The sequence below is a fragment of the Micromonospora sp. NPDC092111 genome, from assembly GCF_044755745.1.
Classification (GTDB): domain Bacteria; phylum Actinomycetota; class Actinomycetes; order Mycobacteriales; family Micromonosporaceae; genus Micromonospora.
This window is the reverse complement of sequence record NZ_JBIVRQ010000007.1, coordinates 1-115,343: the sequence shown is the minus strand read 5'-3', so window position 1 is coordinate 115,343 and position 115,343 is coordinate 1. Positions and strand designations below refer to the sequence as shown.

Sequence of the window (115,343 nt, the reverse complement as noted above, 5' to 3'; positions counted from 1 at the left end):
CGTCCGCGTCGGCCTCGCCGAGCGCCCCGGCCGCCTCGCCCAGCGCCAGCGCCGCCCCGGTGCCCCAGGACATCGAGCAGCAGCGCAAGGCCGTCGAGCAGAAGGTGGGCGCGCCCGCCTGGGCCGCCGCCAGCGGCCTGCAGGCCCCGGCCGACCTCGCCACCGACCCGTCCCTGGCGGAGAAGCTCAAGCCGTTCGGCGACCTCTCCCCGCAGGAGATCGCGGTACTGACCCCGCAGATGCAGTTCAACGTGCCGACCATCACCTGCGCCCAGCTCGACAAGCGGCCCGCCGCCTCGATCAAGGACGAGAAGCAGCAGGCGGTCGCCTGTGAGGGTGGCGCGGCCAAGTACCTGCTCGACCAGGCCAAGGTGGTCGGCACCGACGTCAAGGACGCCAACGCGGTCCTCGACCAGGCCAGCACCTGGGTGGTCAGCCTGAAGTTCACCGGCGGCGGCCAGTCCAAGTGGACCGAGCTGACCCGCGAGGCGTTCACCAACGCCGGCAGCGGCTGTGACCAGACCGCCCTCGGCCAGGACGGCAAGTGCCGGGTGGCGGTCGTGCTGGACAACGAGATCGTCTCCTCGCCCGAGATCCAGGGTGTGCTGACCGGCGACTCGCAGATCACCGGCAACTTCGACAGCCAGACGGCCAACGCGCTGGCCAGCCAGCTCCGTTACGGCGCCCTGCCGGTCACCTTCGTGCCGCAGGAGCAGCAGAACGTCACCGCGACGCTGGGTGACAGCCACCTGCGGGCCGGCCTGCTGGCCGCCGGCATCGGCCTGCTGCTGGTCATCATCTACTCGTTCTTCTACTACCGGCTGCTCGGCTCGGTGATCTTCCTGAGCCTGGTGCTCTCCGCGCTGCTGGTCTTCGGCGCGCTGGTGGTGCTCGGCCGGTCGATCGGCTTCACCCTCACCCTCGCCGGCATCGCCGGCATGATCGTCTCGCTCGGTGTGGCGGCGGACTCGTTCGTCATCTACTTCGAGCGGCTCAAGGACGAGATCCGGGAGGGGCGCAGCCCCCGCAGCGCGGTGCCCCGCGCCTGGATCCGGGCCCGCCGGACGATCATCTCGGCGAACGCGATCACCCTGATGTCCGCCGTGGTGCTCTACATCGTCTCGGTCGGCACGGTGAAGGGCTTCGCCTTCGCCCTCGGCCTGGCGACCGTGCTCGACCTGGTGGTGGTCTTCCTCTTCCGCCACCCGATCATGACGATGTTCGCCCGGACCCGGGCGTTCCTGTCCCCCCGGGTCAGCGGTCTCGGCCGGGCGCTGCCCGCCCGGTCCGCCGAGCAGGGCACCGCCCGCAACCCGCGCGTCAAGGAGGCCTGAGATGGCGAAGAGTGGTCTGGCGTCCCGGCTCTACCGGGGCGAGGCCGATCTCAACATCGTCGGCCGGCGCAAGCTGTGGTTCGCCGTCGCCGGGGCGCTGGTGCTGATCGCCGTGCTCAGCTTCGCGGTGCGCGGCTTCAGCCTGGGCATCGAGTTCGCAGGTGGCAACTCGTTCCAGGTGCCGGCCAGCGTCGGCACCCTGGACCAGGCCGAGGCGAAGGTCGACGAGGCGTTGGCGGCCGAGGGCGGCGGTGCCAAGGTGGTGACCGCGCAGAAGGTCGGCAGCACCAGCGGCGAGTACTACGAGCTGCGCACGTCGCAGCTCAGCGCCGAGCAGGCCAACGCGGTCAAGGCCGACATGGCGCAGGAGTTCGGCATCGACGTCGACCAGATCAGCGGCAGCCAGGTCAGTGAGGCGTGGGGCAGTCAGGTGACCTCCCGGGCGCTGCTCGGTCTGATCATCTTCGTCCTGGTGGTGGCGGTCTACCTGGTCCTGCGCTTCGAGTGGCGGATGGCGGTCGCCGCGATCGTCTCGCTGTTCATGAACCTGATCCTCACCGCCGGCATCTACTCGCTGGTCGGTTTCGAGGTGACCCCGTCGACGATCATCGGGTTCCTCACCATCCTGGGCTTCGCGCTCTACGACGTGGTGGTGGTCTTCGACAAGGTCCAGGAGAACACCCGGGGCATCACCGCCAACAACAACCAGACCTACGGCGAGGCGGCCAACCTGGCGCTGAACCAGAGCCTGATGCGCTCGCTGAACACCTCGGTGGTCGCCCTGCTCCCGGTCGGCGGTCTGCTCTTCATCGGTGCCGGCCTGCTGGGCGCGGGCACCCTGAAGGACCTGGGTCTGGTGCTCTTCGTCGGTATGGCGGTGGCGTTCCTGACCTCCATCCTGCTCTCCACCCCGCTGCTGGTGCTGCTGAAGAACCAGGACCCGCGGATCAACGCGCACCACAAGCGGGTGCTGGCCCGCCGGGGCGCGATCGCCCGCGGCGAGATCACCCCGCGCGGCGCGACCCGCCCGGCCACGGACGAGGACGGCGACGAGCCGATCGACCCGGAGGCCGCGGCCCTGGCCGGCAGCGCGCCGAAGGTCGGCGCCCGGCCGACCGGCAAGCGGCCGACCGGAGCCCGGGGCGGCCGTCCCAGCGGCGGCGGGGGCAACCGTCCGGGCGGCGCTAAGCGGCGCTGACCCGGGAAGGCCGGGGCGACGACCCGGTAGGAGCCGATCCGACGGCGTCCGCCATGCTGTCCGAGCAGCGTGACGGACGCCGTCGTCGTAGCGAAGGAGAGCGGATCACCGTGACGGAGACCCACAGCACCGGCGTACGGGGAGACAGCGGTCCGGAGGTGGCCCGGCTGGTGGCCAGCCGGGTGCTGGACGTGCCGGACTTCCCCAAGCCCGGGGTGATGTTCAAGGACCTGATGCCGCTCTTCGCCGACGGCGAGGTCTTCCGCGAGGTGATCGACGGGATCATCGAGTACCACGGGCGGGACACGTTCGACATCGTGGTCGGCATCGAGGCCCGGGGCTTCGTGATCGCCGCCGCGATCGCGTACGCGACCGGCATGGGGGTGGTGCCGGTGCGCAAGGCGGGCAAGCTGCCCCGGCCGGCGTACTCGGCCTCCTACGCCCTGGAGTACGGCGAGGCGACGCTGGAGGTGCACCAGGACGCCTTCACCGCCGGGCACCGGGTGCTGGTGGTCGACGACGTGCTGGCCACCGGGGGCACTGCCGAGGCGACCCTCGACCTGGTCGAGCGGGCCGGTGGCACGGTGGCCGGCTTCACCGTCCTGCTGGAGTTGGGCTTCCTGGCGGGGCGCAGTCGACTCGCCGGGCGTCCGGTGCATGCCCTGCTGACCGTTTGATCCGAATGCCGTGCCGGGGGCCCGGCTCGGACCGTCCGGCGGAGCGGCACCGCACCCACCGTGCGGGTAGCATTGCCCTTTGCTGACCGGGCGGTCGCCCGTCCGGGCGGTGGGCAGGACGCCGGTCGGGGGCCGGCGGGAACAACACCGGCCCGACGGCCGGTTGATCCAGGCGTCGGCCGCGCGGCCGGCGTAGTCCCGGCGATCGGTGAGGAGGCCGGTGTCCCACGATGTCGTCCCTCCGGTGGAGGGCACGGTGCACCCGACAGGCGACGCTGACGGCTCGGTGACCGACCGGAAGAGTGATCCACCGGCCAGGGCGGTGGGCGTGCCCGACGGCACCGCCCCCGATGCCACGCCCGACGGCGCGGTCGTGGTGCCGTTCCCGGCCGACGGCGATCCGTCGCCGAGCGGCGGGTTCGCGCTCTCCAACGCGCCGACCGGCCGTCGGGTTCGGGCCCGTCTGGCCCGGTTCAACGCCCCGTGGCAGAGTTCGCAGGTCAGCGAGGTGCTCGAACCGCTGATCGCCTCCCATCGGGAGAACCACCCCAAGGCCGACGCCCGGCTGCTCCAGCGGGCCTTCGACACCGCCGCCCGCTGGCACTCCGGTCAGTACCGCAAGTCCGGTGACCCGTACATCACCCACCCTCTCGCGGTGGCGACCATCCTGGGCAACCTCGGGATGGACACCACCACGCTGGTGGCGGCGCTGCTGCACGACACGATCGAGGACACCGAGTACACCCTCGACCAGATGCGGGCGGACTTCGGCCCGGAGGTGACCCTCCTCGTCGACGGCGTCACCAAGCTGGACAAGGTCAAGCTCGGCGACGCGGCCAAGGCGGAGACGATCCGCAAGATGGTCGTGGCGATGGCGAAGGACCCCCGGGTCCTGGTGATCAAGCTGGCCGACCGGCTGCACAACATGCGTACCCTCACCTTCCTGCCCCGCCCCAAGCAGGAGCAGAAGGCGAAGGAGACGCTGGAGATCCTGGCTCCGCTGGCGCACCGCCTCGGGATGAACACGATCAAGTGGGAGCTGGAGGATCTGGCCTTCGGCACCCTGTTCCCGAAGCGGTACGAGGAGATCAACCGGCTGATCGGGGAGCACCAGCCGCAGCGGGAGGCGTTGCTGCGGCAGGTGACCCAGAAGGTGTCCACCGACCTGAAGGCCGCCAAGATCAAGGCGGAGACCACCGGCCGGCCGAAGCACCTCTACTCGATCTACCAGAAGATGATCGTGCGGGGCCGCGACTTCAACGACATCTACGACCTGGTGGGTGTGCGGATCCTGGTCGACACGGTGCGGGACTGCTACGCGGCGCTGGGGGTCATCCACGCCAACTGGCAGCCGGTGCCGGGTCGGTTCAAGGACTACATCGCGATGCCCAAGTTCAACATGTACCAGTCGTTGCACACGACGGTCATCGGACCCACCGGCAAGCCGGTGGAGATGCAGATCCGCACCTACGCCATGCACCGGACGGCCGAGTTCGGCATCGCGGCGCACTGGAAGTACAAGGAGCACAAGGGCACCCAGATCGTCGGCCCGCCCGCGCACATCGACGAGATGACCTGGCTGCGGCAGTTGCTGGACTGGCAGCGGGAGGCGGCCGACCCGTCGGAGTTCCTCGACGCGCTGCGCTTCGACCTGTCCAGCCAGGAGGTGTACGTCTTCACCCCGAAGGGTGACGTCATCCCGCTGCCGACCGGGTCGACGCCGGTGGACTTCGCGTACGCGGTGCACACCGAGGTGGGGCACAAGTGCATCGGGGCGCGGGTCAACGGCAAGCTGGTGCCGCTGGAGTCGACGCTGTCCAACGGCGACGTGATCGAGATCTTCACCTCGAAGTCCGACACCGCCGGTCCGACGCAGGACTGGCTGGGCTTCGTCAAGAGCCCCCGGGCCCGGACGAAGATCCGCCAGTACTTCAACAAGGAGCGGCGCGAGGAGGCGATCGAGGCCGGCAAGGACGCGATCGTCAAGGCGATGCGCAAGCAGGGCATGCCGTTGCAGCGGATGCTCACCTCGGACGCGCTGATGGCGATCGCCCGGGACCTGCACCTGGCCGACGTGGCCTCGCTCTACGCGGCGGTCGGCGACAGCCAGGTCTCCGCGCAGTCGGTGGTGCAGAAGCTGATGGCCGCGTACGGCGGCGAGGAGGGCGCGGCGGAGGACATCGCCGAGACCGCCGTCGCCACCCGTCCGCCGCGCAGCCGGCAGAGCAGCAGCGATCCCGGCGTGGTGGTCCGGGGCGTCAGCGACGTCTGGATCAAGCTGGCCCGCTGCTGCACCCCGGTGCCGCCGGACGCCGTGTTCGGGTTCGTCACCCGCTCCGGCGGGGTCAGCGTGCACCGGGACGACTGCGCCAACGCCGAGGACCTGCGGGCCCAGGTCGAGCGGGTGGTCGAGGTGAGCTGGAAGCTCACCTCCGCCTCCACCTTCCTGGTCGCCATCCAGGTGGAGGCCCTCGACCGGCACAAGCTGCTCGCCGACGTCACCCGGGTGCTCTCCGACGAGCGGGTCAACATCCTGTCGGCGACGGTCACCACCACCCGGGACCGGGTGGCGGTCAGCCGGTTCAGCTTCGAGATGGCCGACCCGAAGCACCTGGGCCACCTGCTGGCCGCCGTGCGCAAGGTCGACGGGGTCTTCGACGCGTACCGGGTCACCTCGGGCGCCTGAGACGCCCTGGACAGCGCCCGCCGGTGCCGCCGGCGGGCGCTGTCGCGTCGTACCGGCTGACCGCCCGACGCGACCCTGCACTCTGCCGCCCCCGGGACCGACGGGACCGAAGGGAGAAGCGCCCGCCGGCTGGAGAGCCGGCGGGCGCTTCGTCGTACGGATGGGCGGTCAGCCCTGGATGTCGCTCATCGTCAGCTTGGTGATGGTGACCTCCTTCTTGGGGTGGCCACCCCCGGCCTGCTGCGCGAACGCCTTGTCGTCACCGGCGGCCCCGACCTGCTTGACCAGGTCCATCCCGGCGGTGACGGTGCCCAGCACGGTGTAGTTCGGGTCGAGCTGCGAGTCGCCGTAGACGATGAAGAACTGGCTGCCGGTGCTGCCCGGCTGACCGGAGTTGGCCATCGCGATGACGCCCTCCGGGTAGGGGGGACGCTTGTCGGTCGGCAGGTTCTCCTCGGTCAGGCCGTAGCTCGGCCCACCGGTGCCGTCGGTCTGCCGCCAGCCCTTGCCGGTCGCGCTCGGGTCACCGCACTGGAGCACCTTGATGCCCTCGGTGACCAGCCGGTGGCACTTGGTGTTGTCGAAGAAGCCCTTGCTGGCCAGGTGGGTGAAGCTGCCCGCGGTGCAGGGCACCGCGTCACGGTTGATCTTGGCGGTGATCGGGCCCAGGTTGGTGTCGATCGTCATCGTCTGGGTGCCCTTGTTGGCCTGCTGGTTGGCGGGCAGCCCGACGTCCTTGATCTGGGCGGGCCGGCCGTCCTTCGGCGACTCGGTGTACACGCACTGGGTGAACCCCGCGGTGCTGGCGTCGTTCTGCGCGGTGTCGTCGTCGCCGCCGAGGCTGCTCGCCAGCCAGACGGTGCCGGCGACCACGAGCACCAGGACCGCGGCGGCCCCGACGATCGCCTGCGTCTGCCGGCGCTTGCGGGCCTTGGTCGAGCGCTCGGCCATCTCCCGCTCGAGTCGGGCCCGCGCCGCCGCGCGCTGCCGCTCTCTCGTGGACGTCACGGTCACTCCTCCTGGACTTCTCGGGCGCGGCGTGGCCGCAGGTACGGGTGCTGGTGTCCGGTTCAGCCAGCGCTCGGGCTGGCCGCCGGGGTGCCCGTGGCCGGGCTCGTCGGAGCCGGCGCGGCCTGCGCCTCACCGACGGTGAGCTTGCGGATCACCACGTCGGTCTTCGGCTTGACCGTGGCCCCCGACCCATTGTCCACGGTCGGCAGGGCGCCGATCTTCTCGATCACGTCCAGCCCGCCGGTGACCCGGCCGACGATCGGGTACGCCGGCTGGGCCGGGTTGAAGTCCTTGAAGAAGACGAGGAACTGGCTGCCGTTGGCGCCCGGCGGGTTACCGACCATGGCGACCGTGCCCTTCGGGTAGGCGGGAGCCTGCCCCGGGGCCGGGCTGGCCGACGGGCTCGCCTCCGGCGCGGCCGGGACGTTCTCGTTGTAGAACGTGTAGGTCGGGCCGCCCAGGCCGGTGCCGCTCGGGTCGCCGCAGCGCAGCGCGCCCTCGGCGGTGATCTCGTGGCACTTGGTGTTGTCGTAGAACGACGCCCCCGCCAGGTGGGCGAGGCTCGCCCCGCCGCACGGCGCGCCGGCGAGGTCCAGCTCGGCGGTGACCGGGCCACCCTGGTCGGTGTCGATGGTCATGGTGCGCACGCCGGAGGTGGGCAGGCCGGTGGTGGCCGGGGTGCCGACGTCCTTCAGGTTGGTGTTGGCGGCGGCGTCCTGCGGCGTCCAGAGGCAGACGTCCTCGGCGGCCTTGTGCTCGGGGTCGCGGTCGAAGGCGCCCAGCCCCCAGGCCGCGCCGGCCACGATCAGCACCAGCACCACGGCCGCGCCGACGCCGGCCTGGATCTGCCGGCGGCGCCGGGCCGAGGCGGCCCGCCGGGCCAACTGCCGGTCGAGCTTCTCCCGCGCGAGCTTGCGCTGCCGGTCTTTGCTGGAAGCCACCCGTGCTCCCCTTCCTCTACCCTGGTCGTCACCGGCGGCCGGGTGGCCCGCACCCGTCGCGTCGCGGAGTGTGCCACGCCACACGCCCGCCAGAGTGTACGGGTACCTGCTGTGAATGTGGTGTACGAGGTCCGGCCCAGGTTCGTCGGAGCGCGGGCCGGTGCTCCCGGGGCGGGTGGGCCCGGATATCGGGCCGGCCCGCCGACTAGGCTGCGCAGAGGGACGACGACTCGAACGGAAGGGGAGCGGACGTGCTCGTGGCCGGCTTTCCCGCGGACGCCTTCGGCACCAACTGCTACGTGGTGGCGACCGCGCCGGGGGAGCAGTGCGTGGTGGTGGACCCCGGGATCGGGGTGCTCGACCGGCTCGACGCCCTGCTCGCCGAGCACCGCCTGCACCCGGCGGCCGTGCTGCTCACCCACGGCCACCTCGACCACACCTTCTCCGTCGCGCCGGTCTGCGGCGCCCGGGGCATCCCGGCGTACGTGCACCCCGACGACCGGGAACTGCTCGCCGACCCGGCCAAGGCGCTGTCCATGGACCTCACCCAGCTCTTCGGTGGCCGGCTGCCGTACGCCGAGCCGGAGGACGTCGCGGAGCTGACCGACGGGGCGACGCTGTCCCTCGCCGGGTTGGAGATCACCGTCGACCACGCCCCGGGCCATACCGGCGGGTCGGTGCTGTTCCGGCTGCCCGGCGCGGGCTCGCCCTGGGAGGCGGAGCAGGTCTGCCTCTCCGGTGACGTGCTCTTCGCCGGCGCCATCGGCCGCACCGACCTGCCGGGCGGCAGCATGCCCCGGATGCTGGCCAGCCTGCGGGAGAAGGTCCTCCCGCTGGCCGACGACACCGTCGTCCTGCCCGGCCACGGCCCCGCGACCACCATCGGCCGCGAGCGCGCGACCAACCCGTACCTCGTCGAGGTGGCGGGTTCCGGCGGCGCGCGCCAGGCCGCGCCCACCCGCGGCCTGTAGCCGCGACCGTGACCTCCCCGCGCGGCCCGCGCGGGACCCAAGGAGTACGCCATGAGCAAGCCCACGCCCATCTCCGGCTTCCCGGAGTGGACGCCCGCCCAGCGGATGATCGAGCAGTACGTCCTCGACCGGATCCGGGGCACCTTCGAGCTGTACGGCTTCGCGCCGCTGGAGACCCGCTCGGTGGAGCCGCTGGACCAGCTCCTGCGCAAGGGGGAGACCTCCAAGGAGGTGTACCTGCTGCGCCGGTTGCAGGCCGACACCGACGGGCCGGCCGGTGACGACTCCCTCGGCCTGCACTTCGACCTGACCGTGCCGTTCGCCCGGTACGTGCTGGAGAACGCCGGCAAGCTCCAGTTCCCGTTCCGTCGCTACCAGATCCAGAAGGTGTGGCGGGGTGAGCGTCCGCAGGAGGGGCGCTACCGCGAGTTCCTCCAGGCCGACATCGACATCGTCGACCGGGACACCCTGCCGGCCCACTACGAGGCGGAGATGCCGCTGGTCATCGGCGACGCGCTGCGCGCGCTGCCGATCCCCCCGGTGCGGATCCAGGTCAACAACCGCAAGATCTGCGAGGGCTTCTACCGGGGCATCGGGCTGACCGACCCGGAGGCGGCGCTGCGCGCGGTCGACAAGCTCGACAAGATCGGCCCGGTGCGGGTGGCCGAGCTGCTGGGCGAGACCGCCGGGGCGAGCGAGGCGCAGGCGAAGGCGTGTCTGGCCCTGGCCGAGGTCTCGGCCCCGGACGCCTCCTTCGCCGACGCCGTGCGCGCCCTCGGGGTGACCGACCCGCTGCTCGACGAGGGCGTCGCGGAGTTGGTCGCGGTGGTGGAGACCGCCGCCGCGCACTCGCCCGGCCTCTGCGTGGCCGACCTGCGCATCGCCCGGGGGCTCGACTACTACACGGGCACCGTCTACGAGACGCAGCTCGTCGGCTACGAGCGGTACGGCTCGATCTGCTCCGGCGGCCGGTACGACAACCTGGCCAGCTCCGGGGCCGTCCGCTTCCCGGGGGTGGGCATCTCGATCGGGGTGACCCGGCTGCTCGGCCTGCTCTTCGGCGCCGACGCCCTGTCGGTGTCCCGCAGCGTGCCGACCTGCGTGCTGGTCGCGGTCGGCACCGAGGAGGAGCGGGCGGCCAGCAACGCCGTCGCCGAGGCGTTGCGTTCCCGGGGGATCCCCACCGAGGTGTCGCCGAGCGCGGCGAAGTTCGGCAAGCAGATCCGGTACGCCGAGCGGCGCGGCATCCCGTACGTGTGGTTCCCGGGGGCCGAGGGCGACCAGGTCAAGGACATCCGTTCCGGCGAGCAGGTGGCCGCCTCGGCGGGCGAGTGGATGCCGCCCGGCCAGGATCTGAAGCCGTTGGTCGGCTGAGCCCGGTTACTGGCGCGTACGCCGCAGGGGACCTACGGTGGCGTAAGTTACGCCACCGTAGGGAGGCCCCCGTGACCGAACTGAGCCAGACCGCGCTGCTCCTCGAACTCGAACCCGTGGTCGCCAAGAACCTCGACCGCCACCTGTCGATGGCGAAGGAGTGGTTCCCGCACGAGTACGTGCCGTGGAGCGAGGGGCGCACCTTCGACGGCCCGCTCGGCGGTGACGCCTGGTCGGAGGCGGACTCCACGCTGTCCGACGTGGCCCGGACCGCGCTGATCGTCAACCTGCTCACCGAGGACAACCTGCCCTCGTACCACCATCAGATCGCCACCCTGTTCGGGCCGGACGGGGCGTGGGGGACCTGGGTGGGCCGGTGGACCGCCGAGGAGGGGCGGCACGGCACCGCGATCCGGGACTACCTGACGGTGACCCGGGCGGTCGACCCGGTGGCGCTGGAGCGGGCCCGGATGGTGCACATGACCGCCGGCTACAGCAACTCCCACGACGAGTCGATGCTGCGCTCGCTGGCGTACGTGTCGTTCCAGGAGCTGGCCACCCGGATCTCGCACCGCAACACCGGTCGGGCCACCGGCGACCCCACCTGCGAGGCGCTGCTGGCCCGGGTGGCCGCCGACGAGAACCTGCACATGGTCTTCTACCGCAACCTGCTCGCCGCCGCCCTCGAACTGGCCCCGAACCAGGCGATGCGGGCGGTCGCCGAGGTGCTGCTGGACTTCCAGATGCCCGGGGTGGGCATCGAGGGCTTCGGGCGCAAGTCGGTGGCGATCGCCCTGGCCGGCATCTACGACCTGCGTCAGCACCGCGACGAGGTGGTCGCGCCGGTGCTGCGCCAGTGGGACGTGTTCAACGTCGCCGGCCTGGACGCCGACGGCGAGGCCGCCCGCGACCAGATCGCCGCCCACCTGGACGACCTGGAGCGGGCCGCGTCCCGGTTCGAGGAGAAGCGGGACGCTCGCGCCGCCCGCCTCGCCGCCCGCGCCTGACCCGCCTGCCCTGCCCTGCCCGGCCTGCCCGCCCGACCCGGCCTGCCCGCCTGCCCGCCCGACCCCCGGTCCGGCCGACCTTCGGGTGGCTCCGGTCGGGGTCGGGCGCCTGGCCGAGCCTGGTCGGGGTCGGGGTCGGGGTCGGGGTCAGGCGGAGGCGTCGAGGGGGAAGAGGAGGCAGGTCGAGGTGGCGTGGGCGACCAGCCGGTGCCCGGCGTCGGTGAGTCGGGCCTCGGCCAGGGCGGTGCGGCGACCACGTTGCAGCACGGTGCCCTCGCCGCGCAGGGTGCCGCTGGCGACCGTCACCGGTCGGAGGAACTTCACGTTCAGGTCCAGCGAGGTGTAGCCGACGCCGGCCGGCAGGGTGGTGTGCACCGCGCAGGCGGCGGCGGTGTCCAGCAGGGTGGAGATGACCCCGCCGTGCACGGTGCCGAGCGGGTTGTAGTGGAACTCCTGCGGCACCAGCTCGACCGCGACCCGGCCCTCGTCGGCCTCCATCCGGGCCATGTCGATCAGGTGCATGATCGGCGGTGCGGCCAGCTCGCCGGCGATCATCGCCCGGAGCAGCTCCAGGCCCCCGCGCCGGCCGATGTGCGCCGCGCCGGCCGCCGGGTCGGACCAGGAGAAGGTACGGCTGCGCGCCGGATCCTGCGTCTGTGTCATGGACTCAGCGTGGCAGCGCGTTGCTGAGTCTGTCAATCAGACCTAGCCTGGTCGGCATGAGACCCGCGGCACTGGACTGGTCGGTGGAGAACTGCACCATCGCCCGCGCGATGGCCGTCCTCGGCGAGCGGTGGACCCTGGTGGTGCTCCGTGAGGTCTTCAACGGCGTCCGTCGCTTCGACGACATGCGGGTGCGTACCGGCATCCCCCGTCAGGTGCTCACCAACCGGCTCGCCACCCTGGTCGGGCAGGGGGTGCTGCGCCGGGAGCCGTACCGCGAGCCGGGCAGCCGGGTCCGCCACGAGTACCGGCTCACCGACAAGGGCCTCGATCTCTGGCCGGTGCTGGTGGCGGTGCTCGGCTGGGGTGACCGCCACCTCGCCGACCCGGCCGGATCACCGCTCAGCGTGGCCCACCGCGACTGTGGTGCCGAGATCCACGTCGCGCTGCGCTGCGCCGACGGGCACGAGGTCGTCGAGCCCCGCGAGGTGGTGCCCCGGCCCGGCCCGGGTGCCCGTCGCCGTACCGCCCCGGCGGCGTCCTGACCCACCGCTGCGCCCCGCCATCCCGGCACCACCGCCCCGGTCGGCGATGGTTCCGCCGCCTCGTCCGGTCTGCCGCCAGGCCGAGGTGGGTCCGCCGCCGGGCCGAGGTGAGTCCGCCGCCGGGCCCGCCGGGCGGCGGCGGGTCGGCCGTCGGGGCGAGGCGAGGAAACCGGCCGGTGCCGCCGTGGGTCGGTCCCGACCCCGTCCGCCGGTGTGGAACGGGTCCGAGCAGCCCTCGGCAGGTCTGACATCAGTGTGTCCGTGGTGTTGCCTGGCGGTTATACGCAGCGGCGGGGCGAACCCGGGCAAAGTCATGTCTTGCTTACGATCTTAAATGTGTGAATACTTCAGTCACTCGGCCGGTTTCCCCAGGTCGGCCGGGTTGTCCCCGGACGTGTCGCCATGACACTGTCCGTCACCCCCTTCCGGAGGTTGTTACATGCGACCCACGAGGTCATCGCTCCGCCACGTCGCCGCCGTCGCCATGGCCGGCACCCTGGTCACCGGCGCGCTGCTCGGCGCACCCGCCCAGGCGGCTCCTGCCTCGCCCGCATCTCCCGATGCCGCCGCCACCCTGGCCGACCGCCTCGGTGACCGGGCCGCCGGTGCGTGGGCCGACGCCAGCGGCAAGATGGTCGTCGCGGTCACCGACGCCGCCGCCGCGCGTCAGGTCCGCGCCGCCGGCGCCACCCCGAAGTTCGTCACCCGGGGTGCCGCCCAGCTCCGTTCGGCGACCGCCGAGCTGGAGCGTTCGGCGAAGATCCCGGGCACCGCCTGGTGGACCGACGCGCTCACCAACCAGGTCGTCGTCTCGGTCGACAGCACCGTCACCGGCGCCAAGCTGGAGCGGGTCAAGGCCGCCGCCGCCCGTACCGGTGGCACCGTCCGCGTCGAGGCCGAGGCCGGCGTGCTGAGCACCCGCATCTCCGGCGGCCAGGCGATCTACGCCGCCGGCGGTGGCCGGTGCTCGCTCGGCTTCAACGTCCGCAGCAGCTCCGGGGTGAACTACTTCCTGACCGCCGGTCACTGCACCAACATCGCCTCGACCTGGTACTCGAACTCCGGCCAGACCAGCGTGCTCGGCACCCGCGCCGGCACCAGCTTCCCGGGCAACGACTACGGCATCGTCCGGCACAGCAACGCCGCGAACGCGACGGGCAACGTCTACCTCTACAACGGCGGCTACCAGGACGTCACCGGCGCCGCCAACGCGTACGTCGGCCAGTCCGTGCAGCGCTCCGGCAGCACCACCGGCCTGCGCGGCGGCTCGGTGACCGCCCTCAACGCCACGGTCAACTACGCCGAGGGCAGCGTCTCCGGTCTGATCCGCACCACCGTCTGCGCCGAGCCGGGCGACAGCGGCGGCTCGCTGTTCAGCGGCAGCAGCGCCATCGGCCTGACCTCCGGCGGCAGCGGCAACTGCAGCTCCGGTGGCACCACGTACTTCCAGCCGGTCACCGAGGCGCTGAGCGTCTACGGCGTCAGCATCATCTGATCCACCCCTCGTGAACGGGCCGCCGGTGTTCCCGGCGGCCCGTTCCGCGTGACCGGCACCCGGGCCGGCGAGCGACGCCGGGCGCGCGCACCGAGGCGCCGGTGGGCACCCGGCGCCCCGTCGGCCGCGAGGTCCCGCCCGGTGGGGCAACCACGCCCGGTGGCACCGGGTGACCGGGCTGCCTGACAGAATGCGAGGGCAGAGACGTACCGCAGATGAGGAGACGCAAGTCGTGATCCGTACCCATGACGCCGGCAGCCTGCGCGCGACGGACGCCGGCACCACGGTGACGCTCGCCGGGTGGGTGGCCCGCCGGCGCGACCACGGCGGTGTCATCTTCGTCGACCTGCGCGACGGTTCCGGCGTGGTCCAGGTGGTCTTCCGCGAGGAGGACGCGCACGCGCTGCGCAACGAGTTCTGCGTCAAGGTCACCGGCGAGGTGACCCGCCGCCCCGAGGGCAACGAGAACCCGGAGCTGCCCACCGGCGAGATCGAGGTGACCGCCGCCGCGCTGGAGGTGCTCTCCGAGGCGGCCCCGCTGCCCCTGCCGGTCGACGACCAGGTCGAGGCCGGTGACGACATCCGGCTCAGGTACCGCTACCTGGACCTGCGCCGCAGCGGCCCGGCCCAGGCGATGCGGCTGCGCTCGCGGGCCAACCAGCTTGCCCGGGGCGTCCTGCACGAGCGCGACTTCCTGGAGATCGAGACCCCGACGCTGACCCGGTCCACCCCCGAGGGCGCCCGCGACTTCCTGGTCCCGGTCCGGCTCCAGCCGGGAAGCTGGTACGCCCTGCCGCAGTCGCCGCAGTTGTTCAAGCAACTGTTGATGGTCGGCGGCATGGAGCGGTACTACCAGATCGCCCGCTGCTACCGGGACGAGGACTTCCGCGCCGACCGGCAGCCGGAGTTCACCCAGCTCGACATCGAGATGTCCTTCGTCACCGAGGACGACGTCATCGACCTCGGCGAGGCGATCGTCGGCGCGCTCTGGAAGGACCTGGCCGGTCACGAGATCACCGGGCCGATCCCGCGGATCACCTGGCACGACGCGATGGCCCGGTACGGCTCCGACAAGCCGGACCTGCGCTACGGCGTCGAGCTGACCGAGCTGACCGACTACCTGCGCGGCACCGAGTTCCGGGTCTTCGCCGGGGCGATCGACGCGGGCGGCTACGTCGGCGCGGTGGTCATGCCGGGCGGCGCCGCGCAGACCCGCAAGGAGCTGGACGGCTGGCAGGACTGGGCCAAGGCGCGCGGGGCCAAGGGCCTGGCGTACGTGGTGCTCGACGCGGAGACCGGGGCGGCGCGCGGCCCGGTGGCGAAGAACCTCTCCGAGGCGCACCTGAGCGGCCTGGCCGACGCGGTCGGCGCGAAGCCGGGCGACGCCGTCTTCTTCGCGGCCAGCGCCACCACCCGGGAGGCGCAGGAGTTGCTCGGCGCGGCCCGGATCGAGATCGCCAGGCGGGCCGGCCTGGTCGACCCCAGCGCCTGGGCGTTCTGCTGGGTGGTCGACGCGCCGATGTTCGAGAAGACGGACGAGGGCGGCTGGACGGCGGTGCACCACCCGTTCACCTCGCCGAACGCCGAGTGGGTGGGCAGGTTCGAGGAGGCGCCGGACCGGGCGCTCGCCTACGCGTACGACATCGTCTGCAACGGCAACGAGATCGGCGGCGGTTCGATCCGTATCCACCGGGGCGACGTGCAGAAGCGGGTGTTCGACCTGCTCGGCATCAGCCCCGAGGAAGCGCAGGACAAGTTCGGCTTCCTGCTGGAGGCGTTCAAGTACGGCGCGCCGCCGCACGGCGGCATCGCGTTCGGCTGGGACCGGGTCTGCATGCTGCTCGCCGGGGCGGACTCGATCCGCGAGGTGATCGCCTTCCCGAAGACCCGGGGCGGCTTCGACCCGCTGACCGGGGCGCCCACCCCGATCACCGGGCAACAGCGCGCCGAGGCCGGCATCGACGCCAAGCCGAAGGCGCCGGCCGGTGCGCACGCCGGCACCGCCGGCCCGGCCGCCCCGGTGGCCGACCCGGTCTGACGCCGTTCGCGCCCGGCCGCCGGACACACCGGCGAGGTCACCGGTCGGGAGGTCCGTATCAGCATGATGCGGACCTCCTGGTCGTTTCCGGGGGAGGTGGAACCCCGATGACGGTGCTGGTGGTGGGGGCCGGCGGATTCCTGGGTACGCGGGCCCGCTGAACGTGGCCGGGCCGGACGCGGTGAGCCGGGCCGGGCTGGGGCTGCTGGTGGCCCGCCGGTACGGGTTGGCCCCGGTCGGGCTGCGGACCAGCACGATCGCCGGAGCCGGCCTGGTCCGCCCCACCGAGGTGCGGCTGGACTCGTCGCGCGCCGCCGGCCTGCTGCGGACCCGACTGCGCGGCGTCACCGAACTGCTCGCCGGCTGAGGCCACCGCCCGGTCTCCCGCACCCGCGTCGCGGGCGGCCACCACCCGCGCTCTGCGGCGCCGCACCCACGCCCTTCGGGTGCGTCTGTTGCGGTCCCCGCGACCAGAAACGCACCCGTACCCGTGGGGTGTCCCTCCGTGCCCGGGTTCGGCGCCGGGCGGGACCCTGCTGTGCACGGGAACAGGCCGACTGCGGCCGGAAGATGCACAACTATTGTGCACAAGTTCTATGCACAGTTATTGTGCATCCCATGGAGAACGAAGACCGTGGCGCGGGGCCCGCGCCACGCGTCGTGCGGATCGACCACCGGCAGGTACGGGTCCTCGCCCATCCGCTGCGGGTGCGGCTGCTCGGCGCGTTGCGGGTGAGGGGTCCGGCCACGGCCACCACCCTCGCCGGGCTGCTCGACACCAACACCGGCGCCACCAGCTACCACCTGCGTCAGCTCGCCGACGTGGGGTTGGTCGTCGAGGACCCGGACCGGAACACCGGGCGGCAACGCTGGTGGCGGGCCGCGCACGACGTCACCAACTGGGAACCGACCGACTTCGACGACGACCCCGACGCCCGGGCCGCGATCGAGTGGATCCAGGGCGATCAGGTGCGGCTGCTGGTGGAACACGCGGAGCGGTGGCTCGCCGTCCAGCACCGGTGGTCACCGGCCTGGCGGGACGCGTTCGGCATGGGAGACATCTTCCTGACCGTCCCGCCGTCGCGCCTGCAGGCCCTGGAGGCGGAGCTGTGGCAGGTGGCGGAGCGCTACCGGGCGGAGGCGGACCCCGACGAACCGGGCGCCGAGCAGGTGCAGGTCTTCCTCGCCGCCTACCCGATGACCGAGGAGCCCCGATGACCGAGGAGCCCCGATGAGCGCGCTGACCGTATGCCAGGTCCGGTTCCGCTACCTCGCCCTCTACGGCCTGCGCTGGCTGCCCAGCGGCCTGCTGATCCCGGTCATGATCCTGCTGATGCAGGAACGCGGCCTCTCCCTGCCGCAGATCGGCCTGGTGGCCACCGCGCAGGGGCTGGTCGTGCTGGTGCTGGAGCTGCCCACCGGCGGGCTCGCCGACGCGCTCGGCCGTCGCCCGTTGCTCGCCGTGGCCTGGACGGTCAACCTCGGCTCGCTGGCGCTCTTCGCGGCGGCCGACACGTTCGCCCTGTTCTTCCTGGCCGGCGCGTTGCAGGGGGTCTACCGGGCGCTGGACAGCGGCCCGCTGGAGTCCTGGTACGTCGACGCCACCCTGGCCGCCGATCCGGCCGCCGACTACGAGCGCGGCCTGGGCTACGGCGGCACCGTCATCGGCGTCGCCATCGCGGCCGGCGCGCTGCTCAGCGGCGGCCTGATCGCGCTCGGTCCGTTCGGCCCGATCAGCGCCCTCACCGGGCCGGTGCTGGTCGCGCTCGTCCTCCAGGTGGCCGCCCTGGTCGCGTTGCTGGCGCTGCTGGCGGAGGTCCGCCCGGCCCGGGGCTCCGGCGCGCTGCGCGCCTCGATCGTGGAGGCGCCCCGGATGGTCGGCCAGGCGATCGGGCTGCTGCGCCGCTCCCGGGTACTGCTCGCCCTGGTCGCGGTGGAGCTGTTCTGGGGCTTCGGGATGTTCACCTTCGAGTCGCTGCTGCCGGTCCGCCTCGCCGAGGTGGTCGGGGACGCCGACCGGGCGGCAGCCCTGCTCGGCCCGGCCAGCTCGGCGGCCTGGCTGGCCAACGCCGCCGGCGCGGCGGCCACTCCGCTGCTGCTGCGGTGGCTGGGGGCCGCGCCCAGCGCCGCGCTGCTGCGGATCCTCCAGGGCGGCACCGTGGTCGGGATGGGGCTCTTCGCCGGCCCGGTCGGGGTGCTGATCGCCTACCTGGCCTGCTACACCGTGCACGGCGCGTCCAACCCGCTGCACATGGGCCTGCTGCACCGCCAGGTCGACGGGCCGTACCGGACCAGCGTCCTGTCGCTGAACTCGATGGTGGCCCAGCCGGCCGGGGCGCTCGGCGCGGTGGTGCTCGGCGCGGTCGCCGGCGTGGCCGGCGTCAGCACCGCGATGCTGGTCGGCGCGGTGGTGCTGGCCGTGGCCGCCCCGCTGTACCTGCCCGCCTGGCGGGCGACGCGGACCGGCACCGGGCACCCCCACCCGCCGGCCCCCGGTCCCGCCCTGCCGACGGCCCGACCGACCGTCGACACCCCGGTCACCGAGTCCCGGTGACCCGCCCGGTGGCGGCCCGCGACGGTGGCGGCCGGGACGGTGGCGGCCGGGACGGTGTCCCGACCTGCCGGAACCTGATCGGCGGCGATCGCGCCGCCGGCACACGAGAGGAGCAGTGGTGACCGAGCTGCGTTCGGTGCGTCCGGTCCGGATGACCGGTCCGGGCTGCCTGCTCCGCGAGTGGGACGACGGCGACGTCCCCGCCCTGTGGGCCCTGCTCGACGACGCCCGGGTCGCCGACCGGGTGCTGGACGAGGCACCGCCGTCGCCGGACGACGTCCGCGCGGCCGTGCGGGCCTGGCGGCAGGCGGCGGAACAGTCGCCCCGGCGGGAGTACCGGCTGGCCGTCGTCGTCGCCGACCGGCCGGTGGGCCTGGGGAACCTGGCCGTGGAGAGCTCCACCCACCGGCGGGGCGAGATCGGCTACGTGATCCACCCCGACCACTGGGGCCGGGGCCTCGGGACACAGGTCGCCCGTCTGCTGGTGCGCCTCGGGTTCGAGCAACTCGGGCTGCACCGGATCGAGGCGACCACCCGACCCGACCACACCGCCTCCTGCCGGGTGCTGGAGAAGGCCGGGATGCGGCGGGAGGGGATCAGCCGCGACCACCTCCACGTCCGTGGTCGCTGGTGGGACTCCGTGCGGTACGCCGTCCTGGCGACCGACCGGGCGGGACCGGTCCACCCGGGAGATTGACGACCCGACCGATTGGGTACATCTCGCGCCGACCTACTGGGACCCCCTACCGGAGGACACTCACATGCTCGCCATCCTCGCGGCCATCGTGTTCGGCTTCGCGCTCCTGATCGATCTGCTGAACACCAACTTCGGCGCACCTGACCTGTTCAACTGGAACACCCTCGTACTCATCGGCCTGCTGCTGCTCTCGCTCTACCTGGCCGGCGTCGGCAGCGGCCCGCGCGGCGGTGGCGGCGGCCGGTGGTACCGGGGCCGGCGGCCGGGTCGCGGCTGACCGCAACGGATCAGGACGGGCGCGGTCCACGGCGCGATTCCGGCGTCGTGGGCCGCGCCCGGTACTGTCTTCCTGATGGATTCCGACGCCCTCTTCTCCCTCGGTGAACCCGCCGCGGCGCCCAGCGCCCCCGCGGGTGCCGTCGGCGTCGACGGCTTCGCCACGGTCGGCGAGGACTCCCCGCTGCCGGTGCGGATGCGGCCCGCGAGCATCGACGAACTGGTCGGCCAGGAGCACCTGCTCGCGCCGGGCGCGCCGCTGCGCCAGCTCGTCGGCGGCGGCGCTGCCCTGTCGGTGATCCTCTGGGGGCCGCCGGGCAGCGGCAAGACCACCATCGCCCACCTGGTGGCCCGGGCCACCGACCGCCGTTTCGTCGCCATGTCGGCGCTCTCCGCCGGGGTCAAGGACGTCCGGGCCGTCATCGAGACCGCCCGCCGCGAGCGCCGCTCCGGTGGCCCGCAGACCGTGCTGTTCATCGACGAGGTGCACCGGTTCAGCAAGACCCAGCAGGACTCGCTGCTGGCCGCGGTGGAGGACCGGACGGTCACGCTGCTCGCGGCGACCACCGAGAACCCGTACTTCTCGGTCATCTCACCGCTGCTGTCCCGGTGCGTGCTGCTCACCCTCCAGCCGCTGGACGACGCCGCCGTACGCGGCCTGCTCCGCCGCGCGGTCGCCGACCGGCGTGGCCTGGGCGGCGCGCTCACCCTGGCCACCGACGCCGAGGACCACCTGGTACGCCTCGCCGGCGGCGACGTGCGCAAGGCGCTCACCGCGCTGGAGGCCGCCGCGGCCTCGGCGACCGCGCTCGGCACCGGCCGGATCGACCTGGCCACCACCGAGCAGGCGGTGGACGTGGCAGCGGTGCGCTACGACCGCGACGGCGACGCCCACTACGACGTGACCAGCGCGTTCATCAAGAGCATGCGGGGTTCGGACGTGGACGCCGCGCTGCACTGGCTGGCCCGGATGCTGGTGGCCGGTGAGGACGCCCGGTTCATCGCCCGGCGAATGGTGATCTTCGCCAGCGAGGACGTCGGAATGGCCGATCCGACCGCGCTGACCATGGCCACCGCCGCCGCGCACGCGGTGGAGTACGTCGGCCTGCCCGAGGTCCAGCTCAATCTCGCCCAGGCGGCGATCCACCTGGCCACCGCGCCGAAGTCCAACTCGGCCACGATGGCGATAGGGGCGGCGATGGCGGACGTCCGGGCCGGTCGGGGCGGCGCGGTGCCGCGTGGGCTGCGCGACGCCCACTACGCCGGCGCCCGGGGCCTCGGGCACGGCACGGGCTACCGCTACCCGCACGACGACCAGCGCGGGGTGGTCACCCAGCAGTACGCTCCCGACGATCTCGTCGGGACCGACTACTACCGGCCCAGCGGGCACGGCGCCGAGCGGTCGGTGGCCGCCCGGCTGCCCCTGCTGCGCCGGATCGTCCGGGGGCTGTCCGCCCCGGCGGCGCGCCCCGACGGGCCGGCGCCGGTGGTGAACGGCCGTCTCCCGTCGGGCACGGGACACGCCGGTGGGGCGGATGAGGACGGCGGCGACGCCGCCGGGGAGGTTCAGCAGTGACATCGCGTGGTGGGGAGCGACCGCAGGACGGTCCCGACGAGCGGCGTGACCCTCGCGCCAAGGGGCGTCGGTGGGGTCGGGGGCGCGGCGGTGACGAGGCGCCCCCGGAGCCGGTCGGCGAGGAGTTCGGCTGGATCGACGACCTGCGTACGGCGAAGCAGCAGCGGGCCGAGCTCGGCCCGGACGGCGGTCCGGTCCCGCCGGTCCGGGGTCCCGTCCCGCCCACCGTCGGCGGGGGGCCGGCGGGGCCGCCCGGTGGCCCGCGACCCGGCCCGGCCGGTCCCGAGGCGGCACCGCCCGGTCCCCGCGCCGGCCAGCCGGGCCCGCGTCCCGAGGCATCGGCTCCCGGCGCCCCCCGGGCGCCGCAGCCGGGTTCCCGCCCCGAGGGCCCGCCGCCGGTCGGCCAGCCGGTTCCGCGCCCCGAGGCGTCGGTTCCGGGTGGTCCCCGGGTGGCGCAGCCCGGTCCGCGCCCCGACCTGCCGCCGGCTGCTGGTCCACGGCGTCCCGGCCCGGTGGCCGCCGGACCCGACACCCCGCCGCCCGGCCACCCGGCCGCCCGCCCCGCCGGGCCGCCGCCGGGCCGCCCGCCCGTCGCTGGTCAGGCCACCCCGCCGGTACGCGGTGGCTGGCCCGCCGCCCCCGAACAGCGTCCCCGCCCCGGCGAGGGCCCGTGGCCCGGCCCGGCCGCCGCCGGACGTCCCGGTCCACCAGGTCCGCCCGGGGAGGCGTCCCGCCCGGACGCCCCCGATGTTCCCGGCTCCGGCCCCGGCCGGGCGACGGTCGCCGGCCAGGCGCCGCCCGCCGGCTGGCCCGCTCCCGGCACTCCGGCGCCCGCCGGCCCGGCGGGTCGGCGGACCGTGCCCGACGGCCGGCAGGGCGGCCGGCGGCCGAACCCGGCCGAACCGGCGGGTCGGGGTGGGCCGGTCCATGCGGCCCGCCCCGGCGAGCCCCCGGCCGACCCGGCCTACCCGGTCCCGGCGGGCGGACCGCACGCGGGCGCGGCACCGGTCAGTGGCGCACCCCGACCCGCTCCGGCGTCCCCGGCCGTCGGCGGTCCCCGCCCGGAGCCGGCGGCACCGGTCGGCGGAGTTCGACCCGACGCCCCCGCCGCCGATCCCCGTACCGCGCGGCTGCGCCGCGACGCCGCCGACGGCGCGGCGCCGCCCACCGCCGGACGCCGGGCCGGCGTCCCGGCGGCCCCCGAGCGGGGCGGCCGGCGTCGCGCCGCCGAGCCGGACGAGCCGGTGGTGCCGCAGAGTGGCAACGCGCCGCCGGTTCCCGGTGCGGCCCCGCCCGTTCCCGGTGCCAGCCGCCCCGGTGCGGCTGCTCGTGACGACAACGGTCGACGCCGCCCCGGCTCGGACGTCGCGGAACCGCCGAGCCGCCGGGCGAGGCCGGACGCCGATGGGCCCGCCGGGCACCGCCCCGGTCCGGACGCCGCCGCGCCGCCGACCCTCGGGGCCAGGCCGGACGGCGAGCCACCGGCCGGCCACCGGGCCAGACCGGACGGCGACGAGACGGCCGGTCACCGGGCCGTGCCCGCCCCGGGGGACAAGCCGCGTGCTGACCGACCCGAGCGGCCGGCCGACTGGCTGCGGCAGGCCGGGCGTACCCCGCACACCGATCCCGCACTGCGGGTGCTCAACCGGTCGACCCCGGCCGGTGGGCCGGGTGCGGTGCCACCCGGCCCGGCCGCCCCGGGTCGTCGGGGTGAGTCCGGGGTGCCGGATCGGCCCGACGTCGAGCCCCGGGCCCCCCGGCCGGGCCAGTCCGGGCCGGCCCGGGGCGCGGCCCGACCGACCCCGCCCGACCAGGGCCACGGTCGTCCGGCCGGGCCCACCACGGGGCCGGCGGGGGACGACCAGCATCCGGTCCGGGGTGCCCGCGCGGCGGCCCCCGGCCCGCGTACCGGCACGGGCCCGGACCGCGTCCCGGGCCCCCGCGCCGACCCGGGGCCCGCCTCCGGTGGTCCGCGTCCGGCCGGTCCGGCTGGCGGGTCGGGGTCCGGTGGTCCGCGTCCCGGTGGCGCCGGGCCGATGTCCGGTGGCCCCGGGCCGGCGGCACCGACCTCCGGTGGCACGGGCCCGCATGGTCCTGCCTCGGCGTCCCCGTCCGGTGCGCCCCGCCCCGGCGCCCCGGCCCCGGCCGGTGGTCCCGGACCCCGTCGGGACGGTGTCGCCGCGCTCGGCCCGCGTCCGGACGGCGTCGCCCCGGCGGGCCCCCGTGGCGGCGGGCCGGACCCGGGGGCGGCACCCCGGCCCGGCACCCCGGCCCGTGGCGCGGCCCGCCCGGCCGGGCCGGCCACCGGCACCGCCCGCCCGCCCGCGCCCGGAGACGAACCCCGGCGTCCCGCCGGTGCCCCCGGTCCCGCCGTTCATCCCGACGCCGGTCCCCGGCCCGCCGTTCATCCCGACGCCGGCCCTCGTCCCGGTGCGCATCCGGACGCCGGCGCGCGTCCCGACGCTGGTCCCCGGCCCGCCGCCGCCGGTGGAGTGGTCGCCGGGGCGGCGGTGGCCCGGGCCACCGCGCCGACCGTCCGACCCGGTGCCGGACCCGACGAGGCCACCGGCCGGGCCGTCCCGCCGGCCCGGGCCGAGCCGGCCGGCGTCGCCGCCGTCCCGCCCTCCGGTCGGGTCGACGGGCCGGGCGTGGCCCGGGTGGCGGTGGTCCCGCCGGACGGCGCACGCCCGGGGCCGGACGACCCGGTCAGCGGCCCGCCGCTGCGCCCGGGGACGGAAGACGACCCGTCCGAGGCCGCCCCCGACGGTGCCCGGTCCGAGTTGCGTCGCCAGGTCCGCGAGCGGCGACGGCTGCGGCTGGCGCTCCTGGTGCTGGTCAGCGTGGTGCTGCTCGGCGCGGTTCCGCTCTACTTCGGCCTCCGGACGCTCAGCCGGGACCCGGTCTTCGACACCCTCGACGAGCTGGGCGTGCCCGGCTGGGCGGCGGTGGAGACGGTGGACAACGTCAGCGGCAGCCGTTGGTGCCTGCAGGACTGCCGGCTGCGCGAGCGCACCGTGGAGTCCGACCGCGCGCCGGAGGAGACCGCGACGGTCTACGAGCAGGCGCTGCGGTCGGAGGGCTGGCGGCCGTGGCAGGTGACCCGGTGCCCGGAGCAGCAAGCCAAGGGCAGCTACACCTGCTGGCGGCGGGACGAACTCACCCTGGACCTCTGGGTCCGGGCACCGACCTGCGTGCCGCCACCGGTCGACGGGGGACCGGCCGTGCCGCCGTCTCCGCCGGCCTCGCCCGCAGCGGGCGAGTGTGCCGGATCGTTGGTGTCGGTGAAGGTCCGCAACGCGATCGACGACGAGCGGACCCGACCACAGCCGAGCACCGATCCTTCCCTGACCGGTGAGGATCCGTTCCCGACGTTCACCGATGATCCGCTCGGCGACCTGACACGCTCACCGTCGTGAGCCGGTTTCCATCACGGACGGTAGGGTCTGGGGCTGGCAGGCCCGCCTGCTCCCGGTGACCCTGCCCGGGTCACCGCCGCGACGGTGTGGGTATGACGGTCGCACGTTCCGGGGCGAGGGTCCCGGAACCCTGCTTGAGGAGGACATGCGTGGATGGTGGACAGATCGCTGCGCTGGTCGCGGCCGGTGGTTTCCTGATGCTGGTGCTCGTCCTGGCGGTGCCGATCCTGCGGTTGCGGCACACCGTGGACGCCACCACCCGGATGATCAACGACCTCAACGAGCAGACCACCCCGTTGCTGGGCGAGGTCAACATCACGGTGAGGAACGTGAACACCGCGCTGGAGCAGGTGCAGACCTCCCTCGACGGGGTGAACCTGCAACTCGCCAAGGTCGACACGATGACCACCCACGCGCAGAACGTCACCGCCAACGTGGCGAACCTGGCCACCGTCGTCTCCGCCGCCGCGGCGAACCCGCTGGTGAAGGTCGCGGCCTTCGGCTACGGCGTCCGCCGGGCCGCCTCGGCCCGCCGGACCGCCGAGACCGAACGTGAGGTGCGCGACACCATCAAGCAGCAGCGCCGCGCCGCCAAGCGCGGCAACCGCTGACCGGCCGGCGGCGCACAGGAGGAATGAGAGCATGAGGCGACTGTTCTGGCTCGGCATCGGGCTGGCCGTGGGCGTGGTGGTGGTCCGCAAGGCCACCCGCACCGCGCAGGCGTACACCCCGGCCGGGATCGCCAGCGGGCTGTCCGAATCCGCTGGCGGTCTGGTCGAGTCGCTGCGTAGCTTCGTGGCGGACGTACGGATCGGGATGGCCGAGCGCGAGCAGGAGATCCACGAGGCGTTCGCCCGCGGTGAGGCGTTCGACGACCAGTTCGCCGAGCTGCGGGAGGACCCGCGCATCGGTGACCGAGAGATCTTTCCGGAGGAACCCCAGCGATGAAGACGGCGGAGATCAAGCGGCGGTACCTCGCCCACTTCGAGGCGAACGGCCATGCCGTGGTGCCGTCCGCTCCGCTGCCCGCCATCAGCGACCCGAACCTGCTGTTCGTCAACGCCGGCATGGTGCAGTTCGTCCCCTACTTCCTGGGGCAGCAGACCCCGCCGTACCAGCGGGCGGTCAGCGTGCAGAAGTGCCTGCGCACCCCGGACATCGACGAGGTCGGCAAGACCAGCCGGCACGGCACGTTCTTCCAGATGAACGGCAACTTCTCCTTCGGTGACTACTTCAAGGACGGGGCGATCCCGCTCGCCTGGGACCTGGTCACCAAGCCGGTCGCCGACGGCGGTTACGGGCTGGACCCGGAGCGGATCTGGCCGACGGTCTACCTCGACGACGACGAGGCGTTCGGGATCTGGCGGTCGGTCGGGGTGCCGGCCGAGCGGATCGTCCGCCGGGGCAAGGCGGACAACTTCTGGTCGATGGGCATTCCCGGCCCGTGCGGCCCCTGCTCCGAGCTGTTCTACGACCGGGGCCCGGAGTACGGCCGCGAGGGCGGCCCGGCGGTCGACGAGGACCGCTACATGGAGTTCTGGAACCTCGTCTTCATGCAGTTCGAGCGGGGTCCGGGCACCGGCAAGGAGAACTTCCCGATCCTGGGCGACCTGCCGGCGAAGAACATCGACACCGGCATGGGCCTGGAGCGGATGGCCTCCGTCCTGCAGGGCGTCGACAACCTCTACGAGATCGACGAGGTACGGCCGATCCTCGACCGGGCCGCCGAGCTGACCGGCAAGCGGTACGGCGCGCACTCCGGCCAGGTGGCCAGCGAGTCGCACCCGGACGACGTGCGGCTGCGGGTGGTCGCCGACCACGTACGCACCGCGCTGATGCTGATCGGCGACGGGGTCACCCCGTCCAACGAGGGGCGTGGCTACGTGCTGCGCCGGATCATGCGGCGGGCGATCCGCGCGGTCCGGTTGCTGGGCTACGGCGACCGGGCGCTGCCCGAGCTGCTGCCGGTGGCCCGGGACTGCATGTCCCCGTCGTACCCGGAGCTGGCCGAGGAGTTCGACCGGATCTCCCAGTACGCGTACGCCGAGGAGGACGCGTTCCTCTCCACGCTGCGCGCCGGCACCACGATCCTGGACACGGCGATCGCGGAGACCCGGTCGGCGGGGAAGCCGGCGCTCTCCGGCGACAAGGCGTTCCAGCTCCACGACACCTACGGCTTCCCGATCGACCTGACCCTGGAGATCGCCGCCGAGCAGGGCCTCCAGGTCGACGCGGAGGGCTTCCGCCGGCTGATGGCCGACCAGCGCAACCGGGCCAAGGCCGACGCGCAGGCCCGCAAGACGGGGCACACCGACGTGTCGGCGTACCGGTCGGTGCGCGACGACGGCGGGGCGGTGGAGTTCACCGGCTACACCGAGCTGCACCGGGAGTCCCGGGTCCGCGCGCTGCTGGCCGGCGGCGCGGCGGTCGGCGCGGCGGTCGAGGGTGACACCGTCGAGCTGGTGCTCGACACCACCCCGTTCTATGCCGAGGGCGGCGGTCAGCAGCCCGACCAGGGTCTGATCACCGTGGGCGGCGGCCAGGTCGAGGTCTTCGACGTGCAGCAGCCGGTGCCGGGCCTGATCGTGCACCGGGCGAAGGTGGTCCGGGGCGAGGTGCGGGCCGGCGAGACCGGCTACGCCGAGATCGACGTGACCCGGCGGCGGGCCATCTCCCGGTCGCACACCGCGACCCACCTGGTGCACCAGACCATGCGCAACTTCCTCGGCGAGTCGGCCACCCAGGCGGGTTCGCTGAACGCGCCGGGCCGGCTGCGGTTCGACTTCAACACCCCGACCGGGGTGTCGCCGAGCGTGTTGCACGACGTGGAGCAGCAGGTCAACGAGGTGCTCCTGGCTGACCTGGAGGTCAACGCCTTCATCACCACCCAGGAGGAGGCGCGTCGGATCGGCGCGATGGCGCTGTTCGGCGAGAAGTACGGCGAGCGGGTCCGGGTCGTCGAGGTCGGCGACTACGCCCGGGAGCTGTGCGGCGGCACCCACGTGGCCCGCTCGGCCCAGCTCGGCCTGGTGAAGATCCTCTCCGAGGCGTCGGTGGGCTCCGGGGTACGCCGGATCGAGGCGCTGGTCGGGATGGACGCGTTCGGCTTCCTGGCCCGCGAGCACCTGCTGGTGTCCCGGCTGGCGGAGCTGTTCCGGGTGCCCGGCGACCAGGTCGCCGACCGGGTGGAGCAGACCGTCACCCAGCTCCGCGACGCGGAGAAGGAGCTGGAGAAGCTCCGCGCCCAGTTGGTGCTGGGCGGGGCGGCGGCGCTGGCCGGCCAGGCGAAGGACATCCGTGGGGTGGCGTACGTCGGCACCGAGGCGCCGGAGGGCGCGGCCGGCAACGACGTGCGGACCCTGGCCCAGGAGATCCGCGGCAAGATCGACCCCGCGCGGCCGGCGGTGGTCGCGGTGGCGGCCCGGTCGAACGGCAAGGCGTCCCTGGTGGTGGCCGTGAACGCGGCGGCGCGGGGGCGTGGGCTGGCCGCCAACGACCTGGTGAAGGCGGCCTTCTCCGGTCGGGGCGGCGGCAGTCAGGACGTCGCGCAGGGCGGTGGCCTGCCGGCCGCCGAGGCGCCGAACCTGCTGCTGACGGTAGAGAAGGCGATCGCCGAGGCGTGATGGCACATCGAGGGAGCCAGGGCGGACCGACGCGGTCCGCCCTGGCTTGTCACAGTGGAGGAACAGCCCGCCATGGGTGAGTTGTCCCGGGGCGTCCGGCTGGGCGTGGACGTCGGGCAGGTCCGGGTGGGGGTGGCCCGGTCCGACCCGCACGGGGTGCTGGCCACCCCGCTGGTCACCCTGGCCCGCGACCTGACCACCGGCCCGGACGCGGTGCCGAGCGATCTCACCGAGATCGTCCATCTCATCGCCGAGCACGAGGTCGTCGAGGTTGTCGTCGGCCTTCCGGTCAATCTCGCCGGCAAGCACGGTCCCGCCGCCCAACACGTGTCCGCGTACGCGAGCCGACTGGCCGATGTGATAGCGCCGGTTCCGGTGACGCTCACCGACGAGAGGATGTCGACGGTCGTCGCGTCTCGTAGGCTTGCCGAGCGTGGCGTACGGGGAAAGCGTCAACGCGCGGTGGTCGACCAGGCCGCCGCGGTCGAGATCCTGCAGAGCTGGCTGGAAGCGCAGCGGAGGCGGACGGAATGATCGACGATCTGGACCTCGGGTTCGACGAGCAGGAGCGGGGTGAGAAGGGCCGGCACCGGCGCGGTTTCGTCAACCGACGCAACGGCAAGTCGGGCGGCGGGCCTGGCAAGACCATTTTCGCCCTGTTGATGGCCCTCGTCCTGCTGGGCGGCATCGGCGGCGGGGCCTTCGTCGGCTTCGACCGGATCCGCAACCACTTCATCACCCCGGACTACGACGGCCCCGGTACGGGCGAGGCGCTGGTCGACGTCAAGACCGGCGACACCGCCACCGCCATCGGTGACACCCTCTACGACGCCGGTGTGGTCAAGAGCACCAAGGCGTTCGTCGAGGCGGCGGACGACAACGCCCGCAGCAAGAACATCCAGGTCGGCCGGTACAAGGTCAGGAAGCAGATGCGCGCCGCGGACGCGCTCACCATGCTGCTGGACGGGAAGAACCGGGTGGTCAACGGGGTGACGATCCCCGAGGGCATGATCACTCTGGCGATCTACGACGTGCTCGCCAAGGAGACCAAGATCCCGGTCGCCGAGTTCAAGGCCGCCGCCAAGGACCCGGCCAAACTGGGTGTGCCGGAGTTCTGGTTCAATCGCAAGGACGGCAAGAAGGGGCCGCGGAGCCTGGAGGGCTTCCTCTTCCCGGCCACCTACGAGATCCCGCCGAAGGCGACTGCCGAGCAGATCCTGTCGATGATGGTGGAGAAGTTCCTCGCCGTCACCGGCGAGATGAAGTTCGTCGAGACGGTGGAGTCCGAGCGTGGCATCTCGCCGTACGAGGCGTTGATCACGGCCTCGATCGCGCAGGCCGAGTCGGTCAACCACGTGGACCTGCCGAAGGTCGCCCGGGTCATCTACAACCGGGTCTACACCGACAACTACCACTGCAAGTGCCTGGAGATCGACAGCGCGATCAACTACTGGCTCCGCCTGCAGGGCAAGGACCCGAAGGACTCCGACATCCTCAAGGCCAGTGAGCTGCGTGACCCGAAGAACCCGTACCGGACGCACGGGGCGGACGGGCTGACCATCACCCCGATCAGCAACCCCGGCGAGGACGCCCTCAAGGGCGCGATGAACCCGCCCCCGGGCAACTGGGTCTACTTCATGACCGTCGACAAGAAGGGCACGATGGGCTACGGCTCCAACGACGCCGACTTCCGCAATCTCCAGAAGCAGATGTGTGACAACGGGGTGCTGAGCGGAGAGAACTGCAGGTGAGGGCAGCGGTGCTCGGCCGGCCGATCGCGCACTCCCTCTCCCCGGTGATCCACAACGCCGGCTACGCCGCCGCCGGGCTCGCCGGCTGGTCGTACAGCCGGATCGAGTGCGGTGCGGCGGAGCTGCCGGCGCTGGTCGCCGGCCTGGGCCCGGAGTGGGCCGGGCTGTCGGTGACCATGCCGGGCAAGGAGGCGGCGCTCGCGGTGGCCGACCAGGCGTCGCCGGTCGCCGCCGCCGTCGGCGCCGCCAACACGCTGGTACGTCGTCCGGACGGCTCCTGGTACGCCGACAACACCGACGTCGCCGGCATGGTGACCGTGCTGACCTCGGCCGGGGTGGCGTCCGGCGGCACCGTCACGGTGCTCGGGGCCGGCGGCACCGCCCGGGCGGCCCTCGCCGCCGCCGCCCGGCTCGGCGCGACCACGGTGACCGTGGTGGCCCGCCGCCCGGCCGCCGTCGAGGAGCTGCGTCCGGTGGCGGTGGCCGTCGGGGTGGAGCTGGTCGCCGCGGCCTGGGCGGACGCCGGCCGGCACGTCGGTGTCGACGTGGTCGTCTCGACCGTGCCGAAGGGGGTCGCGGACCCGCTCGCCGCCGACGTCCACTGGGGACCTTCCACGGTGCTCTTCGACGCGCTCTACGACCCGTGGCCCACTCCGCTGGCCGCCTCGGCGCTGGCGGCCGGCCGTCGGGTGGTCTCCGGGCTCGACCTGCTGCTGGCCCAGGCCGTCGGCCAGTTCACGCAGTTCACCGGAGTGCCCGCCCCGGTCGACGCGATGCGGGCGGCGCTGGTCGCGGCCCGCCACTGACCAGTCACGCAGGAATACGGCTTTCCCGTCAATCAGGCGTAACCGGGGGAAGCCGGCATTCGTTTTCGGGCCCCAACAAAAGCATCCCGCTCTCTCTTATGCTTCGGTTAAGTCGGGTGGTCGCGGTGATTTCCTTTCGGCCACACCTGCATCGGGTCGATACGCTGCTGCCGGTAATCGTCGCCCAACCGGGGAGTGTTCCTTGAGCAGGCACGGACTCCACCGCGCCCTTCCGGCCATCAGTGGCCGACGCAAGGCCGTCGTCCTCAGTGTCCTCGGCGTCACCGCGGTCACCGGCATCGTGGCCACGATGATGCCGCTGGTCGCCGCCGAGGTGCCGCCGATCGTGCTGTCCGCCGTCGCGGACACCACCGCCACCCAGGTGCCGCAGGACGGTGACAACGGCAGCAAGACCACGCTGGCGAGCTGCCCGCAGCTCTGCGACGGCAACCGCAACGGCCAGCGCGACGCCGTGCTGGAGTTCTCCGTGCGCGGCCTGCCCGCCGACGCGGTCGGGGTCAGGGCGTCGCTGCGGGTCTACGCCTGGCAGCCCTTCGCGTCCCGGGTCCGGGCGCACGCCGCACAGGGCACCGCCGCCGGCACCGGCGCCTGGGCCCAGCGACCCGCCCTCGGGCCGGCGCTGGCCGCCGTCGACCAGGTGACCCAGGGCTACAACGAGTGGGACGTCTCCAGCGCGGTCAGGGGCAACGGCCAGGTCACCTTCGCGCTCACCCAGGAGAACTGGAACACCCGGATCTACTGGGCCTCCCGGGAGAACACCAGGGTGGCGATCCGGCCGAACCTGGTGGTCACCTACCAGCGCGGCGGCCGGCCGCCGGTCCGCCCGTCGGTCACCACCGCCCCCGCGCCGACCACGGTCGCCCCGACGCCGTCGCCGACCCGTACGGTGGCGCCGACGCCGACCCGGACGGCCACCACCGCGCCGCCGACCACCACCGCGCCGCCGCCGCCGACCAGCAGCCCCGGCACCGACGTGCCCGGCTGGCGGCTGGTCTGGTCCGACGAGTTCACCGGCCCCACCGTCGACCTGAACCGGTGGAACCTGCGCGACAACGAGGGCCGCGACATCGACCGGGGCTGCAACGTCGACGACCCGGACAACACCTTCGTCTCCGGCGGCGTGCTGACCCTGCGGGCGCAGCGGGAGACCGCGGTGTGCAGCTCGCAGACCCGGCAGTACACGCAGAGCTACCTGGACACCATCGGCAAGGCGTCGTTCACCTACGGCCGCTTCGAGATGCGGGCCAAGTCGCCCAACGGGCCGGCCGACTCGAAGGGCCTCTGGCCGGCGTTCTGGCTGCGCCCGGACGACGGCGGCAAGGGCGAGATCGACGTGGTGGAGCTGCCCGGCGGCGGGTCCTACCACGAGGCCGCCACGCAGGCCATCTTCTACGACTACACCCCGGTCAAGCAGGACCAGCGCTGGGACTTCCCGGTCGGCTACCCGGGTGACGGTTTCCACACGTACACCACCGAGTGGGAGCCGGGCGTGATCCGCTGGTACATCGACGGCCGGCAGGTCTGGCAGCGGGACCGCAGCACCACGCCGTGGTTCGACGAGGCCTTCAGCAAGCCGTTCAACCTGCGGCTGAACTTCCAGGTCGGCGGCTGGCTGGGCGACCCCGACGCGGCCACCCGCTTCCCGGCCGACTTCCGGGTCGACTACGTCCGCGTCTGGCAACGCTGACCGGACCGGGCCGGTACGCCGCCCGCCGGGCTCCGGCCCGCCGGGCGGCGTCCTGCCGGCTGCCCCTATCGTGTCCGCCAACGCACGGCGGTCGGGCGGGACAGGGGAGGGCGCGACGGTGGTGGAGGACCCACGGACCCGTCAGGACGGCCTGGGCTGGGTGACCCGGGCGATCTTCGGCGACCCGAGACTGTGGCTTGGTGTCTCGGCCGGCCCGGCGGCAGTGCCCCGGGGCCACCACCCGGCCGTCCGGTACGCCGTGGTGCCCTCGGTGGAGCGGGCGAAGTTCCTGCTCCCGCTGGTCTCCCGGCGGGTCGGCGCGGCGTCGACCCTGGCGTACAACGCGCTGCGACCGCACCGGGTGCGGGCCAACCGGTTCGCTGTCGGCGTGCTGGCCGGCCTCGGCGCCACCGGGCTGGCCCGGATGCCGGTGCTGACGGTGGCGGTCCCCGCCGACGCCGACCCCGCCGCGCTGCTGCTCGCCGAGCACCTCGGCCGGCTGGCGGGACGACGGCTGCACGCCGCGATCGGCATCCGCCCGCCCGACCCGCACCACAAGCCGACGTTGCAGCTCTTCGACGACCGGGGCGCCGCCCGGGCGTACGCGAAGATCGGTTGGAACGACGCGACCCGGGCGATGGTCCGCGCGGAGGCCGACGCGCTGCGGGAGCTGCCCCGCGACGGCGGTGACTTTCCCGACGTGCCCCGGCTGCTGCGCGAGGTGAGCTGGGCCGACCTGGCGGTGACCCTGGTGGAGCCGATGCCGGCCCGGGTGCGCCGACCGCGCCACCCGCACCGGCCGGAGGTGGCCGCGATGCTGGCGGTGGCCCGGCGCGGCGGGCCCGCGCGGACCCCCCGACCGTTGCGCGGGTCACCGTTCCTGGCCGACCTGACCGGGCGGGCCGCGCGGGCCGGTGGTCCGGTGGTCGCGGCGCTGGCCGCGCTCGCCGACCGGGACGGTACGACCCCGGTGGAGTTCGGGCACTGGCACGGCGACTGGGTGCCGTGGAACCTCGGCACCCACCGGGGCCGGCTGGTCGCCTGGGACTGGGAGAACAGCGGCGCCGAGCGGCCGGTCGGGTTCGACCTCGCCCACCAGGGGTTCCAGAGCGCGTTGTCGCTGCGCGGGCGGGACGTGCCGGCGGCGACCGGCGAACTGGTCGAGGTGCTGGACCGGCACGGCGCGGCGTTCGGGCTGGATCCGGTGCGGCGCCGGCTGGTCGCCGACGCGTACCTCGTCGAGCTGTGGTTGCGCACGGCGGAACTTGCCGCCGGTGGCGGTGGCTGGAGCCCGAAACTGCATCCCGCCCTGCTGCACGTGCTCGCCGACCGGTTGGGTCTGCCCCGCGGCTGACCGGCGGTTCTCCCGCCGGCTGGGACGACTGTCGGAGAGCCGACTGGCAAAGCGGGGAAATGCCACACTGCCGTCATCGCCGCTACCGAACGGGGCTCGCGTTCCTCTAGGGTGTCCCCACTCGACGACCACCGGCCGGAGACGGCGTGGTCGATGCGGCCCGGGACGGCGTGGGGACATCGTCCGGGTCCTGCGCGGTGGGAGGCCCGGCCGGTGGCCGGCACAATCAGGGGGCACGATGGGATCGGCTTGCGTCACGCGGCCCGGGGCGGGCTGCGCCTCGGTCACCACCCGACCGGACGGCGGTGACCGGCGGTGACCCTCGTCTACGTGCTGGCCGTGCTGGCCGTGCTGGTGCCCCTGGTGTGCGTTCCGGTGCTGGCGGCCCGGTGGGCGGCGGCCGTCCAGACCGGCCGGACGGCCGACCGGGTCCGGGTCGCCCTCGCCGGCCTGACCGCCGCGTTCGGCCGGGTCGGCGCGGCCCTGGTCGTGCTCCTCGCCGGCTCGGCGGCGATCGTCGCCGTCTGCTGGCCGATCGGTGAGGCCCTCTCCCGCCTCGAACCCCACGTCGACCACCCGGTCTTCGACTACGTGCACGCCCGCCGGGTCGACACCTGGGCGGACATCAACCTGTTCATCTCCCCGATCGGCGACCGCTACCCGCTGAAGTGGGTGACCGTGGTGGCCGCGCTCCTCTTCGCCGTCGCCTGGCGTCGCCGCCGCTGGTGGATCCCGCTGGTGGCGATGCCGTTGCAGTTCGTCGTCGAGCAGTACACCCAGGAGATCCTCAAGGTGGTCGTCGACCGCGGCCACCCGCCGACCGACCTGGGCACCTACCCGTCCGGGGGCTGCGCCCGGGTGCTGATGACCTTCGGCACCATCCTGGTGCTGGCCGCCCTGACCTGGCGGATCCCGCGCCGGGTGCTGATCGGCCTGGTCACCGCGCTGGCGGTGCTGGTCTCGGTGGAGGGCTACACCCGCATCTACGCCGAGAAGCACTGGCTCACCGACGTCTTCGGCGGGTGGTTCTTCGGCACCCTGCTCACCGGGGTGATGGTGCTCGCCGTGCTGGTCGCCGACGGCCGGGTCCGCCCGCCGACGCGGCCCGCCGTACCGGACCCGGCCGTCGACGATCGGGTGACGACCGGCACCTGACCCCGGCGCCCGGCCGGTGCGCCCGTCCCGCGCGCCGGCCGGACACGGCCCCCACCACTCCTCGAACGGAAGTTGGGCCACCGTCGTGACCACCCTTCTCGTCGCCTCCACCGGTGGGCACCTCGCCGAGCTGCACGACCTGCTGCCCCGGCTGGGCGTCCAGGACGACTGCGTCTGGGCGACCTTCGACTCGCCGCAGAGTCGCTCGCTGCTCGACGGCCACGAGGTCATCCACGTGCCGCCGGCCACCACCCGGGACGCGGTGGGCACCCTGCGCGACCTGCTGGCCGCCGGCCGGGTGCTGCGCGGTGGGCGGTACCGCCGGGTGGTCAGCACCGGCGCCAGTGTGGCCATGTCGTTCTTCCTGCCGGCGGCCCGGCGGGGCCTGGACTGCCACTACATCGAGAGCGCCACCCGCACCGAGGGCCCGTCGCTGACCGGTCGGCTGGTCGCCCGGATGCCCCGGACCCGGCTCTACACCCAGTACCCGGGGTGGGCCGACGGCCGGTGGCGCTACGGGGGGTCCATCTTCGACGGCTACGTCGCCGCGCCGGCCGCCCCCCGGCCGGTCCGCCGGATCGTGGTCGCCCTCGGCACCCACGAGCGGTTCGGCTTTCCCCGCCTGCTGCGACGCCTGGTCGAGGTGGTGCCGCCGGAGGCGGAGGTGCTCTGGCAGGTCGGCTCGACCCGGATTCCCCGGATGCCGGCCGGGGCCCGCCGGCAGGTGCCCTACGCGGAGATGCAGCAGGCGATGCGGGATGCCGACGTGATCGTGACGCACGCCGGGGTGGGCTCGGCGCTGGCCGCGATGCGGGCCGGCCACCGGGCCGTCTACGTGCCACGGCGGGCCCGGCACGGCGAGCACGTCGACGACCACCAGGTCGAGATGGCCCGCGAACTCGACCGCCGCGGCCTGGTGCTGGCCCGGGAGGCCGACGCCGTCACGGCTCTGGACCTGGTGGAGTCGGCATCGTGGACGGTCGCCACGACCGGTACGGTCGCGCCGTTCCAGTGGGCGGGACCGCCGTGAGGCCGGCCGGGACCGGGCGGTCCGGTGACGGGCGCCGCCGGTCGATGCGGAATCCTCATCCTCCGCGGGTCGTCCGGACGCGACCCGTACGGCGGCACCAGGCCGAGCCGGTGGCCGAGCGGACCGGTCGGTTGATGGTGCGAAATGTCCGGGCGCAGCAAGCTACGCGTGATCTCACTTCATCATTGGGGGCGCCAGTGCTTCACAGAACGTCTCGACCGGTGTGGCGGCGGTGGTTCGCCGCCCTCGCCGTCCCGGTGCTCGCGGCCGGCCTCCTGGCCGCGCCGGCCCGCGCGGCGAACCTCACGCCGGTGACCAGCACGCTCACGTCGGCCGACCCGGCGGACAACATCCCGCACGCGCAGAACGGCGACACCAAGGCGTTCGCCGAGATCGGGAACACCGTCTACGTGGGTGGCTCGTTCACCTCGGTCAAGGCCGCCGGGGCGACGGGCTGGACCGCCCGCAGCTACCTCTTCGCGTACGACCGGTCGAGCGGCGCGCTGAAGGCCGACTTCACCCCGACGCTGGACGGCGCGGTGCACGCCCTCGCGGCCAGCCCCGACGGCAAGCTCATCGTCGGTGGCGCCTTCATGAACGTGAACGGGGTCAGCCGCAAGAACCTGGTCGAGCTGGACCCGGCCACCGGCGCGACGGTCACCGGCTGGGTCGGGCGCAGCGACGGCGGCCTGGTACGGCGGACCGTGGTGGTCGGCAACAAGCTCTACATCGCGGGCGCGTTCCACTGGGTCAACGGCACCCAGCACTCGCTGCTCGCCCGGCTCGACGCGACCACCGGCGCGATCGACGCCACCTTCCAGGTCGACGCCAGCGTCGCCCGGGCCAGCAGCGAGCTGGTCTGGGGCCTCGCCGTCGCGCCCGACGGCAAGACCCTGGTCGCGGTCGGCAACTTCACCGAGGTCAACGGCCAGCCCCGCAACCAGGTGGTGGTCGTCGACCTGGACGGCACCCCGGCCGTCGCCAACTGGAGCACCCAGCGCTACGTGGCTCCCTGCTACGACTGGTCGTTCCCGTTCTACGCCCGGGACGTCGACTTCTCCGACGACGGCACGTACTTCGTCGTCATCGCCGACGGCGGCCGGGGCGACGGGGCGTACTGCGACGCGATCGCCCGCTTCGAGACCGCCGACCGGGGCGCCGCCCTGGACGCGACCTGGGTCAACTACACCGGCACCGACTCGGTGACCTCCGTAGAGGTCGCCGACAACGTGGTCTACGTCGGCGGGCACTTCCGCTGGCTGAGCAACGCCAACGGCAACGACTCGGCCGGCGCCGGCGCGATCAACCGGTTCGGCCTGGGCGCGCTGGACCCGATCAACGGCCTGCCGCTGGTCTGGAACCCGACCCGTTCGGGTGCCCCGGCGGGCACCACCACCTGGGGCCCGATCATGTGGGAGCTGTGGCGGGGCAGCAACGGCCTGCTCGCCGGCTTCGACTCCGACGGGCTCGGCAACGAGTACCACGGCCGGATGGGTCTGTTCCCGCTCGCCGGTGGCCGTACCGTCGCCGCGACCAACGCGCCGTCCGCGTCGTCCGGTTTCCTGTACGTCGGCACCGGCAACGGCCAGACCACCAAGGTGCCGTTCAACGGCAGCACGCTGGGCACGCCGGTGAGCAGCGCCCAGCCGAACCTCACCTCGGCCGGCGCGTCGTTCTCGATCGGCAACAAGGTCTACTGGTCCAAGACCGACGCGACCGCCCCGAGCGGCAGCTACCTCGACGTGTCGATCTTCTCGGCTGGCTCGGTGGGCGTGCCGTGGATCAGCAGCGGCTACAACAACTGGTTCAACGCCGCGTCGATGAGCGGGGCGTTCTACCTCGACGGTCGGATGTACTACACCAAGACCGGCACGAACAAGTTGTTCTACCGCCACCTGGAGCCGGACGGCTACATCGTGGGCTGCACCGAGTTCACGCTGCCGAGCCAGGACCTGGCCTGGGGTGACGTCCGCGGCATGGCCTGGGTCAATGGCAAGATCGTCTACGGCAACGCGGACGGCTCGCTGCGCGCGGTGCCGTTCGACCAGGCCGCCGTCGACGGCGCCGCCTCGGTCCAGGTCGCGGCGGCCAGCGCCGACGTGACGTGGTCGAGCAAGACGCTCTTCTTCGCCACGTCCTGATCCGCACCTGGTTACGGGCGGTCCGCCGGTGTCCCCGCGACACCGGCGGACCGCCCGTAGCGCAGGGGACCGGTCGGCTGTCGACCCCAGGTGAACAGTCGGCGACAATGGGACCATCAGCGGCCCGCCCCTCGGGCCGCCGTCCGGCCCGCGCCGACCCGCCCACCCCCGCATCGCAAGAGGACCTGACATGGACGTGACCGACGTCACTCCCGCCCGGCAGCGCCCGGTTGGCCTGGCCGAACTGGCCCGTATCCCGTTGCGGCGGTGGCGTACGGTGCTCGCCGCCACCGGGCTGGTGCTGCTCGTGGTGGCCGGCTACGTGCTGGTCTTCCCCGCGACATACACCGCGACGACGGCCGTGGTGGTCCGGCCCGTGGTCACCGACCCGTTCTCCGTGCCGTCCGGCGGGGCCGACCGGGCGGTGAACATGACCGCCGAGAGCGGCATCGCCACCAGCAACGACGTCATCGACAAGGTCGCGTCGATCACCGGCCGGGACACCACCGACGTGGCCGACGCGATCACGGTGGAGACCCCGGTGGGCGGCCAGGTGATGCGCTTCAGCTACGCCGGGCACAGCGAGACCGAGGCGGTGGCCGGTGCGAACGGTGCCGCCGAGTCGTACCTGCAACTGCGCAAGGGCATGTACGAGAACCAGCGCGCGGCCGTGTTGAAGTCGTACGACGACACCATCGCCCTGGTCACCAGCCAGCGCACCACCACCCAGCGGTCGCTGCCGGCCAACCAGGGGTCCAACCCCTCGCCGCGCACCAGCGCCCTGCTGGACCAGTTGCGGGCCCTCAACGACCAGCTCGCCACCCTCGCCGAGCAGCGCTCCAAGATCGCCTCGGCGGACCTGAGCCCCGGCTCGGTCACCAGCGCCGCCCGGGCGCCGGTCCCGTCCAGCCGCGACGCGGCCCCGCTGATCCTGGTCGCCGGCCTGCTCGGCGGCCTGCTGGTCGGCGGGCTGGTCGCCTTCGTGCGGGAGTCCCTCGACCGCCGGGTGCGTACCGCCGCCGAGGCGTCCGCGCTGGTCGGCGCCCCGCTGCTGGGCACCGTGGGCCGGGACCGCGCCGGCCGGCTCTCCGAGACCGACCTGCGCTACCTGGTGCTGGCCCTGGGCCGCTGGGTGGACGGGCCGAAGCCGGTCCCGCTGGTCCTGCTCTCCACCGCCGCCGACGAGCGCCGCGAACAGGTCACCGCCGGGATCGCCGCGGCGCTGGCCCAGGCCGGGCACGAGGTGCGCCTCGCCGTCGCCCCGGAGAGCCGGGACCGGATCCGCCCACTGCTCCAGGACGCCCAGCGCCGGCATCCGGCCGTCGAGCCGGCCCGGCCCCGGGTGCCCCGGCCCCGGGTGCCCACCAGCACCCCGGCCCCGGCCCCGGTGGCCACCGGCAACCCGGAGGACACCATGGTCATCCAGCCGGTCCGCAAGCCGCGCCCGTTCCCGACCGAGGACCCGAAGAACGGCGCGGTGTACCGCTCCACCACGACGGCGGACAAGACCGAGATCATTCCCCGGCTGGCTCCGGCGGAGAAGCCCACCGTCGACGGTGAGGAGCTGCGGATCGGCTCCGGTGCGGTGCACCTGGTCCCGCTGGACGCTCCGCCGGCCGACGGCGTCACCGTGGTCGACGCCCCGCCCGCCCTCCACGACGAGCGGGGCGTACGGGCCGCCCGGGAGGGCCGGGCCGTGCTGGTCGCCGCCCGGGACAAGACCCGGACGGCCCGGCTGGGCCAGCTCGTGGAACGGCTGCGCGCGGTGAGCGTGGAACCGGTCGGATTCGTGGTGACGGGAGAGAAGCGTGACTGAGTGGACCGGCAGCCCGGAACACCCGCCGGTGACCGTGGTGCTGGCCACCCGGGACCGGCCCGGGCTGCTGGAACGGGCCGTCCGCGCGGTGCTCGACCAGGACTACCCCGGCCCCGTCGAGTGCGTCGTGGTGTACGACCACACCGACATCCGCGAGCTGGACCTCGACGTCCCGGCCGGGCGCACCCTCCGGTACGCCAACAACACCCACCGGCGGGGCCTGCCCGGCGGCCGTAACACCGGCGCCGACGAGGCGTCCGCCGACCTGATCGCGTTCTGCGACGACGACGACTTCTGGCTGCCGGCGAAGCTGCGCCGCCAGGTGGAGCTGCTGGCGCGGCGTCCCGACGCCGCCGCCGCGAGCTGCGGCATCCGGCTGGAGGGGCCGGGCATCGCCAAGGAGCGGCAGCTCGACCGGGCCGAGGTCACCCTGCCCGACTTCGTCGAGGACCGGGTGATGGAGGTGCACTCCAGCACCATCCTCATCCGGCGGTCCACCTGGGACGCGATCGGCCCGGTGGACGAGGAGCTGCCCGGCGGCTACGGCGAGGACTACGAGTGGCTGCTGCGGATCGCCGCGCACGGCCCGGTGGTGATCGTGCCCGAGGTCCTGGTGGTGGTGGACTGGCACGGCGGGTCCTTCTTCTTCGGCCGCTGGGCGATGATCGTCGAGGCGACCCGCTACCTGCTGGACAAGCACCCCGAGCTGGCCGGCAGCCGGACCGGTCTGGCCCGGCTGCACGGCCAGATCGCGTTCGCGCTCGCCGCCGGCCGGCGCCGCCGCGAGGCGGTGCGGGAGTTGGGCCGGGTGGTCCGGCTCAACCCCCGGGAGAAGCGGGTGCTGGTGACCGTCCCGGTGGTGCTCGGCCTGATGTCGGGGGAGCGGGTGCTCCGGCTGGCCCAGCGCCGGGGGCGGGGTGTCTGACCGGCGGCCCCGGGCCGGCAGCTTGCCGTCCGGGCCGGCGCCGCTGCCCACCTGGCCGCTGCTGGCCATGTTCGGCCTGGTGCCGCTCTGGTGGGCGCTCGGCGGCTTCTACCTCGGCTGGTCGGTCTTCGGGGTGGTGCTGCTGGCGCTGATGGTCACCCGGGGTCGGGTGGCCCTGCCCGCCGGCACGGCCTGCTGGCTGGTGTTCCTCGCCCTGGCGCTGCTCAGCTTCACCCGGCTCGACCGGGCCACCGCCTACCTGACCTCCGGGCTGCGCTTCGGCTTCATGCTGACCGCGCTGATCGTCTGCGTCTACGTCTACAACCTGGTCCGGGACGGCGTTCCCTGGGACCGGGTGCTCCGTCCGCTCGGCTGGTACTGGCTGGCCGTGGTCGCGCTGGGCTGGCTGGCCGTGCTGTCACCCCGGTTCCAGCTCACCACCCCGGTGGAGACGCTGCTGCCGGGGAGCATGTCGGGGGAGCGGTTCATCCAGGCGTTGACCCACGTACGGGCCAACGAGTTCAACCCGGTGTCCCGGGCCCCGATCTACCGGACGGCCGCGCCGTACCCGTACACCAACAACTGGGGTACGGCGTACGCCCTGCTGGTGCCGTGCGTGCTGGCGTACCTGACGTCGGTGCGCACCGGCCGGTTCCGGGTGGCGCTGATGGTGTCGCTGCCGCTGTCGATGGTGCCGGCGTTCATGACCCTCAACCGGGGCATGTTCCTCGGTCTGGGCGCGGGGCTGACCTACCTCGGCCTGCGGGCGCTGGTCCGGGGCAACGCCAAGCTCATCGCCTCGATCGGCGGGCTGGTGCTGCTGGTCTGGGTGGTCAGCCTGGTGGTGCCGGTGCAGGAGCTGATCAACAACCGGGTCAGCAGCACCGACACCAACGTCGACCGGATGGACCTCTACGTCCGTACCTGGCAGGCGGTGGAGCGGTCCCCGCTGCTCGGGTACGGCGCGCCGAACAGCGTCGACACGACGCTCGCCGAGGAGCCGCTGGGCACCCAGGGGATGGTCTGGCAGGTCCTCTACAGCCACGGCATTCCGGCCCTGGTGGCCTTCCTGGCCTGGCTGGTGCTGGTCGCCAAGCGGTTGGGCGGGGCGGTCTCCCCGGCCGGGCAGTGGCTGAGCACCATCCCGGTGATCGCCCTCGTGGTGATCCCGGTGTACGCCTACATCGACCCGAACATGTCGGTCATCTTCTTCGCGGTCGGAGCCGGGCTGGCGGCGGTGAGCGGGCCGGTGAACCGCGCGGTGACGCTCGCACCGGGAGCGGCCGAGGCGTCCGCGCCGGTCGGACCGCCGGCCGGCCCCGCGCCGACGGTCGGGGCCACCGGTACGGCGACGGTGCCGGCGAGGGCGTCGGCCGCGGTGCCGCCCGTACCGACCAGGGCCACCGCCACCGTGCCGGCCCCGGCGTCCGGCTCGGCGGCCGTGCCGGGTCGGGCCCCGCTGCCCGGCCCAGTTCCGCCGGCCGGCTCCGCTGTGGTGGCCGGCTCGGCCCGGGTGTCCGGCGCTGCTCCGCCGCCCGGGTCGGCGCCGCCCGTCAGCCCACCGCGTGCCGTGCCGGCGACCCCGCCCGGCCCGTCCGCGCCGAGCGCGGGGGAACCGCCGGCCGCCCCCACCCGGCCCGCCCCGGTGGACGCCCCGACCGAGGTCCGACCGGCGCACCGACCCGCCGGGCCGACGACGGGCCCGACCCCGACCGGCGATCCGGCCGGGGCCGCGCCGCCCGTCCGGCCACCCTCGCCCCGGGACGCGACGGCGGCGGAGCGGTCCCGGCCGGCGGCGCAGGACGCGCCGCCCGGCGCGGCCGTACCGCCGGTCCGGGCCGCCGCCCGGGTCGGCGAGCAGGCGGGTACCGACGTGGACGGGGAGCGGGCATGAGTCAACCGGGTACCGGAACCACCCCGGCGGTGCCCCGGCAGGCCGACCGCCGTCCGGCTCCGGCCGTCGAGTCGGGCGGGCCGGATCCGGAGGTCCGGCCGGACCGGGCGACCGGACCGGCCGGTGCGGCAGGGCGACCGGACGCCGGCGACCCCGGGACGGCGAACAGCCGGGGTGAGGTGCGGCGCAGCGCGCGCAGCGGCGCGGTCGGACTGGCCGGCGCGGCGGTCAACGGCGCGCTGGGCTTCGTGCTCACCGTGGTCATCGTGCGCGGCTTCGGCGCGGCCGGCTCCGGCGCGCTCTTCACCGCCATCGGCGTGGTGTCCATCCTCGGCGCGGTCTGCTGCGCCGGCGCGGACACCGCCCTGGTCTGGGCGCTGCCCCGACGCCGGGCCGGAACCGACGGCGACGCCGCCCGGCTGCTGCCGGTCGCGTTGCTCCCGGTACTGCTGCTCACCGGGGTCGTGGCGGCGGCGGGAGCGCTCAGCGCCGACCGGCTCGCCCCGGTCCTCTTCGACGGACCGGACGGGCCGACGCTGCTCCGCCTGGCCTTCCTCGCGTTGCCGGTCACCGTGGCGATGACCGTGCTGCTCGCCGCCGTCCGGGCGGTCCGGCCGGTGACCGCCGTGGTCGGCATCCAGTACGTGCTGGTGCCGCTGGCCCGGCCCGCGCTGCTGCTGGCGACGGTCGCCGCCGGTGCCGGCGTGGCGGTCGGCTTCGGTGGCTGGCTGCTGCCGGTGGCGCTGGCCGTGGTCGCCGCCGCCGCGCTGCTGGTCCGGCCGCTGGGCCTGCTCACCGGCGCGCGGCTGCGCCCGGACGGCGCGGACTGGCGTACCCTCTGGGGCTTCGCGCTGCCCCGGGCGGTGTCGGCGGCCATCGACGCCAGCAGCATGTGGGTCGGGGTGCTGCTCACCTCGGCGCTGGCCGGTGCGACCGAGTCCGGCGTCTTCGCCGCGGTCGGCCGGTACGCCCTGGCCGGGCTGCTCGTCATGCAGGGGCTGCGGGTGGCGGTCGCGCCGCAGTTGTCCCGGCTGCTCGGGCAGGGACGCAGCGCCGACGCGGCGCTGGTCTACCGCCGGGTCACCGTCGTGATCATCATGCTGTCCTGGCCGGCGTACCTGCTGCTGGCGGTGTTCGCGCCCGGGTTCCTCAGCCTGTTCGGCGACGGGTTCACCGGCGGCGCCACCCCGCTGGCGGTGCTCGCCGGGGCCATGATGGTCAACTCGGGGGTGGGCATCGTGCAGACGATGCTGCTGATGAGCGGCAACAGCAGCCGGCACCTCCAGGCCACCGTGGTCGGGCTCGCCCTCACCGTCGGGCTCGGCTTCCTGCTCATCCCCGCGCACGGGGCGCTCGGCGCCGCGTACGCCTGGACGGCCGGCGTGGTCGCGGAGAACGTGTTGGCCGCGCTGGCCGCCCGGGTCGCCGTCGGCCAACCGCTGCTCACCCGTTCGGTGGGCTGGGCGGCGGCCGGGGCCGGCGGCGGTGCCGCCGTGGTGGCGGTGCTCAGCGCGTTGCTGGCCGGGCGCGGCATCGCCGGCCTGGCCCTGGCCCTGGCGGTGCTGGCGGTCGCCGCCGCCGGGCTGCTGCTGGACCGGCGGGTCCGCCGCACGGTCCGGGCCACCGTGACGATGCTCAAGCCCGGGCCACCGTGACGATGCTCAAGCCCGGGCCGCCGTGACGATGCTCAAGCCCGGGCCGCCGTGACGATGCTCAAGCCCGGACCGGCGTGACGATGCTCAGGCCGAGACCGGCGTGACGAGAGGAGAACGATGACGATCCGCGACCGGCTCAAGGGTGTGGTCCCGCACCAGGTCACCCACCAGGTCCGCAATTCGCTGGTCCGGTACGGCGAGCGGACCAGCGACCGGCGGCCGCTGCCGGACTTCCTGATCACCGGCACCAAGCGCGGCGGCACCACCTCACTGTGGCGGTACCTGCTGGAGCATCCCCTCGTGCCCCGGCTCTTCCCGGCGTGGAACACCAAGACCTCGCACTACTTCGAGGAGAACTGGGGACGGGGCGAGGCGTGGTACCGCTCGCACTTCCCCACCGAGCGGCACCGCCAGGCGCTGGAACGCCGGCACGGCGGGCCGGTGCGGGTCGGCGAGGCCGCGCCGCTGTACATGTTCCACCCCCTCGCCCCGCACCGGGTCGCCGAGCTGCTGCCGGACGTCCGGCTGATCTTCCTGCTCCGCGACCCGGTGGAGCGGGCGTACTCGCACTGGAAGGAGCGGCGTACCGAGGGCCGGGAGCCGCTGGACTTCGCCGCGGCGCTGGCCCGCGAGGAGGAGCGCACCGCCGGGGAACGGGAGAAGCTGGTCGCCGACCCGATGTACGTCAGCGAGGCGTACGACTGGTACACCTACCGGGCCCGGGGCCGCTACCTGGAGCACCTGGAGCCGTGGCTGGAGCGCTTCGACCGGGACCAGTTGCTGATCCTGCCCAGCGAGACGCTGTACGCCGAGCCGGCCGCGACGTACGCCCGGGTACTGGACTTCCTCGGTCTGCCCGCGCACCGGCTGGCCGCGTACGAGGCGCACAACCACCGGCGCAGCAGCGCCATGCCGGAGGAGGTCCGGGTCGAGTTGGCCGCGCACTTCGCCCCGCACAACGCGGCGTTGGAGCAGCGGCTGGGAATGCGCTTCGACTGGTCGTGACCGCCCGGCGGACTCGGCGTCCGCAGGGCGGGACGGGCCGGGCGGAACGTCGGGGTGGGTACCGGGCGTGACAGACTGACGGCTGTGTTGCGCTGGCTGACTGCAGGTGAATCGCACGGTCCCGCCCTTGTCGCGTTGATGGAGGGCGTTCCCGCCGGAGTGGAGGTGACCACCACCGACATCGCCGGTGAGCTGGCCCGCCGGCGGCTCGGCTACGGCCGGGGCGCCCGGATGGCCTTCGAACAGGACGAGGTCGACATCATCGGCGGCCTGCGGCACGGCGTCACCCTGGGCAGCCCGGTCGCCATCCGGGTGGGCAACTCCGAGTGGCCGAAGTGGCAGACGGTGATGGCCGCCGACCCGGTCGACCCGGACGAGCTGGCCCAGCAGGCCCGCAACGCGCCGCTGACCCGCCCCCGGCCGGGCCACGCCGACCTGGCCGGCATGCAGAAGTACGGCCACACCGACGCCCGGCCGATCCTGGAGCGCGCCAGCGCCCGGGAGACCGCCGCCCGGGTCGCCGTCGGCACCGTGGCGAAGGCCCTGGTCAAGCAGGCTCTCGGCATCGAGATCGTGTCGCACGTGGTGGAGCTCGGGCCGGTCGCCGTCAAGCCGGGTCTGCGGCCCCGGCCGGAGGACGCCGAGCGGATCGACGCCGACCCGCTGCGCTGCCTCGACCCGGAGGCCAGCGCCCGGATGGTCGCCGAGGTCGACGCCGCGAAGAAGGCCGCCGACACCCTCGGCGGCGTGGTCGAGGTGCTCGCCTACAACGTCCCGCCGGGCCTCGGCAGCCACGTGCAGTGGGACCGCAAGCTCGACGCCCGGCTGGCCACCGCCCTGATGTCCATCCAGGCGATCAAGGGGGTGGAGATCGGCGACGGCTGGCAGCAGGCCCGCTCCCGGGGCTCCGAGGCCCACGACGAGATCATGCCGACGGCCACCGGGGTCCGCCGGGTCACCGACCGGGCCGGCGGCCTGGAGGGCGGCATCACCACCGGCGAGCCGCTGCGGGTGAAGGCCGCGATGAAGCCGATCTCCTCGCTGAACCGGGCCCTCGCCACGGTGGACGTCACCACCGGCGAGCCGGCCACCGCGATCAACCAGCGCTCCGACGTCTGCGCCGTGCCCGCCGCGGCGGTGGTCGCCGAGGCGATGGTGGCGCTGGTGCTCGCCGAGGCCGCCACCGAGAAGTTCGGCGGCGACTCGGTGGCCGAGATCCGCCGCAACCTCGCCGGCTACCTCGAAGCGCTGGTGATCCGGTGAGCGCGGGGGCGCGGCGCGCAGCCGCGAGCGACGGACGGGTCCGGGTGGGCGCGAGCGGTGCGGCCCGGCGGAGCCCCGCAGCCGCGAGCGACGGACGGGTCCGGTGACCAGGCCGGTCTGCGTGCTGGTCGGTGCCCCGGGCTCCGGCAAGAGCACCGTCGGCGAGGAGTTGGCCACCCTGCTCGGGGTGGCGTTCCGGGACACCGACGCCGACATCGAGGCGATGGCCGGCAAGCCGATCCCGGAGATATTCATCGACGAGGGGGAGGCGCACTTCCGTACCCTCGAACGGGCGGCCGTGGCGGCGGCGCTGGCCTCCCACCCGGGGGTGCTCGCCCTCGGCGGTGGTGCGGTCCTCGCCGAGGAGAACCGTGCCGCGCTGGTCGGCCACACCGTGGCACACCTGTCGGTGGAGCTTCCCGACGCGGTGAAACGGGTCGGGCTCGGCGTCGGCCGGCCGTTGCTGGCGCTGAACCCGCGGGCCACCCTCAAGCACCTGATGGACCAGCGCCGCCCGCTCTACGCCGAGGTCGCGACGGCGACGGTGGTCACCGACGGGCGGACGCCGGCGGAGATCGCCGCGGAGATCGCCGGCCTGCTCAAGCCCTGACCCGCCGGCCGGCGGCACAGCCTCGCCCGGCGCCGCGCCACCAGGTGGACACTCGCGGTACCCGGGCCGCCGCTGGACTAGGCTGCCGGGCGATGGACGAGGTGACCCGGATTCCGGTCGGCGGCGAGCGGCCGTACGACGTGCTGGTCGGACGCGACCTGCTGGCCGAGCTGCCCGGGCTGCTGCCCGGGGCGACCCGGGTGGCGGTGCTGCACGCGTCCCCGCTGAAGGGCCTGGCCGAGGCGATCGCCGAGCGGCTGGGCGCGGCGGGGACGACCCCGCTGGCGATCGAGGTGCCCGACGCCGAGGCGGGCAAGCGGATCGAGGTGGCCGCCGACTGCTGGGAGCGGCTCGGCGCGGCCGGCTTCACCCGTACCGACGCGGTGGTCGGGGTGGGCGGCGGCGCGGTGACCGACCTGGCCGGCTTCGTCGCCGCCTGCTGGCTGCGCGGGGTGCCCTGGGTGCCGGTGGCGACCTCGCTGCTCGGCATGGTCGACGCCGCCGTGGGGGGCAAGACCGGCGTCAACACGACCGCGGGGAAGAACCTGGTGGGGGCCTTCCACCCGCCGGTGGGGGTGCTGGCCGACCTGGGCGCGCTGGACAGCCTGCCGCCGGCCGACCTGGCCGCCGGGCTGGCCGAGGTGGTCAAGTGTGGCTTCATCGCCGACCCGGTGATCCTGGACCTGGTGGAGGCGGATCCGGCCGCCGCCACCGACCCGGCCGGTCCGGTGGCCCGCGAGCTGATCGAGCGGGCGATCCGGGTCAAGGCCGAGGTGGTCTCCGGTGACCTGCGCGAGTCGGGCGTCCGGGAGGTGCTCAACTACGGGCACACCCTCGCGCACGCGATCGAGAAGGTCGAGGACTACCGCTGGCGGCACGGGCACGCGGTGGCGGTCGGCACGGTTTACGCCGGCGTCCTGGCCCGGCTGGCCGGCCGGCTCGACGGGGCGACCGCTGACCGGCACCGTACCGCGATGGCCGCCCTCGGCCTGCCCACCAGCTACCCGGCCGACGCCTGGCCGGCCCTGTTGGCGGCGATGCGGGTGGACAAGAAGGCCCGGGGCAGCCGGCTGCGGTTCGTGGTCCTGGACGGGCTGGCCCGGCCCGCGATCCTGGAGGGCCCGGACGACGAGCTGCTGCACGCCGCGTACCGGGAGATCAGCCGGTGAGCACGGGCAGCCGGGTGTACGTGCTGAACGGGCCGAACCTGGGCCGGCTGGGCACCCGCCAGGTCGACGTGTACGGCGTCACCAGCTATGCCGATCTGGTGACACTCTGTGTCGAGGCCGGTCGTGAGCTGGGCCTGGACGTGGTGGTCCGGCAGACCGACGCCGAGCACGAGCTGCTCGGCTGGCTGCACGGGGCGGCCGACGAGGGCGCGGCCGTGGTGCTCAACCCGGCGGCCTGGTCGCACTACTCGATCGCGGTGCGGGACGCCTGCGCCATGCTGCGTGGGCCGCTGGTCGAGGTGCACATCTCCAACATCCACGCCCGGGAGGAGTTCCGGCACCACTCGGTGGTGTCGGCGGTGGCCACCGGGGTGATCTGCGGCCTGGGCGTCGACGGCTACCGGCTGGCCCTGCGTCACCTGGCCACCCGGCTCGGCGCGGCCGGCTGATCCGCCGCGCCGCCGGGTCCGCGACGTCCCGGTGCTCGGCTCCGCTGCCGCCGCGCCGGCGCGGGATGTGCGCAGGAGAGCTGGATTACGTGTGTTCGGCGTCACGGTCCCGGCGGGTGCCTGCCGGCTCCGGGGCGGTGGAGCGGACGGGTGCGGGCGGGCGGGATGGAACGCCGCCAATCGGTCACTGTCGGTGATTACGGGGCCGGCGTGGCCCGGGGCCGAGGGGCGGCGGAAGACGGCGGAGTCGCCGATTAGACGCAGCTAGTAGACTTGCCAGGTCTGTCCGCCAATTGATGATCAAGGCAGGAAATGGCATCCACCAACGACCTCAAGAACGGCCTGGTACTCAACCTCGACGGGGAGCTCTGGGCCGTCGTCGAGTTCCAGCACGTCAAGCCCGGTAAGGGTGGGGCGTTCGTCCGCACGACGCTGAAGAACGTGCTGTCCGGCAAGGTCGTCGACAAGACCTTCAACGCGGGCACCAAGGTCGAGACCGCGACCGTCGACAAGCGCACCATGCAGTACCTCTACGCCGACGGCGAGGACTTCGTCTTCATGGATCTGGAGACGTTCGACCAGATCACCGTCCCCGGCGGCACCGTCGGCGAGGCGGCCAACTACCTCCTCCCCGAGGCCGAGGCGACCGTCGCCACCCACGAGGGCGTGCCGCTCTACATCGAGCTGCCCACCTCCGTGGTGCTGGAGGTCACCTACACCGAGCCCGGCCTGCAGGGCGACCGGTCGACCGGTGGCAACAAGCCGGCCACCGTCGAGACCGGCGCCACCGTGCCGGTGCCGCTCTTCATCACCACCGGCGAGAAGATCAAGGTCGACACCCGCGACGGCCGATACCTCGGCCGAGCCTGATGGCCGAGGGTCCCAAGCAGCAGATGCCGTCGCGCCGCAAGGCGCGTAAGCGGGCGCTGGACGTGCTCTTCGAGGCCGACCTGCGGGACCGGCCTCCGGTCGAGGTGCTCGCCGGCTACGTCGAGCGGATCGAGAAGCCGCGCCCCGAGCACCTGGGCTACGCGATCGGCCTGGTCGAGGGGGTGGCCGCCCACCTGGACCGGATCGACGAGGTGATCGCCAGCTACGCCGAGGGCTGGACGCTGGACCGGATGCCGGTCGTCGACCGCAACCTGGCCCGGATCGCCGTCTACGAACTGCTCTACGTCGACGAGATCGACGACGCGGTGGCGATCAGCGAGGCGGTGGAGCTGGCCCGACAGATGTCGACCGACGACTCGCCGCGCTTCCTCAACGGCATCCTCGGTCGGATCGCCGAGTACGCCACCCGCTGACCGCGACCCGACCCGCTCGCGGGACCGCGCCCGACGACGGCGTGGCCTCGCGGGCCCGCGCCCCGCTTCGGCGTGGCGACCAGTGCGACGAACAGAGGGCCCGTGCCGGACGGCACGGGCCCTCTGTCGTGGTGCGGACGGTCAGGAGGCGAAGAACGCCCGCGGGTCGGCGACCAGCACGCCGTGCTCGGTCAGCCGCTCGATCAGCCCGGACGGCGAGGCGTCGTAGACGATCGCCAGGGCACGCAGGTCGTCGGCGCGGATGGAGAGCACCCGGCCGTTGTAGTCACCACGCTGCTGCTGGATGGCGCGGGCGTAACGGGCGACGTAGGCGAGGTCCTCGGACGCCTCGTCGTAGAGCCGCTCCAGGTCCAGGACGATCTTGCTGGTGGGCTCGTGCCGCACCCCGCTGCCGTCGGGCAGCAGCTCCGAGACGGGAACGCGGTAGAAGTCGGCCAGCTCCGCCAGGCGGGACACGGTGACGGCCCGGTCGCCGCGCTCGTAGGAGCCGACCACCACGGCCTTCCACCGCCCGTTCGACTTCTCCTCCACCCCTTGCAGGGACAGGCCCTGCTGCTGGCGGATGGAGCGCAGGCGGGCGCCCAGCGACTTGGCGTATTCAGAGGGCATTCGGACACTCCCAGTGCTGTGCTTTGGGGTTCTCCCAGCGATCGCTACGGAGCGTGACGGTACGGGGATTGCGACACGTGGTCAAGTGCTCGTGACCTTACCGTTGGGGAGCGCGGGGGGACTTATCCCTATTTCGCCACCCTGATCCGGGGATCAGTGGGTGCCGGCGATCGGCCCGGTGACCGCTGGTAACGTGGCCGCAAGCCCCGGTCCGGGTCGTCCGCGACCCGACCGGAGATCCAGACGTCCTTTAACGACCCGTCCCGTGAGGCGGGGAAGGAGGTCCGCCGTGGCCTGCCCACCGGCTGCCCCCTCGTCGCAGGAGCGACAACCCTCGGTGAAGGTGATCCTCGCCAGCGCCGACGTCCAGCGCGTCGTCGACCGGATCGCCCACCAGATCCTGGAGAAGACCCAGGGCGCCGCCGACACCGTCCTGCTCGGCATCCCCACCCGGGGCGCCCCCCTCGCCCGGCGGCTCGCCGCCCGGATCAGCACCTTCGAGGACGTCGACGTCCCGGTCGGCGTGCTCGACATCACGCTCTACCGCGACGACCTGCGCCGGCACGCCACCCGCGCGGTCGGCCCCACCCAGCTACCGCCCGGCGGCATCGACGGCAAGCGGGTCGTCCTCGTCGACGACGTGCTCTTCTCCGGCCGTACCGTGCGGGCCGCCCTCGACGCCCTCAACGACGTGGGTCGTCCCGCCTGCGTGCAGCTCGCCGTCCTGGTCGACCGTGGCCACCGGGAACTGCCGATCCGCGCCGACTACGTCGGCAAGAACATCCCGACCTCGCTGGCCGAGAGCGTCAGGGTCACCCTCGCCGAGACCGACGGGGTGGACGAGGTCAAGCTCTTCGGGGGGTCTCCCGCATGATCCGGCACCTGCTCTCCGGCGCCGACCTGGACGCCGACACCGCCACCCAGATCCTCGACACCGCCGCCGAGATGGCCACCGTCGCCGGCCGGGAGGTCAAGAAGCTGCCCGCGCTGCGCGGCCGGACCGTGGTCAACCTCTTCTACGAGGACTCCACCCGGACCCGGATCTCCTTCGAGGCGGCCGCCAAACGACTCAGCGCCGACGTGATCAACTTCTCCGCCAAGGGGTCCAGCGTGACCAAGGGGGAGAGCCTGAAGGACACCGCGCTCACCCTCCAGGCGATGGGCGCCGACGCGGTGGTCGTCCGGCACCCGGCCTCCGGCGCACCGCACCGGCTCGCCGACTGGGTGGACGGCTCGGTGGTCAACGCCGGCGACGGCACCCACGAGCATCCCACCCAGGCGCTGCTCGACGCGTACACGATGCGCTCCCGGCTGGGCCGGCTCGCCGGCCTGCACGTGGCGATCGTCGGGGACGTGCTGCACTCCCGGGTGGCCCGGTCCAACGTGCTGCTGCTGACCACCCTCGGCGCCAAGGTCACCCTGGTCGGCCCGCCGACGCTCATCCCGGTCGACTGGGCCGCCCGGGCGAGCGCCGCGCCACCCGGTGTCCCCGGCGCGGACGGCCCGGTCGCCGCGCCCGGTCACGGCACCGACGTCTCGTACGACCTCGACGCCGTGCTGCCCGGGGTGGACGTGGTGATGATGCTGCGGGTGCAGCGGGAGCGGATGAACGACTCCTACTTCCCCTCCGCCCGCGAGTACGCCCGCCGCTACGGCCTGGACGGTCCGCGCATGCGCCGGCTGCCCGGACACGCGATCGTCATGCACCCCGGCCCGATGAACCGGGGCATGGAGATCACCCCCGAGGTCGCCGACTCACCCCGCTCCACCATCGTCGAACAGGTCGCCAACGGGGTCTCCGTGCGGATGGCCGTCCTCTACCTGCTGCTCGGAGGGAACAACCGGTGACCGCGTACCTGATCAAAGGCGTGAGTGTCGTCGGCGCCGCGCCGACCGACCTGCTGATCCGCGACGGCGTCGTCGCCGAGACCGGCGCCGGGCTGTCCGCGCCGGACGTCGTCGTCGACGGCGCCGGGCTGGTCGCCCTGCCCGGCCTGGTCGACCTGCACACCCACCTGCGCGAGCCGGGCCGGGAGGACGCCGAGACCGTCGAGTCCGGCTCCCGGGCGGCGGCGCTGGGCGGCTACACCGCCGTCTGCGCGATGGCCAACACCTCCCCGGTCGCCGACACCGCCGGCGTGGTCGAGCAGGTCTGGCGGCTCGGCCGCCAGGCCGGGCTGGTCGACGTGCAGCCGATCGGCGCGGTCACCGTCGGGCTGGCCGGCGAGCGGCTGGCCGAACTGGGCGCGATGGCCGACTCGGCGGCCCGGGTGCGGATCTTCTCCGACGACGGGCACTGCGTCGCCGACCCGAAGCTGATGCGCCGCGCGCTGGAGTACGTCAAGGCGTTCGACGGCATCATCGCCCAGCACGCCGAGGAGCCCCGGCTCACCGAGGGCGCGCAGATGCACGAGGGCGAGGTCTCCACCCGGCTCGGCCTGACCGGCTGGCCGGCGGTCGCCGAGGAGGCGATCATCGCCCGGGACGTGCTGCTCGCCGAGCACGTCGGCAGCCGGCTGCACGTCTGCCACGTCTCCACCGCCGGCAGCGTCGAGGTGCTGCGCCAGGCCAAGGCACGCGGGGTCCGGGTCACCGCCGAGGTCACCCCGCACCACCTGCTGCTCACCGACGAGCGGGCGGCCAGCTACGACCCGGTCTACAAGGTCAACCCGCCGCTGCGTACCGCCGCCGACGTCGCCGCGCTGCGCGCCGCGCTGGCCGAGGGTGTCATCGACATCGTGGCCACCGACCACGCGCCGCACGCCGTGGAGGACAAGGAGTGCGAGTGGGCGTACGCCCGGCCGGGCATGCTCGGCCTGGAGACGGCGCTGTCGATCGCGCTGGACGTGCTCGGCCCGCAGTGGGACCTGATCGCCGAGCGGATGTCCCGCGCCCCGGCCCGGATCGCCGGCCTCGACTCCCACGGCCTCGACCCGGCACCCGGCGTCCCGGCCAACCTCACCCTGGTCGACCCGGCCGCCCGCCGGGTCATCGAGCCCGCGGAGCTGGCCAGCCGCAGTCGCAACACCCCGTACGCCCGCATGACGCTGCCGGGTCGCATCGTGGCGACCTTTCTGCGCGGCGAGCCGACGGTCCTGGACGGAAAGGCTGTCAAGTGAGCGCGAGGAGCACGGCGCAGCGGAGTCCCGCAGCCGCGAACGAAAGGCGGGGACAGTAGATGGGTAAGCGTAGAGCCGCGATCCTCGTCCTCGAGGACGGCCGGACCTTCCACGGCGAGGCGTACGGCAGCGTCGGGGAGACCTTCGGCGAGGCGGTCTTCAACACCGGCATGACCGGCTACCAGGAGACGCTGACCGACCCGTCCTACCACCGGCAGGTGGTGGTGCAGACCGCACCGCACATCGGCAACACCGGCGTCAACGGCGAGGACGACGAGTCCGGCCGGATCTGGGTCGCCGGCTACGTGGTCCGCGACCCGGCCCGGATCGGCTCCAACTGGCGGGCCACCGGCGGGCTGGAGGACCGGCTCGCCGCCGAGGGGGTGGTCGGGATCGCCGGGGTGGACACCCGGGCGCTCACCCGGCACCTGCGCGAACGCGGCGCGATGCGGGTCGGCGTCTCCAGCGTCGACGACGACCCGCGCGCCCTGCTGGCCCGGGTCCGGCAGTCCCCGCAGATGGCCGGCGCGGACCTCTCCGCCGAGGTGACCACCGCCGAGCCGTACGTGGTGCGGGCCGAGGGCACCCACCGGTTCACCGTCGCCGCCCTCGACCTGGGCATCAAGCGCAACGTGCCGCGCCGCCTCGCCGCCCGGGGCGTCACCACCCACGTGCTGCCCGCCGGCTCCACCGTCGACGACCTGCTGGCCACCGGCGCGGACGCGGTCTTCCTCTCGCCCGGCCCCGGTGACCCGGCCACCGCCGACGGCCCGGTCGCGCTCGCCCGCGACGTGCTGAGCCGGCGGATCCCGCTGTTCGGCATCTGCTTCGGCAGCCAGATCCTCGGCCGGGCGCTCGGCTTCGGCACCTACAAGCTGGGCTACGGCCACCGGGGGATCAACCAGCCGGTGCTCGACCGGGCCACCGGCAGGGTCGAGGTGACCAGCCACAACCACGGCTTCGCGGTGCGGGTGCCGGGGGCGGGGCAGGGCGCGGTCGTGCCCGACCAGGTGATCGAGACCGAGTTCGGCGGCGTCCGGGTGTCGCACGTTTGCCTCAACGACAACGTGGTCGAGGGGCTGCGGGCCACCGACGTGCCCGCCTTCACCGTCCAGTACCACCCGGAGGCGGCGGCCGGCCCGCACGACGCGGACTACCTCTTCGACCGCTTCGCCGAGCTGATCGAGGGCCGTGGCCCCGACCGGAACCACAGTGAGGGCGGCACGAATGCCTAAGCGCGACGATCTCAAGCACATCCTGGTGATCGGCTCCGGGCCGATCGTCATCGGTCAGGCCTGCGAGTTCGACTACTCCGGCACCCAGGCGTGCCGGGTGCTGCGCAGCGAGGGGATCCGGGTCAGCCTGGTCAACTCCAACCCGGCGACCATCATGACCGACCCGGAGTTCGCCGACGCCACCTACGTCGAGCCGATCACCCCGGAGTTCGTCGAGCTGGTCATCGCCAAGGAGCGCCCCGACGCGCTGCTGCCCACCCTGGGCGGGCAGACCGCGCTGAACACCGCGGTCGCCCTGCACGCCGCGGGCGTCCTCGACAAGTACGGCGTGGAGCTGATCGGCGCGAACATCGAGGCGATCAACCGGGGTGAGGACCGCCAGCTCTTCAAGGAGATCGTCGCCAAGGCCGGCGTACGGCTGGGCCTGGCCGATCCGGCCGGCCTGGTGCCCCGGTCCCGGGTCTGCCACTCGATGGCCGAGGTCGAGGCGACCGTCGCCGAGCTGGGCCTGCCGGTGGTGATCCGGCCGTCGTTCACCATGGGTGGCCTCGGCTCCGGCATGGCGCACACCGACGAGGACCTGGCCCGCATCGCCGGGGCCGGGCTGGCCGCCAGCCCGGTGCACGAGGTGCTCATCGAGGAGAGCGTGCTCGGCTGGAAGGAGTACGAACTCGAACTGATGCGCGACCGGCACGACAACGTGGTGGTGGTCTGCTCGATCGAGAACGTCGACCCGATGGGCGTGCACACCGGTGACAGCGTCACCGTCGCCCCCGCCATGACGCTCACCGACCGGGAGTACCAGCGCCTGCGTGACCTGGGCATCGCGGTGCTGCGCGAGGTGGGGGTGGACACCGGCGGCTGCAACATCCAGTTCGCGGTCAACCCGGCCGACGGGCGGATCGTGGTGATCGAGATGAACCCCCGGGTGTCCCGCTCCTCGGCGCTGGCCTCGAAGGCGACCGGCTTCCCGATCGCCAAGATCGCCGCGAAGCTGGCCATCGGCTACACCCTGGACGAGATCCCCAACGACATCACCCGGAAGACCCCGGCGGCGTTCGAGCCGACCCTGGACTACGTGGTGGTGAAGATCCCCCGGTTCGCGTTCGAGAAGTTCCCCGGCGCGGACCCGGAGCTGACCACCACCATGAAGTCGGTCGGCGAGGCGATGAGTCTGGGCCGCAACTTCAGCGAGGCGCTGAACAAGGCGATGCGCTCGATGGAGACGAAGGCCGCCGGGTTCTGGACCCAGCCCGACCCGGCCGGCGCGACGCGGGAGAACACCCTCGCCGCGTTGGGCATGCCGCACGACGGCCGGCTCTACACCGTCGAGCGGGCGCTGCGGCTCGGCGCGTCCATCGCCGAGGTCGCCGAGGCGTCCGGCGGGATGGACCCCTGGTTCCTGGACCAGGTCGCCGCGCTGGTCGAGCTGCGCGCGGAGATCGTGGACGCCCCGGTGCTCGACGCCGACCTGCTGCGTCAGGCCAAGCGGGCCGGGCTGTCCGACCGGCAGCTCGCCGCGCTCCGCCCGGAGCTGGCCGCCGAGGACGGCGTGCGCACCCTGCGCCACCGGCTGGGCGTACGCCCGGTCTACAAGACGGTGGACACCTGCGCCGCCGAGTTCGAGGCGACCACCCCGTACCACTACTCGACGTACGACTCGGAGACCGAGGTCGCCCCCTCGGACCGGCCCAAGGTGCTCATCCTCGGCTCCGGGCCGAACCGGATCGGCCAGGGCATCGAGTTCGACTACTCCTGTGTGCACGCCGTCCAGGCACTGCGCAGCGCGCCGCTCGCCGGTGCCGGCGGGTCCGGCAGTGCCGGTGCCGGCGGCTACGAGACGGTGATGGTCAACTGCAACCCGGAGACCGTCTCCACCGACTACGACACCGCCGACCGGCTCTACTTCGAGCCGCTGACCTTCGAGGACGTGCTGGAGGTCTGGCACGCCGAGGACTCGTCCGGCAAGGCGGCCGGCGGGCCGGGCGTGGTCGGCGTGATCGTGCAGCTCGGCGGGCAGACCCCGCTGGGGCTGGCGCAGCGGCTGAAGAACGCCGGGGTGCCGGTGGTCGGCACCTCCCCGGAGTCGATCCACCTGGCCGAGGAGCGGGGCGCGTTCGGCGCGGTGCTGGCCCGGGCCGGGCTGCGCGCCCCGGCGCACGGCATGGCCACCTCGTACGACGAGGCGAAGGCGATCGCCGACGAGATCGGCTACCCGGTGCTGGTCCGGCCGTCGTACGTGCTCGGCGGCCGGGGCATGGAGATCGTCTACGACGACGCCACGCTGCGCGACTACATCGGCCGGGCCACCGACATCTCCCCGGACCACCCGGTGCTGGTCGACCGCTTCCTCGACGACGCCATCGAGATCGACGTGGACGCGCTCTGCGACGCCGACGGCGAGGTCTACCTGGGCGGCGTGATGGAGCACATCGAGGAGGCCGGCATCCACTCCGGCGACTCGTCCTGCGCGCTGCCGCCGATCACCCTGGCCGGCTCGCACCTGACCCAGGTGCGCCGCTACACCGAGGCGATCGCCCGGGGGGTGGGGGTGAAGGGCCTGCTCAACGTCCAGTACGCGCTCAAGGACGACATGCTCTACGTGCTGGAGGCGAACCCCCGGGCCTCGCGTACCGTCCCGTTCGTCTCGAAGGCGACGGCGGTGCCGCTGGCCAAGGCGGCGGCCCGGATCGCGCTCGGCGCCACCATCGCCGAGCTGCGCGCCGAGGGCCTGCTCCCGCCGACCGGGGACGGCGGCGTCATGCTGGCCGACGCCCCGATCGCGGTGAAGGAGGCGGTGCTGCCGTTCAAGCGGTTCCGCACCCCGTCGGGCAAGGGCGTCGACTCGCTGCTCGGCCCGGAGATGAAGTCCACCGGCGAGGTGATGGGCATCGACACCAACTTCGGGCACGCCTTCGCCAAGAGCCAGTCGGCCGCGTACGGGTCGCTGCCGACCGCCGGGAAGATCTTCGTCTCGGTGGCCAACCGGGACAAGCGCGGCATGATCTTCCCGATCAAGCGGCTGGCCGACCTGGGCTTCGAGATCGTCGCCACCACCGGCACCGCCGAGGTGCTGCGCCGGCACGGCATCGCCTGCGAGCAGATCCGCAAGCACTACCAGGCGGGCGAGGGCGCGGACGCGGTGTCGATGATCCTCGCCGGGGACGTGGCCCTGGTGGTGAACACCCCGCAGGGCTCCGGCGCGAGCGCCCGCTCGGACGGCTACGAGATCCGCAGCGCCGCCGTCACCGCCGACATCCCGTGCATCACCACCGTGCCCGGCGCGGCGGCGGCGGTGATGGGCATCGAGGCCCGCATCCGGGGCGACATGCGGGTCCGCCCCCTCCAGGAACTCCACGCCGCCCTCCGAGCCGCCCAATGACCCCCACCCCCACCCCCACCCCCACCCCCACCCCCACCCCCACCCCCACCCCCACCCCCACCCCCACCCCCACCCCCACCCCCGTGACCTCCGTGGTGATCAAGAGGTTTCGGTCAGCCACCGGCTGGTGCGATGACGCAAACCTCTTGATCACCAGTGGTGCTGCCGGCGTGACGGCGGGGACGGGGGGTGGGTGTGGTGGTGTTTGAGAAGGGGGTGCGGGGCCTGCTGTTCCGGGTGGGGGGTGGGGACGCCGAGGCGGCGCACGACTGGACATTGCGGCGACTGGCGACCCTGTCCCGGCGGCCGGCGGCGCTGTCGCTGCTGCGGGCGCGCTACCTCCACCGCACCCCCCGGACGGTGTTCGGGGTGGAGTTTCCCAACCCGGTGGGGTTGGCGGCGGGGATGGACAAGAACGGCGTGGCGCTGCCGGCCTGGCCGGCGCTCGGCTTCGGCTTCGTCGAGGTCGGCACGGTCACCGCCCAGCCCCAACCGGGCAACCCCCGGCCCCGGCTGTTCCGGCTGCCCGGCAGCGAGGCCGTGGTCAACCGGATGGGCTTCAACAACGCCGGCGCGCGGGCCCTGGCGACCCGGCTGGCCGCGCTGCCCCGCCCGCTGGGGGTGCCGCTGGGCATCTCGCTCGGCAAGTCCAAGGTGACCCCGCTGGACGAGGCGGTCGAGGACTACCTCGCCTCGTACCGGGCGTTGCGCGGGCACGGCGACTACTTCGCGGTCAACGTCTCCTCCCCGAACACCCCCGGCCTGCGCGCGTTGCAGGACCGGGCGCACCTGGACGCCCTGCTGGCGGCCCTGGTGGGCGAGAAGCCGGTGCTGGTGAAGATCGCCCCGGACCTCACCGAGCCGGCCGTGGCCGAGCTGCTGGAGGTCTGCCTGGCCCGGGGCGCGGCCGGAGTGATCGCCACCAACACCACCCTCGCCCGGGACGGTCTCGCCCCCGCCGACCGGGCCGGCGGCGCGGAGGCCGGTGGCCTGTCCGGCCGGCCGTTGACCGGGCGGGCCCGCGAGATGGTGGCCTTCGTGCACCGGGAAACCGGCGGCCGGCTGCCGGTGATCGGCGTCGGCGGCATCCTCGATCCGGACGACGCCGCCCGGATGTTCGACGCCGGGGCCAGCCTGGTCCAGCTCTACACCGGCTTCATCTACCGGGGCCCGGCACTGGTCCGGGCCGTCGCCCGCGCCTCGGCCGCCGTCGGCGGGAACCCGCCGGCTGGACGGCCGGTGAGCGGCCGGTGAGCCGGGGGGCCCGCCGGCGGCCCCCGGGTCGCGTCCGGCGCACCGCCGCCGTGGCCGCGACACCGGCCGTCCGCCGGTCCCCCGACCGCCGTCGCCGTCCGGGCGGCGGGTCCAGCCGCCGCGCCGACCCCCGGTGGGCGGCCGGGACTGGGCCGCCCGCCGGACCGGCCACCGACGTGGGTACGGAGGAGAGCGCATGACGCCCGAGGAGATCCTGACCGCCGACCGGGCGCATGTCTGGCACCCGTACGCGGCGTTGCCACCGGCCAGCCCGCCGTACGTGGTGGAGAGCGCCGAGGGGGTCCGGCTGCGACTGGCCGACGGCCGGGAACTGGTCGACGGGATGTCGTCCTGGTGGGCGGCGATCCACGGCTACCGGCATCCGGTGCTGGACGCGGCGGTCACCGACCAGCTCGGCCGGATGAGCCACGTGATGTTCGGCGGGCTCACCCACGAACCGGCGGTACGGCTGGCCGGGACGCTGGTCGAGTTGGCCCCGGACGGGCTGGAGCACGTCTTCCTGGCCGACTCCGGCTCGGTCTCCGTCGAGGTGGCGATCAAGATGTGCCTCCAGTACCAGCGGGCCACCGGGCGGCCGGCACGCCGTCGGCTGGGCACCTGGCGGGGCGGCTACCACGGCGACACGTTCCACCCGATGAGCGTCTGCGACCCCGAGGGCGGCATGCACCACCTGTGGGGGGACGTGCTGCCCCGGCAGGTCTTCGCCCCGGTGCCGCCCGGTGGCTTCGACGACCCGCCCGACCCGGCGTACGTGACGGCGCTGACCGACGCGGTCGCCCGGCACGCCGACGAGTTGGCCGCGGTGATCGTCGAGCCGGTGGTGCAGGGCGCCGGCGGGATGCGCTTCCACCACCCCGGCTACCTGCGGGTGCTGCGCGAGGTGACCCAGGCGCACGGGGTGCTGCTGATCTTCGACGAGATCGCCACCGGTTTCGGCCGCACCGGCACCATGTTCGCCGCGGAGCACGCCGGGGTGACCCCGGACGTGCTCTGCGTCGGCAAGGCGCTGACCGGCGGCTACCTCACCCTGGCCGCGGCGCTGTGCACCCCGGAGGTCGCCCGGGGCATCTCCGCCGGCGGGGTGCTCGCGCACGGCCCGACGTTCATGGGCAACCCGCTGGCGTGTGCGGTCGCCAACGCCTCCCTGGGGCTGCTGCGGGCCGGCGACTGGGCCGCCGAGGTGAGCAGGGTGGGTAGCGGGCTGCGGGCCGGCCTGGAGCCGCTGCGCGGCGCGCCGGGGGTGGCCGACGTCCGGGTGCTGGGCGCGATCGGCGTCGTGCAGCTCGACCACGAGGTGGACCTGGCCGCGGCGACGGCCGCCGCGGCGGCCCAGGGTGTCTGGCTGCGCCCGTTCCGGGACCTGGTGTACACCATGCCGCCGTACCTGACCGACGACGCGGACCTGGCCCGGATCGCCGCCGGGATCGCCGCCGCGGTCAAGGCCGGCTGACCCGGCGGGGCCGGGACGACACCGGGGCGGCGAGCGTCGGCCCGGCCAGTGGAGTGCGAGACGAGAGGGGCGTCGATGGAGACCTTCGGAACCCGGCTGCACCGGGCGGTGGCGGAGCGTGGGCCGCTCTGCGTGGGCATCGACCCGCATCCCGGGCTGCTGGCCCGGTGGGGGCTGCCGGACGACGTCAGCGGGCTGGAGCGGTTCGCCCGGACCGTGGTGGAAGCGCTCGGTGACCGGGTTGCGGTGGTCAAGCCCCAGTCGGCCTTCTTCGAGCGTTTCGGCAGCCGGGGAGTGGCGATTCTTGAGTCAACTATCCGACAGTTGCGCGAGACGGGGTCGCTCGTTCTCCTCGACGTCAAGCGTGGCGACATCGGATCGACGGTCGCGGCGTACGCCTCGGCGTACCTTGATCCATCCAGCCCCTTGTATGTCGACGCGCTCACCGCGAGCCCCTACCTGGGAGTAGGTTCGCTGGCCCCGATGTTCGAGCTCGCCGCCGCGCACGGTGGCGGAGTGTTCGTGCTGGCGCTCACCTCGAACCCGGAGGGGGCGGCGGTGCAGCGTGCCGTCACCGCCGGTGGACGTACCGTCGCGCAGACCGTGATCGATGAGATTTCGCAGCTCAACAGGGGTGCCGAACCGCTCGGTAGCTTTGGTCTGGTGGTCGGCGCGACGATCGGCGACACCGGCCACGACCTGTCCCGGGTCAACGGTCCGCTCCTCGCCCCCGGGCTCGGCGCCCAGGGTGCGACGGCGGCGGACCTGCGGACCGTGTTCGGCCCGAGCCTGCCGGCGGTGCTCCCGTCGTACTCGCGTGAGGTGCTGAACGCCGGCCCGGACCCCGCCGCGCTGCGGGCCGCGGCGGACCGTGCGGCGGCCGCCTGCCGGAAGGCGCTGGCTGCCGGAACTGACTGACGGCTCGGTCACTTTATGTTGATCATCGCGCGTCCACGTTGCCGAAAGCTCCGGCGAACGCTAGTTTTCCCCGCGCTGGGAACCACGGACCCCTTTGGTTGCCAGCGACACCACGTTTCACAGAGCGTCGGTGCGTTCCGCCCGTCGCGATAGGGACCTGAGGAGAACTGGTGCCGCTCCCGTCACTGACCCCCGAACAGCGCGCTGCCGCGCTGGAGAAGGCCGCGGAGATCCGCAAGGCCCGTGCTGAGCTGAAGGAGCAGCTCAAGCAGGGCAAGACCACCCTCGCCGCCGTTCTTGAGCGGGCCGAGTCCGACGATGTCGTCGGCAAGCTCAAGGTGTCGGCCGTCCTGCAGGCGATGCCGGGCATCGGCAAGATCCGGGCCACCCAGATCATGAGAAGCTCAAGATCGCCGACAGCCGTCGGCTGCGTGGACTGGGCGAGCAGCAGCGCAAGGCTCTGCTTGGAGAGTTCGCCGCCAACTGAGCGCCGCAGCGTGTAGAAACAAGCGGTGAGCACGGATGACGAGGCGCGCCCGGCGGCTCGGCTCACTGTCCTGACTGGACCTTCGGGTGCCGGCCGGGGTGGTGTCGTCGAGCTGTTCCGGGCGCGTTCGCCGTTCGTGTGGGTGCCGGTGCCGGTGACCACCCGGCCGCGCCGCCCCGACGAGTCCGACGGCGTCGACCGGCTTTTCCGTGAGCCGGTCGAGTTCGACCGGATGATCGCCGCGGGCGAGCTGCTGGAGTGGTCCCGGGCCGGGCCGTACCGCCGGGGCACGCCGCGCGGTCCGCTGCGCGAGCGGCTGGCCCGGGGACAGCACGTGCTGCTGCCGCTCGACCTGCCCGGGGCGCTCAGCGTCCGGGCGGCCCTGCCGGAGGTGCACCTCGTACTGCTCCTGCCGCCCGGGCACCGCCCGGTTCCGGCGGTCGCCGCAGCCGCCGGACACACCGTCCGGCACGACCACACCGAGCGGGCCGTGACCGAACTGGTAGGCTTGCTCGGTTCTTCCTATCTGGCTCCCGCCCGGCCGTGCTCGCGCGGCTGAGCGACCAGCCGCGCTCGCGCGGACACTTCAGACGCAGAGGTTATTCGTGGGATCCATCGCCAACCCCGAGGGCATCACCAACCCGCCGATCGACGAGCTCCTCGAGAAGACCACCTCGAAGTACGCGCTGGTGATCTTCGCCGCCAAGCGGGCGCGTCAGGTCAACGCCTACTACAGCCAGCTCGGCGAGGGCCTGCTCGAGTACGTCGGCCCGCTCGTGGAGACCACCCCGCAGGAGAAGCCGCTCTCCATCGCCATGCGCGAGATCAACGCGGGCCTGCTCACCGCCGAACCGACCGACCAGCCGTAACACCCGTACCCCCGATGTCCGCCGAGATCGTTCTCGGGGTCGGCGGTGGCATCGCCGCCTACAAGGCGTGTGAGCTGCTGCGGCTCCTCACGGAGTCGGGCCACCGGGTCCGGGTCGTGCCGACGTCGTCGGCGCTCCGCTTCGTCGGGGCGCCGACCTGGGCGGCGCTCTCCGGTCAGCCGGTCGCCGACGACGTCTGGTCCGACGTGCACGAGGTGCCACACGTCCGGCTCGGCCAGGGGGCCGACCTGGTGGTGGTCGCGCCGGCCACCGCGGACCTGCTCGCCAAGGCCGCCCACGGACTCGCCGACGACCTGCTCACCAACACCCTGCTGACCGCCCGCTGCCCGGTGGTGCTCGCCCCGGCGATGCACACCGAGATGTGGGAGCACCCGGCCACCGTCGCCAACGTCGCCACCCTGCGCGCCCGGGGTGTCCGGGTGGTCGAGCCGGCGGTCGGCCGGCTCACCGGGGCGGACAGCGGCAAGGGCCGGCTGCCCGACCCGGCCGAGATCTTCGCGATCGTCCGCCGGGCCCTCGCCCGGGGCGTCGACGCCCCGGCGGACCTCGCCGGCCGGCACCTGGTGGTCACCGCCGGCGGCACCCGTGAGCCGCTGGACCCGGTCCGTTTCCTGGGCAACCGCTCCTCCGGCAAGCAGGGCTACGCCTTCGCCCGCGCGGCCGTCGCCCGGGGTGCCCGGGTCACGCTGATCGCCGCGAACGTGTCGCTGCCCGACCCGGCCGGGGTCGACCTGGTCCGGGTGGGCACCACCGAGGAACTGCGCACGGCCACCCTGGCGGCGGCCGAGGACGCCGACGCGGTGGTGATGGCCGCGGCTCCGGCCGATTTCCGTCCGGCGACCTACGCGGCTGGCAAAATCAAGAAGTCGGACGACGGCCCCGCTCCCACCATCGCGCTCGTCACCAACCCGGACATCGCCGCCGAGCTGGGGAGACGCCGTCGACCGGAGCAGGTGCTGGTGGTGTTCGCCGCCGAGACCGGCGACGCCGAGGCCAACGGTCGGGCCAAGCTCGCCCGCAAGCGGGCCGACCTCGTCGTGGTCAACGAGGTCGGAGTCGACAAGGTCTTCGGCGCCGAGACCAACGCGGCGACCGTCATCGGCGCGGACGGCACCGTGCACACCCTGCCCGAACAAGCCAAGGAGGACCTGGCCGACAACGTCTGGGACCTCGTGCTCGCCCGGTGGGCCGCCCGGTCCTGAACGATGGATAGAGCACTTGCCCGGTCGATTGCGGTGCTCCGTGGTGACTAGACTGCCCCGAACGACTTTCTAAAAGAGCTTAGGAGTGCCGTGACACGCCGCCTCTTCACGTCCGAATCGGTCACGGAAGGCCACCCGGACAAGATCGCCGACCAGATCAGCGACGGGATCCTCGACGCCCTGCTCACCCAGGACCCGCACAGCCGGGTCGCCGTCGAGACGCTGATCACCACTGGCCAGGTCCACGTCGCCGGCGAGGTGACCACCAAGGCGTACGCCGACATCCCGACCATCGTCCGCGAGACGATCCTGGGGATCGGGTACGACTCGTCGAAGAAGGGCTTCGACGGCGCTTCCTGCGGCGTCAGCGTCTCCATCGGCGCCCAGTCGCCCGACATCGCCCAGGGCGTCGACAACGCCTTCGAGCTGCGCACCGGGACGTCGGAGAGCGCGCTGGACGCGCAGGGCGCCGGCGACCAGGGCATGATGTTCGGCTTCGCCTGCGCGGAGACGCCGGAGCTGATGCCGCTGCCGATCGCGCTGGCGCACCGGCTGGCCCGACGGCTGTCCGCGGTGCGCAAGGACGGGACCATCCCGTACCTGCGGCCGGACGGCAAGACCCAGGTCACCATCGAGTACGAGGGCCTGCGCCCGGTCCGGCTGAACACCGTCGTGGTGTCCAGCCAGCACGCCGCGGACATCTCGCTGGAGTCGCTGCTCACCCCGGACGTGCGCGAGCACGTCATCGCCCCGGAGCTGGAGAGCCTGGGCCTGGACACCGACGGCTACCGGCTGCTGGTCAACCCGACCGGCCGGTTCGAGATCGGTGGCCCGATGGGTGACGCCGGCCTGACCGGCCGGAAGATCATCGTGGACACCTATGGCGGCTACGCCCGGCACGGCGGCGGCGCGTTCTCCGGCAAGGACCCGTCCAAGGTGGACCGTTCCGCCGCGTACGCGATGCGCTGGGTGGCCAAGAACGTGGTGGCCGCCGGCCTGGCCGAGCGGTGCGAGGCGCAGGTCGCCTACGCCATCGGCAAGGCGCACCCGGTCAGCCTCTTCATCGAGACGTTCGGCACCGAGACCGTGCCGGTCGCCTCGATCGAGAAGGCCGTCACCGAGGTCTTCGACCTGCGCCCGGCCGCCATCATCCGGGACCTCAACCTGCTCCGCCCGATCTACCAGCAGACCGCCGCCTACGGCCACTTCGGCCGCGAGCTGCCGGAGCTGACCTGGGAGAGCACCGAGCGGGCCGCCGACCTGAAGTCGGTAGCGGGAGCCTGACCGGCACCACGCGCAGCGACCGGCGACCCGCCGACGGGTCGCCGGTCGCTCGTGTCTGCGTGGACGTCCCGCTGCCGCACCTCGACCGTCCCTTCGACTACCTGGTCCCCGCCGGGCTGGACGCCGACGCGGTCCCCGGAGTGCGGGTGAAGGTCCGCTTCGCCGGCCAGCTCGTCGACGGCTGGCTGCTGGCGCGCGTCGACGCCTCCGCCCACGGCGGCAAGCTGGCGTACCTGGAGAAGGTCGTCTCCCCGGAACCGGTGCTGGCGCCGGAGGTGGCCCGGCTGGCCAGGGCGGTCGCCGACCGATACGCCGGCGGCCTCGCCGACGTGCTCCGGCTGGCCGTCCCGCCCCGGCACGCCCGGGTCGAGAAGGAACCGAGAGCCGCCCCGGAGCCGGCCGCCGTCGCCCCGGAGCCGGCCGCCGTCGCCCCGGAGCCGGCTAACTCCCCTGAGCCGGCTGTCGCCCCGGAGCCGGCTGCCGCGCCGCCCGGCACCCGGCCCACCGTCGACCCGCGGGGGTGGCGGGACTATCCGGCGGGCCCGGCGTACCTCAGGGCGCTCACCGCCGGCCGGGCCCCGCGCGCGGTCTGGTCGGCGCTGGCCGGCGAGGACTGGGCCGCCCGGTACGCCGACGCGGTGGCCGCCACCGTCGCCGGTGGCCGGGGCGCGGTGGTCGTCGTCGCCGACGCCCGGGACCTGGACCGCCTCGACGTGGCGCTGACCGCCGTGCTCGGCCCGGACCGGCACGTGACCCTCTCCGCCGCGCTGGGTCCGGCCCGGCGTTACCGGGCCTTCCTCGCCGCCAGCCGGGGCGACGTGCCGGTCGTGATCGGCACCCGGGCGGCGATGTTCGCCCCGGTGCGCCGGCTCGGCCTGGTGGCTGTCTGGGACGACGGGGACGACCTGCACGCCGAGCCACGCGCGCCGTACCCGCACGCCCGGGAGGTGCTGCTCACCCGGGCCCAGCTCGCCGAGGCCGCCGCGCTGGTCGGTGGCTGGACCCGGACCGCCGAGGGGCAGTTGCTGGTGGAGACGGGGTGGGCCCGCGAGGTGGTCGCCGACCGGGCGACCCTGCGGGCGCGTACCCCGGCCATCGCGCCGACCGGCGACGACCCGCAGTTGGCCCGGGACCCGGGCGCCGCCACCGCCCGGCTGCCCAGCCTGGCCTGGACCACCGCCCGGGACACCCTGCGCGCGGACGCGCCGGTGCTGGTCCAGGTGCCCCGGCGCGGCTACCTGCCCTCGGTGTCCTGCGCCGACTGCCGGACCCCGGCCCGCTGCCCGCACTGCGCCGGCCCGCTGGCGCTGCGCGCCGCCGACACCCCGCCCGCCTGCCGCTGGTGCGGCCGGGTCACCGCCGCGTACGCCTGCCCACAGTGCGGTGGACGGCGGCTGCGGGCCGCCGTCACCGGTGCCCGGCGTACCGCCGAGGAGCTGGGTCGGGCCTTTCCCGGGGTGCCGGTGCGCACCTCCGGCCGGGAGGAGGTGCTGGCCACCGTGCCGGGCGGCGCCGGACTGGTCGTCGCCACGCCGGGCGCCGAACCGGTGGCCGAGGGCGGCTACGGCGCGGTCCTGCTGCTCGACTCGTGGGCCCTGCTCACCCGGGCCGACCTGCGGGCCGGTGAGGAGACCCTGCGACGCTGGCTGTCCGCCGCCGCCCTGGCCCGGCCCGCGCCGGCCGGCGGACGGGTGGTGGTGGTCGCCGACGGCGCCCTCGCCCCGGTGCAGGCGCTGCTGCGCTGGGACCCGGGCTGGTTCGCGGCCCGGGAGCTGGCCGAGCGCCGGGAACTGGGCTTCCCGCCGGCCGTGAAGATGGCCAGCGTCACCGGCGTGGCCGACGCGGTGGCCGACCTGCTCGCCCAGGCCCGGCTGCCGGACGGGGCGGAGGTGCTCGGCCCGGTCCCCGCCGACGAGGGCCGGGAACGGATGCTGGTCCGGGTGCCCCGGTCCCGGGCCGCCGAACTGGCCGAGGCGCTGCACACCGCCGCCGGGGTCCGCAGCGCCCGCAGGGCCGCCGACCCGGTCCGCCTCCAGGTCGATCCGCTGAGCCTGTTCTGAGCCACCGGTCCGGCCGGCACCGGGGGCCGGCCAGCCGTCCGACGCACACCGCGTCCGGCGGATGACGGGCGCCTGCGTGATAGCATCGCCCGTCATGCCCGGGCGCACGGATGGCGCGACGAAGGCGGGAGCGCGTCGAGCCGACGCCAGATCGATGATGTCAAGCAGCCGGTGAGCAGGGGTGGACCAGTCGTGACCGTTCGTCAGTCGATCGTCTTCAACGGTGATCTCGGCAGCGGCAAGAGCACCGTCTCCGTCGAGATCGCCAAGCGGCTCGGCCTGCGCCGGGTCAGCGTCGGTGACCTCTACCGGCAGATGGCGCAGGAGCGGCAGATGACCGCCCTCCAGCTCAACCTGCACGCCGAGCTGGACCAGGCCGTCGACGGCTACGTCGACCAGCTCCAGCGGGACATCGCCGCCTCCGGCGAGTCGCTCGTCATGGACTCCCGGCTGGCCTGGCACTTCTTCACCGACGCTCTCAAGGTGCACATGATCACCGAGCCGGCCGAGGCGGCCCGGCGGGTGCTGCTGCGCCCCTCCGGCCCGGCCGAGAGCTACACCTCGCTGGCGGAGGCGGAGGCCAAGCTCCGCGAGCGCAGTGAGAGCGAACGGAACCGGTTCATCGTCCGGTACGGCGTCGACAAGGCCCGGCTGCGCAACTACGACCTGGTCTGCGACACCACCCGGGCCTCCGCCGCCGAGGTCATCACGCACATCGTCGACGCGTACGAGGGCCGGCTCGGCGCGGACGTGCTGCGCGACGCCCCGCCGCTGCTGCTGCTCGACCCGGCCCGGGTCTACCCGACCGAGGACATCGCCACCCTGCGTGGCCTGTGGGACTCCGAGTTCGTCGGCGAGCTGGCCGAGGCGGGGGACGAGGCCCTCGAACCGCTGCGGATCGGCTACACCGGCGAGTACTTCTTCGTCGTCGACGGCCACCGCCGGCTCAGTGCCGCCCTGCAGAACGGCTTCCCGCTGGTGCCGGCGCAGTTGGTCGCCGAGGTGGACGAGCCGGTGGTCGGCGGGTTGAGCGCGGTCGACTACTTCGCCGCCCAGGTCCGGCCGAGCCTGGTCCACGACTGGGCGGTCGCCCACGGCACCGGGCTTCCGGTTCCCGAGCACGCCCTGCTCGGCGGGGACGCGGTGCTGGCCGGAGAGCCCGGCGCCGGCGCCGGCGCCTGAGCCCGTCGCCCCGGCCGGTCCCGTCCGGCCGGGGCGGTCCTCCTCCGCCGCCAGGGCCCGTCCCCGCGCGCCCCGTACCGGTCCGCGCCGGCCGCCCGACGGGTCGCCCGGACGGGTCCCGGGCACGCATGATGGAGGCTTCCGACGCATCGACGGGAGGCCGGTCATGGACGCTGCCGAGGCGCTGGCGCTGCTCATGTCACCCCAGGGGCGGGTCGACCCCTATCCCACCTACGAACGGCTGCGGGCGTACGGCCCGGTGGTCCAGGCCGGTCCGGTCTTCTTCGTGGTCACCGGCCACGCCGAGGCCGACGAGATCCTCCGTGACCCGCGCTTCGGGGTGCTCGACGACGCGCTGCGCGACCAGTTCCTGCCCGGCTGGCGGGAGAGCCCGGCGGTGGCGTCGATCTCCCGGTCGATGCTGCGCACCAACCCGCCGGACCACAGCCGGATGCGCCGGCTCGCGGCCGGCGCGTTCACCCCGCGCCGGATCGCCGCCCTGCGGTCGGTCGTCGAGACCCAGGCCGACGAGCTGGTGGACCGGATGGTCGCGGGGGACCGGCCCGGGGAGCCGGTCGACTTCCTGGAGTCCTTCGCGTACCCGCTGCCGGTCGGCGTGATCTGCGCGCTGCTCGGCGTGCCGGCGGCCGACCGGCCGCTCTTCCGCCGCTGGGCCGCCGACCTGACCGGGGTGCTGGAACCGGAGATCACCCCCGCCGAGCTCGCCGTGGCCGACCGGGGCGCCACCGAACTGCGGGACTACTTCGCCGAGCTGGTCGAGGCCCGCCGGCGGGCGCCCGCCGACGACCTGACCACCGACCTGGTCCAGGTGCACGACGCCGACGGCGACCGGCTCTCCGGCGACGAGCTGCTGGCCAACCTGGTGGTGCTGCTGGTCGCCGGCTTCGAGACCACCACCAACCTGCTCGGCAACGGGCTGGTCGTGCTGCTCGACCACCCCCGGGAGGCCGCCGCCCTGCGCGACCACCCGGAGTTCGCCCCCGGCTACGTCGAGGAGCTGCTCCGCATCGACTCCCCGGTCCAGCTCACCACCCGGATCAGCGGTGCCGGCACCAGCCACGGCGGCGTCGACATCCCGCCGGGGAGCTGGCTGCTCCTGCTGCTCGGGGCGGCCAACCGGGACCCGCTGCGCTACCCGGAGCCGGAGCGGTTCGACCCGTGGCGTCCGCCGGTCCACCCGCTCTCCTTCGGCGCCGGGCCGCACTACTGTCTCGGCGCGGGGCTGGCCCGGCTGGAGGCGCAGGTCGCCTTCCCGCTGCTGCTGCGCCGGCTGCCCGGGCTGGCCCTCGCCGGCCGGCCGACCCGGCGGACCCGGCTCACCCTGCGCGGCTACCAGACCCTGCCGGTGACCACCGACACGGCATCCGTACCGGCCCAGCACGGTACGCCGGCCGGCGCGGCGCCCGGCACTCCGTAGACTGGTACGGCACCACGCCGCCCAGCCGAAGGAGCCACACCGCGTGACCGTCCAGCCCATCCGTCTGTTCGGGGATCCGGTGCTGCGCACGCCGGCCGATCCGGTCGTCGACTTCGACGTCGAGCTGCGTAGGCTCATCGCCGACCTCACCGACACGATGCGCGAGCAGGGCGGCGCCGGCCTGGCCGCCCCGCAGCTCGGCGTGGGCCTGCGGGTCTTCGCCTTCGAGGTGGACGACGTGGTCGGCCACCTGGTGAACCCGGTGCTGGAGTTCCCCGACGCCGAGGAGCAGGACGGCCCGGAGGGCTGCCTGTCCATCCCCGGCCTCTACTTCGACACCAAGCGCCGGCAGAACGTGATCGCCAAGGGCTTCAACGGCCACGGCGATCCGTTGCAGATCGTCGGCACCGGGTTGATGGCCCGCTGCGTCCAGCACGAGACCGACCACCTCGACGGGGTGCTCTTCCTCGACCGGCTGGACCCGGCCGGGCGCAAGGAGGCGATGAAGGCGATCCGCCAGGCCGAGTGGTACGACCCGGCCGCCCCGCCGACGGTCAAGCCGAGCCCGCACGTCGCCGGCAGCCCCTTCGGTCTGGGTCGGTGAGCCGCCGGTGCGTCTGATCTTCGCCGGCACGCCGGCTGTCGCCGTCCCCGCCCTGGCCGCCGTGCACGCCTCCGGGCACGAGCTGCTGGCGGTGGTCACCCGTCCCGACGCCCCCGCCGGCCGGGGCCGGGGCCTGGTCCGCTCGCCCGTCGGCGGCTGGGCCGACGAGCACGGCGTCGAGGTGCTCACCCCGGCCAAGCCGCGCGACCCCGAGTTCCTCGACCGGCTGCGTGAGCTGGCCCCCGACTGCGTGCCGGTGGTCGCCTACGGCGCGCTGGTGCCCCCGGTGGCGTTGGACATCCCCCGCCACGGCTGGGTCAACCTGCACTTCTCGCTGCTGCCCGCGTGGCGGGGCGCGGCCCCCGTGCAGCACGCGGTGCTGCACGGCGACGAGCTGACCGGGGCCAGCGTCTTCCAGCTCGAAGCGGGGCTGGACACCGGTCCGGTCTTCGGCACCCTGACCGACGAGATCCGTCCCGCCGACACCTCCGGCGCGCTGCTGGACCGCCTCGCCGAGTCCGGTGCCGGCCTGCTGGTGGCGGTGCTGGACGCGATCGAGGCGGGCACCGCCCGGGCCGAGCCGCAGCCCGCCGACGGGGTCTCCCTGGCCCCGAAACTGACCGTGGAGGATGCCCGGGTGCGCTGGACCGACCCCGCGTTCGCGGTGGACCGACGGGTCCGCGCCTGCACCCCGGCCCCCGGCCCGTGGACGACCTTCCGGGGCGACCGGGTCAAGCTCGGAACGGTGCTCCCGGTGCCCGACGGTCCCGAGTTGAAGCCGGGTGAGCTGCTGGTGGAGAAGTCCCGGGTGCTCGCCGGAACGGCGACGACGCCGGTGCGGCTCGGTGAGGTCCGGGCGGCCGGCAAGAAGGCCATGCCGGCGACCGACTGGGCGCGCGGCGTCCGGGTCGGCGCCGGGGAGGAGCTCGCGTGACCGGGGCAGCGGATCGGCCCGAGCGCCGCGCCGACGACCAGCGTCCCGCGTCGGGCACCGACGAGCAGCCCCGCGAGCGCCCGTCCGGCGGCTTCCGGGGCGACCGCCCCGAGCGGCCCTCCGGCGGCCCCCGCGGTGACCGGTCCGCCGGTGGTTTCCGGGACGAGCGACCCACCCGGGGTGGCGGGTGGGGTGACCGCGCTGGCGCCGACCGGCGTGGCGGGCGTCCCGGCCGGCCGGCGCGGCCGGCGGTGGACCTGCCCCGGTTCGCCGCGTACCAGGCGGTGGCGGCGGTGCACCGCGACGACGCGTACGCCAACCTGGTGCTGCCGGCGATCCTCCGCGAGGAGGGGCTGGCCGGGCGGGACGCCGCCTTCGCCACCGAGCTGACCTACGGCACCCTGCGCCAGACCGGCACCCTGGACGCGATCATCACCGACGCGGCCGGCCGGGACGTCGCCCGGATCGACCCGCCGGTGCGCGACGCGCTGCGGCTGGGGGCGTACCAGTTGCTGCACACCCGGGTGCCGGCGCACGCGGCGGTGTCGTCGACGGTCGACCTGGTCCGTACGGTCGGGCCGGGCGCCACCGGTTTCGCCAACGCGGTGCTGCGCGAGGTCGCCGACCGGGACGTCGACGCCTGGGTGGCGAAGCTCGCCCCGGCGTTGGAGGCCGACCCGATCGGTCACCTGTCGGTGGCGTACAGCCACCCGCAGTGGATCGTGCGGGCCTTCGCCGAGGCGCTCGGCGGGGACCTGGGCGAGACCACCCGCCTGCTGATCGAGGACAACGAGCGCCCGCCGGTGCACCTGTGCGCCCGGCCGGGCCGGGCCGACCCGGTGGAGCTGGCCGACGAGGTCCGCGGCGCTCCGGGCGCCTTCTCCCCGTACGCGGTCTACCTGGGCGGCGGCGCTCCGGGCGACCTGCCGGCGCTGGCCGACGGTCGGGCACACGTACAGGACGAGGGCTCCCAGTTGGTGGCGAACGCCCTGGCGGTGGCCCCGCTGGACGGGCCCGACGGCCGCTGGCTCGACCTGTGCGCCGGTCCGGGCGGCAAGTCCGGTCTGCTCGGCGCGATCGCCGCGCAGCGGGGTACCCGGCTGACCGCGGTGGAGGTCTCGGAGCACCGGGCCCGGCTGGTCGAACAGGCCACCCGGGGGCTGCCGGTGACCGTGCTGCACACCGACGGACGTACGGTCGGGGCGGACCCGAAGCTGCCGGAGGAGCACTTCGACCGGGTGCTGGTCGACGCCCCGTGCACCGGGCTGGGTTCGCTGCGCCGCCGGCCCGAGTCGCGCTGGCGGCGGCAGCCGTCGGACCTGCCGCCGTTGACCCGGTTGCAGCGCGAGCTGCTCACCGCCGCGCTGCGGGCGACCCGCCCGGGTGGCCTGGTCGCCTACGTCACCTGTTCCCCGCACACGGTGGAGACGCACGTGACGGTCACCGAGGCGGCCCGGCGTGCCGGGGTGCCGGCGGACTTCGTCGACGCCCGTACGCTGCTGCCGGCCGGCATGCCGGGGCTGGGGGACGGGCCGACGGTGCAGCTCTGGCCGCACCGGCACGGCACCGACGCGATGTTCCTCGCGGTCCTGCGCCGGGGCTGACCACCAGCCGCCGGACCGGGCCGTCCCGCCACCCGCACCCTGCCGGTGGCGAGGCGGCCCGGCCCGGCGGTGCGTCACCGCCTCGGGGTGACCGCCTCGGGGTGGGCGTCGGGTGGGCATCCCACCCGACGCGGCGGCCGACGGGGGCGCGGGTCAGCGGACCGACGCGGCCCGGGTCAGCGGACCGGGAGGGCCCGGGTGCCGGCGCCCTTGAGCGAGCGGGTCAGCGCCCGGTCGCTGAGCCAGAGGAAGCACTGCACCCCCCGGTTGCCGCTGCGCCACTCCGGTTCGACCGGGTGGTAGTAGATCGAGCCGGCCCGGAACTTCAGGTCGCCGTCCTTCGGCACGCCGGCGTACCGGGCGATCAGGCCGAGGCAGCCCTGGTGGACCCGGTTGCCGGCGCGGGTGAACTCGGCGTAGCTGACGTCCGGGGCCTGCCACACGCCGACGAACTCCGCGTGGTGCCGGGTGGCGCAGGAGACCGGGACCATCGCCTGGACGTCGTCCCGGGCGACCTTCGGGTTGAAGCAGCCGAGCTTGACATCGGTGTCGCCGGCCAGCACGCCCCTGAGGCTGCCGGTCCGCGGGTTGACCCCGGGCTCGTCGATGCTCTTGATCTCGCTGACGTCGCAGCGGAACCAGCGGGCCCCGCCGGTCCAGCCCTGCGGGGAGGGGAAGACGACGGTGAGGCCGAGCCGGCCGGCCCGCCAGTCCCCGCCGACCTGCCGGCCGACCTCCCGGTCGCACTCGGCGCGGGCCGCCCGCATGGCCGGCGAACCGTCCGCCGGGGGAGCCGTCGGGCCGGCGTTCGCCCCGGTCAGGGTGCCCACGTGCATCGTCTCGGTGCGGTGTGACCCGGCACAGTCGACCGGGTTCCAGCCACTGCGGTAGCCGACGTCCTGCACGCCGGCGTGGCAGGCGCCCTCGGTGGGCACGAAACCCTGGGGCGCGGCCAGCGCCGGCCAGTCGTCGGTGAGGTTCCGGTCCACCCCCGCCGCAGCGGCGCAGCCGGCCAACGCCAGGGCCGTCACGCCGCTCACGGCGACCGCCGTCCACCATCGCCGCATCGCGTCCGCCCCCGCTCTCGTCACCGTGGCGACGACCCGTACCCGGCCGACGCCACGGTGCGGCAGCATACGGCACCCGGCTCAGATCGCGGGGAGTCCCTTCGGACCGGCGCCCCGCATCGAGCGGGTCAGCTTCCGGTCGTCGCTCCACAGGAAACAACGGATCCCCCGGTCACCCTCCTCCCACTCCCGCTGGGACGGCGGGTAGAAGATGGATCCGGCCCGGTACGGCAGGTCGCTGTTGTCGGGCACCGCGGCGAAGGTGGCGATCAGCGTCATGCAGCGCCGGTGCACCTGCCGGTTGGCCCGGCCGAACTCGGCCCAGCTCAGGCCCGTACGTTCCTGGTAGACCCCGACAAACTCGGCGCGGTGCGGTTCCGAGCAGAGCACCGGAGCCATGTAGTTGAGGTTGTTGCCGATCAACTTCGGGTCGAAGCAGCGGTGGCTCAGCGGGTTGTCGCCGACCATCGCCCCGCGCAGGCTGCCGGCCCGGTTCACCGGCCGGGTGTTGTCGATGCTGTCGGTCTCGCTGAGGTCGCAGCGGAACCAGCGGGCGCCGCTGTTCCACGCCGAGGTGGCGGGCAGCGCGATGCTCATGGTGAGCCGGGCGGAGTGCCAGTCCCCGCCGAGCACCTCGCGGGCCTGCCGGTCGCACTCGGCCCGGGCCGGGCGCAGCGCCGGTGACCCGGGCTCGGGCCGGGGGCCCTCACCCACCGTACCGGTGAAGGCGCCGACGTGGATCGCCTCGGCCAGGTGGCTGCGGGCGCAGTCCACCGTCTCGTAGGTGCCGGCCTGCACCACCGCCGTGATCCGCGGCAGGCAGGCGTCGGTGACGGGTACGAACAACTGGGCCACCGGCAGTGCCGGCCAGTCGTCGAGCAGGTCACCGTCGGACCGGTGCGGCGGCACGCAGCCGCTCAGCGTCACCGTCGCCGCGCCGGCCAGCACCAGCGCCACGAGCCACCGTCGCATCGTCCGCCCTTTCCGGGAGATGACGGTCGGATGCCGCGCCCGCACGGTGTTGCCCGCCGCCGGGCGTGCAGCATATGTGACCGTCCCCGATGGAGTGTTGCCGCGTTTCGGTCGGTCGGCCAGTCACCGCTGGCCCTTCGTCCGAACTTCGGCCCGGAGAGACCTGATTGTGCACCACTGGTCATGCCCGGGTCACGGGGCGTTCCCGGGGGAGCCGCGATGTCCGCGGTGGCTGGCCGCGTTCGTACACTGACCCGGTGACCGTACCGCCGCCGATCGTCGCGCCCAGTATCCTCGCCGCCGATTTCGCCCGCCTCGCCGATGAAGTCCGCGCCGTCGAGGGCGCCGCGGACTGGCTGCACGTCGACGTGATGGACAACCACTTCGTGCCCAACCTGACCATCGGCCTGCCGGTGGTGCAGAGCCTGCGGGCCGCCACCCAGATCCCGTTCGACGTGCACCTCATGATCACCGATCCGCGCCGGTGGGCTCCCGGTTACGCCGACGCCGGCGCCTACAACGTCACCTTCCACGCCGAGGCCTGCGACGACCCGGTCGCCCTCGCCAAGGACCTCCGCTCGGCCGGGGCCAAGGCCGGGTTGGCCATCGACCGGGACACCCCGATCGAGCCGTACCTGGAGCTGCTGCCCAGCTTCGACACACTGCTGATCATGACGATCAAGGCCGGCTTCGGCGGGCAGCGGTTCGTCCCGCAGTTGCTGGACAAGGTGCGCGCCGCCCGGCGGCATGTCGACAGCGGTCACCTGGAACTGCGGATCGAGGTCGACGGCGGGATCGCCGCCGACACCATCGAGCAGGCCGCGGCGGCCGGCGCGGACGCGTTCGTCGCCGGCACCGCCGTCTACGGCGCGGCCGACCCGGCCGAGGCGGTCCGCCGCCTGCGGGGGCTCGCGGAGCGCGCGGCTCCCGGGGCCTGACGTGGAACCGGCCGACGACCGCCCCGACGTGATCCTGGTCGTCGACGACGACGAGGACATCGCCCGCTTCGTCGAGTTCAACCTGCGGCTGCACGGCTTCGAGGTGCTGCACGCCGGCGACGGCCAGGAGGCGCTCGAGATGATCGAGCGGCACCGGCCGGACCTGGCCGTGGTGGACCTGATGATGCCGCGCATCGACGGCCTGGAACTGACCCGCCGGCTGCGCGCCGACCCGATGACCTCGGCCCTGCCGGTGATCATGCTGACCGCCAAGGGGATGACCGTGGACAAGGTCCACGGGCTCAGCGCCGGGGCCGACGACTACCTGGTCAAGCCCTTCGACACCGCCGAACTGGTAGCCCGGGTCAGCTCCACGCTGCGCCGCAACAAGGAGTTCCGGGAGGTCTCCCCGCTGACCGGGCTGCCCGGCAACAGCCGGATCCGGCGGGAGATCAGCGACCGGGTACGCAGCGGCGTCGACTACGCCGTCGGCTACATCGACATCGACCGGTTCAAGAGCGTCAACGACCGGTACGGCTTCGTCCGGGGCGACGAGTTCATCTCCGCGCTGGCCCGCAGCCTGCACCGGGCGGTGGTCTCGATCGGGCTGCCGCCGGCCTTCCTCGGCCACGTCGGCGGGGACGACTTCGTGATCGTCTGCACGCCCGAGCAGATCCGCCCGCTCACCTCCCGCTCGGTGGTCGACTTCGAGAAGTCCGCCGACACCCTCTACGACCCGACCGACCGGGAGCGCGGTTTCGTCGAGCTGAAGGACCGGCGGGGCAACATCCGGCGGGCCGCCCTGGTCACCCTGTCCATCGGCGTCTCACTCTCCGACGCCAAGAAGCGCTTCACCGACCCGCTGGCCGCGATCGCCGTCGCCAGCGAGATGAAAACGGTCGCCAAGAGCCAACCCGGGTCGTACGTCGCCGTGGACCGGCGTCGCGCGGACGGGGTGTGAGGTAGCACGCTGGAGGTGGCGAACCCCCCGGGTGGACGTGTAAGACTTCGCATGTACCCACCACGCGCTGGCGGGGCTCGGTGAAATTCCGAACCGGCGGTGATCCACGACCAACGTGGTAAGCCCGCGACCCGGACGGCTCTGCCGCCCGGTGGACCTGGTGAGAATCCGGGGCCGACGGTTGGGGAGCGGCTGGTCCGCACCCCAGACAGTCCGGATGGGAGACAGCGCGCGGGACGGGGCGGGCCCGCGCGGGTCGCTGCATGCCAGCCGGCGCGTGGGCTCCCCGGGGCCGGCTGTGCCGTTCCCGGCTCCGCCGCCGCCTGCCCGCGGCTCCTCCCGTACCGCCCGCGCGCGGACCGGCGAGTGAGAGGGCAGGGCATGGGCGGCGTATCCGTCGACGAGGCGATGCGTCGTGCCGTCGCGCTCGCCGCCCGTGGCCTCGGCACCACCAGCCCCAACCCGGTGGTCGGCTGTGTCCTGCTCGACCCGGACGGCACCGTCGTCGGGGAGGGATTCCACGCGTACGCGGGCGGACCGCACGCCGAGATCGTGGCCATCGCCCAGGCCGGTGAGCGGGCCCGGGGCGGCACCGCCGTGGTCACCCTGGAACCGTGCGACCACACCGGCCGCACCGGTCCCTGCAGCCACGCGCTCATCCACGCCGGCGTCGCCCGGGTGGTCATCGCCGTGCCGGACCCCAACCCGGTCGCCTCCGGCGGCGCCGCCACCCTGCGCGCCGCCGGGGTGCAGGTCGAGTTCGGGGTACGCGCCGACGAGGCCGAGGCCGGCAACGTCGCCTGGCTGACCTCGATGCGGCGCGGCTGGCCGTACCTGATCTGGAAGTTCGCCGCCACCCTCGACGGCCGGTCGGCGGCGGCGGACGGCACCAGCATGTGGATCACCGCCGAGGCGGCTCGGATGGACGTGCACGCGCTGCGCGGCACGGTCGACGCGGTCATCGCCGGGGTGGGCACCGTGCTCGCCGACGACCCCCGGCTCACCGCCCGCAACCTGCGCGACGGCACCCTGGCCATCCGGCAGCCGCTGCGGGTGGTGGTGGACAGCGCGGGTCGCACCCCCGCCGGGGCCCGGGTGCGGGACGGCGCCGCCCGGACCTGGATCGCCACCGCCGCCGAGGTCGGGGCCGGCCCGGACGGCCGGGTGGACCTGCCGGCGCTGCTCGCCGAGCTGCACCACCGGGGCGTGCGGGCCGCGCTGCTGGAGGGCGGCCCGCAACTGGCCGGCGCGTTCCTCGCCGCCGGCCTGGTCGACCGGATCGTCGGGTACGTCGCGCCGAAGCTGCTCGGCGCCGGCCCGACCGCGCTGACCGGGGCCGGCGTGACGACCATCGCCGAGGTCATCGACCTGGAGATCACCGACGTCACGCGGGTCGGTCCCGACCTGCGGATCACCGCGCTGCCCCGGAAGAGGGAGGCCTGACATGTTCACCGGCATCGTCGAGGAGTTGGGCGAGGTCGTCCGGATCGCCGAGACCGGGGGTGACTCGGCGCTGGTCGCGATCCACGGCCCGCTGGTCACCTCGGACGCCCGGCACGGCGACTCGATCGCGGTCAACGGGGTCTGCCTCACCGTGGTCGACGTCGACGGCGGGGTCTTCACCGCCGACGTGATGGGGGAGACCCTGCGTCGTTCCGCGCTCGGCGGGCTGCGCCCCGGCGACCCGGTCAACCTGGAGCGGGCCGCCGCGCTGAACAGCCGGCTCGGCGGGCACCTCGTGCAGGGCCACGTCGACGGGGTCGGCGAGGTGCTCTCCCGGGAGCCGGCCGAGCAGTGGGAGACCCTGCGCTTCCGGCTCCCCGCCGGGCTGGCCCGGTACGTGGTGGAGAAGGGCTCGATCACCGTCGACGGGGTTTCGCTGACCGTGGCGGCGGTCGGCGACGACTGGTTCACCGTCGGGCTGATCCCGACCACCCTCAAGCTGACCACCCTCGGCGCCCGCGACGTCGGTGCCCCGGTCAACCTGGAGGTGGACGTCCTCGCCAAGTACGTCGAGCGGCTGCTCGGCGCCCGACTGGCCGACGCCGCGCCGGCCGCAGACCGGAACGACCGCTGATGGGCCCGCTCGGCTGGCTGCTCGACGCGCAGGTCCAGGTCGCCGGCTCCCCGGTGCTGGTCCGGGAGATCGTCGGCAACGTCTTCGGGCTGCTCTCCGCCCTGTTCGGGTTGCGGCGGCTGGTCTGGGCCTGGCCGGTCGGCATGATCGGCAACGGGTTGCTGTTCACCGTCTTCCTCGGCGGGGTCTTCGTCACCCCGCAGGCGCACGACCTCTACGGCCAGGCCGGCCGGCAGGTCTTCTTCTTCGCGGTCAGCGTCTATGGCTGGTGGCGCTGGTCGGGTAACCGCCGCGCGGGGGCCGGCGACCAACCCGCCGTCACACCACGGTGGGCCACCGGCCGGGAGCGGCTCGGGCTGCTGCTCGCCGCCGCCGTCGGCACCGCCGCCGGGTATCCGGTGCTCGCCGCGCTCGGCTCGTGGGGCCCGCTGCCGGACGCCTGGATCCTCACCGGCAGCCTGCTGGCGACCTACGGCATGGCTCGCGGCTGGGTGGAGTTCTGGCTGGTCTGGATCGCCGTGGACGCGGTCGGCGTGCCGCTGCTGCTGCGCGGCGGCTTCTACCCGTCGGCGGCCATGTACCTGGTCTACGGCGTCCTCTGCGCCGGGGGCTTCGCCGCCTGGTGGCGCACCTCGCGGGCTACCGGGTCGACGTCCCGGCCGATCCCGTCCACCTACTCGGAGGTCGTGGCATGAGCGAGCGGATCGTCGGGCGCGGTGCGGTGGTGCCTCAGGGCGGCACGGAGCGAAGCGGAGTGCGGGCATGAGCGTGCGGAGCGAGCGGATCGTCAGCATCGAGGAGGCGGTGGCCGACATCGCCGCCGGCCGGCCCGTCGTCGTGGTCGACGACGAGAACCGGGAGAACGAGGGCGACCTGATCTTCGCCGCCGAACTGGCGACGCCGGAACTCGTCGCGTTCATGGTCCGGCACACCTCCGGCTACATCTGCGTGCCGCTGACCGAGTCGGAGTGCGACCGGCTGGATCTGCCCCCGATGCACCACACCAACCAGGACCGGCGCGGCACCGCCTACACGGTGACCGTGGACGCCCGGGAGGGGGTCAGCACCGGCATCTCCGCCGCCGACCGGTCGCACACCATCCGGCTGCTCGCCGACCCCGGCACCGACCCGACCGACCTGTCCCGTCCCGGCCACGTGGTGCCGCTGCGGGCCCGGGAGGGTGGGGTGCTGCGCCGGCCCGGGCACACCGAGGCAGCCGTCGACCTGACCCGGCTGGCCGGGCTGCGCCCCGCCGGGGTGCTCTGCGAACTGGTCAACGACGACGGCACCATGATGCGGATGCCGGATCTGGAGAAGTTCTGCGCCGAGCACTCGCTCACCCTGGTCACCATCGCCGACCTGGTGACGTACCGGCGGCGGCACGAGAAGCAGGTGGAGCAGGTCGCCGAGGCGCGGATGCCCACCCCGTACGGGGTGTTCCGGGCGGTGGGCTACCGGGCCGAGCACGACCCGGCCGAGCACGTCGCGATGGTCTTCGGTGACCTCGGCGACGGGCAGGACGTGCTGGTCCGGGTGCACTCCGAGTGCCTCACCGGCGACGTCTTCGGCTCGTTGCGCTGCGACTGCGGGCCGCAGTTGCAGGCATCCCTGGCCCGGGTCGCCCGGGAGGGGCGGGGGGTGGTCCTCTACGTGCGTGGGCACGAGGGGCGCGGCATCGGCCTGCTGCACAAGCTCCAGGCGTACCAGCTCCAGGACCAGGGGCGGGACACCGTGGACGCGAACCTCGACCTGGGGCTGCCGGCCGACGCCCGGGACTACGGCACCGGCGCGCAGATCCTCTACGACCTGGGCGTACGGTCGATGCGGCTGCTCACCAACAACCCGGCCAAGCGGGCCGGGCTGGAGGGGTACGGGCTGACCGTCACCGGCCGCGAGGGGCTGCCGATCCGGCCGCACCCGGAGAACGTCCGCTACCTGCGGACCAAGCGGGACCGGATGGGCCACCTGTTGGGTGAGTTGGACGAGGTGACCGAGGCCCCGATGGGCCACCCGGTCCCCGGCGACGAGATCGGAGCGTAGCCATGGCGGGTTTCGGTGAACCCGGAGTGACCTCGGTGGACGCCACCGGGCTGACGGTCGGGGTGGTGGCCGCCCGCTGGCACGGCGAGCTGACCGACCACATGCTCGACCGGGCGGTGGCCGCCGCCCAGGCGTGCGGCGCGCGGGCCGTGACCGCCCGGGTGGCCGGCTCGGTGGAGCTGCCGGTGGTGGCCCAGGCGCTGGCCCGGCGCTGCGACGTGGTGGTCGCCCTCGGCGTGGTGGTACGCGGTGCGACCGCCCACTTCGACTACGTCTGCCGCTCGGTGACCGACGGCCTGACCCGGGTGGCGCTCGACGAGGGCAAGCCGGTGGCGCACGGGGTGCTCACCGTGGAGACCATCGAGCAGGCCCGGGACCGGGCCGGCCTGCCCGGTTCGGCGGAGGACAAGGGTTGGGCGGCGACGGTGGCGGCGCTGGACGCCGCGCTGGCGATCCGGGCGGTGGCCAACGCCAACGGCCACCGGGTCGGCTTCGCCGGCTGACCGCTCCGCCGCCGGCCCGGCCACCGGCCATGATCGAATCCGTTCCGCCGAGGTGGCGGTGTCCGGCCAGCCCGGACACCGCCACCTCGGCGTACCGGAGTGGACCTCTCGGACCGGCCGGAGTGGACTGCCCTGGCTGGCCACCGCCGGACCGGGTCTCCCGTCCGTGGGCCGGATCGTCGAGGGCCACCCGTCGTCGGCGGCAGAGGTGGGACACCTGCTCAAGGCTTGTCTCGCAGACGGCCTGGTCCTCGACCTGCTGGACTGCTCCGGAGGCAGGTCCCGAGCGGATATCGGCTGTTCGGTGCGGCGGTGTTCGGCAGACTGGTGCGGTGGACAGCCGCGAGATCGCGCAGTTCGAGCGGGACGGGTACGTCGCCGTACGCGGCGCCGTCGATCCAGACCTCACCGCCGCCTGTAGGGAGGCCATCTGGGAAGCACTCGCCGTGCAGGGTGTGACCCGCGACCGGGCGACGTGGACCCGTCCCGTCGTCCGGGTCCCCTGCCCGGAGGGTGGTCCGTTCGAGGCCGCCGGCACCGCGCCCGCGTTGCAGTTCGCGTACGACGCCTTGATCGGCCCCGGCCGCTGGGTGCGGCGCCGAGGCGTTGGCGGCTCCGTGCCGGTGCGGTTCCCGTCCGAGGAATATCCGGGTGACGTCGGCTGGCACATCGAGGGCAGCTACGAGGTCAACGGCGAGTACTGGGCCAATGTCCGCTCCCGGGCGCGGGGCCTGCTCGCGTTGTTCCTGTTCGGGGACGTGGGCGAGAGTGACGCGCCGACCCGGATGGCGATCGGATCGCATCTGGCGATGCCGCGCATCCTGGCATCGGTTGGCGAGACCGGGATGAGCGGTGACGAGGCCATTTCTCTCGTGCGTCCATCGGTCATGTGCCGCACGGTCGTCCACGCCACCGGGCGCGCCGGTGACGTGTTTCTGTGCCACCCGTTCGTCGTGCACACCGCGACGTGGCCGCACCGCGGTACGACGCCTCGGATGATGGCCCAGCCCGCCATCCACGTCGAAGACGGCTTCGCGATCGACGGGTCCGATCCGTCTCCGGTGTCGCGGGCGATCGTCGCCGGCCTCGACACCTGTCGGTGAAGGCGGGTCAGAGCCGGCCGGCCTCGATGATTCGCTTGAGGAACTGCCGGGTCCGTGGCTGGGTCGGCTCGCCGAGCACCTGCCCGGGCGGCCCGGCCTCGACCACCCGCCCACCGTCGAGGAAGCAGACCTGGTCGGCCACCTCCCGGGCGAAGCCCATCTCATGGGTGGCCAGCACCATCGTCATCCCGTCGGTCTTCAGGTCCCGGATCATCGACAGCACCTCGCCGACCAGCTCCGGGTCGAGCGCCGAGGTGACCTCGTCCAGCAGCATCAGCCGGGGGGAGTTGGCCAGCGCCCGGACGATCGCCACCCGCTGCTGCTGGCCGCCGGAGAGCCGGTCCGGGTAGGCGTCCGCCTTCCCGCCCAACCCGACCCGGTCCAGCAGCTCCCGGGCCTGCGCCTCGGCCTCCGCCCGGGCCCGCCGGTGCACCCGGCGCGGGGCCAGGGTGACGTTCTCCAACACGCTCAAATGCGGGAACAGGTTGTACGACTGGAAGACCATGCCGATCCGCCGGCGCACCCGGTCCGGGTCGACCCGGGGGTCGGAGATCTCCTCGCCGTCCAGCTCGATCACCCCGTCGTCCAGCTCCTCCAACAGGTTGACGCAGCGCAGCAGCGTCGACTTGCCCGACCCGGACGCCCCGATCAGGGCCACCACCTGGTGTTCCTCGACGGTCAGGTCGAGGCCGTCGAGCACCACGTGGTCGCCGAACTCCTTGCGCAGCCCGTGGCAGGTCAACACGGCCATGTCAGCCTCCGGACTGGCGTCGGGCCGAGCGCAGCGTCACCCAGTCGGTGACCGCGATCAGCGGGATGGCGAGCAGCACGAACAGCACCCCGGCCAGGATGTACGGGGTGTAGTTGAAGGTCTCGGCGGTGGCGATCTGTGCCGCCCGGACCGCGTCGATCGGCCCGGCCAGGGAGACCAGGCCGACGTCCTTCTGCAACGCCACCACGTCGTTGAGCAGCGGTGGGGCGACCCGCCGGACGGCCTGCGGCAGCACCACGTGCCGCATGGTCTGCCGGTAGGTCAGCCCCAGCGAGCGGGCCGCCGCGAGCTGGCTCGGGTGGATCGACTCGATGCCGGCCCGGAACACCTCCGCCAGGTAGCCGCCGTAGGTGAGCACCAGCGCCAGCCCACCGAGCACCAGCACCGGGGGCATGCCCTGCAACCGCAGGCCGGGCACGCCGAGGGTGAGCAGGTACAGCACGATGATCAGCGGCAGGCCACGGAAGGTGTACGTGTACCCGGCGGCCAGCGCGCGGACCGGGAAGAAGACCGGGCCGCGCAGGGTCCGCAGCAGTGCGATCAGCAGCCCGAGCAGCAGCGCCCCGGCCGCGCAGCAGACCAGCAGCCGGACGTTGAGCCACAGCCCGGTCAGCACGTCGGGCAGGGCGTCCCGGGCGATCGCCGGGTCGAGGAACGACTCGCGGACCCGGTCCCAGCCGGGCGCGCCGGTGACCGCGACCACCAGCAGCGTGCCGAGCACCGCCGTGGAGGCGGCGGCGACCAGCACGCTGCGGGTGGTCTGCCGGCGGCGGTACGCGGCCCGGCGCTGCTGGGCCGCCGAGGGGGTGTGTTCCAGGAGGCTCACTGGAGTTCTGTCGCCCCTGCCACCTGGGCCAGCCACTTCTGCTCCAGCGTCTTGAGCGTGCCGGCCTCGGCGAGCTGGCCGACCGCGCCGCCGACGCAGGAGGTGAGCGGGGAGTCCTTGTCCAGCAGCAGCCCGAACGCCTCCGGCGCGCCGACCTGCGGTAGCTGGCCGACGATGGTGGCGTCGGTGAGCTCCGCCCCGGTGATGTAGAACGCGGTCGGCAGGTCGACCACCAGGCCGTCGAGCTGACCGTTCTGCAGCGCCTTCTTGGCGTCGTCGTTGCTGTTGTAGACCTGCGGCTTCGCCGTCGGCTTGATCACGTCGGTGATCGCCTGGTAGCTGGTCGTGCCGACCTGGGCGCCGAGCTTGGCGTCGCGCAGGTCGGCCAGCGACTTCCGGCCGGCGATCTTCGAGGACTTCAGCGCGATCACGGTCTGCCGCACCAGGTAGTACGGCGCGGAGAAGTCGACCGCCCGCTTGCGCTCCTCGGTGATGGAGAACTGGTTGATGTCGAAGTCGAAGGACTTCGGGCCGGGGGCGATGGCGGTGTCGAACTTCACCCGGGTCCAGACGACGTCCGCGCGGGCGTACCCGAGCTTCTCCGCCACCGCGTACGCCACGGCGGCCTCGAATCCCTCGCCGCTCTCCGGCTTGTTCTCCCGGAACCACGGCTCGTACGCCGGCTCGTCGGTGGCGACGGTGAGCTTGCCCGCCGTCCGGGTGCGCAGGCCCTCCTTGGTGCAGGAGGCCGCGGTGGCGCTGGGGGCGGGGGCGGGGTCTTCGTCCTGCGGCGCGCAGCCGGCCGTCCCGACCAGGACGGCGGTGGCGGCGGTGAGCGCGAGGGTACGTGAGCTGCTGACCATGGCGGCAAGCGTAGGGCCGGGCCAGGGCCGTCCCGAAGGGTGTCCCACCAGGTAGATGGGAGATCGATGCCTGATCGTGGCCGGCCCGTTGCCGACGGCCGGCCCCGGACCGGCGCGGAAGCGGACCGGGCCGGACCCGGAGCGCACGGCGTCGGCGGGTGACTGGAAGAATCCGATCCCGTGAAGACGTTCGAGGAGTTGTTCGCCGAGCTGCAGGCCAAGGCCGCCGCCGGCACCCCGGGCTCGGGCACGGTCGCCGCCCTGGAGAAGGGGGTGCACTTCGTCGGCAAGAAGGTCGTCGAGGAGGCGGCCGAGTCCTGGATGGCCGCCGAGCACGAGGGCCCGGAACGGACCGCCGAGGAGATCTCCCAGCTTCTCTACCAGGTCCAGGTGCTGATGCTCGCCAGCGGTCTGGAGCTGAAGGACGTCTACCGACATCTGTGAGTGCGCCCCGCCGTTGATCAGATCCGATCGAAGGAGCACTCCGTCATGCTGCGTGTCGCCGTACCCAACAAGGGCGCGCTGGCCGAGAAGGCCGCCCAGATGCTGCGCGAGGCGGGCTACCGCCAGCGCACCGACCCCAAGGATCTCGTCTGCCGGGACGAGTCCAACGACATCGAGTTCTTCTACCTGCGCCCGAAGGACATCGCCACCTACGTCGGCTCCGGCGATCTCGACGTGGGGATCACCGGCCGGGACCTGCTGATCGACTCCGGCGCGCCGGCCGAGGAGGTGGTGGACCTCGCCTTCGGCCGGGCCACCTTCCGGTTCGCCGCCCGCCCCGAGGACGTCGACGACGTACGGGAGCTGGGTGGGCACCGGATCGCCACCGCGTACCCGGGGCTGGTCGAGCGGTACCTCGCCGACCTCGGCGTCAAGGCCGACGTGATCCGGCTCGACGGCGCGGTGGAGAACGCCATCCGCCTCGGCGTCGCCGACGTCGTCGCCGACGTGGTGGAGACCGGCGCCACACTGCGCCAGGCCGGGCTGGTGGTCTTCGGCGACCCGCTGCTGCGCTCCGCCGCGGTGCTGGTACGCCGGGCCGGCGCGCCGGTGCACCCCCAGTCCGAGCAGCTTCTGCGTAGGCTGCACGGGGTGCTGGTGGCCCGCCGCTACGTGATGCTCGCCTACGACGTGCCGGCCGGCCTGCTCGACCGGGCCAGCTCGCTCACCCCGGGCATCGAGTCGCCGACCGTCTCCCCGCTGCACCGGGAGGGCTGGGTCGCCGTCCAGGCGATGGTGCTCCGCGACGACGTCCACCGGATCATGGACGAGCTGTACGAGCTGGGCGCGCGGGCCATCCTGGTCACCAACATCCACGCCTGCCGGCTGTGAGGCCGCTGCCGCCGACGGCCGCGCTGGCCCTGGTGGTCCTGGGCGGGGTGGCCTCGGCGGCGCAGGGCGCGGCGAACGCCGAGTTCGGTGCTCGGGCCGGCAACCCGGTACTCGGCGCGGTGGTCAACAACGCCGGCGGCACCCTGCTGGTGCTGCTCGGGCTGCTGGCCCTGCCGTCCATGCGGGCCGGCCTGGCCGCGCTGCGCCGGGCCCGGCCGCCCTGGTGGTGCTGGCTCGGCGGGCTGGGCGGGGCGGCCATCATCGTGATCGGCACCTACGCGGTGCCGGTGCTCGGGGTGGCGGTCTTCACCATCGCCCAGGTCGCCGGGGGCAGCCTCGGTGGCCTGGCGGTCGACCGGGCCGGGCTGGCCCCGGTCGGTCGGCTGGCGCTCTCCGTACCCCGGGTGGCGGCCGCCCTGCTCGGCACGGCGGCGGTGGGTCTGGCCCAGCTCGGCCGGCCCCTCGGTGACCTGGCCGTCGGCGTGGTGCTGCTCGCCGTGGTCGGCGGGCTGGCGGTCGCCGTCCAGGCGGCCCTCAACGGCCGGCTCGCCGCCGCCGGCACCGCGGCCGGGAGCGTCGCGGTCAACTTCGCGGTCAGCACCCCCGCCGTGCTCGCCGTGGCGGTGCTCGCCGGGGCGTTCGGCGCGCTGCCGCGCGGCTGGCCGGACGCCTGGTACCTGTGGACCGGTGGGCTGCTCGGCGTCGGCATCGTGACTGCTCTGCTGGTCGGCGTCCGCGCGCTGGGGGTGCTGCGTACCGGGCTGGCCATGGTCGCCGGGCAGCTCGGCGGGGGAGTGCTGCTGGACCTGCTGCTGCCGGGCGGGCCGGGACTGCGCTGGCCGGTGCTGGGCGGGGCACTGCTCACCCTGGTCGCGGCGGCGGTCGCCGGCCGGGACCGCGGCCCGGCCGGGCCCGCCCCGTCGCCCGCTTCGTCGCCCGCCCCGTCGCCCGCCCGGCCGGCGGTGCCCGCGCCGGACGTGCCGGCCGGGCGGTGATCCACTCCGTTCCGCCCGAATGGGGGTGTCGTCACCGCGCCGATGCCGCCATTTGGACGAAACGCCGCCCCCACGCCCCGCCCCCACGCCCCGCCCCCCGCGCGGCGGCCCCGCCGGGTCGGGGCAGGCCGGGGGCGGGATGGCAGACTGGACGGGTGAGCGACACCGAGCTGATCCGCCTGAAGCCGCGCCGTGTCCGGGTCGTCTGCTGGGCGTCGGCGATCGCCCTGCTGGTGGTCTTCAGCGTGGTGGCCACCTCGTTGACCGGGGCGACCGGCGAGGGCTACGGCACCTTCCAGCGCGGCGACCAGTTCGCCATGGTGGGTCTCGGGGTGCTCGGCGCGCTCGGCCTGCTGCTGTTCACCCGGCCCCGGGTCGAGGCGGACGCCCGGGGGGTCCGGGTACGCAACGTGATCGGCTCCTACGAGCTGCCCTGGGAGGTCGTCCGGGGGGTGCGCTTCGACCGGGGCGCCCCGTGGGCCAGCCTGGAGCTGCACGACGACGACCTGCTGCCGATGGTGGCCCTCCAGGCGGCCGACAAGGAGATCGCGGTCGACGGGGTCCGCGCGCTGCGCCGGCTGCACCAGACCCATCTGGCCGGCCTCGGCGGCGCCCCGACCCCCGGCTGAGCGGTCCCGACCCCCACTGACCTGCGGGCCCGGTTTGGGAGTGGCTGGGGCGAGGGTGTAGTGTTGCCGAGTCGACCAGACTGCCCGCGCCTTCGGCGAGGGGTGGTCCTGAAGCGGAGCGCCTGCTCCCACCTGAGTCGCCCCCGTAGGCGGCCGGGTCCGGTCACCGGTTCCGGGCATGTCCCGGTCCCGGATGCGCGATCATGTGATCGTGCCGACCGGTCGAGTGGGCCCTGGCATGTGCCGGGGCTTTCTGCTTTCCGAGTCGCCCCCACCCGGGGGCCCACGGGGTCGGCCACGCAGCAGACCCGACTCGAGGAGGCCCCATCAGCGTCGAACCACGCGTGAACGAGCAGATCCGGGCACGTGAGGTCCGACTGGTCGGCCCTGAGGGTGAGCAGGTGGGCATCGTCCCGCTGGAGCGCGCCCTGCAGCTGGCCGCGGACGTCGACCTGGACCTGGTCGAGGTTGCGCCGATGGCGCGCCCGCCGGTGTGCAAGCTCATGGACTTCGGCAAGTTCAAGTACGAGAGCGCACTGAAGGCGCGCGAAGCGCGGCGTAACCAGCAGCAGACCGTCATCAAGGAGATGAAGCTCCGCCCGAAGATCGACCCGCACGACTACGAGACCAAGAAGGGTCACGTGGTGCGGTTCCTCAAGGCGGGCGACAAGGTCAAGGTGACGATCATGTTCCGCGGTCGCGAGCAGAGCCGCCCGGAGCTGGGTTACCGGCTCCTGCGCCGACTCGAATCCGAGATCACGGACCTGGGATACGTCGAGGCCGCTCCCAAGCAGGACGGCCGAAACATGATCATGGTTCTCGCTCCGCACCGGGCCGTCAAGGCCTCCGCGGTCGCCGCGACGGCGTCCCGTGGTGGGCCCCGGGACCGGGCCGTGGAGGAGTCCGCCGCTCCGGCAGCCGGTGAGACCGCGGCGACCGGCGAGACCGCAGCAGCCGGCGGGGCCGGCGCAGTCGCCGACCAGACCGGCGAGTAACAGGGGAGAAGACGTTCCAATGCCGAAGATGAAGAGCCACACGGGTATGGGCAAGCGGGTCAAGGTGACCGGCAAGGGCAAGATCGTTGCCCAGCAGGCCGGCCTTCGCCACAACCTGGAGAAGAAGCCCTCCACCCAGACCCGGCGGCTGACCGGCACGGTCGAGCTGGCCAAGGCCGACGTCAAGCGCATCAAGAAGCTGCTCGGCCGCTGACGCGCGCCACCTGAACCGAAGAAGGAGTTGAGATGGCACGCGTCAAGCGGGCTGTGAACGCCCAGAAGAAGCGTCGTACCCTGCTGGAGACCGCGAGTGGTTACCGTGGTCAGCGCTCCCGGCTGTACCGCAAGGCCAAGGAGCAGGTGCTGCACTCGATGCAGTACGCCTACCGGGACCGCCGCGACCGCAAGGGCGACTTCCGGCAGCTCTGGATCCAGCGCATCAACGCTGGCGCCCGGGCCAACGGCATGACCTACAACCGGCTCATCCAGGGCCTGCGCCTGGCCGGCATCGAGGTCGACCGCAAGATCCTGGCCGACCTGGCCGTCAACGACGCCCCGGCGTTCGCCGCGATCGTCGAGCTGGCCCGGGCCGCAGTGGCGGCCGAGGGCACCGGTGGCGCCGCGGCCCAGGCCGCCTGACCCACCCGTAGCAGCAGATCGAGGCGTCTCCCATGCAGTCACCATCGCGCGGGAGGCGCCTCGACGCCGTCTCCGGCCCGTACACCCCGCGTACCCCTCGGGTCGCCGCCGCCCGCCGGCTCCAGCGCCGCCGGGACCGCGACGCCGCCGGCCGGTTCCTGGCCGAGGGGCCGCAGGCGGTCCGCGAGGCCCTGGCCCGCCCCGGGACGGTCGCCGAACTGTTCGGCACCCCGGCCGCCCTCGACCGGTACGCCGACCTCGCCGGGCAGGCCGCCCGGGCGGACGTACCCGTCTCTGAGGTCACCGACGAGGCGCTGGCGACGCTCGCCGAGACCGTCGCCCCGCAGGGCCTGGTCGCCGTCTGCCGGCACCTCGACGTACCCCTGGACGTGGCCCTGGCGCGCGGGCCGCGCCTGGTCGCGGTGCTCGCCGGAATCCGTGACCCGGGCAACGCCGGCACGGTGCTGCGTACCGCCGACGCGGCCGGGGCGGGCGCGGTGGTCTTCGCCGGCGACGCGGTGGACCCGTACAACGGCAAGTGTGTGCGGTCCTCCGCCGGCAGTCTCTTCCACGTCGACGTGGTCCGCGCCCCCGACCCGCTGGCGGTGGTCGACGCGCTGCGGGCCGCCGGGCTCCGTGTCCTCGCCACCACCGGGTACGGCGACAGCGACCTCGACGACCTCGCCGACGCCGGCCGGCTCGCCACCCCCACCGGATGGCTGTTCGGCTCGGAGGCGCACGGCCTGCCCGAGGAGCTGACCGCCGCCGCCGACGCCCGGGTCCGGGTGCCGCTGCACGGGCGCGCCGAGAGCCTCAACCTGGCGGCGGCTGCCGCGGTCTGCCTGTACGCTTCAGCGAGGGCGCTGCGCTGACCCGTCAGCCGGTCACCCACCCGGCCCGGATGCCGGCCACCCGCCGTCTCGGTCGACCCGGTCGGCCGCCCGCTCCAGGCCCGCCGACCTCGTCGGCGGCCACCCAGCACAGGAGAGTCGTCCGATGGTGAACGCGGCACAGCGTTCGTTTAGCCAGCCCGCCGGTGTCGGCGGGCGGCGGGCCTGACCCTTCCCCTGCGCGTAACTCCCACCGGCGGGCTGCGGCGAAGCCGCGCGTCCGTAGACTCGCCTAGCCGCCCGGGAGGGCCGGCGCCGCCGTGAGGGAGTGCCCGTACGCCATGAGCTACCGCAACGATCCGTACGACCCGAAGCAGGTCGCCCTGCTCGACCCGGCCGCCCTGGCCGAGGCCGTGGCCGCCGCCGAGAAGGCGTTCGCCGGGGCCGCCGACCCCGACGCGTTGACCGCCCTGCGCCCCGCGCACCTCGGCGACCGGTCCCCGGTCTCGCTGGCCCGCCGGGAGATCGGCGCGCTGCCGCCGGCCGCGAAGTCCGACGCCGGCAAGCGGGTCAACGAGGCCCGCCGGGCGGTCGAGTCCGCCTACGCCGCCCGCGCCGAGGTCCTCGAACGCGAGCAGGCCGCCCGGGTGCTGGTCGAGGAGCGGGTCGACGTGACCCTGCCGTACGACCGGCGGCCCCGGGGCGCCCGGCATCCGCTGTCCACCCTGATGGAGCAGATCAGCGACCTGTTCGTCGGGATGGGCTACGAGGTGGCCGAGGGTCCCGAGGTCGAGCTGGAGTGGACCAACTTCGACGCGCTGAACATCCCCGCCGACCACCCGGCGCGCGGCCTGATGGACACCTTCCACATCGCCCCGCCGCCGGGCGCGGAGAGCTCCGGCCTGGTGCTGCGTACCCACACCTCGCCGGTGCAGGCGCGCACCATGCTCACCCGCCGGCCCCCCATCTACGTGGTGGTGCCCGGCCGGGTCTACCGCACCGACGAGCTGGACGCCACCCACGCGCCGGTCTTCCACCAGGTCGAGGGCCTGGTGGTGGACAGGGGCATCACGATGGCGCACCTGCGCGGCACCCTGGACCACTTCGCCCGGGCCATGTTCGGCGAGGGCGCGAAGACCCGCTGGCGTCCGCACTACTTCCCGTTCACCGAGCCGTCGGCCGAGTTCGACGTCTGGTTCCCCGAGCACCGGGACGGCCCGCGCTGGGTCGAGTGGGGTGGCTGCGGCATGGTCAACCCGCGGGTGCTGCGCGCCTGCGGCATCGACCCGGAGGTCTACTCCGGGTTCGCGTTCGGCATGGGCATCGACCGGACGGTGATGTTCCGGCACGGGGTCAGCGACATGCGGGACCTGGCCGAGGGCGACGTGCGGTTCACCCGCGCGTTCGGGGCCGGGGCGTAGGGCGATGCGGGTACGAGTCACGGAGACGGTGGTCTGAGTCATGCGAGTTTCTGTCAGTTGGCTGCGGGAGTACGTCGACCTCCCCGTCGACCTGCCCACCGAGGACCTGGAGCAGGCCCTGGTCGACCTCGGCATCGAGGTCGAGTCCGTGGTGGACCTGCGGGAGACCGTCACCGGTCCGCTGGTCGTCGGCGAGGTCCGCGAGATCGAGGAGCTGACCGGCTTCAAGAAGCCGATCCGGCACTGCCTGGTGGACGTCGGTGCCGCCAACGGCACCGGCGAGCCGCAGGAGATCGTCTGTGGGGCGCGTAACTTCGCCCCCGGCGACCGGGTCGTGGTGATCCTCCCCGGGGGGGTGCTGCCGGGTGACTTCGCCATCGGCGCGCGGAAGACCTACGGGCGCACCTCGGCCGGGATGATCTGCTCGGCGAAGGAGCTGGGCCTCGGCGACGACCACTCGGGCATCATCGTGCTGCCGCCCGACACCCCGGCCCGGCCCGGCGACGACGCCCGGCCCGTGGTGGGGCTCGACGACGTCGTGGTCGAGCTGGAGATCACCCCGGACCGGGGGTACGCCCTCAGCATCCGGGGCATCGCCCGTGAGCTGGCGCACGCCCTCGGCCTGTCCTTCCGCGACCCCGGCCTGCTGCCCGCCCCGGCCGGGACGGCCGAGCCGGCGTACCCGGTCGAGGTGCGCGACCCGGTCGGCTGTGACCGGTTCACCGCCCGGATGGTCCGTGGCGTCGACCCGACCGCACCGACGCCCGGCTGGATGCAGCAGCGGCTGACCGTCGCCGGCATCCGCAGCATCTCGCTGCCGGTCGACATCACCAACTACGTGATGCTCGAACTGGGCCAGCCGATGCACGCCTTCGACGCCGACCGGATCACCGGCCCGCTGGTGGTACGCCGCGCCGAGCCGGGGGAGAAGGTGACCACCCTGGACGGTGTCACCCGGGCGCTCACCCCGGAGGACATGGTGATCTGCGACGCCGGGCTGCCCAACACCCTCGCGGGCGAGGGTGCCGGGGTCCCGATCTCGCTGGCCGCGGTGATGGGTGGTGAGACCAGCGAGGTGGTCGGCGGCACCACGAACGTGCTCTTCGAGGCCGCCCACTGGGACCCGGTGATGGTCGGGCGGACCGCCCGCCGGCACAAGCTGTTCAGCGAGGCGGCCAAGCGGTGGGAGCGGGGCGTCGACCCGGCGCTGCCGCTGGTCGCGCTGGAGCGCGCCGTCGCGCTGCTCACCGCGCACGGTGGTGGCACCGCCGGCGCGGAGATCCTCGACCTCGACCACGTCCGGCCGATGCGTCCGGTCATCCTCCCCGCCGACCTGCCGTCCCGGCGGGTCGGCGTGACCTACCCGCCGCAGCGGGTGGTCGACCTGCTGGAGCAGGTGGGTTGCACCGTGGTCCGGGGCGTGGACCGGCTGGCCGAGGAGCCGGGTGAGGTCGGTGTGGCCGCCGGCACCGGCGACGTGCTCACCGTGACCCCGCCGACCTGGCGGCCCGACCTCACCGACCCGGCCGACCTGGTCGAGGAGGTGGTCCGCCTCGACGGGTACGACCGGGTGCCGTCGGTGCTGCCGACCGCGCCGCCCGGCCGGGGCCTGACCTGGCAGCAGCGGCGCCGCCGGGCGGTGGCCCGGTCGCTCGCCGAGCGCGGGTACGTCGAGGTGCTGGCCCTGCCGTTCGTCGCCCCGGAGCTGGCCGACCAGCTCGGTCTGCCCGCCGACGACCCGCGCCGCCCGGCGGTGCGGCTGGCCAACCCGTTGTCCGAGGAGGAGCCGCTGCTGCGCACCACGCTGCTCGGCCCGCTGCTCGGCATCCTCAAGCGCAACCTGGGCCGGGGCCACCGTGACCTGGCGCTGTACGAGATCGGCACGGTGTTCCACCCGCGTCCCGACGCGGGCGTCCCGCCGGCCATGGGCGTGGACCGGCGGCCCACCGACGCCGAGTTCGCCGCCGCCGACGCGGTGGTGCCGGCCCAGCCCCGGCACGTCGCGGTGGTGCTCACCGGCGACGTCGACCCGGCCGGCTGGTGGGGCGCGGGCCGCGCCGCCGGCTGGGCGGACGCGGTCGAGGCCGGCCGGGCGGTGCTCGCCGCCGCCGACCTGCCCGCCGAGCGGATCGAGGTACGGGCCGCCGAGTACGCCCCCTGGCACCCCGGCCGCTGCGCCGAACTGCGGGTCGACGGCACCGTGGTCGGCCACGCCGGCGAGCTGCATCCGGCGGTGGTGGCGGCGCTGGAGCTGCCCCGGCGGACCAGCGCGATGGAGTTGGACCTGGACGCCCTGCCGGCCGCGCCGGTGGTGCCCGCGCCGACCGTCTCCGGCTTCCCGCCGGCGTTGATCGACGTGGCCCTGGTGGTGGACGAGTCGGTGCCTGCCGCCGAGGTGCGCGCCGCCCTCGTCGAGGGGGCCGGTGAGCTGCTGGAGCACGTCCGGCTCTTCGACGTGTACGCCTCCGAGCAGCTCGGCGCGGGTCGCCGGTCGCTGGCGTACAAGCTCACCTTCCGGGCCCCGGACCGGACGCTGACCGTGGAGGAGGCGGTGGCCGCCCGGGACGCCGCTGTCGCGGTGGCTGAGCAGCGGTTCGGGGCGACCCTGCGCGGCGCCTGACCGGCCCGTCCGACGGCCCCGACCCGGTCACCGGGTCGGGGCCGTCGTCGTATCCACCGGCGGAGGCGGGAGGACCGGGGCGTCGGCCACCTCGGGGTGCCAGCCACGTCGCCGCACGGTTCTGGAGCCGGTCGTGATCCACATCACCTCCTCATTTCCATGCAATAAGGCGTATGAACTTGCAGGTGCCGCCGCCGCTGGTTAGCCTTCTCTGCATAGTCATGCGGAGGTGAGAATGGGTATCCGAGTCGCGGTCGCGGGGGCGAGCGGCTACGCCGGGGGCGAGCTGCTGCGCCTCGTCGCCGGCCACCCCGAGTTCGACCTGGTCACCGCCACCGCACACCGCCGGGCCGGCGCGCCGGTCAGCGCCGTACACCCGCAGCTCGTCGGGTCGGACCTGGTGTTCTCGGCGACCGACCCGACGGCCCTGGCCGACGCGGACCTGGTCTTCCTGGCCCTGCCGCACGGCGAGTCGGCGGCCCTGGCCGCAGCCCTGCCGGAGCCGGTCAAGGTGGTCGACCTCGGCGCGGACCACCGGCTCCACGACGCCGACGCCTGGTCCCGCTACTACGGCGGCCCGCACGCCGGCACCTGGACCTACGGCCTGCCGGAGCTGCCCGGCCAGCGGGCGGCGATCGCCGCCGCCACCCGGGTCGCCAACACCGGCTGCTACGCCGCCGCGATCACCCTGGCCCTGGCCCCGCTGGTCGCCGCCGGCGCGGTGTCACCGGCCGACGTGGTGGTGGTCGCCGCCTCCGGCACCTCCGGCGCCGGCCGGGCCGCCAAGGCCCACCTGCTCGGCAGCGAGGTGATGGGTGACCTGTCGCCCTACAAGGTCGGCGCCCACCAGCACGTCCCCGAGATCAGGCAGGCCACCGGCGCGACCGGCCTCTCGCTGACCCCGGTGCTCGCGCCCATGCCGCGCGGCATCCTCGCCACCGTCACCGCCGTGCCCACCGGCACCGTCGACCCGCGTGCGGTCCTCGCGGCGGCCTACGCGGACTCGCCGTTCGTGCACCTGCTGTCCGAGGGCACCTGGCCGCACACGGCCGCCACCGTCGGCGCGAACTCCTGTCACCTGCAGGCGACCGTGGACGTCGACTCCGGGCGGGTGATCGTGGTCAGCGCCCTGGACAACCTCGGCAAGGGCGCCGCCGGGCAGGCCGTGCAGAACGCCAACCTGATGTGCGGGCTGCCCGAGACCGCCGGCCTGTCGGTCTTCGGAGTCGCGCCATGAGCGTCACCACCCCCCGGGGCTTCCGCGCGGCCGGCGTCGCCGCCGGCCTCAAGAGCGGCGGCGTCGCCGACCTCGCCCTCGTCGTCAACGACGGCCCGGACGCCGGGGTCGCCGGCGTCTTCACCGCCAACCGGGTCAAGGCCGCGCCGGTGCGCTGGACCCAGCAGGTCGTCCGGGGCGGCGTGGTCCGCGCCGTGGTGCTCAACTCCGGCGGCGCGAACGCCTGCACCGGCCCGGCCGGCTTCCAGGACACCCACGCCACCGCCGAGCACACCGCCGCCGCACTCACCTCGGCCAGCCCCCGGCTGCGGCTCGGTGCCGGCGAGGTCGCCGTCTGCTCCACCGGCCTGATCGGTGAGCGGCTGCCGATGGACAAGCTGCTCCCCGGCGTGCGTGCCGCGATCCGGGGGCTCGCCCGCGACGGCGGCCCGGCCGCCGCCGAGGCGATCATGACGACGGACACCCGGCCGAAGACCACCGTCGTCAGGGGCAGCGGCTGGACCGTCGGCGGGATGGCCAAGGGCGCGGGAATGCTCGCCCCGGGCCTGGCCACCATGCTCTGCGTGCTCACCACCGACGCGGTGGCCGGGCCGGAACTGCTCGACGCCGCGCTGCGTGCCGGTACCCGGGTCACCTTCGACCGGGTCGACTCCGACGGCTGCATGTCCACCAACGACACGGTGCTGCTGCTGGCCAGCGGGGCGTCCGGCGTCGAGCCCACCGAGGCCGAGCTGACCGCCGCGGTCACCGCCGCCTGCCACGACCTGGCCCAGCAGCTCGTCGCCGACGCCGAGGGCGCCACCAAGCAGATCGCCGTCGACGTGGTCGGCGCGGCCAGCGAGGACGACGCGGTCGAGGTGGGCCGCTCGGTGGCCCGCAACAACCTGGTCAAGACCGCGCTGTTCGGCAACGACCCGAACTGGGGTCGGATCCTCGCCGCCGTCGGCACCACCGCCGCCGCGTTCGAGCCGGACCGGGTGGACGTCGCGGTCAACGGGATCTGGGTGTGCCGTTGCGGCGCCGCCGCCGAGGACCGCGCCAAGGTGGATCTCACCGGCCGGGACGTCACCATCCGGATCGACCTGCACGCGGGCGACGCCGCCGCGACGATCTGGACCAACGACCTGTCGCACGCGTACGTGCACGAGAACTCGGCGTACTCGTCGTGAGCGCGGGCAACCCGGCGCAGCCCGGTCCCGCGGTCGGGCCCGGAAGGCCGGTGCGGTCGTGAGCCTCTCCGCCGACCTCGTCCGGGCCCAGGTCAAGGCCGAGACGCTGATCGAGGCGCTGCCCTGGCTGGCCCGCTTCTCCGGGGCCACCGTGGTGGTCAAGTACGGCGGCAACGCGATGGTCGACCCCGCGCTCCAGCGCGCCTTCGCCGCCGACATGGTGTTCCTGCGCTACGCCGGCCTCAAGCCGGTCGTGGTGCACGGCGGTGGGCCGCAGATCTCCGCGATGCTGGGTCGGCTCGGCATCGCCAGCGAGTTCCGGGGTGGCCTGCGGGTCACCACCCCGGAGGCGATGGACGTCGTCCGGATGGTGCTGGTCGGCCAGGTCGGCCGGGAACTGGTCGGGCTGGTCAACGCGTACGGCCCGTTCGCCGTCGGCCTCTCCGGCGAGGACGGCGGCCTGTTCACCGCGGTACGGCGGCCCGCGTACGTCGACGGCGAGGCGGTCGACGTCGGACAGGTCGGCGACGTGGAGTCGGTGGACGTCTCCGCGGTGGCCGACCTGATCGCGGCCGGCCGGATCCCGGTGATCTCCACCGTCGCGCCGGACGCCGACGGGGTGCTGCACAACCTCAACGCCGACACCGCCGCCGCCGCGCTCGCGATCGCCCTGGACGCCCGCAAGCTGGTCGTCCTCACCGACGTCGCCGGCCTGTACGCCGACTGGCCGGACACCACCAGCCTGGTCAGCGAGATCGACAGCGACGCGCTGGCGAAGCTGCTGCCGTCCCTGGAGGCGGGCATGGTGCCGAAGATGGAGGCCTGCCTGCGGGCGGTGCGCGGGGGAGTGCCCGCCGCGCACGTCGTCGACGGTCGGGTGGCCCACTCCACGCTGCTGGAGGTCTTCACCTCCGAAGGGTTCGGCACGATGGTCGCCGACGTCCCGCCGAACGAGGAAGGCACGGTCTCGCCATGAGCACGCTGGTGGAACGCTGGGGCCAGTCCATGATGGACAACTACGGCACCCCGCCGTTGGCGCTGGTCTCCGGCTCCGGCGCGGTCGTCGTCGACGAGGCCGGCCGGGAGTACGTCGACCTGCTCGGCGGCATCGCGGTCAACGCCCTCGGGCACGCCCACCCGGCCGTGGTGGCCGCCGTGTCCCGGCAGGTCGCCACCCTCGGCCACGTCTCCAACCTCTTCGTCGCCGAACCGCCGGTGGCCCTGGCCGAGCTGCTGCTGGCCCTCGCCGGCCGGCCTGGCCGGGTCTTCCTCGCCAACTCCGGCGCGGAGGCCAACGAGGCGGCCTTCAAGCTCTCCCGGCTCACCGGCCGGTCGCACGTGGTGGCCGCCCGGGGCGGCTTCCACGGCCGGACGATGGGCGCCCTCGCCCTCACCGGCCAGCCGGCGAAGGCCGACCCGTTCCGCCCGCTGCCCGGCAACGTCACCCACGTGCCCTACGGGGACGTGACCGCGCTGGAGGCGGCCGTCACCGACGCCACCGCGATGGTGATCCTGGAGCCGGTGCAGGGCGAGAACGGGGTGGTCGTACCGCCCGCCGGCTACCTGGTGGCGGCCCGGCGGATCACCGCCCGGCACGGCGCGCTGCTGGTCCTCGACGAGGTGCAGACCGGCGTCGGCCGCACCGGCCACTGGTTCGCCCACCAGGCCGAAGGCGTCGAGCCGGACATCGTCACCCTCGCCAAGGGCCTCGGCGGCGGCCTGCCCATCGGCGCCTGCCTGGCCTTCGGCCGGGCCGCCGGGCTGCTCGCCCCCGGCTCGCACGGCACCACCTTCGGCGGCAACCCGGTGAGCTGCGCCGCCGCCCTCGCGGTGATCTCCACCATCGCCAGCGAGGGGCTGCTCGACCACGTCAAGCGGACCGGCGAGAGGCTGCGCCGGGGCGTCGAGGCGCTCGGCCACCCGCTCGTCGCCGAGGTACGCGGCGCCGGGCTGCTGCTCGGCATCGTGCTCACCGAACCGGTCTCCGGCCCAGTCGCCGGCGCGCTGCGTACGGCGGGTTTCCTGGTCAACCCGGTGCAGCCGGGCGTGGTCCGGCTCGCCCCGCCGCTGATCCTCACCGCCGAGCAGGTCGACGCCTTCCTGGCCGTCCTCCCCGTCGCCCTCGACGCGGCGGCCACGTCGGATCCCGACGGGAAGCGGCTCCCCGAGGGGTCGCACTCCGCCAGGACCTCGACGCCGCCCACCACCTCGACCCCGACGGAGACGCGCGCATGATCCGGCACTTCCTGGCCGACGACGACCTCACCCCGGCCGAGCAGTCGACGGTGCTCGACCTGGCCGCCCGGATGAAGGCCGACCGGTTCGGGCACACGCCGCTGGCCGGGCCGCGTTCGGTGGCGGTGCTCTTCGACAAGCAGAGCCTGCGCACCCGGATCTCCTTCGACGCCGGCATCGCCGAACTCGGCGGCCACCCGCTGGTGGTGGACACCCAGGTCACCCACTTCGGCCGGGGCGAGACGCTCGCCGACGCCGGCCGGGTGCTCTCCCGGTACGTCGCCGCGATCGTGCTGCGCACCCACGGCGACGACCGGATCGCCGAGGTCGCCTCGCACGCCACCGTGCCGGTGGTCAACGCGCTCACCGACGGCTACCACCCGTGCCAGCTCCTCGCCGACCTGCTCACCGTCCGGGAACACTGCGGCGGCACCGCCGGCCGCACCCTGGCGTACGTCGGCGACGCGGCGAACAACCTCGCCCACTCGTACCTGCTGGCCGGGGCGACCGCCGGGATGCACGTCCGGGTGGCCGGTCCGGCCGGCTTCCAGCCCGACCGCGACGTACTGGCCCGGGCCGAGAAGATCGCCGTCAGCACCGGCGGGTCGGTGCGGGCGCTGGTCGACCCGGTCGAGGCGGTCCGGGGCGCCGACGTGGTGGCCACCGACACCTGGACCTCGATGGGCCAGGAGGACGACGGACTGGACCGGATCACCCCGTTCCTGCCGTACCAGGTCAACGACGCGCTGCTCGGCCACGCCGGGCCGGACGCCGTCGTGCTGCACTGCCTGCCCGCCCACCGGGGCGAGGAGATCACCGACGAGGTGCTCGACGGCCCGCACAGCGCGGTCTTCGACCAGGCGGAGAATCGGCTGCACGCCCAGAAGGCGCTGCTGACGTTTCTCCTGGAGGCATCCACCTCATGACCGCCCCGTTGACCCGCGCCGCCCGGCACGCCCGCATCGTCGAGCTGATCCGGGACCGGGCGATCCGCTCGCAGACCGAACTGGCCGACCTGCTCGCCGCCGACGGCGTGCAGGTCACCCAGGCCACCCTGTCGCGGGACCTGGAGGAGTTGGGCGCGGTCAAGGCCCGGGGCGGCGACGGGCGGGCCGGCTACCTGATCCCCGAGGACGGCCACCGGCCGCTGCGCGACGCCGAGGCGGCCCCCGCCCGGCTGGTCCGGCTGCTGCGTGAGCTGCTCAACGGGGTCGACTCCAGCGGCAACATCGCCGTACTGCGCACCCCGCCGGGCGCAGCCCACTACCTGGCCAGCGCGTTGGACCGAGCGGGCCTGACCGAGGTCGTCGGCACCATCGCCGGCGACGACACCATCCTCGTCGTGGCCCGCGAGGCCGACGGCGGGGCCGCCCTCGGCGACAAGCTCGCCGGGTGGGCCCGCCGCGAAGAGAACGTTGAAGGGAGCAGCACACCATGACCGAGCGGGTCGTCCTTGCGTACTCCGGGGGTCTGGACACCTCCGTCGCCATTCCGTACCTGGCCGAGCAGACCGGCGCCGAGATCATCGCGGTGGCGGTCGACGTCGGGCAGGGCGGCGAGGACCTCGACGCCATCCGGCAGCGCGCCCTGGACTGCGGCGCGGTGGAGTCGGAGGTGGTGGACGCGCGCGACGAGTTCGCCGCCGAATACTGCCTGCCGGCGATCCGGGCCAACGCCCTCTACATGGACCGCTACCCGCTGGTCTCGGCGCTGTCCCGGCCGCTGATCGTGAAGCACCTGGTGGCCGCCGCCCGCAAGCACGGCGGCACGATCGTGTCGCACGGGTGCACCGGCAAGGGCAACGACCAGGTTCGGTTCGAGGTCGGCCTGGGTGCGCTCGCCTCCGACCTGCGGATCGTCGCCCCGGCCCGGGACTTCGCCTGGACCCGGGACAAGGCGATCGCGTTCGCCGAGGAGAAGGGCCTGCCGATCGACGTGTCGGCCAAGTCGCCGTACTCCATCGACCAGAACCTGTGGGGCCGCGCGGTGGAGACCGGCTTCCTGGAGGACATCTGGAACGCCCCGATCGAGGACCTGTACTCCTACACCTCCGATCCGGCCGAGCCGCGCGACGCCGACGAGGTCGTGATCACCTTCGACGGTGGCAACCCGGTCGCCATCGACGGCGAGACGGTCACCCCGTACCAGGCGATCCTGGAGCTGAACCGGCGGGCCGGCGCGCAGGGCGTCGGCCGGCTCGACATGGTCGAGGACCGGCTCGTCGGCATCAAGAGCCGCGAGGTGTACGAGGCCCCCGGCGCGCTCGCCCTGATCACCGCCCACCAGGAGCTGGAGGCGGTCACCGTCGAGCGGGACCTGGCCCGGTTCAAGAAGAGCGTCGACCAGCGCTGGGGCGAGCTGGTCTACGACGGCCTCTGGTTCTCCCCGCTGAAGGACAGCCTGGACGCGTTCATCGACGACGCCCAGCGGCATGTCTCGGGCGAGGTGCGGCTCACCCTGCACGGTGGCCGGGCCACCGTCACCGGGCGGCGCTCCGAGGCCAGCCTCTACGACTTCGGGATGGCCACCTACGACACCGGCGACACCTTCGACCAGTCCCTCGCCAAGGGCTTCGTGCAGTTGTGGGGACTGCCGAGCAAGATGGCCGCCGCCCGGGACGCCCGGTTGGGTGGCTCCTGACCGTGGCCACCACAATGGGCGGCGTGGACGACAAGAGCCTGACCGAGAACAGCGCCGCCACCAACCGGACGAGCCTGTGGGGCGGCCGGTTCGCCGGCGGCCCCGCCGAGGCCCTCGCGCGCCTGTCGGTGAGCGTCCAGTTCGACTGGCGCCTCGCCCCGTACGACATCGCCGGCTCCCGGGCGCACGCCCGGGTGCTGGCGGGCGCCGGCCTGCTCGACCCGGACGAACTGGGCCGCATCCTGGCCGCGCTGGACGACCTGGAGGCGGCCTGCGCCTCCGGGCAGTTCCGCCCGACCATCGACGACGAGGACGTGCACACCGCGCTGGAACGGGGCCTGCTGGAGCGGCTCGGCAGCCTCGGCGGCAAGCTGCGCGCCGGCCGGTCCCGCAACGACCAGGTCGCCACCGACCTGCGGCTCTACCTGCGTGACCACGCCCGGGGGGTGGCCGCCCGGCTGGTCGAGCTGGCCGAGGCCCTGGTCGAGCAGGCCGAGCGGCACGTCGACACCGCCGCGCCCGGGATGACCCACCTCCAGCACGCCCAGCCGGTCACCTTCGGGCACTGGCTGCTGGCCCACGTCCAGCCGCTGCTGCGTGACCTGGAACGGCTGCGCGACTGGGACCACCGGACGGCGATCAGCCCGCTCGGCGCGGGTGCCCTCGCCGGCTCCGGGCTGCCGCTGGACCCGGTGGCCGTCTCCAAGGAGTTGGGCTTCCGCACCTCCTTCGCCAACTCGATGGACGCGGTGGCCGACCGGGACTTCGTCGCCGAGTTCCTCTTCGTCACCGCGCTGGTCGGGGTGCACCTGTCCCGTCTCGGCGAGGAGGTGGTGCTCTGGACGTCGCACGAGTTCGGCTGGGTCGAGCTGGACGACGCGTTCGCCACCGGTTCGTCGATCATGCCGCAGAAGAAGAACGCGGACATCGCCGAGCTGGCCCGGGGCAAGTCCGGCCGGCTGGTCGGCGGGTTGATGAGCGTGCTGACCATGCTCAAGGGCCTGCCGATGACGTACGACCGGGACATGCAGGAGGACAAGGAGCCGGCCTTCGACGCGGTCGACACCCTGGAGCTGCTGCTGCCCGCCCTGGCCGGGATGATCTCCACGATGACGGTCCGGGTGGACCGCCTGGTGGCCGCCGCGCCGGTCGGCTTCTCCCTCGCCACCGAGGTCGCCGACTGGCTGGTCCGGCGCAACGTGCCGTTCCGTGACGCGCACGAGATCACCGGCAAGCTGGTGGCGCTCTGCGTGGCCCGCGACTGCGCCCTCGACGAGGTCTCCGACGCCGACCTGGGCGCGGTCAGCGAGCACCTCGACCCGTCGGTGCGCGACGTGCTGTCGGTCCGGTCGGCGCTGGCCGCCCGGACCACCCCCGGCTCGACCGGTCCCGGTCCGGTGGCCGACCAGCTCGCCACCGCGGCGGACAAACTGGCCGGTTGGCGGGAGTGGGCCGCCGAGCGGGTCGTCCCCCGCTGAGGTCGTCGGGTCGGCGCGGCGCGGGCCGCGCCGACCCTCAGGCGGTCGGACGTTCGCGTTTCGGCAGCTTCGCCACCACCGCGTCGTACGAGGTGTCGACCGCTTCGGTCAACTCCTCGTCGGGGATCCCGCCGTTCAGGTTCAGCGCGTTCCAGCCGCTCCGTCCGACGTAGGGCATCGGCCGCGCGTCGGCGGGGAAGCGGTGCAGCCACTCGTCGGCGACCTCGCGGGTCGGCCCGCACTTCACGCCGACGCGCGCCTCGCCGTCGGGTGCGCCGAGGAAGGCGAAGATCCGGCTGCCCACCTTCACCACCTCGTCGCCCTCCCAGGGCCGGTCGAGCCAGGTGCCCGGCTTGTCGAGGCAGTACGCCAGCATCTCCTCGCGCGTCATCTCGTCCTCCCGGTGGCAGGTTGCCCCCAGTCTCGCCGACACCGTCCTTGATCGCGGGCCGGGCGGGGTGCCGGCCGCGCCCCGGGTGGTCTAGATGGTACGGGCGGTCAGGCGTTCGGCGCGCTGCTTGGCGGCCTGGGCGCTGCCCAGGCCCAGCCCGAAGGCGATCGTCTGCCAGGTCAGTCCACGGGCGCGGGCCAGCCCGAGCAGCCCGGCCTCCAGTGCGTCGAGTTCGGCGCGCAGGTGGGGCAGCAGGGTCAGCGCGGCGGTCAGGTCCGTCTCGTCGACCGGTTCCTCGTCCGCGTCCGGCGGGGTGCCGCCGGCGGCGAGGGCGGTGACCACCGCGACGGCCTCCCACGGGTCCGCCAGGTACGGGTTGGTGTGCCGGCGGCGGCGCGACTCGGTGCCGGCGTGCCGCTCGGTGAGCCGGTGCAGTGCGGCATAGGTGCGTTCGGCCCGGGCCCGGGCGGCGTCGGGCGCGGCGAAGGAGTCGGTCATGTTGCCCAGCACAGCGCATCAACGAGATATTGTCAACGTTATGTTGATGGACTATCCCTGGCTACACGCCCCGGCCGCCCAGGTGGCCGAGACGGCGCGGACGCTGCTCGGCTGGGAGGTCGCGGCCGGCGGCGTCCGGATCCGGCTGACCGAGGTCGAGGCGTACGCCGGCACCGGAGCGGATCCCGCCTCGCACGCCCATCGCGGCCCCACGCCCCGGACGCAGGTGATGTTCGGGCCGCCCGGACACGCCTACACGTACTTCGTGTTCGGCGTGCACTGGTGCCTCAACATCGTCTGCGGTGACCGGGGCGAGGCGGCGGCCGTCCTGCTCCGGGCCGGTGAGGTGGTCGACGGGCTGCCGGCCGCCCGCGAGCGCCGAGGGAACGTCGCGGACCGTGACCTGGCCCGTGGACCGGCCCGACTCGTGGTCGCGCTGGGCGTCACCGCGGCGGCGAACGGCACCTCGGTGATCGACGGGAGCGGTCCGCTGCTGCTCACCCCGCCGACGCGCCCGGTTGCCCGCTCGGCCGTCTCCGCCGGCCCACGGGTCGGCGTGGCCGCCGCCCACGACGTGCCCTGGCGCTACTGGATCACCGGCGACCCGACGGTCAGCGCCTACCGCCGGCACGTCCCCCGGCGACGAGCCTGACGTGACCCGCCAGATCGGGTGGGTCGGGCGAGCCGCCGGCCGGCGGGTGACCGGCGCCACCCCGCCCACCGCCGCCAACGGAATAGTTGACTCGTCAAATATGTTGTCCGCGACGTCCGGGTGCCACGACGGTCCCGGCAGGCAGACGCGAGGAGCTGGTCATGCAGTTCGGAGTCTTCACCGTCGGCGACGTCACGGTCGACCCGACCACCGGACGGGAGCCGACCGAGCACGAGCGGATCAAGGCGATGGTGGCCATCGCGCTCAAGGCCGAGGAGGTCGGCCTGGACGTCTTCGCCACCGGCGAGCACCACAACCGGCCGTTCGTGCCCTCGTCGCCCACCACCCTGCTCGGCCACATCGCCGCCCGCACCGAGCGGCTGCTGCTGTCCACCTCGACCACGCTGATCACCACCAACGACCCGGTGAAGATCGCCGAGGACTACGCCATGCTCCAGCACCTCGCCGACGGCCGGGTGGACCTGATGCTGGGGCGCGGCAACACCGGACCGGTCTACCCGTGGTTCGGGCAGGACATCCGCAACGGCATCGCGCTCGCCATCGAGAACTACGACCTGCTGCACCGGCTGTGGCGCGAGGACACGGTCGACTGGCAGGGGAAGTTCCGCACCCCGTTGCAGTCGTTCACCTCGACCCCGCGCCCGCTCGACGGCGTCGCGCCGTTCGTCTGGCACGGCTCGATCCGCAGCCCGGAGATCGCCGAGCAGGCCGCCTACTACGGTGACGGCTTCTTCGCCAACCACATCTTCTGGCCCCGGGAGCACACCCAGCGGATGGTCGGCCTCTACCGGCAGCGCTTCGCCCACTACGGCCACGGCACCCCCGAGCAGGCCATCGTCGGCCTCGGCGGCCAGGTGTTCATGCGGCGGAACTCCCAGGACGCGGTCCGCGAGTTCCGGCCGTACTTCGACAACGCCCCGGTCTACGGGCACGGGCCGTCGCTGGAGGAGTTCAGCCGGCAGACCCCGCTGACCGTGGGCAGCCCGCAGCAGGTCATCGACCGGACCCTGGGCTTCCGCGAGTACGTCGGCGACTACCAGCGGCAACTCTTCCTGATGGACCACGCCGGCCTGCCCCTGAAGACCGTGCTGGAGCAACTCGACCTGCTCGGCGCGGAGGTCGTCCCGGTGCTGCGCAAGGAGTTCGACTCGCGGCGTCCCGCGAACGTGCCCGCGGCGCCCACCCACGCCTCGCTGGTCGCCGCCCGGGTCGCCGCCGACCTGGCCGGTGCGGAGAGCGTCCGATGACCCGGCGCACCCTGGCCGTGGTGTCGGCCGGGCTCGGCCAGCCCTCGTCCACCCGGCTGCTCGCCGACCAACTCGCCACGGCCGCCCGCGACGAGCTGGTCCGGCGCGGCGCCGACGTGGCGCTGCGGGTGGTCGAGCTGCGCGACCACGCCCACGACGTGGTGAACAACCTGCTCACCGGGTTCCCGTCGGCCGACCTGCGGGCCGCCCTCGACGCGGTGACCGGCGCCGACGGCATCGTCGCCGTCACACCGATCTTCAACGCGTCGTACAACGGGCTGTTCAAGTCCTTCTTCGACGTGGTGGACGCCCAGGCGCTGGTCGACCGGCCGGTGCTGATCGGCGCGACCGGCGGCACCGCCCGGCACTCGCTCGCCCTGGAACACGCCGTCCGGCCGATGTTCGGTCACCTGCGCGCGGTGGTGGTGCCGACCTCGGTCTTCGCCGCCCCGGAGGACTGGTCCGGCGGCACCGCCGACGGGGCGCTGCGGGCCCGCATCCGCCGGGCCGGCGCCGAACTGGCCGACCAGGTCGACCGGCGCGCGCCGGCCACCGGCCCGGCCGACCCGTTCGCGCTCACCACCGACTTCGCCCAGCTCCTCGGCGGCGGCCGGGACGACTGACCCTCACCGGTACGGGTGGGCCACCAGCACCGGGCAGTGCGCGTGCTGCGCCACCGCCTGGCTGACCGAACCGAGCAGCAGCCCGGCGAAGCCGCCCCGGCCCCGGGTGCCGACGGCCAGCACCGCGGCCGTCCCGCTCGCCTCGACCAGGCCCTGCGGCACGCTGGCCGCCCGGACCGGGTGCTCCCGCACCACCAGGTCCGGGTGGTCGGCGCGGACCGTGGCGGACGCCTCGGCGAGCAGCCGCGCCGCGTGCGCCCGGTGCGCGGCGTCGGACTCCTCCGCCTCCTCCTCCGGCAGCGCCCGGTCCTGCTCCGCCGGCCCGACGTGCACCAGCAGCAGGGCGACGCCCCGCCGGGCCGCCTCGGCGGCGGCCTGACCGGCGGCGAGCCGGGCGGCGTCCGAGCCGTCCACCCCGACCAGCACCGGCCGGTCCCCCGGGATCGGCTGCTCGTCCGGGCGTACCACCAGCACCGGGCAGTGCGCGTGCGCGGCGACCTGGGTGCCGACCGAGCCGAGCAGCAACCCGGCGAAGCCGCCCAGCCCTCGGCTGCCCACCACCACCAGATCGGCCCGGCGGGACTCCTCGACCAGCGTGGCGCCCGGCCCGCCGGCCACCTCACGCACCTCCACCACCAGCCCCGGCCACCGGCCGGTCAGCTCGCCCGCCGTCCGCGTCAACATCTGCCGCGCCTCGTCCGACGGCGCCGGCACCCCCAGGTCGTACGGGTTGAGCGGCACGCCGTAGCCGAGCGGGTGCAGGTAGCCGTGCACCAGGTGCAGGGGCGCGGACCGCAGCACCGCCGCGTGCGCGGCGTGTTCCGCGGCGACCAGACTGGACGGCGAGCCGTCCACGCCCACCACGACAGGTCGGTTCATCGGCGCTCCTAGGGTCGGCTCAGCCCATTGTCGGCGTACCCCGGTCCCGGCTCCGGGATGTCCGCCGGCCGGCGCGCCGCCGGCCGGCCCGGGCCACAGGTCCCGGCGGTGTCGGTGCCGGCACGTATCCTCCGGCGGTGACTGCCGACCTGCTGCTGCGCCCGGTGCGCGACGACGACCTGCCGCACTTCTTCGCCCACGAGCAGGATCCGAAGGCCACCTGGATGGCCGCCTTCGGCCCGGCCGACCCGGCCGACCGCGCGGCGTTCGACGCGCACTGGGCGCGGATCCGCGCCGATCCACGGATCGTCTCCCGCACGGTGGTCGTCGACGGCGAGGTGGTCGGCCGGGTGGCCGCCTTCCCGGTGGTCGAGCGCACCGAGGTCAGCTACTGGGTCGATCCGCGTCGGTGGGGGCGCGGCCACGCCACCGCCGCGCTGTCCGCGTTGCTCCGCGAACTGCCGCAACGACCGGTGCACGCCCGCGCCGCGAAGGACAACCACGCCTCCCTGGCGGTGCTGCGCAAGTGCGGCTTCGTCGTGGTCGGCGAGGACTCCGGCTACGCCAACGGCCGGGGCGCGGAGGTGCCGGAGTGGGTGCTGGAGCTGCCCGCCGTGCCGACTGACCAGGGCAACCACTAGTCTCGCGGGGTGAATTGGCTGGAACTCGTCGGCTGGGCCGGCTCCGCGCTGCTGGTCTGGTCGCTGCTGCAGACGCGCATCCTGCGGCTGCGTGCCCTCAACCTGGTCGGCTGCCTGATCCTGATCGGCTACAACGCCGCGGTGCAGGTCTGGCCGATGGTCGGCCTCAACGTGGTGCTCGCCGTGATCAACGTGTGGTACCTGCGGTCGATGCTGGCCACCCGGCACGACGAGCAGACCTACCAGGTGGTCGAGGTGGACGCCGGGGACCAGTTCCTCGCGCACACGCTGCGGGTGCACGCCGCCGACATCGCCCGGTTCAACCCGGGCTTCCGGGGGGTGCCGGTCGACGCGGACGGGTCGGCGTTCCTGGTGGTCCGGGCGGACGAGGTGGTCGGTGTGGTGCTGTCGCACGCCGAGGCGGACGGGATCGCCCAGATCGACCTCGACTACGTCACCCAGCGGTTCCGCGACTTCACCCCCGGCGAGTTCGTCTACCGGCGCAGCAGCCTGTTCACCGACCGGGGTTTCCGCCGGGTGGTCAGCCCACCCGGCATGGTCGCCCCGTACTACCACCGGCTTGGCTTCCGCCCCGAGGGCGGCTCGTACGTCCTCGACCTGCCACCGGTCACCGGCCGGGGCTGACCCCGGCCCGGCCGCCGATCGGCCGGCGGAGGGTTCGCGCAGCGCCCCGCTGGGCACAGTCAGCGCTACGCCGGGCGGGTCCTCCGTCCGGTGGCGCCGGCCGTGGTGGCCGGTGCCCACCGCCTGAGGGAGAGTGCCGGGCGTGCAGAGCTACTGGAGCCAACTGGCCCTGGTCGGAGTCCTGGTGGTGCTCAACGCGATCTTCGCGGGCAGCGAGATGGCGCTGGTCTCGCTGCGGGACAGCCAGCTACAACGGCTGGAACGCACCAGCCGGGCCGGGCAGGTGCTCGCCCGGCTGGCCAAGGACCCGAACCGGTTCCTCGCCACCATCCAGATCGGCATCACCCTGGCCGGCTTCCTGGCCTCGGCCGCCGCGGCGGTCTCCCTGGCCAAGCCGCTGGTGCCGCTGCTCGGTCTGCTCGGCGGGGCCGCCGAGACGGTGGCCATCGTGGTGGTGACCCTGGCGCTGACCTTCGTCACGCTGGTCTTCGGTGAGCTGGCCCCGAAGCGGATCGCGATGCAGCGCGCCGAGCGCTGGGCGCTGCTGGTGGCCCGCCCCCTGGACGTGCTGTCGAGCTTCACCCGGCCGGCGGTCTGGGCGCTCGGCGCCACCAGCGACCTGGTGGTCCGCCTCGCCGGGGTGGACCCGGAGCACCAGCCCGACGAGATCGGCCCGGACGAGCTGCGGGACATCGTCGCCGGCAACCACGGCTTCACCAAGGAGCAGCGGACCATCATCGCCGGCGCGGTGGAGATCGCCGACCGGCAGTTGCGGGCGGTGCTCGTACCCCGGTTGCAGGTCTTCACGCTCGACAGCGGGACCACCGCGGAGGCGGCCCGGCTGGTGCTGGCCGCCACCGGCCACTCCCGGGCCCCGGTGGTGCGCCACGGCGGTCTCGACGACGCGGTCGGGGTGATCCACCTGCGGGACCTGGTGGGTGTGCCGGACGACCGGCCGGTCGACGACTGTGCCCGCCCGCCGATGCTGCTGCCCGACTCGCTGCCGGTGGTGGACGCGCTGCGCCAGTTCAAGGCCGAACGGCAGCACATCGCCCTGGTGGTGGACGAGCGCGGCGCGGTCGACGGCATCGTCACCCTGGAGGACATCCTGGAGGAGATCGTCGGCGAGATCTACGACGAGACCGACCGGGACGTCCGATCGGTGCGTACCGAGGCCGACGGGTCGCTGGTGCTGCCCGGCACCTTCCCGGTGCACGACCTGCCGGACATCGGCGTCGAGGTGCCCGGCCGGCCGGGTGGCGACTACACCACGGTCGCCGGCATGGTGCTCTCCTGCCTCGGGCACATCCCCACCGTCGCGGGGGAGAACGTCACCATCGACGGCTGGGAGCTGACGGTCACCGACATCGACCACCGCGCCATCACCCAGGTCCGGCTGTGCCGGGTGGCGGCGCCGACGGAGACCGACGAGGCGGAGCCGGTCCTCGACGAGGCGCGCGGCTGAGCCGGCCCCGGTCAGCCGGCCGGGTCCGGCCCCGGCCGGTCAGCCGGGTCGCCGAACGGGAAGCCCGGCACCGGCGGCCGGAGCTGCACCTGGTCGGCGGGGAACTGGCGGGTGCCCCGACTCAGTGCCCGGGAGGCCACCCGGATCGCCCACGGGCCGGCCGGGTGGCGTTCGGCCCCGATCAGCCGGCCCCACGCCCGGCTCCACGAGCGGGTGGTCACCACCACGTCGGTCAGGCTGAGCCGGCCGTCCGGGAAGTCCCCCCGCACCACCACGTCGACCACCCGGCCGAGCCGGCGGCCGTGCAGGTCGTAGGCGGTCCGCCCGAGCAGCTCACCCGCTCGCACGGCCAGCTCCGGGAATCCGGTCGATCAGGTGCCGGCGCAGCCACGCCTCCACCGGCGGGCGGGGCAACTCGTCGGCGCGGGCACGCAGCCGCACCGCGCTGTCGATCCGGGCGACCTCGCGGAACGGGATGCGCAGCGGCACCGCCGGTTCGTCGGTGAACCGGTCGGCCAGCGCCACCAGCAGCCGCCCGACCCGGCCGCCGATCCGCTGGCCGAGCGCCGCCTGACCGGTCAGCAGGCACGCCACGTAGGGCAGGCCCCGGTCGTCGACGGCGAACTCGACGTCGTCGACCTTGCCGACCAGCAGTCCGTCGGCGTCGACGATCTGCCGGTCGAGCAGTTGCCGGTCGAGCTGGATCCTCACCGGCCCATCCCCGTCCCGATCGCCAGCGGGATCGCGGCCACCGACGCGGCCACGATCACCACCAGGAAGACCGCGCCGAGCAGGTTGAGCAGCGGCCCGTTCACCCGGTCGCCCAGGTACGTCCGGTCGTTGGCCACGATCAGGATCGGCAGGTACGTCAATGGCAGCACCACCGCGCTGAGCACCAGCATGTACTCGGTCAACTGCACCGGGTCGATCGTGGTGAACAGCAGCAGCATCGCGGCCAGCACGCTGACCAGCAGCACGCTGTGGAAGCGGGCGGCCTCCCGGGGGCTGACCCGCTTGCCCCACTGCCAGCCGAAGTACTGGGCCGCCGCGTACGCCGCCGACAGCCCGGTCTCCAGCGCCGCCCCGAAGGTCACCGCGAAGAAGGCCAGCGCCGCCATCGCCAGCCCCACCCCGCCGAAGGCCAGCACCGCCGGCCGGGCGACCTCGTCGAGGCTCGTCAGCGAGACCCCGCTCGGGTGGAAGACCACGGTGGCGGTGGCGACCAGCGACAACGCCAGGAATCCGCCGACCGGGAAGCCGATCAGCACGTTGGACCGGGCGTTGGCGAGGTCGGCGGCGCTCCAGGTCTCCTCCACCCCGCCGGAGGAGAAGAAGAACACCTCGTACGGGCTGACGGTGGACGCGAACAGGGCCACCGCCACGAACCAGTACGCCCCCCAGCCCTGCCCCGCCGTACCGGGATGCAGCGCGCCGTGGCCGAGCGCGCCCCAGTTCGTCGGCAACCACAGCAGCGCGACGGCGAAGACCAGCAGGGACAGGCCGGCCAGCCCGAACACCCGCTCCATCAACTGGAAGCGCATCCGCCACAGCACCAGCCAGACGGCGAACCCCGCCACCGGGACCCAGAGCAGGTAGCTCACCCGGGAGGCCAGTTGCAGCGCCAGCGCCACCCCGCCCAGCTCCGCGGCCAGGGTGAGCACGGTGACCAGGTAGGACGCCACCAGGTTGAGCAGCGCGACGCGCGGGCCCAACCGCTCGCGGACCAGGTCGAACACCGCCCGTCCGCTGACCGCCGCGATCCGGCCGGCCATCTCCGCGTACGCGCAGATGCCGACCACGCCCAGCACCAGCACCCAGGCGTGCGCCATCCCGAACCGGGCGCCGGCCTGGCTCGCCGCCACCAGGTCGCCGACGTCGACGAAGCCCCCGATGGCCGAGAGCACGCCGAGGGTGACGCCGAGGAGCTTCCTCACGTCGGATGCGGATCGGCCGGTGTCATCGAGGCGACGATATCGGCGCAGGAACCTCTCTATCCGGCAAACCGGTCAGACCGTACTGTCCGGCTGGCCGCGAACCCCGCCGCGCCTCCCGTCGCCGGCCACCGTCGCGTTCGGGCCGCCGCGGGTCCGAACTCGACGCGGTCGCAGGGCGGGACGAGCCGGCGCGGGCCACCCGGGCCCGGGGCCGACCGCGGGGTCAGCCCCGGCTGAGGTTCTGCAACCGGACCTGGCCCCGGGAGACCAGCCGGCCCGCGGCATCGGTGATCTCCACCTGCCAGAGCTGCTGGCTGCGCCCCCGGTGCACCGGCGTGCCCACGGCGACCAGCTCACCCTCGCGCACCGCGCGGAGGAAGTCCGTCTGGTTGGACACGCCGACCACGGTGCCCCGGTCGCCGAGCCAGATCGAGCCGCCCACGCTGCCGACGGTCTCCACCACCGCGCAGTAGACGCCGCCGTGCAGGATGCCGGCCGGCTGGTGCAGCTCGGGCCGGACCTTCCACCGGATCACCACCCGGTCGCCGCTGACCTCATCGAACGTCAGCCCGAGCAGGCCGACCAGGCCACCCGTCAGATCCGGGATATCCACGACTGCTCCTCCTCGCCTCACGGGACCCGCCAGCCTAGCCGCCCCGGCCGGGCGGCAAACCCGGTACGGCCCGGGGCCGGCGATGGGGGAGAATCGGTGACCGTGACCGAGAGCAACCTCCCGCACGGGCGGGACTCCCTGACCGAAGACCTGCGGTGGCGGGGCCTGATCCAGGACTCCACCGGCCCCGACGAGCTACGCGCGCTGCTCGACGACGGGTCGGCCACCTTCTACGTGGGCTTCGATCCGACCGCGCCCAGTCTGCACGTCGGCCACCTCATGCAGGTCATCACCGCCCGCCGGCTCCAGCACGCCGGGCACCGTCCGCTGCTGCTGGTGGGTGGGGCGACCGGGCAGATCGGTGACCCGAAGGAGAGCGCGGAGCGCACGCTCAACCCGCCGGAGGTGGTGGCCGGCTGGTTCGGACGGATCCGCGACCAGCTCGCGCCCTTCGTGTCGTACACCGGGGAGAACGCGGCGCACCTGGTCAACAACCTGGACTGGACCGGTGAGATGTCGGTGGTCGAGTTCCTCCGCGACGTCGGCAAGCACTTCCCGGTCAACAAGATGCTGGCCCGCGAGGTGGTGCGGGCCCGGCTGGAGACCGGGATCAGCTTCACCGAGTTCAGCTACCAGCTACTCCAGGCCAACGACTTCTTCGAGCTGCACCGCCGGCACGGCTGCCAGCTCCAGTACGGCGGCTCCGACCAGTGGGGCAACATCACCGCCGGCGTCGACTACGTCCGGCGTCGGGGCGCCGGCCCGGTGCAGGCATTCACGACCCCCCTGGTCACCCGGTCGGACGGCACCAAGTTCGGCAAGACCGAGGGCGGCGCGGTCTGGCTCGACCCGGCCATGACCAGCCCGTACGCCTTCTACCAGTTCTGGGTCAACGCCGACGACCGGGACGTCTCCCGCTACCTGCGCTACTTCAGCTTCCGCTCCCGGGAGGAGTTGGAGGCGCTGGAGAAGGAGACGGCGGAACGACCGGCCGCCCGCGCGGCGCAACGCGCGCTGGCCGAGGAGCTGACCACCCTGGTGCACGGCGCCGAGGAGACCCGGCAGGCGATCGCCGCCAGCCAGGCGCTCTTCGGCCGTGGTTCGCTGGACGAACTGTCCCCGGAGACCCTGCGCGCGGCGCTGAGCGAGGCCGGCCTGGTGGAACTCACCGGCGAACTGCCCGACGTGGCCGGGCTGCTCCGCGACTCCGGCCTGGTGGGCGGGCTCAAGGAGGCCCGCCGGGTGATCACCGAGGGTGGCGCGTACGTCAACAACAACCGGGTCACCGATGTCGACGCCACCGTCGACCCGGCCGACCTGCTGCACGGCCGCTACCTGGTGCTGCGCCGGGGCAAGCGCTCCTTCGCCGGCGTTGAGCTGCGCGGATAGTCGCCGGACCGAGGATGTGACGGGGGACGCCCCCGGTGAATTTGACGATCAACTTGTTGGGGGCGTAACTTTCTCTCTGCCAGCGCGGAACGGACGAATCGGGGCGTATGTCCTGGAGGCCGGGGCGTGGTGTGAGTTGCTGATTTCGGGGGGTTGTTTTCCTTCGGGGTTGGGCCGGGTGGTGCCTCG

At 73.9% G+C, this 115,343-nt stretch carries 106 protein-coding genes, 1 pseudogene and 1 riboswitch (1 of these 108 running past the window's edge); of the genes and pseudogenes, 91 read left to right on the top strand and 16 right to left on the bottom strand.

The genetic code is table 11. The features are described from left to right. The 4 genes from secD to ACIQG9_RS16350 form a co-directional block, all read left to right on the top strand. A protein-coding gene (gene secD, locus ACIQG9_RS16365; protein ID WP_400402706.1) for a protein translocase subunit SecD crosses the window boundary here: on the top strand, positions 1-1,334 show its 3' portion. 592 nt of this gene lie to the left of the window's left edge; the window shows 1,334 of its 1,926 coding nt (coding positions 593-1,926); its start codon lies off the left edge, out of view; its stop codon occupies positions 1,332-1,334. Position 1,335: 1 nt separating this feature from the next. Continuing rightward, positions 1,336-2,532 (top strand): protein translocase subunit SecF, encoded by a 1,197-nt coding sequence (secF, locus tag ACIQG9_RS16360; protein WP_400402704.1) that lies wholly within the window; start codon positions 1,336-1,338, stop codon positions 2,530-2,532. 110 nt (positions 2,533-2,642) lie between these two features. Next, a complete protein-coding gene (locus tag ACIQG9_RS16355; protein ID WP_400402701.1) occupies positions 2,643-3,209 on the top strand; it encodes an adenine phosphoribosyltransferase in 567 nt (188 codons plus the stop codon). Positions 3,210-3,429: 220 nt separating this feature from the next. Next, the gene (locus tag ACIQG9_RS16350) at positions 3,430-5,895 is read left to right on the top strand and encodes a RelA/SpoT family protein (protein ID WP_400402698.1); all 2,466 of its coding nucleotides are present in this window, start codon (positions 3,430-3,432) and stop codon (positions 5,893-5,895) included. Between the two features lie 168 nt (positions 5,896-6,063). On the opposite strand, the gene ACIQG9_RS16345 is transcribed toward ACIQG9_RS16350, so the two are convergent. Both ACIQG9_RS16345 and ACIQG9_RS16340 read right to left on the bottom strand, forming a co-directional pair. Beyond that, positions 6,064-6,903, bottom strand: coding sequence for a peptidylprolyl isomerase (locus ACIQG9_RS16345; protein WP_400402696.1), 840 nt, complete (start codon positions 6,901-6,903; stop codon positions 6,064-6,066). 62 nt (positions 6,904-6,965) lie between these two features. Next, positions 6,966-7,847: a peptidylprolyl isomerase gene (locus tag ACIQG9_RS16340; protein ID WP_400402694.1), complete on the bottom strand. Its 882-nt coding sequence runs from the start codon at positions 7,845-7,847 to the stop codon at positions 6,966-6,968. A gap of 251 nt (positions 7,848-8,098) precedes the next feature. Between ACIQG9_RS16340 and ACIQG9_RS16335 the strand changes: the two genes are divergently transcribed. From ACIQG9_RS16335 to ACIQG9_RS16325, 3 genes are all read left to right on the top strand, one after another. Further along, positions 8,099-8,818: an MBL fold metallo-hydrolase gene (locus tag ACIQG9_RS16335; RefSeq protein ID WP_400402691.1), complete on the top strand. Its 720-nt coding sequence runs from the start codon at positions 8,099-8,101 to the stop codon at positions 8,816-8,818. Between the two features lie 51 nt (positions 8,819-8,869). Further along, positions 8,870-10,192, top strand: coding sequence for a histidine--tRNA ligase (gene hisS / locus ACIQG9_RS16330; RefSeq protein WP_400402688.1), 1,323 nt, complete (start codon positions 8,870-8,872; stop codon positions 10,190-10,192). 71 nt (positions 10,193-10,263) lie between these two features. Next, positions 10,264-11,199, top strand: coding sequence for an acyl-ACP desaturase (locus ACIQG9_RS16325; protein WP_400402686.1), 936 nt, complete (start codon positions 10,264-10,266; stop codon positions 11,197-11,199). A 147-nt stretch (positions 11,200-11,346) separates the two neighbouring features. Here the strand turns inward: ACIQG9_RS16325 and ACIQG9_RS16320 are convergent, their stop codons facing one another. Continuing rightward, positions 11,347-11,862: a PaaI family thioesterase gene (locus tag ACIQG9_RS16320; RefSeq protein WP_400402684.1), complete on the bottom strand. Its 516-nt coding sequence runs from the start codon at positions 11,860-11,862 to the stop codon at positions 11,347-11,349. 56 nt (positions 11,863-11,918) lie between these two features. Here ACIQG9_RS16320 and ACIQG9_RS16315 point away from each other — a divergent pair, with 56 nt between their 5' ends. The 32 genes from ACIQG9_RS16315 (at position 11,919) to nusB (ending at position 50,117) form a co-directional block, all read left to right on the top strand. Next, positions 11,919-12,407, top strand: a complete 489-nt coding sequence (locus ACIQG9_RS16315) for a winged helix-turn-helix transcriptional regulator (RefSeq protein WP_400402682.1) — start codon at positions 11,919-11,921, stop codon at positions 12,405-12,407. Between the two features lie 439 nt (positions 12,408-12,846). Next, on the top strand, positions 12,847-13,902 hold the full coding sequence (locus ACIQG9_RS16310) for a S1 family peptidase (protein WP_400402680.1): 1,056 nt from the start codon (positions 12,847-12,849) through the stop codon (positions 13,900-13,902). A 232-nt stretch (positions 13,903-14,134) separates the two neighbouring features. Continuing rightward, positions 14,135-15,940, top strand: coding sequence for an aspartate--tRNA ligase (gene aspS / locus ACIQG9_RS16305; RefSeq protein WP_400402677.1), 1,806 nt, complete (start codon positions 14,135-14,137; stop codon positions 15,938-15,940). 163 nt (positions 15,941-16,103) lie between these two features. Next, on the top strand, positions 16,104-16,307 hold the full coding sequence (locus tag ACIQG9_RS16300; RefSeq protein WP_400402675.1) for a hypothetical protein: 204 nt from the start codon (positions 16,104-16,106) through the stop codon (positions 16,305-16,307). Positions 16,308-16,558: 251 nt separating this feature from the next. Then, positions 16,559-17,158: an ArsR/SmtB family transcription factor gene (locus tag ACIQG9_RS16295; RefSeq protein ID WP_400402673.1), complete on the top strand. Its 600-nt coding sequence runs from the start codon at positions 16,559-16,561 to the stop codon at positions 17,156-17,158. A gap of 13 nt (positions 17,159-17,171) precedes the next feature. After that, positions 17,172-18,494 (top strand): MFS transporter, encoded by a 1,323-nt coding sequence (locus tag ACIQG9_RS16290; protein ID WP_400402670.1) that lies wholly within the window; start codon positions 17,172-17,174, stop codon positions 18,492-18,494. Between the two features lie 118 nt (positions 18,495-18,612). Beyond that, positions 18,613-19,191, top strand: coding sequence for a GNAT family N-acetyltransferase (locus tag ACIQG9_RS16285; RefSeq protein ID WP_400402667.1), 579 nt, complete (start codon positions 18,613-18,615; stop codon positions 19,189-19,191). 64 nt (positions 19,192-19,255) lie between these two features. Then, entirely contained in the window at positions 19,256-19,468 is a 213-nt protein-coding gene (locus ACIQG9_RS16280; RefSeq protein WP_074318554.1) for a hypothetical protein, read from the top strand. Positions 19,469-19,543: 75 nt separating this feature from the next. Further along, on the top strand, positions 19,544-21,043 hold the full coding sequence (locus ACIQG9_RS16275) for a replication-associated recombination protein A (RefSeq protein WP_400402664.1): 1,500 nt from the start codon (positions 19,544-19,546) through the stop codon (positions 21,041-21,043). A gap of 2,720 nt (positions 21,044-23,763) precedes the next feature. Further along, positions 23,764-24,459: a hypothetical protein gene (locus ACIQG9_RS16270; protein ID WP_400403209.1), complete on the top strand. Its 696-nt coding sequence runs from the start codon at positions 23,764-23,766 to the stop codon at positions 24,457-24,459. A 149-nt stretch (positions 24,460-24,608) separates the two neighbouring features. Then, complete coding sequence (locus ACIQG9_RS16265) at positions 24,609-25,070, top strand: DUF948 domain-containing protein (RefSeq protein WP_400402661.1); 462 nt, start codon at positions 24,609-24,611, stop codon at positions 25,068-25,070. 31 nt (positions 25,071-25,101) lie between these two features. After that, positions 25,102-25,407, top strand: coding sequence for a hypothetical protein (locus tag ACIQG9_RS16260; RefSeq protein WP_400402659.1), 306 nt, complete (start codon positions 25,102-25,104; stop codon positions 25,405-25,407). Then, on the top strand, positions 25,404-28,082 hold the full coding sequence (gene alaS / locus ACIQG9_RS16255; RefSeq protein WP_400402657.1) for an alanine--tRNA ligase: 2,679 nt from the start codon (positions 25,404-25,406) through the stop codon (positions 28,080-28,082). The genes ACIQG9_RS16260 and alaS overlap by 4 nt, the downstream gene beginning before the upstream one ends. Positions 28,083-28,154: 72 nt before the next feature. Beyond that, positions 28,155-28,616 carry a Holliday junction resolvase RuvX gene (ruvX, locus tag ACIQG9_RS16250; protein ID WP_400402655.1) on the top strand — a complete coding sequence of 154 codons (462 nt, stop codon included), beginning with the start codon at positions 28,155-28,157 and terminating at the stop codon, positions 28,614-28,616. Then, a complete protein-coding gene (gene mltG / locus ACIQG9_RS16245) occupies positions 28,613-29,833 on the top strand; it encodes an endolytic transglycosylase MltG (RefSeq protein ID WP_400402652.1) in 1,221 nt (406 codons plus the stop codon). The genes ruvX and mltG overlap by 4 nt, the downstream gene beginning before the upstream one ends. Beyond that, positions 29,830-30,639, top strand: a complete 810-nt coding sequence (locus ACIQG9_RS16240; protein ID WP_400402649.1) for a shikimate dehydrogenase — start codon at positions 29,830-29,832, stop codon at positions 30,637-30,639. Before mltG ends, ACIQG9_RS16240 begins: the two co-directional genes overlap by 4 nt. Before the next feature lie 202 nt (positions 30,640-30,841). Then, positions 30,842-32,347 carry a family 16 glycosylhydrolase gene (locus ACIQG9_RS16235; protein WP_400402646.1) on the top strand — a complete coding sequence of 502 codons (1,506 nt, stop codon included), beginning with the start codon at positions 30,842-30,844 and terminating at the stop codon, positions 32,345-32,347. Between the two features lie 118 nt (positions 32,348-32,465). Beyond that, complete coding sequence (locus ACIQG9_RS16230; protein ID WP_400402644.1) at positions 32,466-33,701, top strand: hypothetical protein; 1,236 nt, start codon at positions 32,466-32,468, stop codon at positions 33,699-33,701. A gap of 315 nt (positions 33,702-34,016) precedes the next feature. Next, a complete protein-coding gene (locus ACIQG9_RS16225) occupies positions 34,017-34,856 on the top strand; it encodes a phosphatase PAP2 family protein (RefSeq protein ID WP_400402642.1) in 840 nt (279 codons plus the stop codon). Positions 34,857-34,941: 85 nt separating this feature from the next. Next, positions 34,942-35,886, top strand: coding sequence for a glycosyltransferase (locus tag ACIQG9_RS16220; protein WP_400402639.1), 945 nt, complete (start codon positions 34,942-34,944; stop codon positions 35,884-35,886). A 134-nt stretch (positions 35,887-36,020) separates the two neighbouring features. Beyond that, a complete protein-coding gene (locus ACIQG9_RS16215; protein WP_400402637.1) occupies positions 36,021-38,027 on the top strand; it encodes a delta-60 repeat domain-containing protein in 2,007 nt (668 codons plus the stop codon). Positions 38,028-38,217: 190 nt separating this feature from the next. Further along, positions 38,218-39,843, top strand: a complete 1,626-nt coding sequence (locus ACIQG9_RS16210; protein ID WP_400402635.1) for a lipopolysaccharide biosynthesis protein — start codon at positions 38,218-38,220, stop codon at positions 39,841-39,843. Continuing rightward, positions 39,836-40,768 (top strand): glycosyltransferase family 2 protein, encoded by a 933-nt coding sequence (locus ACIQG9_RS16205; RefSeq protein WP_400402633.1) that lies wholly within the window; start codon positions 39,836-39,838, stop codon positions 40,766-40,768. The genes ACIQG9_RS16210 and ACIQG9_RS16205 overlap by 8 nt, the downstream gene beginning before the upstream one ends. Further along, a complete protein-coding gene (locus tag ACIQG9_RS16200) occupies positions 40,761-42,662 on the top strand; it encodes an O-antigen ligase family protein (protein WP_400402631.1) in 1,902 nt (633 codons plus the stop codon). The genes ACIQG9_RS16205 and ACIQG9_RS16200 overlap by 8 nt, the downstream gene beginning before the upstream one ends. Beyond that, positions 42,659-44,317 carry a lipopolysaccharide biosynthesis protein gene (locus ACIQG9_RS16195; RefSeq protein ID WP_400402629.1) on the top strand — a complete coding sequence of 553 codons (1,659 nt, stop codon included), beginning with the start codon at positions 42,659-42,661 and terminating at the stop codon, positions 44,315-44,317. The genes ACIQG9_RS16200 and ACIQG9_RS16195 overlap by 4 nt, the downstream gene beginning before the upstream one ends. A 117-nt stretch (positions 44,318-44,434) precedes the next feature. Next, positions 44,435-45,322, top strand: a complete 888-nt coding sequence (locus tag ACIQG9_RS16190; RefSeq protein ID WP_400402627.1) for a sulfotransferase domain-containing protein — start codon at positions 44,435-44,437, stop codon at positions 45,320-45,322. 84 nt (positions 45,323-45,406) lie between these two features. Beyond that, positions 45,407-46,585 (top strand): chorismate synthase, encoded by a 1,179-nt coding sequence (gene aroC / locus ACIQG9_RS16185; RefSeq protein WP_400402625.1) that lies wholly within the window; start codon positions 45,407-45,409, stop codon positions 46,583-46,585. 103 nt (positions 46,586-46,688) lie between these two features. After that, complete coding sequence (locus tag ACIQG9_RS16180; RefSeq protein ID WP_400402622.1) at positions 46,689-47,195, top strand: shikimate kinase; 507 nt, start codon at positions 46,689-46,691, stop codon at positions 47,193-47,195. Positions 47,196-47,287: 92 nt separating this feature from the next. Next, the gene (gene aroB / locus ACIQG9_RS16175; protein WP_400402619.1) at positions 47,288-48,364 is read left to right on the top strand and encodes a 3-dehydroquinate synthase; all 1,077 of its coding nucleotides are present in this window, start codon (positions 47,288-47,290) and stop codon (positions 48,362-48,364) included. Continuing rightward, positions 48,361-48,813, top strand: a complete 453-nt coding sequence (gene aroQ, locus ACIQG9_RS16170) for a type II 3-dehydroquinate dehydratase (RefSeq protein WP_400402616.1) — start codon at positions 48,361-48,363, stop codon at positions 48,811-48,813. The genes aroB and aroQ overlap by 4 nt, the downstream gene beginning before the upstream one ends. A gap of 312 nt (positions 48,814-49,125) precedes the next feature. Beyond that, positions 49,126-49,683 carry an elongation factor P gene (efp, locus tag ACIQG9_RS16165; RefSeq protein WP_377515019.1) on the top strand — a complete coding sequence of 186 codons (558 nt, stop codon included), beginning with the start codon at positions 49,126-49,128 and terminating at the stop codon, positions 49,681-49,683. 23 nt (positions 49,684-49,706) lie between these two features. After that, positions 49,707-50,117 carry a transcription antitermination factor NusB gene (gene nusB / locus ACIQG9_RS16160; protein ID WP_400403206.1) on the top strand — a complete coding sequence of 137 codons (411 nt, stop codon included), beginning with the start codon at positions 49,707-49,709 and terminating at the stop codon, positions 50,115-50,117. Positions 50,118-50,258: 141 nt separating this feature from the next. Here nusB and ACIQG9_RS16155 read toward each other — a convergent pair whose 3' ends face one another. After that, entirely contained in the window at positions 50,259-50,747 is a 489-nt protein-coding gene (locus ACIQG9_RS16155; protein ID WP_013285505.1) for a transcriptional regulator, read from the bottom strand. Between the two features lie 289 nt (positions 50,748-51,036). On the opposite strand from ACIQG9_RS16155, the gene pyrR reads away from it, so the two are divergent. From pyrR to ACIQG9_RS16060, 19 genes and pseudogenes are all read left to right on the top strand, one after another. Further along, the gene (gene pyrR / locus ACIQG9_RS16150) at positions 51,037-51,621 is read left to right on the top strand and encodes a bifunctional pyr operon transcriptional regulator/uracil phosphoribosyltransferase PyrR (RefSeq protein ID WP_400402611.1); all 585 of its coding nucleotides are present in this window, start codon (positions 51,037-51,039) and stop codon (positions 51,619-51,621) included. Beyond that, positions 51,618-52,595: an aspartate carbamoyltransferase catalytic subunit gene (locus ACIQG9_RS16145; protein ID WP_400402609.1), complete on the top strand. Its 978-nt coding sequence runs from the start codon at positions 51,618-51,620 to the stop codon at positions 52,593-52,595. Before pyrR ends, ACIQG9_RS16145 begins: the two co-directional genes overlap by 4 nt. Next, the gene (locus tag ACIQG9_RS16140; protein WP_400402606.1) at positions 52,592-53,866 is read left to right on the top strand and encodes a dihydroorotase; all 1,275 of its coding nucleotides are present in this window, start codon (positions 52,592-52,594) and stop codon (positions 53,864-53,866) included. The genes ACIQG9_RS16145 and ACIQG9_RS16140 overlap by 4 nt, the downstream gene beginning before the upstream one ends. Positions 53,867-53,925: 59 nt before the next feature. Next, positions 53,926-55,101 carry a glutamine-hydrolyzing carbamoyl-phosphate synthase small subunit gene (carA, locus tag ACIQG9_RS16135; protein ID WP_400402603.1) on the top strand — a complete coding sequence of 392 codons (1,176 nt, stop codon included), beginning with the start codon at positions 53,926-53,928 and terminating at the stop codon, positions 55,099-55,101. Then, the gene (carB, locus tag ACIQG9_RS16130; RefSeq protein WP_400402601.1) at positions 55,094-58,483 is read left to right on the top strand and encodes a carbamoyl-phosphate synthase large subunit; all 3,390 of its coding nucleotides are present in this window, start codon (positions 55,094-55,096) and stop codon (positions 58,481-58,483) included. Before carA ends, carB begins: the two co-directional genes overlap by 8 nt. A gap of 198 nt (positions 58,484-58,681) precedes the next feature. Beyond that, positions 58,682-59,737 carry a quinone-dependent dihydroorotate dehydrogenase gene (locus ACIQG9_RS16125; RefSeq protein WP_400402599.1) on the top strand — a complete coding sequence of 352 codons (1,056 nt, stop codon included), beginning with the start codon at positions 58,682-58,684 and terminating at the stop codon, positions 59,735-59,737. A 196-nt stretch (positions 59,738-59,933) separates the two neighbouring features. After that, complete coding sequence (locus ACIQG9_RS16120; RefSeq protein ID WP_400402596.1) at positions 59,934-61,208, top strand: adenosylmethionine--8-amino-7-oxononanoate transaminase; 1,275 nt, start codon at positions 59,934-59,936, stop codon at positions 61,206-61,208. A gap of 75 nt (positions 61,209-61,283) precedes the next feature. Beyond that, positions 61,284-62,126 carry an orotidine-5'-phosphate decarboxylase gene (gene pyrF / locus ACIQG9_RS16115; protein ID WP_400402593.1) on the top strand — a complete coding sequence of 281 codons (843 nt, stop codon included), beginning with the start codon at positions 61,284-61,286 and terminating at the stop codon, positions 62,124-62,126. A gap of 170 nt (positions 62,127-62,296) precedes the next feature. Next, positions 62,297-62,613 (top strand): annotated as a pseudogene (mihF, locus tag ACIQG9_RS16110) (integration host factor, actinobacterial type). Between the two features lie 25 nt (positions 62,614-62,638). Further along, positions 62,639-63,172 (top strand): guanylate kinase, encoded by a 534-nt coding sequence (locus ACIQG9_RS16105; protein WP_400402590.1) that lies wholly within the window; start codon positions 62,639-62,641, stop codon positions 63,170-63,172. Between the two features lie 46 nt (positions 63,173-63,218). Beyond that, complete coding sequence (gene rpoZ / locus ACIQG9_RS16100) at positions 63,219-63,482, top strand: DNA-directed RNA polymerase subunit omega (protein WP_007075826.1); 264 nt, start codon at positions 63,219-63,221, stop codon at positions 63,480-63,482. Positions 63,483-63,496: 14 nt separating this feature from the next. Then, positions 63,497-64,705: a bifunctional phosphopantothenoylcysteine decarboxylase/phosphopantothenate--cysteine ligase CoaBC gene (gene coaBC / locus ACIQG9_RS16095; RefSeq protein WP_400402589.1), complete on the top strand. Its 1,209-nt coding sequence runs from the start codon at positions 63,497-63,499 to the stop codon at positions 64,703-64,705. A gap of 90 nt (positions 64,706-64,795) precedes the next feature. Beyond that, positions 64,796-65,989, top strand: coding sequence for a methionine adenosyltransferase (gene metK / locus ACIQG9_RS16090; RefSeq protein WP_400402586.1), 1,194 nt, complete (start codon positions 64,796-64,798; stop codon positions 65,987-65,989). A 59-nt stretch (positions 65,990-66,048) separates the two neighbouring features. Next, positions 66,049-68,049: a primosomal protein N' gene (locus tag ACIQG9_RS16085; RefSeq protein WP_400402583.1), complete on the top strand. Its 2,001-nt coding sequence runs from the start codon at positions 66,049-66,051 to the stop codon at positions 68,047-68,049. A gap of 192 nt (positions 68,050-68,241) precedes the next feature. Continuing rightward, positions 68,242-69,231 (top strand): AAA family ATPase, encoded by a 990-nt coding sequence (locus ACIQG9_RS16080; RefSeq protein ID WP_400402580.1) that lies wholly within the window; start codon positions 68,242-68,244, stop codon positions 69,229-69,231. A gap of 166 nt (positions 69,232-69,397) precedes the next feature. Then, positions 69,398-70,669, top strand: coding sequence for a cytochrome P450 (locus tag ACIQG9_RS16075; RefSeq protein WP_400402577.1), 1,272 nt, complete (start codon positions 69,398-69,400; stop codon positions 70,667-70,669). Positions 70,670-70,712: 43 nt separating this feature from the next. Further along, positions 70,713-71,273 carry a peptide deformylase gene (gene def / locus ACIQG9_RS16070; RefSeq protein ID WP_400402574.1) on the top strand — a complete coding sequence of 187 codons (561 nt, stop codon included), beginning with the start codon at positions 70,713-70,715 and terminating at the stop codon, positions 71,271-71,273. Between the two features lie 7 nt (positions 71,274-71,280). Then, positions 71,281-72,207, top strand: coding sequence for a methionyl-tRNA formyltransferase (gene fmt / locus ACIQG9_RS16065; RefSeq protein ID WP_400402571.1), 927 nt, complete (start codon positions 71,281-71,283; stop codon positions 72,205-72,207). Further along, complete coding sequence (locus tag ACIQG9_RS16060) at positions 72,204-73,811, top strand: transcription antitermination factor NusB (RefSeq protein ID WP_400402568.1); 1,608 nt, start codon at positions 72,204-72,206, stop codon at positions 73,809-73,811. The genes fmt and ACIQG9_RS16060 overlap by 4 nt, the downstream gene beginning before the upstream one ends. Before the next feature lie 176 nt (positions 73,812-73,987). On the opposite strand, the gene ACIQG9_RS16055 is transcribed toward ACIQG9_RS16060, so the two are convergent. Together ACIQG9_RS16055 and ACIQG9_RS16050 are read right to left on the bottom strand one after the other, a co-directional pair. Next, positions 73,988-74,878, bottom strand: coding sequence for a septum formation family protein (locus tag ACIQG9_RS16055; protein WP_400403204.1), 891 nt, complete (start codon positions 74,876-74,878; stop codon positions 73,988-73,990). Between the two features lie 81 nt (positions 74,879-74,959). Beyond that, entirely contained in the window at positions 74,960-75,850 is an 891-nt protein-coding gene (locus ACIQG9_RS16050; RefSeq protein ID WP_400402565.1) for a septum formation family protein, read from the bottom strand. A gap of 257 nt (positions 75,851-76,107) precedes the next feature. Between ACIQG9_RS16050 and rpe the strand changes: the two genes are divergently transcribed. The 8 genes from rpe to ACIQG9_RS16010 all read left to right on the top strand — a co-directional run bounded on the left by rpe (position 76,108) and on the right by ACIQG9_RS16010 (position 83,472). Further along, the gene (rpe, locus tag ACIQG9_RS16045) at positions 76,108-76,788 is read left to right on the top strand and encodes a ribulose-phosphate 3-epimerase (protein ID WP_400402562.1); all 681 of its coding nucleotides are present in this window, start codon (positions 76,108-76,110) and stop codon (positions 76,786-76,788) included. 1 nt (position 76,789) lies between these two features. Next, on the top strand, positions 76,790-77,749 hold the full coding sequence (locus ACIQG9_RS16040; RefSeq protein WP_400402560.1) for a response regulator: 960 nt from the start codon (positions 76,790-76,792) through the stop codon (positions 77,747-77,749). Positions 77,750-77,811: 62 nt separating this feature from the next. After that, positions 77,812-77,982, top strand: a riboswitch (FMN riboswitch). Positions 77,983-78,130: 148 nt separating this feature from the next. Then, on the top strand, positions 78,131-79,192 hold the full coding sequence (ribD, locus tag ACIQG9_RS16035) for a bifunctional diaminohydroxyphosphoribosylaminopyrimidine deaminase/5-amino-6-(5-phosphoribosylamino)uracil reductase RibD (protein ID WP_400402558.1): 1,062 nt from the start codon (positions 78,131-78,133) through the stop codon (positions 79,190-79,192). 1 nt (position 79,193) lies between these two features. After that, the gene (locus tag ACIQG9_RS16030; RefSeq protein WP_400402556.1) at positions 79,194-79,826 is read left to right on the top strand and encodes a riboflavin synthase; all 633 of its coding nucleotides are present in this window, start codon (positions 79,194-79,196) and stop codon (positions 79,824-79,826) included. Then, positions 79,826-80,521: a nicotinamide riboside transporter PnuC gene (gene pnuC, locus ACIQG9_RS16025; RefSeq protein ID WP_400402554.1), complete on the top strand. Its 696-nt coding sequence runs from the start codon at positions 79,826-79,828 to the stop codon at positions 80,519-80,521. The genes ACIQG9_RS16030 and pnuC overlap by 1 nt, the downstream gene beginning before the upstream one ends. Positions 80,522-80,588: 67 nt before the next feature. Then, the gene (locus tag ACIQG9_RS16020; protein WP_400402552.1) at positions 80,589-81,866 is read left to right on the top strand and encodes a bifunctional 3,4-dihydroxy-2-butanone-4-phosphate synthase/GTP cyclohydrolase II; all 1,278 of its coding nucleotides are present in this window, start codon (positions 80,589-80,591) and stop codon (positions 81,864-81,866) included. A gap of 2 nt (positions 81,867-81,868) precedes the next feature. Beyond that, positions 81,869-82,369: a 6,7-dimethyl-8-ribityllumazine synthase gene (gene ribH / locus ACIQG9_RS16015; RefSeq protein ID WP_400402550.1), complete on the top strand. Its 501-nt coding sequence runs from the start codon at positions 81,869-81,871 to the stop codon at positions 82,367-82,369. A 332-nt stretch (positions 82,370-82,701) separates the two neighbouring features. Next, positions 82,702-83,472 carry a phytanoyl-CoA dioxygenase gene (locus tag ACIQG9_RS16010; RefSeq protein ID WP_400402548.1) on the top strand — a complete coding sequence of 257 codons (771 nt, stop codon included), beginning with the start codon at positions 82,702-82,704 and terminating at the stop codon, positions 83,470-83,472. Positions 83,473-83,479: 7 nt separating this feature from the next. Here the strand turns inward: ACIQG9_RS16010 and ACIQG9_RS16005 are convergent, their stop codons facing one another. From ACIQG9_RS16005 to ACIQG9_RS15995, 3 genes are read right to left on the bottom strand one after another with little or no spacing between them, the layout of a single operon-like run. Continuing rightward, the gene (locus ACIQG9_RS16005) at positions 83,480-84,223 is read right to left on the bottom strand and encodes an amino acid ABC transporter ATP-binding protein (protein WP_400402546.1); all 744 of its coding nucleotides are present in this window, start codon (positions 84,221-84,223) and stop codon (positions 83,480-83,482) included. A gap of 1 nt (position 84,224) precedes the next feature. Next, a complete protein-coding gene (locus tag ACIQG9_RS16000; protein ID WP_400402544.1) occupies positions 84,225-85,070 on the bottom strand; it encodes an amino acid ABC transporter permease in 846 nt (281 codons plus the stop codon). Next, positions 85,067-85,933 (bottom strand): ABC transporter substrate-binding protein, encoded by an 867-nt coding sequence (locus ACIQG9_RS15995; protein ID WP_400402542.1) that lies wholly within the window; start codon positions 85,931-85,933, stop codon positions 85,067-85,069. The genes ACIQG9_RS16000 and ACIQG9_RS15995 overlap by 4 nt, the downstream gene beginning before the upstream one ends. 180 nt (positions 85,934-86,113) lie before the next feature. On the opposite strand from ACIQG9_RS15995, the gene ACIQG9_RS15990 reads away from it, so the two are divergent. The 18 genes from ACIQG9_RS15990 (at position 86,114) to argH (ending at position 104,156) form a co-directional block, all read left to right on the top strand. Then, positions 86,114-86,377, top strand: coding sequence for a phosphoribosyl-ATP diphosphatase (locus ACIQG9_RS15990; RefSeq protein WP_088973679.1), 264 nt, complete (start codon positions 86,114-86,116; stop codon positions 86,375-86,377). A 45-nt stretch (positions 86,378-86,422) separates the two neighbouring features. Continuing rightward, the gene (gene hisG / locus ACIQG9_RS15985; protein ID WP_400402540.1) at positions 86,423-87,268 is read left to right on the top strand and encodes an ATP phosphoribosyltransferase; all 846 of its coding nucleotides are present in this window, start codon (positions 86,423-86,425) and stop codon (positions 87,266-87,268) included. Next, on the top strand, positions 87,265-88,263 hold the full coding sequence (locus ACIQG9_RS15980) for a DMT family transporter (protein ID WP_400402538.1): 999 nt from the start codon (positions 87,265-87,267) through the stop codon (positions 88,261-88,263). Before hisG ends, ACIQG9_RS15980 begins: the two co-directional genes overlap by 4 nt. Before the next feature lie 155 nt (positions 88,264-88,418). Then, positions 88,419-88,892 (top strand): PH domain-containing protein, encoded by a 474-nt coding sequence (locus ACIQG9_RS15975; RefSeq protein WP_400402536.1) that lies wholly within the window; start codon positions 88,419-88,421, stop codon positions 88,890-88,892. A 344-nt stretch (positions 88,893-89,236) separates the two neighbouring features. Continuing rightward, entirely contained in the window at positions 89,237-89,887 is a 651-nt protein-coding gene (gene infC, locus ACIQG9_RS15970) for a translation initiation factor IF-3 (RefSeq protein WP_400402534.1), read from the top strand. 19 nt (positions 89,888-89,906) lie between these two features. Beyond that, positions 89,907-90,101 carry a 50S ribosomal protein L35 gene (gene rpmI, locus ACIQG9_RS15965; protein WP_026267805.1) on the top strand — a complete coding sequence of 65 codons (195 nt, stop codon included), beginning with the start codon at positions 89,907-89,909 and terminating at the stop codon, positions 90,099-90,101. 32 nt (positions 90,102-90,133) lie between these two features. Beyond that, on the top strand, positions 90,134-90,526 hold the full coding sequence (gene rplT / locus ACIQG9_RS15960) for a 50S ribosomal protein L20 (RefSeq protein WP_393517057.1): 393 nt from the start codon (positions 90,134-90,136) through the stop codon (positions 90,524-90,526). Between the two features lie 32 nt (positions 90,527-90,558). Continuing rightward, entirely contained in the window at positions 90,559-91,398 is an 840-nt protein-coding gene (locus ACIQG9_RS15955) for a TrmH family RNA methyltransferase (protein WP_400402531.1), read from the top strand. A 299-nt stretch (positions 91,399-91,697) separates the two neighbouring features. Next, the gene (gene pheS / locus ACIQG9_RS15950; protein ID WP_400402529.1) at positions 91,698-92,777 is read left to right on the top strand and encodes a phenylalanine--tRNA ligase subunit alpha; all 1,080 of its coding nucleotides are present in this window, start codon (positions 91,698-91,700) and stop codon (positions 92,775-92,777) included. 40 nt (positions 92,778-92,817) lie between these two features. Further along, on the top strand, positions 92,818-95,397 hold the full coding sequence (gene pheT, locus ACIQG9_RS15945) for a phenylalanine--tRNA ligase subunit beta (protein WP_400402526.1): 2,580 nt from the start codon (positions 92,818-92,820) through the stop codon (positions 95,395-95,397). Between the two features lie 235 nt (positions 95,398-95,632). After that, the gene (gene argC, locus ACIQG9_RS15940) at positions 95,633-96,634 is read left to right on the top strand and encodes an N-acetyl-gamma-glutamyl-phosphate reductase (protein WP_400402523.1); all 1,002 of its coding nucleotides are present in this window, start codon (positions 95,633-95,635) and stop codon (positions 96,632-96,634) included. Continuing rightward, positions 96,631-97,803 (top strand): bifunctional glutamate N-acetyltransferase/amino-acid acetyltransferase ArgJ, encoded by a 1,173-nt coding sequence (gene argJ / locus ACIQG9_RS15935; protein WP_400402520.1) that lies wholly within the window; start codon positions 96,631-96,633, stop codon positions 97,801-97,803. Before argC ends, argJ begins: the two co-directional genes overlap by 4 nt. A 58-nt stretch (positions 97,804-97,861) precedes the next feature. Next, entirely contained in the window at positions 97,862-98,779 is a 918-nt protein-coding gene (gene argB / locus ACIQG9_RS15930; protein WP_400402518.1) for an acetylglutamate kinase, read from the top strand. After that, entirely contained in the window at positions 98,776-100,038 is a 1,263-nt protein-coding gene (locus ACIQG9_RS15925) for an acetylornithine transaminase (protein ID WP_400402516.1), read from the top strand. The genes argB and ACIQG9_RS15925 overlap by 4 nt, the downstream gene beginning before the upstream one ends. Beyond that, on the top strand, positions 100,035-100,964 hold the full coding sequence (gene argF / locus ACIQG9_RS15920; protein ID WP_400402514.1) for an ornithine carbamoyltransferase: 930 nt from the start codon (positions 100,035-100,037) through the stop codon (positions 100,962-100,964). Before ACIQG9_RS15925 ends, argF begins: the two co-directional genes overlap by 4 nt. Beyond that, positions 100,961-101,476: an arginine repressor gene (locus tag ACIQG9_RS15915; protein ID WP_400402512.1), complete on the top strand. Its 516-nt coding sequence runs from the start codon at positions 100,961-100,963 to the stop codon at positions 101,474-101,476. The genes argF and ACIQG9_RS15915 overlap by 4 nt, the downstream gene beginning before the upstream one ends. Next, complete coding sequence (locus ACIQG9_RS15910) at positions 101,473-102,678, top strand: argininosuccinate synthase (protein ID WP_400402511.1); 1,206 nt, start codon at positions 101,473-101,475, stop codon at positions 102,676-102,678. Before ACIQG9_RS15915 ends, ACIQG9_RS15910 begins: the two co-directional genes overlap by 4 nt. A 14-nt stretch (positions 102,679-102,692) precedes the next feature. Further along, positions 102,693-104,156: an argininosuccinate lyase gene (gene argH, locus ACIQG9_RS15905; protein ID WP_400403202.1), complete on the top strand. Its 1,464-nt coding sequence runs from the start codon at positions 102,693-102,695 to the stop codon at positions 104,154-104,156. Between the two features lie 37 nt (positions 104,157-104,193). Here the strand turns inward: argH and ACIQG9_RS15900 are convergent, their stop codons facing one another. Next, on the bottom strand, positions 104,194-104,547 hold the full coding sequence (locus ACIQG9_RS15900) for an MmcQ/YjbR family DNA-binding protein (protein ID WP_400402508.1): 354 nt from the start codon (positions 104,545-104,547) through the stop codon (positions 104,194-104,196). A 90-nt stretch (positions 104,548-104,637) separates the two neighbouring features. Next, the gene (locus tag ACIQG9_RS15895; RefSeq protein ID WP_400402506.1) at positions 104,638-105,045 is read right to left on the bottom strand and encodes a DNA-binding protein; all 408 of its coding nucleotides are present in this window, start codon (positions 105,043-105,045) and stop codon (positions 104,638-104,640) included. A gap of 46 nt (positions 105,046-105,091) precedes the next feature. Between ACIQG9_RS15895 and ACIQG9_RS15890 the strand changes: the two genes are divergently transcribed. From ACIQG9_RS15890 to ACIQG9_RS15880, 3 genes are all read left to right on the top strand, one after another. Then, entirely contained in the window at positions 105,092-105,697 is a 606-nt protein-coding gene (locus ACIQG9_RS15890) for a DNA-3-methyladenine glycosylase (protein ID WP_400402504.1), read from the top strand. Between the two features lie 161 nt (positions 105,698-105,858). Continuing rightward, a complete protein-coding gene (locus ACIQG9_RS15885) occupies positions 105,859-106,965 on the top strand; it encodes an LLM class flavin-dependent oxidoreductase (protein WP_400402502.1) in 1,107 nt (368 codons plus the stop codon). Beyond that, the gene (locus ACIQG9_RS15880; RefSeq protein WP_400402500.1) at positions 106,962-107,588 is read left to right on the top strand and encodes an FMN reductase; all 627 of its coding nucleotides are present in this window, start codon (positions 106,962-106,964) and stop codon (positions 107,586-107,588) included. Before ACIQG9_RS15885 ends, ACIQG9_RS15880 begins: the two co-directional genes overlap by 4 nt. 3 nt (positions 107,589-107,591) lie before the next feature. Here ACIQG9_RS15880 and ACIQG9_RS15875 read toward each other — a convergent pair whose 3' ends face one another. Then, positions 107,592-108,467 (bottom strand): universal stress protein, encoded by an 876-nt coding sequence (locus ACIQG9_RS15875; RefSeq protein ID WP_400402498.1) that lies wholly within the window; start codon positions 108,465-108,467, stop codon positions 107,592-107,594. Positions 108,468-108,604: 137 nt separating this feature from the next. On the opposite strand from ACIQG9_RS15875, the gene ACIQG9_RS15870 reads away from it, so the two are divergent. From ACIQG9_RS15870 to ACIQG9_RS15860, 3 genes are all read left to right on the top strand, one after another. Next, positions 108,605-109,108, top strand: a complete 504-nt coding sequence (locus tag ACIQG9_RS15870; protein WP_400402496.1) for a GNAT family N-acetyltransferase — start codon at positions 108,605-108,607, stop codon at positions 109,106-109,108. Between the two features lie 9 nt (positions 109,109-109,117). After that, on the top strand, positions 109,118-109,753 hold the full coding sequence (locus tag ACIQG9_RS15865) for a hypothetical protein (RefSeq protein ID WP_400402495.1): 636 nt from the start codon (positions 109,118-109,120) through the stop codon (positions 109,751-109,753). A gap of 142 nt (positions 109,754-109,895) precedes the next feature. After that, positions 109,896-111,218 (top strand): hemolysin family protein, encoded by a 1,323-nt coding sequence (locus ACIQG9_RS15860; RefSeq protein ID WP_400402493.1) that lies wholly within the window; start codon positions 109,896-109,898, stop codon positions 111,216-111,218. 11 nt (positions 111,219-111,229) lie between these two features. Here ACIQG9_RS15860 and ACIQG9_RS15855 read toward each other — a convergent pair whose 3' ends face one another. The 4 genes from ACIQG9_RS15855 to ACIQG9_RS15840 all read right to left on the bottom strand — a co-directional run bounded on the left by ACIQG9_RS15855 (position 111,230) and on the right by ACIQG9_RS15840 (position 113,765). Next, positions 111,230-111,565: a PRC-barrel domain containing protein gene (locus ACIQG9_RS15855; protein ID WP_400402491.1), complete on the bottom strand. Its 336-nt coding sequence runs from the start codon at positions 111,563-111,565 to the stop codon at positions 111,230-111,232. Then, a complete protein-coding gene (locus ACIQG9_RS15850; protein WP_400402489.1) occupies positions 111,552-111,929 on the bottom strand; it encodes a hypothetical protein in 378 nt (125 codons plus the stop codon). The genes ACIQG9_RS15855 and ACIQG9_RS15850 overlap by 14 nt, the downstream gene beginning before the upstream one ends. Continuing rightward, on the bottom strand, positions 111,926-113,152 hold the full coding sequence (locus tag ACIQG9_RS15845) for an NRAMP family divalent metal transporter (protein ID WP_400402486.1): 1,227 nt from the start codon (positions 113,150-113,152) through the stop codon (positions 111,926-111,928). Before ACIQG9_RS15845 ends, ACIQG9_RS15850 begins: the two co-directional genes overlap by 4 nt. A 223-nt stretch (positions 113,153-113,375) precedes the next feature. Beyond that, positions 113,376-113,765, bottom strand: coding sequence for a PaaI family thioesterase (locus tag ACIQG9_RS15840; protein ID WP_400402483.1), 390 nt, complete (start codon positions 113,763-113,765; stop codon positions 113,376-113,378). 96 nt (positions 113,766-113,861) lie between these two features. Here ACIQG9_RS15840 and tyrS point away from each other — a divergent pair, with 96 nt between their 5' ends. Next, positions 113,862-115,154 (top strand): tyrosine--tRNA ligase, encoded by a 1,293-nt coding sequence (tyrS, locus tag ACIQG9_RS15835; RefSeq protein WP_400402481.1) that lies wholly within the window; start codon positions 113,862-113,864, stop codon positions 115,152-115,154. The last annotated feature ends 189 nt before the right edge of the window (positions 115,155-115,343 follow it).

Excerpts from the sequence above, each read along its gene's own strand:
- ruvX (WP_400402655.1), top strand. The coding sequence starts at position 28,155 with ATGGGTGAGTTGTCCCGGGGCGTCCGGCTGGGCGTGGACGTCGGGCAG.
- ACIQG9_RS15885 (WP_400402502.1), top strand. The coding sequence starts at position 105,859 with ATGCAGTTCGGAGTCTTCACCGTCGGCGACGTCACGGTCGACCCGACC.
- ACIQG9_RS16290 (WP_400402670.1), top strand. The coding sequence starts at position 17,172 with ATGAGCGCGCTGACCGTATGCCAGGTCCGGTTCCGCTACCTCGCCCTC.
- ACIQG9_RS15925 (WP_400402516.1), top strand. The coding sequence starts at position 98,776 with ATGAGCACGCTGGTGGAACGCTGGGGCCAGTCCATGATGGACAACTAC.
- ribD (WP_400402558.1), top strand. The coding sequence starts at position 78,131 with ATGGGCGGCGTATCCGTCGACGAGGCGATGCGTCGTGCCGTCGCGCTC.
- ACIQG9_RS15910 (WP_400402511.1), top strand. The coding sequence starts at position 101,473 with ATGACCGAGCGGGTCGTCCTTGCGTACTCCGGGGGTCTGGACACCTCC.
- pyrF (WP_400402593.1), top strand. The coding sequence starts at position 61,284 with ATGGAGACCTTCGGAACCCGGCTGCACCGGGCGGTGGCGGAGCGTGGG.
- nusB (WP_400403206.1), top strand. The coding sequence starts at position 49,707 with ATGCCGTCGCGCCGCAAGGCGCGTAAGCGGGCGCTGGACGTGCTCTTC.
- aroB (WP_400402619.1), top strand. The coding sequence starts at position 47,288 with ATGGACGAGGTGACCCGGATTCCGGTCGGCGGCGAGCGGCCGTACGAC.
- ACIQG9_RS15915 (WP_400402512.1), top strand. The coding sequence starts at position 100,961 with ATGACCGCCCCGTTGACCCGCGCCGCCCGGCACGCCCGCATCGTCGAG.
- carA (WP_400402603.1), top strand. The coding sequence starts at position 53,926 with ATGGGTAAGCGTAGAGCCGCGATCCTCGTCCTCGAGGACGGCCGGACC.
- argJ (WP_400402520.1), top strand. The coding sequence starts at position 96,631 with ATGAGCGTCACCACCCCCCGGGGCTTCCGCGCGGCCGGCGTCGCCGCC.
- ACIQG9_RS16315 (WP_400402682.1), top strand. The coding sequence starts at position 11,919 with ATGAGACCCGCGGCACTGGACTGGTCGGTGGAGAACTGCACCATCGCC.
- pheT (WP_400402526.1), top strand. The coding sequence starts at position 92,818 with ATGCGAGTTTCTGTCAGTTGGCTGCGGGAGTACGTCGACCTCCCCGTC.
- mltG (WP_400402652.1), top strand. The coding sequence starts at position 28,613 with ATGATCGACGATCTGGACCTCGGGTTCGACGAGCAGGAGCGGGGTGAG.
- pnuC (WP_400402554.1), top strand. The coding sequence starts at position 79,826 with ATGGGCCCGCTCGGCTGGCTGCTCGACGCGCAGGTCCAGGTCGCCGGC.
- hisS (WP_400402688.1), top strand. The coding sequence starts at position 8,870 with ATGAGCAAGCCCACGCCCATCTCCGGCTTCCCGGAGTGGACGCCCGCC.
- ACIQG9_RS16020 (WP_400402552.1), top strand. The coding sequence starts at position 80,589 with ATGAGCGTGCGGAGCGAGCGGATCGTCAGCATCGAGGAGGCGGTGGCC.
- ACIQG9_RS15880 (WP_400402500.1), top strand. The coding sequence starts at position 106,962 with ATGACCCGGCGCACCCTGGCCGTGGTGTCGGCCGGGCTCGGCCAGCCC.
- ACIQG9_RS15890 (WP_400402504.1), top strand. The coding sequence starts at position 105,092 with ATGGACTATCCCTGGCTACACGCCCCGGCCGCCCAGGTGGCCGAGACG.
- ACIQG9_RS16145 (WP_400402609.1), top strand. The coding sequence starts at position 51,618 with ATGATCCGGCACCTGCTCTCCGGCGCCGACCTGGACGCCGACACCGCC.
- ACIQG9_RS16120 (WP_400402596.1), top strand. The coding sequence starts at position 59,934 with ATGACGCCCGAGGAGATCCTGACCGCCGACCGGGCGCATGTCTGGCAC.
- ACIQG9_RS16280 (WP_074318554.1), top strand. The coding sequence starts at position 19,256 with ATGCTCGCCATCCTCGCGGCCATCGTGTTCGGCTTCGCGCTCCTGATC.
- ACIQG9_RS15900 (WP_400402508.1), bottom strand. The coding sequence starts at position 104,547 with ATGACGCGCGAGGAGATGCTGGCGTACTGCCTCGACAAGCCGGGCACC.
- ACIQG9_RS16320 (WP_400402684.1), bottom strand. The coding sequence starts at position 11,862 with ATGACACAGACGCAGGATCCGGCGCGCAGCCGTACCTTCTCCTGGTCC.
- ACIQG9_RS16275 (WP_400402664.1), top strand. The coding sequence starts at position 19,544 with ATGGATTCCGACGCCCTCTTCTCCCTCGGTGAACCCGCCGCGGCGCCC.
- ACIQG9_RS16210 (WP_400402635.1), top strand. The coding sequence starts at position 38,218 with ATGGACGTGACCGACGTCACTCCCGCCCGGCAGCGCCCGGTTGGCCTG.
- ACIQG9_RS15875 (WP_400402498.1), bottom strand. The coding sequence starts at position 108,467 with ATGAACCGACCTGTCGTGGTGGGCGTGGACGGCTCGCCGTCCAGTCTG.
- ACIQG9_RS16260 (WP_400402659.1), top strand. The coding sequence starts at position 25,102 with ATGAGGCGACTGTTCTGGCTCGGCATCGGGCTGGCCGTGGGCGTGGTG.
- ACIQG9_RS15895 (WP_400402506.1), bottom strand. The coding sequence starts at position 105,045 with ATGACCGACTCCTTCGCCGCGCCCGACGCCGCCCGGGCCCGGGCCGAA.
- ACIQG9_RS16050 (WP_400402565.1), bottom strand. The coding sequence starts at position 75,850 with ATGCGACGGTGGCTCGTGGCGCTGGTGCTGGCCGGCGCGGCGACGGTG.
- alaS (WP_400402657.1), top strand. The coding sequence starts at position 25,404 with ATGAAGACGGCGGAGATCAAGCGGCGGTACCTCGCCCACTTCGAGGCG.
- argC (WP_400402523.1), top strand. The coding sequence starts at position 95,633 with ATGGGTATCCGAGTCGCGGTCGCGGGGGCGAGCGGCTACGCCGGGGGC.
- ACIQG9_RS16055 (WP_400403204.1), bottom strand. The coding sequence starts at position 74,878 with ATGCGGCGATGGTGGACGGCGGTCGCCGTGAGCGGCGTGACGGCCCTG.
- ribH (WP_400402550.1), top strand. The coding sequence starts at position 81,869 with ATGGCGGGTTTCGGTGAACCCGGAGTGACCTCGGTGGACGCCACCGGG.
- pheS (WP_400402529.1), top strand. The coding sequence starts at position 91,698 with ATGAGCTACCGCAACGATCCGTACGACCCGAAGCAGGTCGCCCTGCTC.
- carB (WP_400402601.1), top strand. The coding sequence starts at position 55,094 with ATGCCTAAGCGCGACGATCTCAAGCACATCCTGGTGATCGGCTCCGGG.
- ACIQG9_RS16190 (WP_400402627.1), top strand. The coding sequence starts at position 44,435 with ATGACGATCCGCGACCGGCTCAAGGGTGTGGTCCCGCACCAGGTCACC.
- hisG (WP_400402540.1), top strand. The coding sequence starts at position 86,423 with ATGCTGCGTGTCGCCGTACCCAACAAGGGCGCGCTGGCCGAGAAGGCC.
- coaBC (WP_400402589.1), top strand. The coding sequence starts at position 63,497 with ATGTCCGCCGAGATCGTTCTCGGGGTCGGCGGTGGCATCGCCGCCTAC.
- ACIQG9_RS16310 (WP_400402680.1), top strand. The coding sequence starts at position 12,847 with ATGCGACCCACGAGGTCATCGCTCCGCCACGTCGCCGCCGTCGCCATG.
- ACIQG9_RS16295 (WP_400402673.1), top strand. The coding sequence starts at position 16,559 with ATGGAGAACGAAGACCGTGGCGCGGGGCCCGCGCCACGCGTCGTGCGG.
- ACIQG9_RS15995 (WP_400402542.1), bottom strand. The coding sequence starts at position 85,933 with ATGGTCAGCAGCTCACGTACCCTCGCGCTCACCGCCGCCACCGCCGTC.
- ACIQG9_RS16030 (WP_400402556.1), top strand. The coding sequence starts at position 79,194 with ATGTTCACCGGCATCGTCGAGGAGTTGGGCGAGGTCGTCCGGATCGCC.
- rpmI (WP_026267805.1), top strand. The coding sequence starts at position 89,907 with ATGCCGAAGATGAAGAGCCACACGGGTATGGGCAAGCGGGTCAAGGTG.
- ACIQG9_RS16005 (WP_400402546.1), bottom strand. The coding sequence starts at position 84,223 with ATGGCCGTGTTGACCTGCCACGGGCTGCGCAAGGAGTTCGGCGACCAC.
- rplT (WP_393517057.1), top strand. The coding sequence starts at position 90,134 with ATGGCACGCGTCAAGCGGGCTGTGAACGCCCAGAAGAAGCGTCGTACC.
- argH (WP_400403202.1), top strand. The coding sequence starts at position 102,693 with ATGGGCGGCGTGGACGACAAGAGCCTGACCGAGAACAGCGCCGCCACC.
- ACIQG9_RS16155 (WP_013285505.1), bottom strand. The coding sequence starts at position 50,747 with ATGCCCTCTGAATACGCCAAGTCGCTGGGCGCCCGCCTGCGCTCCATC.
- ACIQG9_RS16075 (WP_400402577.1), top strand. The coding sequence starts at position 69,398 with ATGGACGCTGCCGAGGCGCTGGCGCTGCTCATGTCACCCCAGGGGCGG.
- argF (WP_400402514.1), top strand. The coding sequence starts at position 100,035 with ATGATCCGGCACTTCCTGGCCGACGACGACCTCACCCCGGCCGAGCAG.
- ACIQG9_RS16195 (WP_400402629.1), top strand. The coding sequence starts at position 42,659 with ATGAGTCAACCGGGTACCGGAACCACCCCGGCGGTGCCCCGGCAGGCC.
- ACIQG9_RS15955 (WP_400402531.1), top strand. The coding sequence starts at position 90,559 with ATGCAGTCACCATCGCGCGGGAGGCGCCTCGACGCCGTCTCCGGCCCG.
- secF (WP_400402704.1), top strand. The coding sequence starts at position 1,336 with ATGGCGAAGAGTGGTCTGGCGTCCCGGCTCTACCGGGGCGAGGCCGAT.
- efp (WP_377515019.1), top strand. The coding sequence starts at position 49,126 with ATGGCATCCACCAACGACCTCAAGAACGGCCTGGTACTCAACCTCGAC.
- ACIQG9_RS16215 (WP_400402637.1), top strand. The coding sequence starts at position 36,021 with ATGGTGCGAAATGTCCGGGCGCAGCAAGCTACGCGTGATCTCACTTCA.